106 protein-coding genes and 1 tRNA gene (2 of these 107 only partly in view) are annotated in these 113,197 nt (G+C 64.7%); 60 read left to right on the top strand and 47 right to left on the bottom strand.

What is annotated here, in order from left to right:
- Window positions 1-1,378: the 3' portion of an MATE family efflux transporter gene (locus ABID59_RS18025; RefSeq protein WP_354084231.1), read on the top strand. 65 nt of this gene lie to the left of the window's left edge; 1,378 of the gene's 1,443 nt are visible here — the last part of the coding sequence; its start codon lies beyond the left edge, outside the window; it ends in the stop codon at window positions 1,376-1,378.
- Here ABID59_RS18025 and ABID59_RS18020 read toward each other — a convergent pair.
- From ABID59_RS18020 to ABID59_RS18000, 5 genes are all read right to left on the bottom strand, one after another.
- Window positions 1,375-1,812 carry a hypothetical protein gene (locus ABID59_RS18020; RefSeq protein WP_354084230.1) on the bottom strand — a complete coding sequence of 146 codons (438 nt, stop codon included), beginning with the start codon at window positions 1,810-1,812 and terminating at the stop codon, window positions 1,375-1,377. The genes ABID59_RS18025 and ABID59_RS18020 overlap by 4 nt on opposite strands.
- A 100-nt stretch (window positions 1,813-1,912) precedes the next feature.
- Window positions 1,913-2,314 (bottom strand): SRPBCC family protein, encoded by a 402-nt coding sequence (locus ABID59_RS18015; RefSeq protein ID WP_354084229.1) that lies wholly within the window; start codon window positions 2,312-2,314, stop codon window positions 1,913-1,915.
- Between the two features lie 139 nt (window positions 2,315-2,453).
- On the bottom strand, window positions 2,454-2,813 hold the full coding sequence (locus ABID59_RS18010; RefSeq protein WP_354084228.1) for a VOC family protein: 360 nt from the start codon (window positions 2,811-2,813) through the stop codon (window positions 2,454-2,456).
- 56 nt (window positions 2,814-2,869) lie between these two features.
- Window positions 2,870-3,709, bottom strand: a complete 840-nt coding sequence (locus ABID59_RS18005; RefSeq protein WP_354084227.1) for a helix-turn-helix transcriptional regulator — start codon at window positions 3,707-3,709, stop codon at window positions 2,870-2,872.
- Between the two features lie 9 nt (window positions 3,710-3,718).
- Window positions 3,719-4,297 carry a methylated-DNA--[protein]-cysteine S-methyltransferase gene (locus tag ABID59_RS18000; protein ID WP_148754486.1) on the bottom strand — a complete coding sequence of 193 codons (579 nt, stop codon included), beginning with the start codon at window positions 4,295-4,297 and terminating at the stop codon, window positions 3,719-3,721.
- A gap of 175 nt (window positions 4,298-4,472) precedes the next feature.
- Between ABID59_RS18000 and ABID59_RS17995 the strand changes: the two genes are divergently transcribed.
- The 12 genes from ABID59_RS17995 (at window position 4,473) to ABID59_RS17940 (ending at window position 18,089) form a co-directional block, all read left to right on the top strand.
- Window positions 4,473-4,546: transfer RNA gene (locus tag ABID59_RS17995), tRNA-Gly, on the top strand.
- A 397-nt stretch (window positions 4,547-4,943) separates the two neighbouring features.
- Window positions 4,944-8,054, top strand: coding sequence for a VCBS domain-containing protein (locus ABID59_RS17990; protein ID WP_354084226.1), 3,111 nt, complete (start codon window positions 4,944-4,946; stop codon window positions 8,052-8,054).
- A gap of 163 nt (window positions 8,055-8,217) precedes the next feature.
- Entirely contained in the window at window positions 8,218-8,799 is a 582-nt protein-coding gene (locus ABID59_RS17985; protein WP_148754482.1) for a helix-turn-helix domain-containing protein, read from the top strand.
- Between the two features lie 10 nt (window positions 8,800-8,809).
- Window positions 8,810-9,274 (top strand): GNAT family N-acetyltransferase, encoded by a 465-nt coding sequence (locus ABID59_RS17980; RefSeq protein WP_354084225.1) that lies wholly within the window; start codon window positions 8,810-8,812, stop codon window positions 9,272-9,274.
- An 87-nt stretch (window positions 9,275-9,361) separates the two neighbouring features.
- Window positions 9,362-10,405: a LacI family DNA-binding transcriptional regulator gene (locus ABID59_RS17975; protein WP_354084224.1), complete on the top strand. Its 1,044-nt coding sequence runs from the start codon at window positions 9,362-9,364 to the stop codon at window positions 10,403-10,405.
- Between the two features lie 125 nt (window positions 10,406-10,530).
- Entirely contained in the window at window positions 10,531-11,985 is a 1,455-nt protein-coding gene (xylB, locus tag ABID59_RS17970; RefSeq protein WP_354084223.1) for a xylulokinase, read from the top strand.
- The gene (gene xylA / locus ABID59_RS17965) at window positions 11,986-13,308 is read left to right on the top strand and encodes a xylose isomerase (RefSeq protein ID WP_354084222.1); all 1,323 of its coding nucleotides are present in this window, start codon (window positions 11,986-11,988) and stop codon (window positions 13,306-13,308) included.
- Window positions 13,309-13,316: 8 nt separating this feature from the next.
- Window positions 13,317-14,075, top strand: a complete 759-nt coding sequence (locus tag ABID59_RS17960) for an ATP-binding cassette domain-containing protein (RefSeq protein ID WP_148754475.1) — start codon at window positions 13,317-13,319, stop codon at window positions 14,073-14,075.
- Window positions 14,075-15,145 carry an ABC transporter permease gene (locus tag ABID59_RS17955; RefSeq protein ID WP_187435226.1) on the top strand — a complete coding sequence of 357 codons (1,071 nt, stop codon included), beginning with the start codon at window positions 14,075-14,077 and terminating at the stop codon, window positions 15,143-15,145. Before ABID59_RS17960 ends, ABID59_RS17955 begins: the two co-directional genes overlap by 1 nt.
- 93 nt (window positions 15,146-15,238) lie before the next feature.
- On the top strand, window positions 15,239-16,171 hold the full coding sequence (locus ABID59_RS17950) for a sugar-binding protein (protein ID WP_354084221.1): 933 nt from the start codon (window positions 15,239-15,241) through the stop codon (window positions 16,169-16,171).
- Window positions 16,172-16,259: 88 nt separating this feature from the next.
- Window positions 16,260-17,237, top strand: coding sequence for an aldo/keto reductase (locus ABID59_RS17945; protein ID WP_354084220.1), 978 nt, complete (start codon window positions 16,260-16,262; stop codon window positions 17,235-17,237).
- A 3-nt stretch (window positions 17,238-17,240) separates the two neighbouring features.
- The gene (locus tag ABID59_RS17940) at window positions 17,241-18,089 is read left to right on the top strand and encodes an amidohydrolase family protein (protein WP_354084219.1); all 849 of its coding nucleotides are present in this window, start codon (window positions 17,241-17,243) and stop codon (window positions 18,087-18,089) included.
- Window positions 18,090-18,265: 176 nt separating this feature from the next.
- Here ABID59_RS17940 and ABID59_RS17935 read toward each other — a convergent pair whose 3' ends face one another.
- The 3 genes from ABID59_RS17935 to ABID59_RS17925 form a co-directional block, all read right to left on the bottom strand.
- On the bottom strand, window positions 18,266-18,631 hold the full coding sequence (locus tag ABID59_RS17935) for a nuclear transport factor 2 family protein (protein WP_354084218.1): 366 nt from the start codon (window positions 18,629-18,631) through the stop codon (window positions 18,266-18,268).
- Between the two features lie 154 nt (window positions 18,632-18,785).
- Window positions 18,786-19,136 carry a RidA family protein gene (locus tag ABID59_RS17930; RefSeq protein ID WP_148754464.1) on the bottom strand — a complete coding sequence of 117 codons (351 nt, stop codon included), beginning with the start codon at window positions 19,134-19,136 and terminating at the stop codon, window positions 18,786-18,788.
- Between the two features lie 99 nt (window positions 19,137-19,235).
- Window positions 19,236-20,909, bottom strand: coding sequence for an FAD-binding dehydrogenase (locus tag ABID59_RS17925; protein WP_354084217.1), 1,674 nt, complete (start codon window positions 20,907-20,909; stop codon window positions 19,236-19,238).
- A gap of 251 nt (window positions 20,910-21,160) precedes the next feature.
- Between ABID59_RS17925 and ABID59_RS17920 the strand changes: the two genes are divergently transcribed.
- The 5 genes from ABID59_RS17920 to ABID59_RS17900 all read left to right on the top strand — a co-directional run bounded on the left by ABID59_RS17920 (window position 21,161) and on the right by ABID59_RS17900 (window position 25,545).
- Window positions 21,161-21,682, top strand: coding sequence for a Clp protease/crotonase-like domain-containing protein (locus ABID59_RS17920; protein WP_354084216.1), 522 nt, complete (start codon window positions 21,161-21,163; stop codon window positions 21,680-21,682).
- A gap of 107 nt (window positions 21,683-21,789) precedes the next feature.
- Window positions 21,790-21,984: a hypothetical protein gene (locus ABID59_RS17915; protein ID WP_354084215.1), complete on the top strand. Its 195-nt coding sequence runs from the start codon at window positions 21,790-21,792 to the stop codon at window positions 21,982-21,984.
- Window positions 21,985-22,008: 24 nt separating this feature from the next.
- Window positions 22,009-22,599, top strand: coding sequence for an SCO family protein (locus ABID59_RS17910; protein ID WP_354084214.1), 591 nt, complete (start codon window positions 22,009-22,011; stop codon window positions 22,597-22,599).
- A gap of 205 nt (window positions 22,600-22,804) precedes the next feature.
- A complete protein-coding gene (locus ABID59_RS17905; RefSeq protein ID WP_354031676.1) occupies window positions 22,805-23,716 on the top strand; it encodes a transporter substrate-binding domain-containing protein in 912 nt (303 codons plus the stop codon).
- Between the two features lie 185 nt (window positions 23,717-23,901).
- Window positions 23,902-25,545 (top strand): lysine--tRNA ligase, encoded by a 1,644-nt coding sequence (locus tag ABID59_RS17900; protein ID WP_354084213.1) that lies wholly within the window; start codon window positions 23,902-23,904, stop codon window positions 25,543-25,545.
- 126 nt (window positions 25,546-25,671) lie between these two features.
- On the opposite strand, the gene ABID59_RS17895 is transcribed toward ABID59_RS17900, so the two are convergent.
- The gene (locus ABID59_RS17895; protein WP_354084212.1) at window positions 25,672-26,325 is read right to left on the bottom strand and encodes a S24 family peptidase; all 654 of its coding nucleotides are present in this window, start codon (window positions 26,323-26,325) and stop codon (window positions 25,672-25,674) included.
- A gap of 282 nt (window positions 26,326-26,607) precedes the next feature.
- Between ABID59_RS17895 and ABID59_RS17890 the strand changes: the two genes are divergently transcribed.
- Both ABID59_RS17890 and ABID59_RS17885 read left to right on the top strand, forming a co-directional pair.
- The gene (locus ABID59_RS17890) at window positions 26,608-26,952 is read left to right on the top strand and encodes a DUF952 domain-containing protein (RefSeq protein ID WP_148754451.1); all 345 of its coding nucleotides are present in this window, start codon (window positions 26,608-26,610) and stop codon (window positions 26,950-26,952) included.
- The gene (locus tag ABID59_RS17885) at window positions 26,949-28,046 is read left to right on the top strand and encodes a quinone-dependent dihydroorotate dehydrogenase (protein ID WP_148754449.1); all 1,098 of its coding nucleotides are present in this window, start codon (window positions 26,949-26,951) and stop codon (window positions 28,044-28,046) included. Before ABID59_RS17890 ends, ABID59_RS17885 begins: the two co-directional genes overlap by 4 nt.
- Before the next feature lie 130 nt (window positions 28,047-28,176).
- On the opposite strand, the gene ABID59_RS17880 is transcribed toward ABID59_RS17885, so the two are convergent.
- The 5 genes from ABID59_RS17880 to ABID59_RS17860 all read right to left on the bottom strand — a co-directional run bounded on the left by ABID59_RS17880 (window position 28,177) and on the right by ABID59_RS17860 (window position 33,417).
- Complete coding sequence (locus ABID59_RS17880; RefSeq protein ID WP_354084211.1) at window positions 28,177-29,502, bottom strand: MATE family efflux transporter; 1,326 nt, start codon at window positions 29,500-29,502, stop codon at window positions 28,177-28,179.
- 1 nt (window position 29,503) lies between these two features.
- A complete protein-coding gene (locus tag ABID59_RS17875; protein ID WP_354031552.1) occupies window positions 29,504-30,238 on the bottom strand; it encodes an MBL fold metallo-hydrolase in 735 nt (244 codons plus the stop codon).
- 78 nt (window positions 30,239-30,316) lie between these two features.
- Window positions 30,317-30,619 carry a DUF6460 domain-containing protein gene (locus tag ABID59_RS17870; protein ID WP_148754443.1) on the bottom strand — a complete coding sequence of 101 codons (303 nt, stop codon included), beginning with the start codon at window positions 30,617-30,619 and terminating at the stop codon, window positions 30,317-30,319.
- A gap of 75 nt (window positions 30,620-30,694) precedes the next feature.
- Window positions 30,695-32,383, bottom strand: a complete 1,689-nt coding sequence (locus ABID59_RS17865; protein WP_354084210.1) for a cisplatin damage response ATP-dependent DNA ligase — start codon at window positions 32,381-32,383, stop codon at window positions 30,695-30,697.
- Window positions 32,380-33,417 (bottom strand): ligase-associated DNA damage response exonuclease, encoded by a 1,038-nt coding sequence (locus ABID59_RS17860; protein WP_354084315.1) that lies wholly within the window; start codon window positions 33,415-33,417, stop codon window positions 32,380-32,382. Before ABID59_RS17860 ends, ABID59_RS17865 begins: the two co-directional genes overlap by 4 nt.
- 64 nt (window positions 33,418-33,481) lie before the next feature.
- On the opposite strand from ABID59_RS17860, the gene ABID59_RS17855 reads away from it, so the two are divergent.
- From ABID59_RS17855 to pdeM, 4 genes are all read left to right on the top strand, one after another.
- The gene (locus tag ABID59_RS17855; RefSeq protein ID WP_354084209.1) at window positions 33,482-34,408 is read left to right on the top strand and encodes a class I SAM-dependent DNA methyltransferase; all 927 of its coding nucleotides are present in this window, start codon (window positions 33,482-33,484) and stop codon (window positions 34,406-34,408) included.
- A 118-nt stretch (window positions 34,409-34,526) separates the two neighbouring features.
- Window positions 34,527-35,756 (top strand): ABC transporter substrate-binding protein, encoded by a 1,230-nt coding sequence (locus ABID59_RS17850; protein WP_354084208.1) that lies wholly within the window; start codon window positions 34,527-34,529, stop codon window positions 35,754-35,756.
- A 50-nt stretch (window positions 35,757-35,806) separates the two neighbouring features.
- Window positions 35,807-38,371 carry a ligase-associated DNA damage response DEXH box helicase gene (locus tag ABID59_RS17845; protein WP_354084207.1) on the top strand — a complete coding sequence of 855 codons (2,565 nt, stop codon included), beginning with the start codon at window positions 35,807-35,809 and terminating at the stop codon, window positions 38,369-38,371.
- A gap of 151 nt (window positions 38,372-38,522) precedes the next feature.
- Window positions 38,523-39,221: a ligase-associated DNA damage response endonuclease PdeM gene (gene pdeM / locus ABID59_RS17840; RefSeq protein WP_354084206.1), complete on the top strand. Its 699-nt coding sequence runs from the start codon at window positions 38,523-38,525 to the stop codon at window positions 39,219-39,221.
- Window positions 39,222-39,335: 114 nt separating this feature from the next.
- On the opposite strand, the gene ABID59_RS17835 is transcribed toward pdeM, so the two are convergent.
- The gene (locus ABID59_RS17835) at window positions 39,336-40,196 is read right to left on the bottom strand and encodes a LysR family transcriptional regulator (RefSeq protein WP_354031558.1); all 861 of its coding nucleotides are present in this window, start codon (window positions 40,194-40,196) and stop codon (window positions 39,336-39,338) included.
- Between the two features lie 98 nt (window positions 40,197-40,294).
- Between ABID59_RS17835 and ABID59_RS17830 the strand changes: the two genes are divergently transcribed.
- Window positions 40,295-41,203 carry a DMT family transporter gene (locus ABID59_RS17830; RefSeq protein WP_354031559.1) on the top strand — a complete coding sequence of 303 codons (909 nt, stop codon included), beginning with the start codon at window positions 40,295-40,297 and terminating at the stop codon, window positions 41,201-41,203.
- Between the two features lie 13 nt (window positions 41,204-41,216).
- Window positions 41,217-41,990 (top strand): MBL fold metallo-hydrolase, encoded by a 774-nt coding sequence (locus ABID59_RS17825; RefSeq protein ID WP_354084205.1) that lies wholly within the window; start codon window positions 41,217-41,219, stop codon window positions 41,988-41,990.
- Window positions 41,991-42,130: 140 nt separating this feature from the next.
- Here ABID59_RS17825 and ABID59_RS17820 read toward each other — a convergent pair whose 3' ends face one another.
- The 4 genes from ABID59_RS17820 to ABID59_RS17805 form a co-directional block, all read right to left on the bottom strand.
- Complete coding sequence (locus ABID59_RS17820) at window positions 42,131-42,901, bottom strand: TIGR02186 family protein (protein ID WP_354084204.1); 771 nt, start codon at window positions 42,899-42,901, stop codon at window positions 42,131-42,133.
- A complete protein-coding gene (locus tag ABID59_RS17815; protein WP_148754425.1) occupies window positions 42,898-43,815 on the bottom strand; it encodes a sulfite exporter TauE/SafE family protein in 918 nt (305 codons plus the stop codon). The genes ABID59_RS17820 and ABID59_RS17815 overlap by 4 nt, the downstream gene beginning before the upstream one ends.
- 308 nt (window positions 43,816-44,123) lie before the next feature.
- Complete coding sequence (locus ABID59_RS17810) at window positions 44,124-47,639, bottom strand: hypothetical protein (RefSeq protein WP_354084203.1); 3,516 nt, start codon at window positions 47,637-47,639, stop codon at window positions 44,124-44,126.
- A gap of 358 nt (window positions 47,640-47,997) precedes the next feature.
- On the bottom strand, window positions 47,998-48,585 hold the full coding sequence (locus tag ABID59_RS17805) for a PadR family transcriptional regulator (protein ID WP_354031562.1): 588 nt from the start codon (window positions 48,583-48,585) through the stop codon (window positions 47,998-48,000).
- A 204-nt stretch (window positions 48,586-48,789) separates the two neighbouring features.
- On the opposite strand from ABID59_RS17805, the gene ABID59_RS17800 reads away from it, so the two are divergent.
- From ABID59_RS17800 to ABID59_RS17785, 4 genes are all read left to right on the top strand, one after another.
- A complete protein-coding gene (locus ABID59_RS17800; protein ID WP_354084202.1) occupies window positions 48,790-49,176 on the top strand; it encodes a nuclear transport factor 2 family protein in 387 nt (128 codons plus the stop codon).
- Window positions 49,177-49,214: 38 nt separating this feature from the next.
- Window positions 49,215-51,005, top strand: a complete 1,791-nt coding sequence (locus ABID59_RS17795) for an acyl-CoA dehydrogenase C-terminal domain-containing protein (protein WP_354084201.1) — start codon at window positions 49,215-49,217, stop codon at window positions 51,003-51,005.
- Between the two features lie 70 nt (window positions 51,006-51,075).
- Complete coding sequence (locus ABID59_RS17790; protein ID WP_354084200.1) at window positions 51,076-52,284, top strand: acetyl-CoA C-acetyltransferase; 1,209 nt, start codon at window positions 51,076-51,078, stop codon at window positions 52,282-52,284.
- A 153-nt stretch (window positions 52,285-52,437) separates the two neighbouring features.
- Window positions 52,438-54,654: an FAD-dependent oxidoreductase gene (locus tag ABID59_RS17785; protein ID WP_354084199.1), complete on the top strand. Its 2,217-nt coding sequence runs from the start codon at window positions 52,438-52,440 to the stop codon at window positions 54,652-54,654.
- 453 nt (window positions 54,655-55,107) lie between these two features.
- Here ABID59_RS17785 and ABID59_RS17780 read toward each other — a convergent pair whose 3' ends face one another.
- The gene (locus ABID59_RS17780; protein ID WP_354084198.1) at window positions 55,108-55,416 is read right to left on the bottom strand and encodes a hypothetical protein; all 309 of its coding nucleotides are present in this window, start codon (window positions 55,414-55,416) and stop codon (window positions 55,108-55,110) included.
- 231 nt (window positions 55,417-55,647) lie between these two features.
- Window positions 55,648-56,262 carry a glutathione transferase GstA gene (gstA, locus tag ABID59_RS17775; protein WP_354031567.1) on the bottom strand — a complete coding sequence of 205 codons (615 nt, stop codon included), beginning with the start codon at window positions 56,260-56,262 and terminating at the stop codon, window positions 55,648-55,650.
- A gap of 126 nt (window positions 56,263-56,388) precedes the next feature.
- On the opposite strand from gstA, the gene ABID59_RS17770 reads away from it, so the two are divergent.
- From ABID59_RS17770 to ABID59_RS17760, 3 genes are all read left to right on the top strand, one after another.
- Window positions 56,389-56,886: a MarR family winged helix-turn-helix transcriptional regulator gene (locus ABID59_RS17770; RefSeq protein ID WP_128968787.1), complete on the top strand. Its 498-nt coding sequence runs from the start codon at window positions 56,389-56,391 to the stop codon at window positions 56,884-56,886.
- A 103-nt stretch (window positions 56,887-56,989) separates the two neighbouring features.
- Window positions 56,990-58,360, top strand: coding sequence for a glutamate--cysteine ligase (locus tag ABID59_RS17765; RefSeq protein ID WP_148754416.1), 1,371 nt, complete (start codon window positions 56,990-56,992; stop codon window positions 58,358-58,360).
- A 166-nt stretch (window positions 58,361-58,526) separates the two neighbouring features.
- Window positions 58,527-59,105: a PAN domain-containing protein gene (locus ABID59_RS17760; RefSeq protein ID WP_354084197.1), complete on the top strand. Its 579-nt coding sequence runs from the start codon at window positions 58,527-58,529 to the stop codon at window positions 59,103-59,105.
- Window positions 59,106-59,211: 106 nt separating this feature from the next.
- Here ABID59_RS17760 and ABID59_RS17755 read toward each other — a convergent pair whose 3' ends face one another.
- From ABID59_RS17755 to tldD, 3 genes are read right to left on the bottom strand one after another with little or no spacing between them, the layout of a single operon-like run.
- Window positions 59,212-59,550 (bottom strand): MmcQ/YjbR family DNA-binding protein, encoded by a 339-nt coding sequence (locus tag ABID59_RS17755; protein ID WP_354031570.1) that lies wholly within the window; start codon window positions 59,548-59,550, stop codon window positions 59,212-59,214.
- A 23-nt stretch (window positions 59,551-59,573) separates the two neighbouring features.
- Window positions 59,574-60,350 (bottom strand): signal peptidase I, encoded by a 777-nt coding sequence (lepB, locus tag ABID59_RS17750; RefSeq protein WP_148754412.1) that lies wholly within the window; start codon window positions 60,348-60,350, stop codon window positions 59,574-59,576.
- Window positions 60,347-61,774 carry a metalloprotease TldD gene (gene tldD / locus ABID59_RS17745; protein WP_148754411.1) on the bottom strand — a complete coding sequence of 476 codons (1,428 nt, stop codon included), beginning with the start codon at window positions 61,772-61,774 and terminating at the stop codon, window positions 60,347-60,349. Before tldD ends, lepB begins: the two co-directional genes overlap by 4 nt.
- 262 nt (window positions 61,775-62,036) lie before the next feature.
- Here tldD and ABID59_RS17740 point away from each other — a divergent pair, with 262 nt between their 5' ends.
- Together ABID59_RS17740 and ABID59_RS17735 are read left to right on the top strand one after the other, a co-directional pair.
- Window positions 62,037-62,261, top strand: coding sequence for a DUF433 domain-containing protein (locus ABID59_RS17740; RefSeq protein WP_148754410.1), 225 nt, complete (start codon window positions 62,037-62,039; stop codon window positions 62,259-62,261).
- A complete protein-coding gene (locus ABID59_RS17735; protein ID WP_354084196.1) occupies window positions 62,258-62,587 on the top strand; it encodes a DUF5615 family PIN-like protein in 330 nt (109 codons plus the stop codon). The genes ABID59_RS17740 and ABID59_RS17735 overlap by 4 nt, the downstream gene beginning before the upstream one ends.
- A 16-nt stretch (window positions 62,588-62,603) precedes the next feature.
- On the opposite strand, the gene ABID59_RS17730 is transcribed toward ABID59_RS17735, so the two are convergent.
- Window positions 62,604-63,137 (bottom strand): invasion associated locus B family protein, encoded by a 534-nt coding sequence (locus ABID59_RS17730; RefSeq protein ID WP_502916805.1) that lies wholly within the window; start codon window positions 63,135-63,137, stop codon window positions 62,604-62,606.
- A gap of 448 nt (window positions 63,138-63,585) precedes the next feature.
- Between ABID59_RS17730 and coxB the strand changes: the two genes are divergently transcribed.
- The 9 genes from coxB to ABID59_RS17685 all read left to right on the top strand — a co-directional run bounded on the left by coxB (window position 63,586) and on the right by ABID59_RS17685 (window position 70,668).
- The gene (coxB, locus tag ABID59_RS17725; RefSeq protein ID WP_148754408.1) at window positions 63,586-64,440 is read left to right on the top strand and encodes a cytochrome c oxidase subunit II; all 855 of its coding nucleotides are present in this window, start codon (window positions 63,586-63,588) and stop codon (window positions 64,438-64,440) included.
- An 86-nt stretch (window positions 64,441-64,526) separates the two neighbouring features.
- A complete protein-coding gene (gene ctaD / locus ABID59_RS17720; RefSeq protein WP_148754407.1) occupies window positions 64,527-66,143 on the top strand; it encodes a cytochrome c oxidase subunit I in 1,617 nt (538 codons plus the stop codon).
- A gap of 60 nt (window positions 66,144-66,203) precedes the next feature.
- The gene (locus tag ABID59_RS17715; protein ID WP_148754406.1) at window positions 66,204-67,148 is read left to right on the top strand and encodes a heme o synthase; all 945 of its coding nucleotides are present in this window, start codon (window positions 66,204-66,206) and stop codon (window positions 67,146-67,148) included.
- Between the two features lie 7 nt (window positions 67,149-67,155).
- Window positions 67,156-67,320, top strand: a complete 165-nt coding sequence (locus tag ABID59_RS17710; RefSeq protein ID WP_148754405.1) for a cytochrome c oxidase system small membrane protein — start codon at window positions 67,156-67,158, stop codon at window positions 67,318-67,320.
- Window positions 67,321-67,325: 5 nt separating this feature from the next.
- On the top strand, window positions 67,326-67,973 hold the full coding sequence (locus tag ABID59_RS17705; RefSeq protein WP_148754404.1) for a cytochrome c oxidase assembly protein: 648 nt from the start codon (window positions 67,326-67,328) through the stop codon (window positions 67,971-67,973).
- 64 nt (window positions 67,974-68,037) lie between these two features.
- A complete protein-coding gene (locus tag ABID59_RS17700; protein ID WP_148754403.1) occupies window positions 68,038-68,934 on the top strand; it encodes a cytochrome c oxidase subunit 3 in 897 nt (298 codons plus the stop codon).
- Between the two features lie 97 nt (window positions 68,935-69,031).
- Complete coding sequence (locus tag ABID59_RS17695; RefSeq protein WP_354031572.1) at window positions 69,032-69,433, top strand: DUF983 domain-containing protein; 402 nt, start codon at window positions 69,032-69,034, stop codon at window positions 69,431-69,433.
- Window positions 69,430-70,194 carry an SURF1 family protein gene (locus tag ABID59_RS17690; RefSeq protein WP_354031573.1) on the top strand — a complete coding sequence of 255 codons (765 nt, stop codon included), beginning with the start codon at window positions 69,430-69,432 and terminating at the stop codon, window positions 70,192-70,194. The genes ABID59_RS17695 and ABID59_RS17690 overlap by 4 nt, the downstream gene beginning before the upstream one ends.
- Window positions 70,195-70,302: 108 nt before the next feature.
- Complete coding sequence (locus tag ABID59_RS17685) at window positions 70,303-70,668, top strand: nuclear transport factor 2 family protein (RefSeq protein WP_148754400.1); 366 nt, start codon at window positions 70,303-70,305, stop codon at window positions 70,666-70,668.
- Here ABID59_RS17685 and ABID59_RS17680 read toward each other — a convergent pair.
- Complete coding sequence (locus ABID59_RS17680) at window positions 70,665-72,002, bottom strand: histidine kinase (protein ID WP_148754399.1); 1,338 nt, start codon at window positions 72,000-72,002, stop codon at window positions 70,665-70,667. The genes ABID59_RS17685 and ABID59_RS17680 overlap by 4 nt on opposite strands.
- An 87-nt stretch (window positions 72,003-72,089) precedes the next feature.
- On the opposite strand from ABID59_RS17680, the gene ABID59_RS17675 reads away from it, so the two are divergent.
- From ABID59_RS17675 to ABID59_RS17655, 5 genes are all read left to right on the top strand, one after another.
- Window positions 72,090-72,734: a response regulator transcription factor gene (locus ABID59_RS17675; RefSeq protein WP_148754398.1), complete on the top strand. Its 645-nt coding sequence runs from the start codon at window positions 72,090-72,092 to the stop codon at window positions 72,732-72,734.
- Window positions 72,735-73,263: 529 nt separating this feature from the next.
- Entirely contained in the window at window positions 73,264-74,682 is a 1,419-nt protein-coding gene (gene thrC, locus ABID59_RS17670) for a threonine synthase (RefSeq protein WP_354084194.1), read from the top strand.
- Window positions 74,679-75,968: a M16 family metallopeptidase gene (locus tag ABID59_RS17665; RefSeq protein ID WP_354084193.1), complete on the top strand. Its 1,290-nt coding sequence runs from the start codon at window positions 74,679-74,681 to the stop codon at window positions 75,966-75,968. Before thrC ends, ABID59_RS17665 begins: the two co-directional genes overlap by 4 nt.
- A gap of 41 nt (window positions 75,969-76,009) precedes the next feature.
- Window positions 76,010-76,597 (top strand): GNAT family N-acetyltransferase, encoded by a 588-nt coding sequence (locus tag ABID59_RS17660; protein ID WP_148754393.1) that lies wholly within the window; start codon window positions 76,010-76,012, stop codon window positions 76,595-76,597.
- A 158-nt stretch (window positions 76,598-76,755) separates the two neighbouring features.
- Window positions 76,756-77,409, top strand: coding sequence for a hypothetical protein (locus tag ABID59_RS17655; RefSeq protein ID WP_148754392.1), 654 nt, complete (start codon window positions 76,756-76,758; stop codon window positions 77,407-77,409).
- 111 nt (window positions 77,410-77,520) lie between these two features.
- Here ABID59_RS17655 and ABID59_RS17650 read toward each other — a convergent pair whose 3' ends face one another.
- The 6 genes from ABID59_RS17650 to ABID59_RS17625 all read right to left on the bottom strand — a co-directional run bounded on the left by ABID59_RS17650 (window position 77,521) and on the right by ABID59_RS17625 (window position 81,521).
- A complete protein-coding gene (locus tag ABID59_RS17650) occupies window positions 77,521-78,699 on the bottom strand; it encodes an IS481 family transposase (protein WP_354084192.1) in 1,179 nt (392 codons plus the stop codon).
- A gap of 186 nt (window positions 78,700-78,885) precedes the next feature.
- On the bottom strand, window positions 78,886-79,371 hold the full coding sequence (locus ABID59_RS17645) for a F0F1 ATP synthase subunit B family protein (RefSeq protein WP_148754391.1): 486 nt from the start codon (window positions 79,369-79,371) through the stop codon (window positions 78,886-78,888).
- A gap of 5 nt (window positions 79,372-79,376) precedes the next feature.
- A complete protein-coding gene (locus tag ABID59_RS17640; RefSeq protein ID WP_148754390.1) occupies window positions 79,377-79,940 on the bottom strand; it encodes a F0F1 ATP synthase subunit B family protein in 564 nt (187 codons plus the stop codon).
- A 60-nt stretch (window positions 79,941-80,000) separates the two neighbouring features.
- A complete protein-coding gene (locus tag ABID59_RS17635) occupies window positions 80,001-80,231 on the bottom strand; it encodes a F0F1 ATP synthase subunit C (RefSeq protein ID WP_007599451.1) in 231 nt (76 codons plus the stop codon).
- A gap of 53 nt (window positions 80,232-80,284) precedes the next feature.
- Window positions 80,285-81,034 (bottom strand): F0F1 ATP synthase subunit A, encoded by a 750-nt coding sequence (locus tag ABID59_RS17630; RefSeq protein ID WP_148754389.1) that lies wholly within the window; start codon window positions 81,032-81,034, stop codon window positions 80,285-80,287.
- A gap of 112 nt (window positions 81,035-81,146) precedes the next feature.
- Window positions 81,147-81,521, bottom strand: coding sequence for an AtpZ/AtpI family protein (locus ABID59_RS17625; protein WP_148754388.1), 375 nt, complete (start codon window positions 81,519-81,521; stop codon window positions 81,147-81,149).
- 385 nt (window positions 81,522-81,906) lie between these two features.
- On the opposite strand from ABID59_RS17625, the gene ABID59_RS17620 reads away from it, so the two are divergent.
- Complete coding sequence (locus tag ABID59_RS17620) at window positions 81,907-82,425, top strand: hypothetical protein (RefSeq protein WP_354084191.1); 519 nt, start codon at window positions 81,907-81,909, stop codon at window positions 82,423-82,425.
- A 134-nt stretch (window positions 82,426-82,559) separates the two neighbouring features.
- Window positions 82,560-83,033, top strand: a complete 474-nt coding sequence (locus ABID59_RS17615; protein ID WP_354084190.1) for a secondary thiamine-phosphate synthase enzyme YjbQ — start codon at window positions 82,560-82,562, stop codon at window positions 83,031-83,033.
- Between the two features lie 68 nt (window positions 83,034-83,101).
- Here ABID59_RS17615 and ABID59_RS17610 read toward each other — a convergent pair whose 3' ends face one another.
- On the bottom strand, window positions 83,102-84,766 hold the full coding sequence (locus ABID59_RS17610; protein WP_502916809.1) for an MFS transporter: 1,665 nt from the start codon (window positions 84,764-84,766) through the stop codon (window positions 83,102-83,104).
- A gap of 345 nt (window positions 84,767-85,111) precedes the next feature.
- Here ABID59_RS17610 and ABID59_RS17605 point away from each other — a divergent pair, with 345 nt between their 5' ends.
- Together ABID59_RS17605 and ABID59_RS17600 are read left to right on the top strand one after the other, a co-directional pair.
- Complete coding sequence (locus ABID59_RS17605; protein ID WP_148754384.1) at window positions 85,112-85,783, top strand: response regulator; 672 nt, start codon at window positions 85,112-85,114, stop codon at window positions 85,781-85,783.
- A gap of 921 nt (window positions 85,784-86,704) precedes the next feature.
- Window positions 86,705-87,736, top strand: coding sequence for an alpha/beta fold hydrolase (locus ABID59_RS17600; RefSeq protein ID WP_354084188.1), 1,032 nt, complete (start codon window positions 86,705-86,707; stop codon window positions 87,734-87,736).
- Window positions 87,737-87,817: 81 nt separating this feature from the next.
- Here the strand turns inward: ABID59_RS17600 and ABID59_RS17595 are convergent, their stop codons facing one another.
- The 6 genes from ABID59_RS17595 to ABID59_RS17570 all read right to left on the bottom strand — a co-directional run bounded on the left by ABID59_RS17595 (window position 87,818) and on the right by ABID59_RS17570 (window position 97,980).
- Entirely contained in the window at window positions 87,818-91,327 is a 3,510-nt protein-coding gene (locus tag ABID59_RS17595) for a PAS domain-containing hybrid sensor histidine kinase/response regulator (RefSeq protein WP_354031583.1), read from the bottom strand.
- Between the two features lie 304 nt (window positions 91,328-91,631).
- Entirely contained in the window at window positions 91,632-92,861 is a 1,230-nt protein-coding gene (hemA, locus tag ABID59_RS17590; RefSeq protein ID WP_354084187.1) for a 5-aminolevulinate synthase, read from the bottom strand.
- A gap of 335 nt (window positions 92,862-93,196) precedes the next feature.
- Window positions 93,197-94,258, bottom strand: coding sequence for an MBL fold metallo-hydrolase (locus ABID59_RS17585; RefSeq protein ID WP_354084186.1), 1,062 nt, complete (start codon window positions 94,256-94,258; stop codon window positions 93,197-93,199).
- Window positions 94,259-94,391: 133 nt separating this feature from the next.
- On the bottom strand, window positions 94,392-96,533 hold the full coding sequence (locus ABID59_RS17580; protein ID WP_354084185.1) for a methyl-accepting chemotaxis protein: 2,142 nt from the start codon (window positions 96,531-96,533) through the stop codon (window positions 94,392-94,394).
- A 177-nt stretch (window positions 96,534-96,710) separates the two neighbouring features.
- Window positions 96,711-97,436, bottom strand: a complete 726-nt coding sequence (locus ABID59_RS17575; RefSeq protein ID WP_354031587.1) for an outer membrane protein — start codon at window positions 97,434-97,436, stop codon at window positions 96,711-96,713.
- 223 nt (window positions 97,437-97,659) lie between these two features.
- Complete coding sequence (locus ABID59_RS17570) at window positions 97,660-97,980, bottom strand: hypothetical protein (protein WP_354084184.1); 321 nt, start codon at window positions 97,978-97,980, stop codon at window positions 97,660-97,662.
- A 229-nt stretch (window positions 97,981-98,209) separates the two neighbouring features.
- Between ABID59_RS17570 and ABID59_RS17565 the strand changes: the two genes are divergently transcribed.
- Window positions 98,210-98,503, top strand: coding sequence for a hypothetical protein (locus ABID59_RS17565; RefSeq protein ID WP_187435218.1), 294 nt, complete (start codon window positions 98,210-98,212; stop codon window positions 98,501-98,503).
- 85 nt (window positions 98,504-98,588) lie between these two features.
- On the opposite strand, the gene ABID59_RS17560 is transcribed toward ABID59_RS17565, so the two are convergent.
- From ABID59_RS17560 to ABID59_RS17535, 6 genes are all read right to left on the bottom strand, one after another.
- Window positions 98,589-98,798: a hypothetical protein gene (locus ABID59_RS17560; RefSeq protein ID WP_148754375.1), complete on the bottom strand. Its 210-nt coding sequence runs from the start codon at window positions 98,796-98,798 to the stop codon at window positions 98,589-98,591.
- Entirely contained in the window at window positions 98,795-98,959 is a 165-nt protein-coding gene (locus ABID59_RS17555; protein WP_354084183.1) for a hypothetical protein, read from the bottom strand. Before ABID59_RS17555 ends, ABID59_RS17560 begins: the two co-directional genes overlap by 4 nt.
- Window positions 98,960-99,150: 191 nt before the next feature.
- Window positions 99,151-100,770 (bottom strand): ABC transporter ATP-binding protein, encoded by a 1,620-nt coding sequence (locus tag ABID59_RS17550; protein ID WP_354084314.1) that lies wholly within the window; start codon window positions 100,768-100,770, stop codon window positions 99,151-99,153.
- Between the two features lie 2 nt (window positions 100,771-100,772).
- Window positions 100,773-101,612, bottom strand: a complete 840-nt coding sequence (locus ABID59_RS17545; protein ID WP_354084182.1) for an ABC transporter permease — start codon at window positions 101,610-101,612, stop codon at window positions 100,773-100,775.
- Window positions 101,609-102,580, bottom strand: coding sequence for an ABC transporter permease (locus tag ABID59_RS17540; RefSeq protein ID WP_354031591.1), 972 nt, complete (start codon window positions 102,578-102,580; stop codon window positions 101,609-101,611). Before ABID59_RS17540 ends, ABID59_RS17545 begins: the two co-directional genes overlap by 4 nt.
- A 209-nt stretch (window positions 102,581-102,789) precedes the next feature.
- A complete protein-coding gene (locus ABID59_RS17535; RefSeq protein WP_354084181.1) occupies window positions 102,790-104,340 on the bottom strand; it encodes an ABC transporter substrate-binding protein in 1,551 nt (516 codons plus the stop codon).
- 216 nt (window positions 104,341-104,556) lie between these two features.
- Here ABID59_RS17535 and ABID59_RS17530 point away from each other — a divergent pair, with 216 nt between their 5' ends.
- From ABID59_RS17530 to ABID59_RS17520, 3 genes are all read left to right on the top strand, one after another.
- Window positions 104,557-105,225 (top strand): TetR/AcrR family transcriptional regulator, encoded by a 669-nt coding sequence (locus ABID59_RS17530; protein ID WP_148754370.1) that lies wholly within the window; start codon window positions 104,557-104,559, stop codon window positions 105,223-105,225.
- A 253-nt stretch (window positions 105,226-105,478) separates the two neighbouring features.
- Window positions 105,479-106,141 carry a DUF3313 domain-containing protein gene (locus tag ABID59_RS17525; protein WP_354084180.1) on the top strand — a complete coding sequence of 221 codons (663 nt, stop codon included), beginning with the start codon at window positions 105,479-105,481 and terminating at the stop codon, window positions 106,139-106,141.
- Between the two features lie 32 nt (window positions 106,142-106,173).
- The gene (locus tag ABID59_RS17520; RefSeq protein WP_148754368.1) at window positions 106,174-106,755 is read left to right on the top strand and encodes a DUF2147 domain-containing protein; all 582 of its coding nucleotides are present in this window, start codon (window positions 106,174-106,176) and stop codon (window positions 106,753-106,755) included.
- A gap of 20 nt (window positions 106,756-106,775) precedes the next feature.
- Here ABID59_RS17520 and ABID59_RS17515 read toward each other — a convergent pair whose 3' ends face one another.
- Window positions 106,776-108,326 carry a winged helix-turn-helix domain-containing protein gene (locus ABID59_RS17515; protein ID WP_354084179.1) on the bottom strand — a complete coding sequence of 517 codons (1,551 nt, stop codon included), beginning with the start codon at window positions 108,324-108,326 and terminating at the stop codon, window positions 106,776-106,778.
- 134 nt (window positions 108,327-108,460) lie between these two features.
- Here ABID59_RS17515 and mddA point away from each other — a divergent pair, with 134 nt between their 5' ends.
- Both mddA and ABID59_RS17505 read left to right on the top strand, forming a co-directional pair.
- Window positions 108,461-109,249 carry a methanethiol S-methyltransferase gene (mddA, locus tag ABID59_RS17510; RefSeq protein ID WP_148754366.1) on the top strand — a complete coding sequence of 263 codons (789 nt, stop codon included), beginning with the start codon at window positions 108,461-108,463 and terminating at the stop codon, window positions 109,247-109,249.
- Window positions 109,250-109,355: 106 nt separating this feature from the next.
- Window positions 109,356-109,778, top strand: a complete 423-nt coding sequence (locus ABID59_RS17505) for a GFA family protein (protein WP_148754365.1) — start codon at window positions 109,356-109,358, stop codon at window positions 109,776-109,778.
- Between the two features lie 181 nt (window positions 109,779-109,959).
- Here ABID59_RS17505 and ABID59_RS17500 read toward each other — a convergent pair whose 3' ends face one another.
- On the bottom strand, window positions 109,960-111,519 hold the full coding sequence (locus tag ABID59_RS17500) for a winged helix-turn-helix domain-containing tetratricopeptide repeat protein (protein ID WP_354031597.1): 1,560 nt from the start codon (window positions 111,517-111,519) through the stop codon (window positions 109,960-109,962).
- A 410-nt stretch (window positions 111,520-111,929) separates the two neighbouring features.
- On the opposite strand from ABID59_RS17500, the gene pcaB reads away from it, so the two are divergent.
- A protein-coding gene (gene pcaB, locus ABID59_RS17495) for a 3-carboxy-cis,cis-muconate cycloisomerase (RefSeq protein ID WP_354084178.1) crosses the window boundary here: on the top strand, window positions 111,930-113,197 show its 5' portion. It continues 94 nt past the right edge of the window; only the first 1,268 of its 1,362 coding nucleotides appear in the window; its start codon is at window positions 111,930-111,932; its stop codon lies beyond the right edge, outside the window.

Raw genomic sequence — 113,197 nt, 5'->3', positions numbered from 1 at the left:
GATGCGGAGCGCGCTGACCGATGGGCCGATCCTGCGCACGCTGCTCAGTCTCGCCTGGCCGAACGTCGTCGCGCTGTCCGCCGGCACCTGCGTGGTGATCGCCGAGACCTCCTATATCGGACGTCTCGGCGTGGAAGCGCTGGCGGCGATGGCGCTGGTGTTTCCGACAGTGATCCTGACCATGACGATGTCCGGCGGCGCCATGGGCGGCGCGGTCGCTTCGGCCATCGCGCGTGCGCTCGGCGCCGGCGATCGCGAGCGTGCCGGGACGCTGGCCGCGCATGCGCTCCTGATCGGCATCACCTTCGGCGTCGTCTTCATGCTGGGCATGCTGATCTTCGGACCCCAGGTGCTCACGATGCTCGGCGGCCGTGGTGAAGTGCTGACGCATGCGATCGCCTATACGCAGGTGTTTTTCGGAGGTGCCGTGCTGCCCTGGCTTCTCAACACCATGGCGGGCGTGCTGCGCGGCACCGGCAACATGAAGCTGCCATCGCTGTTGATGCTGAATTCCGCGGTCATGCAGGTCGTGCTTGGCGGCACGCTGGGCCTCGGACTCGGGCCCGTGCCGCAGTTCGGCATGCGCGGTGTCGCGGCGGGCTCGCTGATCGCCTATTCGATGAATATCTGCGTGATGGGCTGGTTCCTGTTCTCCGGCCGCGCACGAATCGTGCCGAAACTGCGCGGGCTTCGCATTCAGTGGGCGATGTTCTTCGACATCCTGAAGGTCGGCGCGATCGCCTGCTTCTCGCCGCTGCAATCGGTGCTGACGATCTCGATCTTCACCCACATGCTGGCCAAATTCGGCACTGCGATCCTCGCCGGCTATGGCATCGGCGCGCGGCTCGAATTCCTGCTGACCTCGATCGCATTCTCGTTCGGCATCGCGTCGGTGCCGATGATCGGCATGGCGGTGGGTGCCGGTCGCATCGCCCGCGCCCGGCGCATCGCCTGGATTGCAGGGGCGAGTGCTTTCGTCGCTGTCGGCGCGCCGGCCTGCCTCGTTGCGCTGTTCCCCGACCTCTGGGTCAACATATTTACGGACAGCGCCACCGTGCGCGCGACCAGCCATCAGTATCTGTCGACGGTCGCGCCGTTCTACGCCTTCATCGGCCTCGCTTCGACGATGTACTTCTCGTCACAAGGCGCGGCCAAGGTGATCGGCCCGGTGCTGGCGCAGACGGCGCGACTGACCTACATCGCGACCTGCGGCTGGTGGCTGTCGACGCATGACGCCACTGCGCAAAACTTCTTCTGGCTGGCCGCGAGCTCGATGGTCGTGCTCGGCCTGCTGTCATGCTCCAGCGTGGTGCTGACGCGCTGGGGACCGCGCGCGACGAAGCCGGCCGTGCGTCCGGCGCTGTCGGTTGTAGACTAGCGATGCTTGTGGCGGCGATGACCGCCGCCGCCGAGATTGGCGAGCCGCATCAATTGCGGGATCATCGCCATCATGTCGCCGCCGCCGCCCAGCATGCCCGTGATATCGCCGTCGCCCATCGGTGCGTAGCCACCGTAATTGGGCGCGCCGAACCCGCCGCCCATACCGCCGCCACCCATCACGCCACCGAGCCCGCCGCCGCCATTCTCCATCATGCGGCTCATCATCGGCCCCATGGTTTGCATCAGCATGGCGAAGCGGCGCTTGCCCATCTTCGCCTTCATCATCTCCAGCATCGGCGCCATCTGGGTCATCATGTCCTCGCCGCCGGCACCTCCACCGCCGAGGAACTGCGCCTTCGCCGGCGTGCTCGCGACCGAAAACAGCAGCAGCACGGCGGCTGCCTGGCAGATCACCTTGTCCGCACCTCTCATGGCATGCTCCTCGCGTGCGTGGCGTCGCCGGGAGAGCGAGGCCAACCGGACGCACGCCGCCATGGTTACGGCTGACGACAGCGGGGCTCTGTGAGAAAGATCACGTAGCCGGAGGCGGGAAGGCCTTTCGCATGGCGATCACGGCCTCCCTGGTCTGCCCCTGAACGTAAGGCGCGAGCTCGTTGGGCAGCATGTCGATAATCCAGACCAGGCGGCATTTCGCCTCGCCGTCGGCGATCACCTGCACCGAGGCGCTGTAATGCGTCAGCCGTTCGCTGTTGATTGCGTAGACCAGCCGTTGTCGCGCGTCGTCGCAATCGACCAGCACCTCGCGTGCGACCGCGCCATTGGCGAAGGTGACGATGCGTGCATCGCCGTCGAGCTGGCAAGCGGTGACAAAGCCCGGCACCAGCCGCTGATGCAGCGCGCCGAAATCGCGCACCGCGTCCCAGACACTGCAGGCCGGGGCGGAGAGGGGGACGTCGTTGTGGATGGAGGCCATGGAGGTGTCCTTGATTATGTCAGGTCGTCACCACAAGCACCGTCATTGCGAGCGCAGCGAAGCAATCCAGGATGTCTCCGCGGAAGCAGTCTGGATTGCTTCGCCGCAAGAGCTCCTCGCAATGACGGAATCCGTGCCCTCACGTACAAACCGCCTCGACATTGTTGCCATCAGGGTCGATCAAAAACGCCGCGTAATAGGTCGGGCTGTAATCCTTGCGCGGCCCGGCGCCGCCGTTGTCGCGGCCGCCGCTCTTCAGGCCTTCGCTGTGAAACGCCTTTACCGCATCGTGATCCCCGGCGCGAAACGCGATATGCGCGCCGTCTGCCTTGCGGCCCTTGTTCAGGTGCAGCCAGAGCGCGGGCTCGCCCTTCGGCCCGAAGCCGGCATAGCCGTCGCCGCTCGAGCACAGGACATAACCGAGCGGCGTCAGCACCGCGGTGTAGAAGCGCGTGGCGGCGTCGAGGTCGGCAACCCGCAGTCCGATATGGTCGTACATGGTCATCTCCATTGCAAAGCGCGCCGCGTGGTGGCGCGCGCCGGAGACGACCCTAGTCAGTTGAGGGCAAGCCGCTCTTGGAGAATCTTGCGCTTCCCCTTTGACGCCTGTCGGAACTTGGTCGGCGACACGCCCGCGGCGCGATGAAACGTGCGGACGAAGTTGGAGAGGTCGCCGAAGCCGACGTCATAGGCGATGTCGGTGACCGCGATGTCGTCGTCAGCGAGCAGGCGCGCCGCGTGCCGCAGGCGCGAGCGCACCAGATATTGATGCGGGGTGACGCCGAGCGCGTTGGAAAACAGCCGCAGGAAATGGAACGGGCTCAAATCCGCCAGGCGCGCGGCCTGCTCAAGGTCGATCCCGGCATGCGAGTTGTCGTCGATCCACAACGCCGCCTCGACCGCGCGGCGGCGGTCGCGTGCCGTCGGCGTAGCCGGCTTGCGCGGCTTGCCCGAGACCATATCGACAAAGCGGCCGGCGAGGATCTGGCCGATCTCGTCGAGGCCGAGGTCGCTGTTGCCATCTGCCGCCGTCTGGGCGAGCTCGCCCAGCACCATCAGCTCGGGCAGCGGCGGCGTCGCGCCGACCTGCCACGTCTCGCATCGCCCGCCGAGCGCCTCGACCAGCTCCTCGCTGAAGAAGAACGACAGGCAGACGTCGCCGCAGACATGCTCATGCGTGCAGGTGTATTCGTCGCCGGGCGCGCCGACCAGCAGCGAGCCTGCTATCAGCTCGAAGAAGCCGGCGCGGCAATGGCAGCCAAAGCTCCCGGAGCGGACATAGGCGATGGAATGACCGGTGCGGCACTCGGCAAACGGCTTGTCGCCCGGTCCCGCGTCGCAGCGAAACTCGGAGACCGTCATCGCTTGTGACGTCAGCAGCGTGGTCGCATCCATCGCACCTATCTAGGTGGGTGAGCGCGGCGGGGCAACGGGCAGCAGCACCTCGAACAGCGTCTTGCTGGCGATCGGATGAGCGCCCTCAAGCGCCAGCAGCCGCCGCTTGGAGATCACCCCGCCGTAAGGCGAGATCCGGTCGGCATAGCCGCCGGCCTCAATCACCCGGTGGCAAGGCACGATGATCATGTAGGGATTCCGGGAGATCGCCTGCGCCACCGAATGCGCGGCGCCCGAAGCGCCCAGCGCCTTGGCGATCTCGTGATAGGTGCGCGTCTCCCCGCGCGGGATGGTGCAGGCATATTCGTAGACCCGCCGGTCGAAGGCGGGCACGCCGCCGGCGTCCAGGCTGACATCGGAAAAATCGGGATCGCTGCCCTGCAGCAAGGTCAGGATGCCCTCGATCGCAAGCTCGGTGTTGAGCGGGACCGCCTGCTCGCGCGCCTCGGGATGGACCTGAAAAATCCGGCGGCGGGTGTCGATCTCCCGCACCTCCGGCAATTGCACGGCCACGACGCCGGAATTGCTCCAGACGATGCCGCAACGGCCTATGGCCGTGCCGAATATCGCGTAAGCACGCCCCACCATGCGCACGCCCCACACGCTGTACGTTCCTCAACCCGGCAGCGATCATAACACCGCCACAATCCGGCGCACCTGGAATCTTAGCAGGACGTTAACAACCGTCCGGCCTGACGCGCCAAAGCGCTTGGCGCCGGACACCGTCTCGGCTAATCAGGACGGACGCGGGACACGTGCATCCGCGGGCGTAGTTCAATGGTAGAACGGCAGCTTCCCAAGCTGCATACGAGGGTTCGATTCCCTTCGCCCGCTCCAACACTTTGCCGGAACTTGGTGCACTTCGCTGGATCTTTGGCGACGATTGCTATGCGGAAGTACCGTAGAGGTTGAGCCGAGCCTTGCGGCCAAGGCCCCCAGAGGAACTAGGCGGCACCAAGACGCGACAGATAAAGTAGCCGATCGAAGCGGTAGTTTCGATGGTCTGCTCGCGAGTGGGCATTGTCGTTCGGATCATACCGCAAGTCATGCACCACTAGTCGCAGCGTTGTCGCGATGATGCGTCGAGCCACATCAAGCGTTCGTCATTCAGGGGCAATAAGCTTGCTTTGGTCGGCAGTTTGGTCAGCAGGGACTTATTGGCGCCCGCGTTTTTGCTTCTGATCATCGAACAAACATTCGGGTCCGGCCTGTTGTCGGGCAAACGGAGGCATTGATGACAAACTCAGCACCTGTTTTCACCGCCGATGGTGGCAGCGACGGTTCCGTCACGCGCGTGTCGACCGGCGCAACCGGGGCGCAGGCGGATGGCCAAAGTCACCAGCCCGTGTTCTCGCCCGACGGCACGAAAGTGGCGTTCGAATCCTATGCCGACAATCTGGTGCCCGGCGATACCAACGGTCAACCCGACATCTTCGTGAAGGACCTGACGACTGGCGCCATCACGCTCGCGTCGACTAGCGCCAGCGGGGTACAGGGGGATAGCTGGAGCTACCAGCCGGTTTTTTCGCCCGATGGTACCAGGCTGGCGTTCGCATCTGCTTCCGACAATTTGGTGCCTGGCGATACCAATAGTGCTTACGACATCTTCGTGAAGGACCTGACGACCGGCGCCATCACGCGCGTGTCGACCAATGCCAGCGGGGCGCAGGCGGACGGCTTCCAGAGCACCAACCCGATATTCTCGCCTGACGGCACCAAGGTTGCGTTCTATTCCGATGCCGACAATCTCGTGCCGGGCGATACCGACCATGTGCGCGACATCTTCGTGAAAGACTTGACCACTGGCGCGATAACGCTCGTGGGGGCCAGTCCGTACAACGGGGGAGACGGCAGCGGCGGGGATCAGAATGGCTTTACCTTCGCCCCCTCGTTCTCGCCCGATGGCACCAAGATCGTGTTCGGGTCCACCACAGGAGGTGGCGCCATCAACGATATCTACATCAAGGATCTTGCCACCGGGGTCGCCACACTGGTGTCGGACAGCGCCAGCTGCGTTCATGGGAATGGCGGCAGCTACGACCCGGTGTTCTCGCCTGATGGCACCAAGGTGGCGTTCTATACCTTTGCCGATAATCTTGTGCCGGGGAGTTCCAATATCGGAATCGGCAACATTGTCATCAAAGATCTGACCACAGGCGTGGTCACGTTGGTATCGGCCAACGCCGACGGAGCTCCGCAGGACAACGGCGAAGCCCAGAAACCCGTGTTCTCGCCTGATGGTACGAAGATTGCGTTCTATTCCTTCGCCGACAATCTCGTGCCGGGTGTCAATGGCTATGAGATTTATGTGAAGGACCTGATCACCGGCACCGTCAAGATTGTCTCGACCAACGCGAGCGGCGCGCAGGCAAACGGCTACAGCCAAGCTCCCGTGTTCTCGTCTGATGGCACCAAGTTGGTATTCGAATCTTCAGCCAGCAATCTCGTGCCGGGCGATACCAATGGCACTGAGGACATATATGTGAAGGATATTGCTCCGCCGTCCGTCACCGAAGCGAAGCTGACGGACAATGGCGCCGCCCATGTTTCGACATCGGGGGCGGCGTTTTTTACCGACGCGGACAAGACCGACACTCACACGATCTCGGTGGCATCGCAAAGCGGCGATCTCGGCACACTCACGGCCACGGTCGACGATGCCGATGGCAAGGTGACGTGGAGCTATGATGTCTTTCACGCCAACATCGCTCCGCTCGCGGCCGGACGGACCCATACCGACGCCTTCACCTTGACCCTCGACGACGGTCACGGCGGTTCCGCGACACAGAGCGTCACCGTGACGCTGACAGGAATCGATGATGCGCCCGTGATCGGCTCGGGCGCGACGGCAACCTTCGCGGAGAATGGCACTGATGTCACCTACCACGTCGCGGCGACCGACGTCGACAGCCCCGCGCTGACCTATTCGCTATCCGGTGCCGATGCGGCTCTGTTCAACGTGTCGGTGACAGGCGATGTGACGTTCAAGTCTGCGCCCGACTTCGAAGCGCCGAAAGACGCAAACCACGACAATGTCTATGACGTCACCGTAGCTGTCAGCGACGGGGAGAAAATCACCACAAAGAACCTCGCGATCACGGTCACTGACGTGAATGACGCCGCTTCCGGCGGATTTCTGATTGTCACGGGCTCGACGGGCTTCGCATCGATCGATGGGGCAACGATCAGTATCGGCGTGACCGGGAACCTGCATGAGACCGGCAGCACCGGTGTCATTAGCAACAGCCTGATCAGTGATCTCGGTTCGCTGAACGAAACCCAGGCGACGCTCGCGCTCGCGAACGATATCATCTTCGGCGGTTCCCTCGGTGTGATCGTCGCCCATGGCGGCACCATCACCTTCGACAATGTGCATCTCGACGGGATTTCGCTCGATGCGGCATCCGGCGCGCTTATCGAATCCGTTGCAGGCAGCACCAACACCTTCAACAACGTGACGCTTAATGCTGGCGCCGTGTTTGACGACAGTGCCGGAAGCGTTCTGAACGTCGGCGGCCTGTTGAACAACGGCGGCAAGATCGAGCTCTTCAATGCCACCAAAACTGTCTTGACCGGTGACATCGTCGTCATCGGCAACGGCGAGATCAAGCTCGATCCGGGCTCTGTGATCCTGAACAGCAGTGCGCATCACACGCTCGACCTTGAGGGCGGCACGATCGATGGCGCCGGCACGATCGGGAACGGCGACCACGGCCTCACTTTGAATATCGGCTTCGCCGGCACGCTCGATGCGAACGGGTCTCAACCGCTTGAAGTGAACACCGGCAATTCCGTCACCAACAACGGCCTGATCGAAGCCACGCACGCCTCGCTCAGTTTCGACGACGCCGTTCTCAACGGATTTGCTACGATCACCGCCGATCAGGGCGGCGCGATCGACTTCAGGAACGGTTTGACAAGTAACGGCCTCGTCGATGTCCGCGCCGGCAGTGAGGTGGATGTCTCAGGCAACCTCGTCAACAACGGCACTGTCCTGGATAGTGGCGTGCTCAAGGTCGATGGTTTGAGCGGGACTGGAACTGTCTACGTCAGCGACGGGACGCTGGCGGTCGCTGGTAATCTCAGCAGCAATGTCGTTCTGACTGGTAGGGATTCATTTGTATTCGGGCCCGATGCCAAACAAACATCGGGTGTCATCGCAAACTATACGCCAGGCGCGACGCTGGTGCTGGATGGCTTCGATACCAAGGTGAACGTGGCCCTCAACTATCAGACCGATGTTTTGACACTGACCGATGCGGACCATCATGCAATGACGCTTCACCTGGCACCTGGATCCCTGATCCCGCAGGTCCACGGCGCGGCGTCGGATTTTCTTGTTTAGCGAATTTCGGCTCTGCTTTGACCGAGGCCGCAAACCTTGCCGCGCGGCGCGCAAAAATTCCAATATATTAGCCCTTCGCTCCCGGCACGCGCCGCTCCTCCGGCCTAATCTCCTCCCGCCCGGCGGATGCGGTCCATGTGCCGGGCGATGTTCGGATGAGGCCATGGACCAGCAAAAACTCGACAGGGCGATCGGTCGGCGCTTGAAGACCTTGAGGACGCAGGCCGGCATGACCTTGAACGAACTCGCCAGCCGCTCCGGTGTCAGCCGGGCCATGATCGGGCGGGTGGAGCGGGCGCAGAGCAGTGCCACCGCGGCGCTGCTGAGCAAGCTCTGTGCGGCGCTCGACGTCTCGCTCAGCGACGTCGTCGCGCTCTCGGAGAAGCCGCCGGAGCGGCTGACGCGGCTGGCCGACCAGCCGCAATGGCGCGATCCCGACAGCGGCTACCGGCGGCGCCATGCCTCGCCGGCCGATGCGGCGAGCGGCATCGAGATCATCGTCGTCGACCTGCCGGCCGGCGCGCGCGTGTCCTACAGCCCCTGGGGCCGCAACGCCTTCACCCAGCAACTGCTGATGCTGGAGGGCGCGGTCTGCGTGCATATCGACGCCAAGGCCGTGCGCCTGCGCGAGGGCGACTGCTTCGACTTCGACGTGATGCGGGCGGTCACGTTCGAGAACGAAACCAAACAGGATGCGCGCTACGTCATCATCACGCGGCGCGGCACCTCCTACGGGAAGATGTGAGACCCTGACGATGCAGATCCGCATTGGCGACACCTTCGATTCGCGCGTCGTCGCGCTGCTCGACCACCACGTTGCGGCGGCGCGGGCGCAAACCGCGCCGGGCAGCGCGCATGCGCTCGATCTCGCCGGGCTTCGCGCCAGCGACGTCGCGTTCTGGACCGGCTGGGACGGCGAGACGCTGGTCGCGACCGGTGCGCTGAAGACGCTCTCGGCCGACCACGGCGAGGTGAAGTCGATGCACACGCTCCAGACCACGCGCCGGCGCGGCTTTGGTGGTCTGATGCTCCGCCACATCATCGCCGAGGCGCGCAAGCGCGACGTCAAGCGGTTGAGCCTCGAGACCGGCTCGTGGGACTATTTCAAGCCGGCGCACGCGCTCTATCAGGCGCACGGCTTCGTGCCTTGCGGCCCGTTCGAGGGCTATGTCGAGGACCCCAACAGCCTGTTTCTGACACTCGATCTGAGCGGCCGCTGACGCCCTGGCGCAACCGCGGCTCGAAAAGATCGTCTTGCCCCTCAAAATGAGTTGCGCACCTCAAAACACCTCTGCTAGCCTTCAGGCATGGCCGAAGAGACCGTCTCCGCCGCGCTGACGCTGAAGGACATCGCCCGCGAGGCGGGTGTCAGCCTGGCGACGGTCGATCGCGTCCTGCACAACCGCCCCGGTGTGCGGTCCGATACGGTCCGCCGCGTCCAGGAGACCATCGCGCGCAATGCCTTTCAGCCGCACGTGGCTGCCGCCGAGCTCGCCCGCGGCCGCGTCCGCCGGTTTGCCTTCGTCATGCCGTCGGGGGCGAACCCGTTCATGCAGCAGATCGAGGCCTATCTCGGCGAGATGTCCGGCTGGCTATCGGCCCGGCGTCTCAGCGTCGAGATGGTCAATACGGATGTGTTCGATCCGTCCGTGCTCGCTGCAACGCTCGAGACGGTCTCGGGCGACTACGACGGCGTTGCCGTGGTGGCGCTGGATCATCCCGGCGTGCGCGCTGCGATCAATGATCTCGTCGATGCCGGCACCAAGGTGGTGACGCTGGTCTCCGACGTGCCGTCGTCGCGCCGCCACCATTATGTCGGCATCGACAACATCGCCGCAGGCCGCACCGCCGGCGCGCTGGTCGGGCGGCTGGTCGGGCAAAAGTCCGGCAAGATCGCCATCATCGCGGGATCGCGGGGCCTGCGCGACCATGCCGAGCGCATTTTTGGCTTCAACCAGGTGATGGCGTCGGAATTTTCGCACCTCGACTTGCTGCCCCTGCTCGAGGGGCGCGACGAGGACGACCGATCCGAGCAGCTGATATCGCGGCTGCTCGGCAAGCATCCGGACATCATCGCCCTCTACAATGTCGGCGCCGGCACGCAAGGCGTGGCCAAGGCCCTGACCGAGGCCGGCCGCGGCAAGCAGATCGTGTTCATCGCCCACGATCTCACGGCGATGACGCGAAAACTGCTGCTGCAGGGTACGCTGGACGTCGCGATCTCGCAGAATCCAGGGCACGAGGCGCGTTCCGCCGTGCGCGTGCTGCTGTCGCTCGCACGCAACGAGCCGATCTTGAGTGAACAGGAGAATATCCGCATCGACATCTTGATGCGGGACAATCTGCCGTAGCCGCAAAGCGCGCGCGGTGCCTTGTGTTTTGAAGTGAGTGACTGCGGAAAGCGCGACGTCAATTCGTGCACCGCGGCAGCGTGATCCCGAACAGATCACGCTCAAACGAAGAGGGAGGGACGAGTTTGTATCTCGGAGTGGACATCGGTACGTCCGGTGTGAAGGCGGTGCTCGTGAGCGAAACCGGCGCGGTCGTCGCGACGGCAGCGCGCGAGCTCGTTCTGTCGCATCCCGCGCCGCTGTGGTCCGAGCAGGATCCCGACGCCTGGGTCGATGCGGCGATCGGCGCGGTCGACGTTCTCGCGCAACATCATCCGCGCGAGGTCACGCAGGTGCGCGGCATCGGGCTGTCGGGCCAGATGCATGGCGCGACGCTGCTCGGTGCCGACGGACGCCCGCTGCGGCCTGCGATCCTCTGGAACGATGGTCGCTCGCACGCCGAATGTATCGAGCTCGAGCGCCGCTGCCCCTCGCTGCACGCCATCGCCGGCAATCTGGCGATGCCCGGCTTCACGGCGCCAAAGCTGCTCTGGGTGGCGCGGCACGAGCCTCACATTTTCGAACGCGTTGCAAAAGTGCTGCTGCCAAAGGCCTATGTGCGCTATCGGCTCACCGGCGAGATGGCCGAGGACATGTCGGACGCGGCCGGCACGCTGTGGCTCGATGTCGGCCGGCGCAGCTGGTCGGCGGAGCTGCTCAAGGCCACCGGGCTCGACCTGCATCACATGCCGCGGCTCGTCGAGGGCAGCAATGCGAGCGCAATGCTCGCGTCCGAATTCGCGCAGCGCTGGGGCATGGCGAAGGACGTCATGGTCGCCGGCGGCGCCGGTGACAACGCCGCGAGCGCGATCGGGCTCGGCGCAATCGCGCCCGGCGATGCGTTTCTGTCATTGGGAACCTCAGGCGTGGTGTTCCGCGTCACCGATCGCTTTGCGCCGGCGCCGGCCTCGGCGGTGCATGCGTTCTGTCACGCGCTTCCGGGTCTCTGGCACCAGATGGGCGTGATGCTATCAGCGGCCGCCTCGCTCGCCTGGCTCGCAGGTGTGATGGAGACTCCTGCAGTGGCCCTGCTGGCGCCGCTCGGCGAGCGCGTCGAGGGGCCGAGCCCGGTCAAATTCCTGCCCTATCTCGACGGCGAACGCACCCCGCACAACGATGCCGCCGCGAGCGGCGCCTTCGTCGGCTTGCGCGCTGCGACCGGGCGCAGCCAGATCGTCCAGGCCGTGCTCGAAGGCGTCGCCTTCGCTGCGCGCGACAATCTGACGGCGCTGAGCGCGGCGGGTGGCGCGATCGCCGAGCTTGATCTGGTCGGCGGCGGCTCGCGCTCGCCACTGTGGGCGCAGATCTGCGCGGACGTGCTCGGCATTGCTGTGCACCGCGTCGAGGAGGGCGAGGTCGGCGCAGCGCTCGGCGCCGCGCGGCTCGGCCGGCTTGCGGCCACCGGCGACGATCCCGCGCAAGTGTGCACCCGCCCGCGTCGGCTTGCCAGTTTCGTGCCCCGCGCCTCCGCTGTGTCCGCCTACGACGAGGCCTATCGCCGCTGGCGCGAGCTTTACCCCGCATTGAAGGAGAGTCTTTAAGTGAACGCGTCAGTTAAATTCTTCGATGCCAGCGCACCCATAGCCTTTGCCGGCAAGGATGCGGGAAATGCGCCCGCCTTCCGCTGGTACGACAAGGACCGCATGGTCCACGGCCGCAGGCTGGAAGATCACTTGCGCTTTGCGGTGTGCTACTGGCATTCGCTGTGCTGGCCGGGCGGCGATCCCTTCGGCGGCGAGACGTTTCTGCGGCCCTGGCACCACGGCTCCGATCCGATGGCGATGGCGCGCGCCAAGGCCGATGTCGCCTTCGAGCTGTTCCGCCTGCTGGATGTGCCCTTCTTCACCTTCCACGACGTCGATGCGGCGCCCGAAGGTGCCTCGCTCCGCGAATCCGTCGCCAACCTCAACGCCATCGCCGATCTGTTCGAGGCGAAGATGGCATCGGCCAAGGTCCGCCTGCTCTGGGGTACGGCAAACCTGTTCACGCATCGCCGTTACATGGCGGGCGCCGCGACCAATCCGGACCCCGAGATCTTCACCTATGCCGCCGGCCAGGTCCGCGCCGCGCTGGAGGTGACGCATCGGCTCGGCGGCCAGAACTATGTGCTGTGGGGCGGCCGCGAGGGCTACGAGACGCTGCTCAATACCGATCTCAAGCGCGAGCTCGACCAGCTCGGCCGCTTCGTCTCGCTCGTGGTCGAGCACAAGCACAAGATCGGCTTCAAGGGCCCGATCCTGATCGAGCCGAAGCCGAAGGAGCCGACCAAGCATCAATATGATTTCGACGTCGCCACCTGCTACGGCTTCCTCGCACGCTACGATTTGCTCGAGGACGTCAAGCTCAACATCGAGCAAAACCACGCCATCCTCGCCGGACACTCCTTCCATCACGAGGTCGCGCTGGCCGAGGCGCTCGGCGTGTTCGGCTCGCTCGATATCAACCGCGGCGACGATCTGCTCGGCTGGGACACCGATCAGTTCGCGATGAACGTGGGCGAGCTGGCGCTGGTGTTCCACGAGATGCTGAACCGCGGCGGCTTCACCTCCGGCGGACTCAATTTCGACGCCAAGATCCGCCGTCAGTCGATCGACCCCGACGATCTCATCCATGCTCATGTCGGCTCGATGGATGCCTGCGCGCGGGCGTTCCTCGCTGCTGCCGACATGCTCGATGCCGGCGCCCTCACGGCGCCGCTTGCCGACCGCTACGGTGGATGGGCAGGCGGCGAGGGCCGGGCCATTCTCGCCGGCCAGCGCTCGCTCGCCGATCTCGCCGATCGCGCGATGGGTCCCGGCTTCGACCCGCAGCCGCGCTCGGGACGGCAGGAATATCTGGAATCTCTCGTTAACCGCTACATCTGAGGTCGCTGATGGCAAGTGCTGACGCAACACCGGTGCTCGAATTGACCGGCATCGGCAAGGAGTTCGGCGCCATCCGCGCGCTGCATGATGTCGATATGCATGTCCACCCGGGCGAAGTGGTCGGCCTGATGGGCGACAACGGCGCCGGCAAGTCGACGCTGGTCAAGATCATCGCCGGCAATTTCCGCCCCAGCCATGGCGAAATCCGCTTCGGTGGCGATGCGGTCCATTTCAGCCGGCCCATCGATGCCCGCGCGGTCGGTATCGAGGTCGTCTATCAGGACCTCGCGCTCGCCGACAATCTGACCGCTGCCGCCAACGTGTTTCTCGGCCGCGAGCTGAAGCGTAAATTCGGCCCCATCGCTTTGCTCGACCACAAGGCCATGGCATCGCGTGCGCTGGAATTGTTCGGCGAGCTGCGTTCGGAGACTCGCCCCGACGATCTCGTCAAGCAGATGTCCGGCGGCCAGCGCCAGGCGGTTGCGATCGCGCGGACGCGGCTCTCCAATGCGCGGCTGGTCATGATGGACGAGCCGACGGCCGCGATCTCGGTCCGCCAGGTCGAGCAGGTGTTGAGCCTGATCCACCGCTTGAAGGAGCAGGGCGTCGCCGTGATGCTGATCTCGCACCGCATGCCCGACGTGTTTGCGGTGTGCGACCGCGTCATTGTCATGCGCCGCGGCGAGAAGCGGGCCGACAAGCCGATCCACGACACCTCCCCCGAGGAAGTCACAGCCCTTATCACCGGCGCGAAGGAGGCGGCGTGATGGCGATGCCCCTGGAATCCCCCGTCACGTTCTCGAACGTCGGCAAGATCAAATGGTGGCGGCGCGGCATCTTCGCCTCCCAGACCGGCTACGTCCTGCTGGCGCTCCTGGTGCTGATGGTCGTGATGCATTTTGCCAGCCCCTATTTCTTCACCGAGGGCAACATGCAGAACGTGGCGAAGAACTTTTCCTTCATCGCCATTGCCACGCTCGGAATCACTTTCGTCATCATCACCGGCGGCATTGATCTCTCCGTCGGCTCGATGATGTGTTTTTCTGCGATGATTACTTCTATGGTCATGATCGAGCTGTCGGCGCCGGGATCGGTGTTCGTCCATTTGGCCGCCGACGGCAAGACCGCCGTCGCCAATGTGCCCGGATTGATCCTTGTGATCTCGGTGCTCGCGGGGCTGTGCGCCGCGTTGATCGTCGGGCTCGTCAACGGCTTCTGCATTGCGGTGCTCGGGCTGTCACCCTTCGTCACCACGCTTGGCATGCTCTCGATCGTGCGTGGGCTCGCCTATGTCGTCTCGAACGGCCGCGGCAGCTTTCCCGGCGGGCCGGACGCCGATTATTTCTATGCGCTGACATCGGGTGACGTGCTCGGCGTGCCCGCTCCCTTCATCTATCTGGTGATACTCGCCGCCGTGATGGCGGTCGTGCTGCATCACACCAGTTTCGGCCGCCACGTCTTCGCGCTCGGCGGCAACGAGAAGGCGGCGGAGCTGACCGGCATCTCGGTCGTGCGGGTGAAGATCGAGGTCTACGTGATCTGCGCGCTCGCCGCGGGGCTCCAGGGCATCATCATCTCCGGCTGGCTCGGCTCGGCGCCCGCCAACATGGCGACCTCATACGAGCTCAACGTGATTGCGGCCGCCGTGATCGGCGGCGCCAATCTGGCCGGCGGCATCGGCGGTCCGCTCGGTGCCATCGTCGGCTGCGTGCTGCTCGAAGTGATCCGCAACGGCCTCGTGCTCGCGCAGGTCAACTCCTACTGGCAGCAGACGCTGGTGGGCGTGATCATCATCCTTGCCGTGCTGGTCGACCGGATCCGCTCGCGCATGACTTAACCAGTTACTCCGGAAGGACAACGAAAGATCGTCTATCCGCCTGCCGGGGCATCACATCACAAATGGATAGGCAACAAAGTGTGGAGGGAAGAAATGAAGAAGCTTCTGTTGGCCGGCCTGACCATCGCAATGATGGCGACCCCGGCATTTGCCCAGACCTACAAGTTCGCCGTCGTGCCCAAGGCGATGAACAATCCGTTCTTCGATGTGGCGCGTGACGGCTGCCTGAAGCGAGCCAAGGAACTCGGCAATGTCGAATGCATCTACAAGGGGCCGATCGAGCACGAGCCGGCGACACAGGCCCAGATCATCCAGGACTTCATCACCCAGAAGGTGGATGGGTTGGCAATCTCGGTTGCCGACGTCGCAGCGATGACCAAGTCGATCGATGCAGCGGCTGCAGCCGGCATTCCCGTCATTACGTTTGACGCGGATGCGCCGGGTTCCAAGCGGCTTGCCTATATCGGCACCAACAACAAGGACTTCGGCCTCGCGCTCGGCAAGCAGTTGCTCAAGCTCCGGCCCGATGGCGGCAAATATGCCATGGTTTCCGGCGGCCCCGGTGCGAAAAACCTCGCCGAACGTGTCGATGGTGTCCGCGAAGCGCTCAAGGGCTCGAAATGGGTCGAGGTCCAGGGTTCGCCGACCTTCTGCAATGACGATTCCGCGCTTGCGATCCAGCAGATGTCGGACTTGCGTACCGCAACGCCCGACCTCGGTGCGATCGTGCCGGTCGGCGGCTGGCCGATGTTCGCGCCCGAAGGCTACAAAGCCTTCGTCAACAAGAACAAGAAGGATATCGACGCCGGCAAGTTCACGCTCGTCGTCGCCGATACGCTGAAGATGCAGCTCGAATTGCTGCGCGACGGCTACTCCAACGCGCTCACCGGCCAGCGTCCGTTCGAGATGGGCGAGAAGTCTATGGACACCCTGTTGGCGATCAAGAAGGGCCAGAAGGTTCCGGAAGTGATCTACACCGGCCTCGACCTGGTGACGAAGGACAACGTCGCTCAATTGTTGAAGTAGGAACGTTACCAGCCCAACGTTCCTGCGCTACACTCCCTCTCCCGCTTGCGGGGGAGGGAGTGCTTTTGCGGATTGGAAGGATATTGCAATGAAGCGTACGCGGTTGGCTAACGGTCTCGATGTTACGGCAATAGGCCTCGGCTCGGCGCCACTCGGCGGCCTGTTTTCGGCGGTCAGCGATGCCGATGCAGAAGCGACGCTCGCGGCCGGCTGGTCGGCCGGCATCCGCTTCTACGACACCGCGCCGCTCTACGGCTTTGGCCTCGCCGAGCGCCGTTTGGGCGCTTTCCTGCGCCAGCAGCAGCGGGACTCCTTTGCGATCTCGACCAAGGTCGGCCGGCTGCTGCGCCCGGATCCCAGTTCGACCGAGGACGATCACTACAAGGGCGCCCCTGCGCTGCGGCCGCAATTCGATTTCAGCTATGACGGCGTGATGCGTTCGGTCGAGGAAAGTCTCGACCGCCTCGGGCTCGATCGCGTCGACGTGCTGCTCGTGCATGATCCCGACGATCACTATGACGCGGCCGTCAACGGTGCTTTCCGCGCGCTGATGCGCCTGCGCGACGACGGCACCATCAAGGCGATCGGCTCCGGCATGAATCAGTCGGAGATGCTCACACGTTTCGCCGAAGCCGTGCCGGTCGACTGCTTCCTGCTCGCTGGCCGTTACACGCTGCTCGACCAGGGCGCGCTGGATGCGCTGTTTCCGGTCTGCCGCCAGAGGGGCATCGGCATCCTGCTCGGCGGCATCTACAACAGCGGCATTTTGGCCAATCCGCACACCGGCGCGAAGTTCAATTATCAGGACGCCGACGTGGCACTCGTGGCGCGCGCACTCGCGCTTGACGAGCTCTGCCGCAAGCACGGCACCGAGCTGAAGGCCGCCGCGCTCCAGTTCTGCATGGCCCATCCGGCCGTGACGGTCGCGGTGATGGGCGCGCGCAACGCCGCGGAGGTTGCCGACAACATCGCGATGTCGGAGCGCACGGTGCCGCCAGCTTTCTGGCAGGAGCTGCGCGCGAAAAACCTCGTCGACGCGCGGGCGCCGCTGCCGGGCGGAGCGTGAGACATGCTCATCGATGCGCACCAGCATTTCTGGGATCCCGCGCGCGCCGACTATCCCTGGATGGATGCGCCTGAGCTCACGCCGATCCGCCGCGCCTTCGGGCCCGCCGATCTAGCTCCGCTGCTAAAGGCGAACGGCATCGACGCAAGCATCGTGGTGCAGTGCCGCTCCGCGCTTGAGGAGACCGAGGAATTTTTGCGGGTCGCGCATGACACGCCCTCCGTCATGGGCGTGGTCGGCTGGGCCGATCTGACCGATGCCGCGCTCGGCGACACGCTTGATCGGCTGCGCGCGCTGCCGGGCGGCGCAAAGCTGGTCGGTATCCGCCACCAGGTCCACGACGAGGCCGATCCCGACTGGCTGTTGCGCGCGGACGTCCAGCGCGGACTCGCGGCGGTGTTCGCCCGCGATCTCGCCTACGACTTCCTCGTCCGCACCCGCGAGCTCCCCGCTGCGATCGCAACTGCAAAAGCTTTTCCGCACGCACGCTTCGTGCTCGACCACGCCGCAAAACCGCCGATCGCCGTTGGCGGCAGCGCGGAATGGTCCGACCGCATCGCGTCGCTCGCGGCCTGCGGCAACGTCTGGTGCAAGGTCTCGGGGCTCGCGACGGAAGCGAAGTGGACCGATTGGGACGCGGAGCGGCTGTTTCCGTTTGTCCAGCACGTCGCGAATAGTTTTGGCGAGGACCGCCTGATCTTTGGCTCCGACTGGCCGGTATGCCTGCTGGCGGGTAGCTACGGCGAGATCAAGGCCGCGCTGGAGGCGTGCCTGGCGAAGCTCGGAGCGAGCGCGCGCGAGAAGGCGTTTGGGATGAATGCTAAGCGGGCGTATCGGCTGGCCATCGTCTGAGCCGCGAACGCGCTGCTCCTACTCCCCTTGCGGGAGAAGGTGGCGCGAAGCGCCGGATGAGGGGTTCTATCCACAAATTCAATCTGCGGAGAGAGATCCCTCACCCCAGTGAGCCGTGTTTACGAGCGGAGCTGCCCTCTCCCGCAAGCGGACAGGGCACAGTAACGACAGCGCCCTCACGCCCCCGGAGGCACCTGATCCAAAAATCCCGTGATGCTCCTGATGCGGCCATCCTTCAGCACGGCGAAATCCGTGCCCTTGATCGGGCTATCGACGCCATCAGGTCCAAGGCCCCAGCTGAAGCGCACATGGTCGCCATAGCCGTTGGGCTCGCCGATCAGCCTGAACTTGAAGTCGGGAAAGCGCTGCTGGACGCCGGCGATCAGGGCATCGATGCCGTCCCGGCCGTCACCCTTCATCAGCGGATCGACATAGCTCGCATCCGCCGTCCAGTTCTCGCTGAGCAATTCGCGGCGGCGATTTTGCGCGCGCTCGTTCCAGAGATCGATGTAGCGGCGGGCGATCGTGACGTGGTCGGTCATGAGACTCTCCTTCGATGGCGCCGTGTGGTTCGGCTGACCTGACTATCGAAGGTTCGCGCGCTGGGATCGATTACCTCGGAGATCATGCGTCCACAAAAAAAGAGCGCGATGACGGTCTCATCGCGCTCCTGTCGCCTGTTGGTTCCGCGCGAACTTACTTCGCCGCGGTCACCATGATCTCGACGGTGTATTGCGGCGCGGCCAGCTTCGCTTCAACGGTGGCGCGGGCCGGGGTGTTGCCGGGCGACACCCAGCCATCCCACACGGCGTTCATCTCCTGGAACGTCTTCATGTCGGTGATGTAGATCGTGGCCGACAGCAGTTTCGACTTGTCGGTGCCGGCCTTGGCGAGATGGCCGTCGATGGTCTTCAGGATATCCTGGGTCTGCTTGGTCACGCTTTCGCCGGCCGCATTGCTGGCGACGACGCCGGCGAGATAGACGGTGTTGCCGTGCACGACGACCTGGCTCATGCGCGGGCCGGTTTCAAGACGCTGAATGCTCATTAGGGGATCTCCTGGTGGGAATGGCGGCCCTGTCTAGCGCAGCACCTCGCGCTGTGCCACCCCCGGCACGCATGCGTTGCCCGGCACGCATGCGTTCGTTCAACGGCCAACCGCTTTCGCCGCCGCACGACCGGCATTGCGGCCCGAGAACAGGCAGCCGCCGAGGAAGGTGCCCTCCAGCGAGCGATAGCCGTGCATGCCGCCGCCGCCGAAGCCGGCGGCCTCGCCCACCGCGTAGAGGCCGGGAATGATCTGCCCTTCCTCGCCGAACACGCGTGAGTCGAGATCGGTCTCGAAGCCGCCCAGCGTCTTGCGGGTGAGGATGTTGAGCTTGACCGCGATCAGCGGCCCCTGCGCGGGATCGAGAATGCGGTGCGGCGATGCCGTGCGGATCAGCTTGTCGCCGATGTAACGTCGTGCATTGTGGATGTTCATCACCTGCGCGTCCTTGACGTAAGGATTGGCGATCTCGCGGTCGCGCGCCTCGATCTGAATCCTGATCTCGTCGAGCTTGAGCAAATCGTTGCCGGCGAGCTTGTTCATGGCGGCGACGAGATCCTCGATCTTGTCGCGCACGATGAAGTCGGCACCATGGCTTTTGAATGCCTCGACCGGCGCCGGCGCGCCCTTGTTGGTGGCGCGGCGCAAGGTCATGCGCCAGCTCTTGCCGGTGAGATCGGGGTTTTGCTCCGAGCCCGACAGCGCGAACTCCTTCTTGATGATGGCCTGCGTCAGGACAAACCAGGAATAATCATAGCCGGTGGACATGATGTATTTGAGCTGGCCGAGCGTATCGGACCCCGGGAATAGCGGCGCCGGCAGCCGCGTGCCCGTGGCGTCGAACCACATCGAGGAGGGGCCTGGCAGGATGCGGATACCGTGGCGCGGCCAGATCGGTGACCAGTTCTGGATGCCCTCGACATAGTGCCACATGCGGTCGCGATTGATCAGCCGCGCCCCTGATGCCTCGGTGATGCCGATCATGCGGCCGTCGACATGCTCGGGCACGCCGGAGATCATGAATTTCGGCGGCTCGCCGAGCCGCTTCGGCCAGTTCGCGCGCACCAGATCATGATTGCCGCCGATGCCGCCGGACGCCACGATCACGGCTTGCGCCTTCAGCGCAAACTCGCCGACGACACTGCGAGACGAGCTCTTGCCGCGCTCGACGCTGTCGGGCGCGAGAATGGCGCCGCTGACGCCGTCCACCGTACCGTCAGTGATCGAGAGCGCGTCGACGCGATGGCGGAACCGGAAGATCAGCCGGCCGCTCTTCGCGGCTTCGCGCGCGCGGCGCTCGAACGGCTCGACGATGCCGGGGCCGGTGCCCCAGGTGACGTGAAAGCGCGGCACCGAATTGCCGTGGCCCATCGCGTCATAGCCGCCGCGCTCGGCCCAGCCGACCACGGGAAAGATCCGATGCCCCATCGCGCGCAGCCAGCCGCGCTTCTCGCCGGCCGCGAACGCCACATAGGCCTCCGCCCATTGGCGCGGCCAGAAGTCCTCGTCTCGGTCGAAGCCGGCGGTGCCGAGCCAGTCCTGCATCGCGAGGTCAAAGGAATCCTTGATGCCGAGCCGGCGCTGCTCCGGGGAGTTCACCAGAAACAATCCGCCAAACGACCAGAACGCCTGGCCGCCGAGCGACTGCTCGCCCTCCTGGTCGACCACGATCACGCGTTTGCCGGCGTCGGCAATCTCGGTCGCCGCCACCAGTCCCGATAGTCCTCCGCCGACGACAATGACGTCCGCCTGCTCAGTCGAATGCTCGGCCATGAGTTCCCCCCTGTAGTTGTCCGGGATTGAAGCCAGCGGTTGCAACTGAGATCAAGGGCTTGTCGCGTAGGACATCGTTAACTTGTTCCACTTTGGGATCGAGGCGGGCCTGAGTGCAGCGCGGACGCAACACTGGATTTGAATTTGTTTTGAGTAAGCCCGCCTGCCTAGACAAAACCACGAAGTCGACCGACGCTAGACGAGCATCACCACCTGACACACAGATTCGCAAACGACCGGGGCGGGGGCCAATGAAGTTTCTGACGGGGTTGCTTGCGGCGATCGTGCTGGTCGCTTGCATGGGGGCGTCTCACGCGGTGGTTCGGATCGCGGATGACCGCGGCGGCCGGATCGGAACCTATGTCGACAGATATCAGGACCTGCGGCAATCAGGCGACACCGTCATCATCGACGGCCTCTGCGCTTCCGCCTGCACCATCGTCCTCGGCGCCATCCCGCGCGACCGCATCTGCGTCACCTCGCACGCGACGCTCGGCTTCCACGCCGCCTGGGATTTCGGCTCCAATGGTCGCGCCGTGACCAACTCTGAGGCGACCCACATGCTTTATTCGATGTATCCCTCGCAGGTGAAGCGCTGGATCTCACAGCGCGGCGGCCTCACGCCGCACATGCTGTTCCTGAGGGGCAGGCAGCTCCAGGCCATGTACAAGCCCTGCTACCTCGATGCACAGGCTTCGGCCAGCAGGCCTTTGCGCCGATCTGCTCCGCCAGCGGAACAGCTCGAGTCCGCCCGGGGCCAGCTCCTTCACTGATATCCTCAGCATGACGGGGTCCCGGCCCGCCAGCGGCGCCTTGCCCGCAGGCGGGCCAAAGCCTATTTGAAGGCCAGGGAACCGGCGCCTTCGCTCCGGTCATTGTCATGGCTCAGCCACTGCACACCGTACATCCGGTATCGGACAATTCGCCCACTGCCGGCCGAATGCCGTCCGTGCTGTTGTTGGCCGGCGCCTGTGTTGCCGGGCTCCTTGTGATCGGCGCGCTCGCGCTCTGGTTCCATTACGGCTCCCAGGTGTTCTTCGAAATGATCAGGACCGGCTTTGCCGCCTGCTTCTGATCCGCGACAGGAAGTTTTTCGCTCATGAGCTCCACCGCCCGTCCGCTGGTAATCGCGACCGCCTTCGCCTCAAGCCTCGTCGTCGGTCTGCTGGTGCTGTTCTGGGCCATGGGCGGCGTCAGCAAGGTGGCGCAGCCGGCCGCGATCGGCGGCCCGTTCCAGCTCACCGACCAGAACGGCAAAGCCGTCACCGACAATAACCTCAAGGGTAAGCCGACGCTGATCTTCTTCGGCTACACCCATTGTCCCGACGTCTGCCCGACCTCGCTGTTCGAGCTGTCGGAACTGCTGCGCGCGATGGGCAAGGATGCCGACAAGGTCAACGCCGTCTTCATCTCGGTCGATCCCGAGCGCGATACGCCCGCGACCATGAAGGACTATCTCTCGAGCTTCGATCCGCATCTCGAGGGCCTCAGCGGCGATCCCGCCGAGACCGCCAAGGTGATCACCTCTTACCGGGTCTATGCCAAGAAGGTCCCGACCAAGGACGGCGACTACACCATGGACCACACCGCGCTCATCTATCTGATGGACCGCGACGGCCGTTTTGTTTCGCCGTTCAACCTGAAGCGGACCCCGGAAGAGGCCGCGACGGAGCTGAAGCGGTATCTTTGAAGGCCTCGTCCAGGCGAAGCTGCTTCCACATCGTCATGGCCGGGCTTGACCCGGCCATCCACGATCTTTCGTGCAGCACCAAGAACGTGGATGCCCGGGACAAGCCCGGGCATGACGACCGCGTAGTCACAATCGGCGCTCGCGTTCCCGGCCGGATGGTCTATAAGGCCCTCCGATCCCAATGAAATTCGTTCATTTCCGGCCGATGGCTCCATCGCAACAGGCGAAATCGTCCAAATCTGCCCGTGGCTTGCTGACGGGGCTGGCCGTTGCCGCGTGCCTGCTCGCGGGCCTGCCGGGCGCTCGCGCCCAGGCACCGTCGAAGCAGCCTCCCGCGGCACCTCGAGCTGCCCCCCAGGCCGTGCCCGGGTTCTGGGACCCGCGGCGGCGCCCGGAGCGGCCCGACCTGTCGCGCCTGACGGTGATCCGCTTCCTGACCGAGACCGATTATCCGCCGTTCAACTACACCGGCGCCGACGGCAATCCGGCCGGCTTCAACGTCGATCTCGCCCGCTCGCTTTGTGAAGAGGTCAAGGTCACCTGCACCGTGCAGATGCGCCGCTTCGAGACGCTGGTCGATGCGCTCACCTCGAACCGGGGCGATGCGATCATTGCGTCCATGGCGGTGAGCCCGCAGCTTCGCGCACGCGTCGATTTCACCGATCCCTATTACCGCGTGCCGGCGCGTTTCGCCTCGCGCAAGGATGCGGTGATGCCGGAGATCCGGCCCGAATATCTCGAAGGCAAGAAGGTCGGCGTCATCGCGGGCTCCGCGCATGAGGCCTATCTCAAGGCGATGTTCACCGACGCCGAGCTGCACGGCTATCCCAATGACGATGCTTTGCGCGCCGGCTTGCGCAAGGGCGAGGTTGATCTCATCTTCGGCGACGCCATCTCGCTGGCGTTCTGGATCAACGGCACCGATTCCGGCGATTGCTGCGCCTTCTCCGGCGGTCCCTTCGTCGAGAGCCGCTTCTTCGGCGAAGGCATCGGCATCGCCGTGCGCAAGGGCAACGACGTGCTGCGCCAGGCCCTGAACTGGGCCCTGTTTCGCGTCTGGGAAAAAGGCCGCTACACCGATCTGTGGCTGCGGTATTTTTCGGTGAGCCCGTTCTAACCCGGTCGCTGCTTCCTCCGCCGTCATTGCGAGGAGCTCTTGCGACGAAGCAATCCAGGCTGTTTCCGCAGTGACGGTCTGGATTGCTTCGCTACGCTCGCAATGACGGTGTGAGAGGCAACACCGCCCCACAAAATTGCATTCTGCCCGGAAATCGCTATTTTCCGCGGCCCGGAGGCCCCTTGATGTCCGTTATCGATCCCAACATGAGCCCGAGCGATCTTCGTGCGCTCGCCGAACAATCCAACGCCTGGCCGTTCGAGCAGGCGAAGGCCATTGTCGCGCGGCTCAAGAAAAGCCCGAAGGACGAGGTGCTGTTCGAGACCGGCTATGGTCCGTCCGGCCTGCCGCACATCGGCACGTTCGGCGAGGTCGCGCGCACCTCGATGGTGCGCCATGCCTTTCGTGTGCTGACCGAGGACAAGATCAAGACCCGCCTGCTCGCCTTCTCCGACGACATGGACGGCTTGCGCAAGGTGCCGGACAATGTGCCCAACAAGGACATGCTGGCGCAATATCTGGGGCGGCCGCTCACCGCGGTACCTGACCCGTTCTCGAACGAGCATCCGTCGTTTGGTGACGCCAACAACGCACGCCTGCGCGCCTTCCTCGATCATTTCGGCTTCGACTACGAGTTCGCAAGCTCGACCGTCTATTACAAGTCCGGCCGCTTCGATGCGACGCTGCTCAGGATGCTCGCGGCCTACGACCAGGTGATGGCGATCATCCTGCCGACGCTCGGGCCCGATCGCCGCGCCACCTATTCGCCGTTCCTCCCCGTCAGCAAGACCACCGGCATCGTGCTGCAGGTGCCGATGATCCGCCGCGACGTCGCGGCGGGCACCGTGACCTATGTCGATCCCGACACCAACGAGGAAGTCGAGACGCCGGTGACCGGCGGAAACGTCAAATGCCAGTGGAAGGCCGACTGGGCGATGCGCTGGGTCGCGCTCGGCGTCGACTACGAGATGGCCGGCAAGGACCTGATCGACTCGGTCAAGCTCTCGGGCGCGATCGCCAAGGCGCTCGGCGGCACGCCGCCCGAAGGCTTCAATTACGAGCTCTTCCTCGACGAGAAAGGCCAGAAGATCTCGAAGTCGAAGGGCAACGGCCTCACCATCGACGAATGGCTGCGCTATGCCTCGCCGGAATCGCTGACGCTGTTCATGTATCGCGAGCCGAAGGCGGCGAAGCGGCTGTATTTCGACGTCATCCCGCGCAATGTCGACGACTACCAGCAGTTCAGCGACGGCTTTGCCAGGCAGGACGACAAGCAGCAGCTCGGCAATCCGGTCTGGCACATTCACTACGGCCATCCGCCGAAGGCCGACATGCCCGTCACGTTCCAGCTGCTCTTGACGCTGGTGTCGTCATCGAACGCGGAAAACGCCGAGACGCTATGGGGTTTTATTGGCCGCTACCGTCCCGGCGTGAGCCCGCAGACGCATCCGAAGCTCGACGCGATGGTCGGCTACGCCATCAACTATTACCGCGACTTCGTCGCGCCGACGAAGCAGTTCCGCCAACCGACCGACGTCGAGCGCGCCGCGTTGCAGGATCTGCGTGATGCGCTGTCGCAGCTTCCGCAGGAGTCCTCCGCCGAGGACATCCAGAACGTCGTCTACGAGATCGGCCGCCGCGAGCCGTTCCTCGACAAGGTCAAGAAGGGCAAGGACGGTCGTCCCGGCGTCACGCTCGACTGGTTCAACATGCTCTACCAGGTGCTGCTCGGCCAGGAGAAGGGCCCGCGCTTCGGCTCGTTCGTCGCGGTGTATGGCGTGCAGAACGCAGTCAACATGATCGACGGCGCGCTGGCGCGGAGTGCGTAGACCATCCACGGTGTCATCGTCCGCGAAGGCGGACGATCCAGTATTCCAGGGGCAGCCGTTATAGAGTCGAGAGCTCGCGGCGTACTGGATTCCCCGCTTTCGCGGGGAATGACAGCGGAGCAAGTTTCACTGGCTCGCCCACACAATCCGCGCGATCCATGCAACATCGCTCGCTGCCATCGTCCGCTCTCCCTGCGTCGCATCGAGCGGCTGCAATTCCAGCGCCTTCGCCGTGCGGCGCTTCAGCATCGCGAGCATCATTTCGCCCGCCTTCGCCTTCACCACGACGCGATCGCCCTTGCGGATCGGTGCGCGAGGCGAGACCAGGATGACGTCGCCGTCGCGATAGGCGGGCGCGAGCGCGTCGCCGGAAATCTTCAGCGCAAAGGCGTGGTTGTCCTCGGCGTTCGGCAGCGCGATCTCGCCCCAGCCCTTGCCGGACGGAAAGCCGGATTCGTCGAACGCGCCGCTTAAGCCTGCCTGCGCGAAGCCGAGCAGCGGCACGGCACGGCCGTCGCCAGCATCATCACCGATCAGCCTGGCGAAAATGTCGATCGAGGACTCCGCGGCCGCCAGTGCCTTCGCGATCGATTCGGTCGAGGGCCAGCGCGCGCGACCGTCGGAGGTGACGCGCTTGGACTTGTTGAAGGTGGTGGGATCGAGCCCGGCCCGCTTGGCAAGGCCGGACGACGACAGCCCTGCGCGCGCAGCCAGTTGGTCCAGCGCGGCCCAGATCTGGTCGTGGGTCAGCATCCTCTGCGCTTTGGCCTGCTTGACCATGGAAGGTCCAGCCCGTCGCAACTCAGGAAAACTGTCCTCAAATCAACCGGTTTTCCGTTTTTCGCGCAAGGGGCGACGAGGAAAGCGTTTTCAAGCGAAGTGGGTACCGGTTCGCGTCAAGAAAACGCGTCAAAACAAATTTAGAGCCCCGTTCCGATGAAATCGGAACGGAATAGGCTCTAACTCTTGAGTTCGAGAGGTGTGGCCTTTACGGTCGCGCCCGGGTTTTCAGACCCGGAAGAGACGAAAAACCCCAAGAGACTCAAAGGGCTCCAGTAAGCATTGGTCAAGATCTACAAAATCTGTCCGGCCTCGGCCTGGCGCGAGGCGGAACGGCAGGGCGTGTACCGGGGCAGCGCGGATGACGAGCGCGATGGATTCATCCATTTCTCGACCGCCGCCCAGGTTCCGGAGACTTTGCGCAAGCATTATTTCGGCCAGCGTGCGCTGTTCCTGGTCGAGATCGACGGCGACGCGCTCGGAGCCGAGCTCCGTTGGGAGCGCTCGCGCAATGACGAGCTGTTTCCGCATCTCTATGGCGAGCTCGATCTCGGCGCGGTGCTCTCGGTGATCAATCTCAACATGCGCTCCGATGGCAGCCACGACACCCCGGAGCTTGCCCCGTGATCCGCGCTTTCGACGCCTTCTCGCTGCCGGTGTTGCGCTGGCTCGATCCGGAGGACGCGCACCGTCTTGCGATCCAGGGACTGCGCTTCCTGCCGCCGATGAAGCCGCGGCCGGACGATCCAAAACTCGCAGTGCGCGCCTTCGGGCTGAACTTTCCCAACCCGATCGGCATGGCCGCGGGCTTCGACAAGAGTGCGGAAGTGCCGGACGGGCTGCTGCGATTAGGCTTCGGCTTCGTCGAGATCGGCTCGGTCACTCCGAAGCCGCAAGCAGGCAATCCGAGGCCGCGACTGTTTCGCCTCGAGCGTGACGAGGCCATCATCAACCGCATGGGCTTTAACAATGACGGCGCGGAAGTAGCCCTGCGCCGGCTGGCGGCCCGCGCGCAGCATGGCGGCATCGTCGGCGTCAATGTCGGCGCCAACAAGGATTCGCCCGACCGCGTCGCCGACTACGTCAAGCTGATCGAGACCTTTGCGCCGGTTGCGAGCTATTTCACCGTCAACGTGTCCTCGCCCAACACGCCGGGGCTGCGCAATCTGCAGGAAGGCGCGCTGCTCGACGATCTCCTCGGACGCGTGATCGATGCGCGCGATCGGGTGCGCGAGAGCGCCGGCGATACGCCGGTACTGCTGAAGATCGCACCCGATCTCAGCCTTGCCCAGCTCGACGATGTCGTGCAGGTCGCGCGCTCGCGCAAGGTCGACGGCATGATCGTGTCGAACACGACCATCGCGCGGCCGAGCACGCTACGCGAGGAAATGCGGTCGAAGGAGCAGGGCGGCCTGTCCGGCCGGCCGCTGTTTCGCCTGTCGACGCGCATGGTCGCCGAGACCTATGTGCGCGTCGAGGGCGCGTTCCCGCTGATCGGTGTCGGTGGCGTGGACTCCGGCGGTGCGGCGCTGACAAAAATCCGCGCCGGTGCCAGCCTGATCCAGCTCTATTCATCGCTGGTCTACAAGGGCCTCGGCCTCGTCGACGAGATCAAGCGCGATCTGACCTCGACGCTGCTGCGCACGGGGCGGGATTCGCTGTCCGAGATCGTCGGCGCCGATGCGGCGACGCTGACGGCGGAAGACTGGCCCGGGATGTAGCGCGGTCTCGTGCCCCGGACGCAGCGCAGCGCTTCTTCAGCGGTGCGCTGCAGAGCCGGGGCCCACAAGCCGCTGGGTCCCGGCCCTGCGCAGCAGCGTTTCACGCTGCAGCGCGTCCGGGACACGATCGCTACGATTTGGGGAACGTCGCCCGATACAGCGCCGGATACCGTGCGCCCTGCAAGCCTCCGCGGGCGACATAGAACGTGATCAGCGCGCACCACAGCCCGGCATTGCCCAGGGATTGCAGCGCCCACCACACGCCTGCGAATATCGCGAGCGAGGTCAACATCAGGTTTCGCATCTCGCGCGCCCAGGTGGCGCCGACATAAATGCCGTCGAAGCCAAAGGCGAACACGCCGGGGATCGGCGCCAGCACGATGAACACCAGGAATTCGCGCGCGGCGCCGCGGACGTCCTCGCTTGCAGTCATGAAGTTGATCAGGTTCGGCCCGAACAGCGCGAACAGCACCGCGACGACGATGGCGAAGCCGAGGCCCCACAGCAGCACCAGCCGGGTCGAAGCAGCAAAGCCCTTGGCGTCGCGCGCGCCAAAAGTGCGGCCGCAGAGCTGTTGGGCGGCGTTGGCGAGGCCGTCGAGGAAGAAGGCGCTGACCAGCAGGAAATTGTTGAGCACGGAGTTCGCGGCCAGCGTCACGTCGCCGGCGCGCGCGCCTTTGGCGGTGAAGAACAGGAAGACGGTGATCAGCGCCGCGGTGCGGATCATGATGTCGGAGTTGACCGCCAGCAGTCGCATCAGCTTTGCGCGATCGAGCAGCGTTGCGCGGGGAACGGCAAAGCCGCCATGCGCATAGCGCCGGCAGACGATGACGCCGAGCATGAAACCGATACCCTCCGACAGCAGGGCGGCGATCGCGGCACCCGCAATGCCGGTGTCGTAGACCAGCACCAGCAGAATCGTCGCCGCCATGTTGATGAGGTTGATGACGACCTGGAGCGCGAGCGCCGGATTGGCGCGGGCCTGTCCGACCAGCCAGCCGAGAATGACGTAGTTCGCGAACGCGAACGGCGACGACCAGATCCGGATCATGAAATAGGTTTTTGCGGCGCGCGTCACGCCCGCGCTGCCGCCCATCAGGTCGAACAGCACGCCGGCCAACGGCAATTGCAGCGCAATCAGTGTGGCGCCGATCAGGCCGGCGACAATGAAGCCGCGCACCAGGATCACGGTCTGCTCGCGGGCCTCGCCCGCGCCGAGCGCCTGCGCGGTGAACGCCAGCGTGCTCATGCGCAGGAAGCCGAACAGCCAGAACAGGCAGTCGAAGATGACGGACGCCATCGCGACGCCGCCGAGCAGCGCGGCATCGTCAAGCCGGCCGATCGCGGTGGTCGAGACCACGCCGATCAGGGGCGTGGTGAGGTTCGCGACCATCGCAGGACCTGCGATGGCGAACACCTGGCCGGAGCCGACCCTGGGATGAACGGGCGCGTGCATGTCAGAACACCAGCACCATGCCGTCTTCGGCAGCGAGATGTTCGATGTCATCAAGACGCGACAGCACGTCGTCGCTCATATGGGTGAGGACAAGACGTTTTGCGCCGATGGCTGGCAAATGCTGTTCCAGGGTTTTCAGGCTGAGATGGTTCTTGACCACCTTGTCGTACATATACGCTTCGGCAATGAAAAGGTCCGCGCCGTGCGCCAGCGGAAAGAGCGTCTCCGTCCATTCGGTGTCTGCGCTGTAGGCCAGCGTGCGGCCTTCGGCCTCGACGCGATAGGCGAGGAAGGGCCCGCCGGATTCGCCATGCACGACAGGATAGGGCGTCACATTCACCGGGCCGAAGCTTTGGCTTTGTTCGGGGGCGAGTTCGACGATGTTCAGTGCGAAGCGCTGCTTGGTCTTCGAGGAATGCTCGAACAGCGCTTCCATCACCTGCGTCAGCCGCGTCTCGATGCCTTGCGGACCCGCGATAGTGAGCGGCCGCGTCCGCCGCGAGAATTGGGCATCGAGCACAAGGAAGGGCAAGCCGGCAAAATGGTCGCCGTGGAAATGCGTGATCAGGATGAGATCGATGTCGTTGCGATCGATATCGAGCCGCTTCAGCGCCGGCAGGGCCGACGCGCCGCAATCGATCAGGAAATTCGTTTCGCGCCCTGAAACGTGGAAACAGGTGTTGAGCCTGCCGCCCGAGCCGAAGGCATCACCGCAGCCGACGAAACGCAGTTGCATCTGCTGCGCACTCCCTGGAGCATGATCCGGAAAAGTGTGAAGCGGTTTTCCGACAAGATCATGCTCAAAAATAACGACTTAGCGGCGCGGCGAGCCGAACACGCGCGACAGCAGCCAGATCGGGATCACGATGACCGCGCCGAGCAGGAAGTAGCGCCACAGCCAGCTCACGGCATCGAAGCCGAGATCCCACAGCCGCTGGAACAGCAGACGAATGCTGATGAGGATATTCCACGGATCGAAGCCGATCGCGGCCAGCACGACGCCGACCAGGATCGAGAGCAGCACCAGGCGAAACGCGACCGCCAGCGGCGAGCCGCCGAGAAAGCGGTGCAGGCCATCGCTGCGGCCGGCCGGCAAATCTCTGACGTCGTGGGCCATCTCAGAAAACTCCTCGCGGGGATTCGTCCCGATTATAGGTCACGGCGGGGGACATGGGGAACCCGCATTTCCCCGTCAATGGCCATCGGCGGATCCTGCAACCTTAATTGTTGGTAGGGATTCGTCCGCCTTCAGCATTCTTTCCAGCGTTTCCAGCCGGTCGGCCTCCCGCGGCGGCTTGTCCCAGCGCAGCCGGCTGATGCGGGGAAAGCGCATGGCGACGCCGGATCTGTGCCGCGGCGAGCGCTGCAGCCCCTCGAAGGCGACCTCCAGCACCAGCCCCTTGTCGCCCTCGTGCACGACATGGCGGACGGGGCCGAACTTTTCGGTGGTGTTGCGGCGGACGAAGCGGTCGATCTGCAGCAGCTCCTCGTCGGTGAAGCCGAAATAGGCTTTTCCGACCGGCACCAGCTCGTCGCCGTTCTCGGTCTCGGTCCAGACGCCAAAAGTATAGTCGGAATAATAGGACGAACGCTTGCCGTGGCCGCGCTGCGCATACATCAGCACGGCATCGATGATGTGCGGATCCCGCTTCCACTTCCACCACGGCCCTTTCGGCCGTCCCGGCAGATAAGGAGCATCGCGCCGCTTCAGCATCACGCCCTCGACGGCGTCGGCATCCGCGCCCGCACCGGCGCTCGCGGGATCGGCGCGGGCGGCGGTGAGTCCGTCCCAGCTTGCGAAGTCGACGGTGGGCGACAGATCGATACGGGGATCGCCAAGCTTTGCGATGAACGTCTCCAGCCGTTCGCGCCGTTCGGCGAACGGCAGCTCGCGCAGATCGTTCTCGTCGTCGCCGAGCAGATCGTAAGCGCGAAGATGGATCGGGAACTCCTTGATCAGTTTTGGCGAGACGACCTTGCGGTTGAGGCGTTGTTGCAGGACGTTGAAGCTCTGGACGCGCCCTTCGCGCAGGATCAGCAGCTCGCCGTCGATCGCGCCCGGCAGGCGCAAAGACGGCACCAGGTCCGGAAAGCTCCCGGTGATGTCCTCGCCGGTGCGCGAATAAAGTCGCGCCGTGATTTGCCCGCGCTCGTCGCGGCCGGCCACCGCCTGCACGCGGATGCCGTCCCATTTCCATTCGGCGACGTAGTCGGCGGGATCGAGGCTCGCGAAATCGCCGTCCTCGATCGCATGCGCCAGCATCACGGGGCGGAACGGCGCGGGATCGCGATTGACCGGTTTTTCACCGCGGCCTTCCAGCCAGGCGAACAGGTCGAGATAGGGGGGGCTGAGGCCCGGCCAGATCAGCTCGACCTCATGCGGGTCCTTGTCGCCGAGCGCGGCGGCCGCGGTCTTCGCCAGGCGTGCGGAGATGCCGATGCGCAACGCGCCGGTGACGAGCTTGAGCAGCGCCCAGCGGCCGGTCTCGTCGAGCTCGTCGAGCCAGCGTTCGAGCTGCTTTGGCAGCTCGGTCTTGCCGAGCGTGCGAAGCGTGGTGACGACCTCGGTGAGGGTCGGGGGCGGTGGGTTGTTGTGGGCGGCCATCGGCGCCTTCGGCCACATCAGCGCGACCGTCTCCGAGAGATCGCCGACGTAATCGTAACTCAGCCCGAACAGCACCTCATCCGTGCGCGACGCAATGAGATCGCGGACCAGCGCCGGCTTGGCGTGCTTGAAGCTGAGCGCGCCGGTGAGCGCGGCCAGCGCGTAGCCGCGGTCGGGATCGCCGACCTCGCGAAAGTAGCCGGTGAGCAGGCGCAGCTTGTTGTTGCGGCCCGGCTCATAGGCGAGACGGTCCAAGAGCTCGGCGAAGCGATTCATGCCTCGGCCTCGCCCTGAACCGGCGTCTCGCTCTCCTCCTCCTCGCCATAGCCGACGAGATCGAGCGGCTGCGCCCGCAAGCCACGCGACTTGCACCAATGCACCAGCGCGTCTTCCTGGCCGTGGGTGACCCAGATCTCGCCGGCGCCGGTGGCGGCGATCGTCGCGGTGAGGCCGTCCCAATCGGCGTGGTCGGAGATCACCAGCGGCAATTCGATGCCGCGCTGCCGCGCGCGGGCGCGCACGCGCATCCATCCCGATGCGAACGCGGTGACGGGATCGGGGAAGCGCCGCGTCCAGATGTCTGACGTCGCCGAGGGCGGAGCAAGCGTAATGGTGCCGGCGAGCGCCGCCTTCTTCACGCCCATCACCGGCCTGAGCTCGCCGAGGTCGATCCCGCGGCTCTGATAGTAATATGTGATCGATTCCATCGCGCCATGCAGATAGATCGGCGCGTCATAGCCGGCCTGGCGCAGCAGCGCGATCACGCGCTGGGCCTTGCCGAGCGAATAGGCGCCGACCAGATGCGCGCGCTCGGGAAACAAGGCGACGGAGGCCAGCAGCTTGTTCACCTCGTCCGCGGCATCGCCATGGCGAAATACCGGCAGGCCAAAGGTGGCCTCGGTGATGAAGACGTCGCAGGGCACCAGCTCGAACGGTACGCAGGTCGGGTCGGGCGCGTCCTTGTAGTCGCCGGAGGCGACGATGCAGGTGCCGTTGCATGTGACAGCGATTTGCGCCGAGCCGAGCACATGACCGGCCGGGTGGAATTTCACGCTTGTGTCGCCGAGCCGGATTTCCTCGCCATAGCTGATGGTCTGCGTCGAGCCGGCAAAATTCTCACCATAGCGCAGCCGCATCATGTCCAGCGTTTCTTGCGTCGCCAGCACGGCGCCATGGCCGGCGCGGGCATGGTCGGAATGGCCGTGAGTGATCACGGCCCGCTCGACCGGGCGGATGGGATCGATATGGAATTTGCCGGGCCTGCAGCACAGGCCGTCAGCAGTTGGCAACAGGATGTCTTGCGGCCGCATGCCTGATATATAGGTCGCTCCACCGCATCTTCGAGTCGCCACCCGCTTCGCTTCCTGGTTCCCAATGCCGCTCCGCCTGTTTCTGACCTCCGGCGATCTCATGGCCGACCGCCGTTTCGAGTTCGCGCGCGACCTCCAGCTCAAGGGCGATCTGCCCGCCGCCGCCGATCTCATCGAACAGGCAATCGAGCTTGCGCCTGACTTCACCTCGGCCTGGTTCACGCTCGGCGAAATCCGCCAGCAGCTCGGCGAGCGCGACAAGGCGATTGCGGCGTTCCGCGAAGCGCGCCGGTGCGATCCCGGGGACCAGCACGGCGCCCGCCTGCATCTGATCCGGCTCGGCGACACCGAGATGGCGGAGATGCCAAAAGCCTATGTGCAGGCGCTGTTCGACCAATATGCGCCGCGCTTCGAGCACACACTGGTCAACGATCTCGGCTATCGCGCGCCGTCGCTGATTTTCAAGGCGGTGCTGGCCGCCCGCGGCGCCGCGAAGAAGCCGGCCCTGTTCAAGCGCGCCATCGACCTCGGCTGCGGCACGGGACTCGCGGCAGCGGCCTTCGCCAGACAGGTCGACCATTTCATCGGCATCGACCTGTCGCCCGGCATGATCAAGGAAGCGCGTGCCACCGCGCTCTATGCCGAGCTCGAGGTCGCGGACATGATAGAGGGCCTGCGCAGCAAGGCCGATGCAAGCGCGAACCTCGTCGTCGCCGCGGACGCGTTCGTCTATCTCTCAGACCTTGCGCCGGTGCTCACCGAAGCCAGGCGCGTGCTGGTGTCAGGCGGCGTGCTCGCCTTCACGCTGGAGACGCATGACGGCAGCGGCATCGTGCTCGGCGAAGGCCTGCGCTATGCCCATTCGGCGGAATATGTCCGCGGCGCGCTTGCGAAGGCCGGGCTGAAGCTGCTGACGCTGGAGCCGGCGTCGCCGCGCATCGAGAACAACGAGCCGGTGCGCGGTATCGTCGTCGTCGCCGAGAAAACTTGAGTCTAGGCGCTAAACACCCGGCAATTTAAGCGTCATTGCGCCGCCCAGCGACGAACTTCCTACTTGCGAGCCGTGCCGCGAAGCCAGCACAATGCGCGCGTTAGGGAGAGAAACAACAATGACGACAAATCCATCGCGGCGCGATGTCAGCGCCGCCGCACTCGCCACCATTGCCGCATCCGTTCTGCCCGCGCCCTCAGTCCGGGCCGCCGAGAAGAAATACGATTCCGGCGCCAGCGACAGCGAGATCAAGATCGGGCAGACCGTGCCGCATTCCGGTCCCGGCTCGCTCTACGGCGTGCTCGGGCGCATCGGCGAGGCCTATTTCCAGATGCTGAACGAGAAGGGCGGCATCAACGGGCGCAAGATCAAGTTTCTCACCATGGACGACGCCTACAGCGCACCGAAATGTGTCGAGGCGACGCGGCGCCTGGTCGAGCAGGAGGAGGTGCTTGCGCTCTACGGCTCGCTCGGCACCGCGCCGCAGACCGCCGTGCACAAATACCTGAACTCCAAGGGCGTGCCGCAGCTGCTGCTCAACACCGGCGCGTCGAAGTGGAATAACCCGAAAGAGTTCAAGTGGACGATGGCGGGCCTGCCGCTTTATCCGACCGAGGCGCGCATCCTGGCGCGGCATGTCGTCGCCGTGAAGCCGAATGCCAAGGTCGGCATCCTCTACCAGAACGACGATTTCGGCCGCGACTTCCTCGGTCCGTTCAAGAAGGTGCTGGCCGATGCCGGCGGCACCGCGCAGGTCATCATGGAGCAGACCTACGACCTGACCGATCCCACCGTCGATTCCCAGCTCATCAATCTCTCGAAATCGGGCGCGGACGTGTTCTACAATATCTCCACCGGCAAGGCGTCGTCGCAGTCGATCCGCAAGGTCGCCGAGCTCGGCTGGAAGCCGCTGCAACTGTTGTCGGCCGGCTCGACCGGCCGCTCGATCCTCAATGCCGCAGGCCTGGAGAACGCCGCCGGCATCGTCGCCATCCGCTACAACAAGGAGGTCGGCCTGCCGAAATGGGAGAAGGACCCGGACGTGATGGCGTTCGAGGAGCTGCGCAAGAAGTACATCCCGACCATCGACCCCGACAACACCATCGCGTTCGCCGGCTACGGCCAGGCCGTCACCATGGGCGAGATCCTGCGCCGCTGCGGCGACGAGCTCACCCGCGCCAACGTGCTGAAGCAGGCCTCGACGCTGAAAGGCTTCCACTCGCCCTATTTCCTCGACGGCGTCACCTACGACTATACGCCCGACGACTACACGCCGATGAAGACGCTGTTCATCTCGATCTTCAGCGGCAAGGATTGGGACATCTCGGACAAGCCGATGTCGGAGTAGGGGCTTCCCACCCCTCGACGAACCCGTCCCCACGGCTTACCTGTGATGCCGTGCCGCCCCGCATCCTCGAAATCCCGGCCGAGCCGGCCACGCTGCTGCCCGACCGCTTCCAAAAGTGGTTTGCGGCTCGCGGCTGGTCGCCGCGCGAGCATCAGCTCGCACTGCTGGAGAAGGCGCGCGAGGACCGCTCGGCCTTGCTGATCGCGCCGACCGGCGCCGGCAAGACGCTGGCCGGATTTTTGCCGACGCTGGTGGAGCTGAGTGCCGCGCCGACCTCTCCCGCGAAATCCGTTGTCTCCACCGGCCGCGCCGTGCAACGCAGCGGCGGCCTGCACACGCTCTACATCTCGCCGCTGAAAGCGCTCGCCGTCGATATCGCGCGCAATCTGGAGCGGCCGGTCGCCGAGATGGGCCTGCCGATCAAGATCGAGACCCGCACCGGCGATACGCCGGTGTCGCGGCGCCAGCGGCAGCGGCGCTATCCGCCGGACGTTTTGCTGACGACGCCCGAGCAGCTCGCGCTGCTGCTGTCCTCCGACGACGCGCCGTTCCTGTTCTCCTCGCTCAAGCGCATCGTGCTTGACGAGCTGCATGCGCTGGTGACGTCGAAGCGCGGCGATCTCTTGTCGCTCGGCCTTGCGCGGCTGTGGCGGCTGGCGCCCGATATGCGCGCCATCGGATTGTCGGCGACCGTGGCCGAGCCGGAATCGCTGGCCCGCTTCCTGGTGCCGCAACCGAAAGACCATGCCGTATCCGCCGACATCGTCATCGCCGGCGGCGCGGCGCCGCCGCAAGTCGAGATGCTGGATACACGCGAGCGCCTGCCCTGGGCCGGCCACAGCGCGCGCCATGCGCTTCCCGAAATCTACCAGCTGATCAAGGCGAACAGGACCACGCTGGTGTTCGTCAACACCCGCAGCCAGGCCGAGATGCTGTTCCAGAACCTCTGGAGCATGAACGACGACAACTTGGCAATCGCGCTGCATCACGGCTCGCTCGACGTCGCGCAGCGCCGCAAGGTCGAGGACGCCATGTCGGCCGGCAGATTGCGCGGCGTGGTCTGCACCTCCTCGCTCGATCTCGGCGTCGACTGGGGCGATGTCGACCTCGTCGTCAATATCGGCGCACCAAAGGGCGCGTCGCGCCTGATGCAGCGGATCGGCCGCGCCAACCATCGCCTCGACGAAGCCTCGCGCGCCGTGCTGGTGCCGGCCAATCGCTTCGAGGTGCTGGAGTGCCGCGTCGCCATCGACGCCATCGCCGAGAATGCGCAGGACACGCCGCCCCTGCGCATTGGTGCCCTCGACGTGCTGGCCCAGCACGTGCTCGGCTGCGCCTGCGGCGAGCCGTTTTTCTCCGGGGAGCTTTACGACGAAGTGCGTACCGCCGCGCCCTACGCCGATCTCACGCGGCAGGATTTCGACGACGTCGTCGACTTCGTCGCGTCCGGCGGCTACGCGCTGAAGACCTATGAACGCTTCGCCCGCATCAAGCAGGACAAGGAGGGCCGCTGGCGCGTCGCCAATCCAAAAGTGCGGCAGAGCTACCGGATGAATGTCGGCACCATCGTCGAGGACGACATGCTGAAGGTGCGGCTGGTGCGCTCGCGCGGCGGCGGTGCCGGCTCGACGGGCGTGATCGCGCGCGGTGGCCGTTTGCTCGGCGAGATCGAGGAGGCCTTCATCGAGGGCCTGAGTCCGGGCGATACCTTCGTCTTCAGCGGCGAGGTGGTCCGCTACGAAACCCTGGTCGAGGATCAGGTCTATGTCTCGCGCGCCCATGACAACGACCCCAAGGTGCCGTCCTATATGGGCGGCAAGTTTCCGCTCTCGACCTATCTCGCCGAGCGTGTCCGCCGCCTGCTTGACGACGGGCGCGCATGGACGAGTTTGCCGGAGCAGGTCCGCGACTGGCTGTCTCAGCAGAAGGACGTCTCGCGCGTGCCAGCGGTGCGCGAGCTGCTGGTGGAAAGCTTTCCGCGCGCCAGCAAGCATTACATCGTCTGCTATCCCTTCGAAGGCCGCCTCGCGCACCAGACCCTTGGCATGCTGCTGACGCGGCGGCTGGAGCGCGTTCGCGCCCGCCCGCTCGGCTTCGTCGCCAACGAATATGCGGTGGCGATCTGGGGGCTCGGCGATATGTCGTTCATGATCCGGAATGGCAGGCTCGATCTCAACGCGCTGTTCGACCCTGATATGCTCGGCGACGATCTCGAGGCCTGGCTCGCCGAATCGGCGCTGATGAAGCGCACCTTCCGCAATTGCGCGATCATCTCCGGCCTGATCGCGCGCCGCCACACCGGCGAGGAGAAGAGCCGCCGCCAGGTGCTGTTCTCGACCGATCTCGTCTACGACGTGCTGCGCAAGCATCAGGCCGACCACGTCCTGCTGCGCGCCGCGCGCGCCGATGCCGCCACCGGGCTGCTTGATCTGCGCCGCCTCGGCGACATGCTGACCCGCATCAAGGGCCGCATCACCCATCGGGAACTCGACCACGTCTCCCCGCTCGCCGTCCCCGTGATGCTGGAAATCGGCCGCGAGTCAGTTTATGGCGAAGCTGGCGACGAGCTGCTGGCGGAAGCCGCCGACGAGCTGGTCAAAGAGGCGATGTCGTAGAGAATTTGCCAGTGAGGCGCGCTGATCCATCCACATCGTCATGCCCGGGCTTGTCCCGGGCATCCACGACTTTGCCTCCACGGCAAGAACGTGGATGGCCGGGCACAGGCGAGCGGAAGCGACGCCGTTCTTCGAACGGCTATGCCCGGCCATGACGGAGCAAGCAGCATTTTCGGTGGCGACGACGCGCAGCGTCGACGTCGCAGGCGTCCCGTTTCATGCCGATCTCTCCGGCGCCCTGTTCTGGGACGAGCAGCGCCTGCTGGTCGTCTCCGACCTGCATCTCGAAAAGGGTTCCAGCTTCGCCACCCGCGGCGTGCTGCTGCCGCCCTACGACACGCTGGCGACGTTGAGCCGGCTCGCTGCTGTCATCTCCCGCCATGATCCCAAAACCGTCATTGCGCTCGGCGACAGCTTTCACGATCGCTCCGCGCATGAGCGTCTGTCCGCGGATGACCGCGATGCCGTCGCAGCGCTCCAGAGCGGGCGCGACTGGATCTGGATCTCCGGCAATCACGATCCCATGCTGCCGCGCGATCTCGGTGGCACCGTCGCCGATGAAGTCGCGATCGGTCCGATCACCTTCCGCCACGAGCCGACCGGCGCGCATGGCGAGATCTCCGGCCATCTCCATCCCAAGGCCCGCGTCTCCGCGCGTGGCCGCTCGATGGAGCGGCGTTGTTTCGCCAGCGACGGCATGCGCGCCGTGATGCCCGCCTTCGGCGCCTATGCGGGCGGCTTAAGCATCCGCGACGCGGCGTTTGCAAAGATCTTTCCGGAGACCAGTTTTGTCGCGCATCTGCTCGGCGACCGGCGTGTCCACGCGATCGCGGCGTCAAGGTGCTCCTGAGGGGCGCGCTCTGTAGGGTAGGCAAAGCGTAGCGTGCCCACCATCTGCAACACTCGCTGAACGATGGTGGGCACGGCGCTTTGCGCCTTTGCCCACCCTACTAATCCCGCAAGATCATGCCGCCTTCGCCTGCACGTCCTCGCAGAACTCCGCGAGGCGATCCGCGAGCCGCAGCGTCGCGGAGCTGGCGTTCGGCGCGGCCATCAGCGCCACCTCGGTGCGGTTGATCGGCGCAAAGCCGTCCTTCGCCGTCAGCATGCGATGGTCGGCCTGGATCGACATCTCCGACAAGATGCTCAGGCCCATGCCGGCGGCGACCGCGGCCTGGATGCCGGCGAGGCTCGACGACGAATAGGACATGTGCCAGGCCCGGCCGGCGCTTTCCAGCGCATGGATCGCGCCGGCGCGATAGAGGCAGCCGGGCGGAAAGCCGATCAGCGGCACCGAGGACGCGTTGACATCGACCGGATGGCTCTTGCTGGTGACCCAGTGCACCCGCTCCGGCCACACCGCGATCGCGCCCTTGGCGCCGGCCTCGCGCTTGAACAGCGCAAGGTCGAGCTCGCCGCGTTCGAGGTCGCGGGCGAGATTCTTGCTCTGGTCGGCGCGCACATCGAGCCGCAGGTTCGGATGCGAGCGTGAGAAGGCGCCCAGCAGCTTTGCCAGCCGATACGCCGCAAAATCCTCGGGGATGCCGAGCCGGATCGCGCCTTCGCCTTCGTCGCGCAGCACGTCGCGCGCCTCCTCGGCGAGCGTGAGCAGACGCCGCGCATAGGACAGCAGCCGTTCGCCGGCCTCAGTGGGGCGCACATCCTTGCCGTCACGGTGCAGCAGCACCTGACCGACATCCTCTTCCAGCCGCTTGATCTGCTGGCTGACGGTCGATTGCGTGCGGTGGACGCGCTCGCCGGCGCGGGTGAAGCCACCGGCCTCGACCACCGAGACGAAGCTGCGCAGGAGCTCCAGATCGAGCATGGCTGCCTCCATTCGAAAAGCCACTGATTGCGAGTTAATCATTTAATTTCCAAATGACAAGGCCGGTCCCTAGATCGAGGGCCTAGGAGAATGCCCCCATGTCCCTCGCCCCCTCGGTCGCCGTCCCACGCAGCCGCTTCAACACTTTGCCGCTCGCTATCGGACTGTTTTGCCTGCTCTGGAGCTATGCCTTTGTCGCCGGCAAGATCGGCGTCACCCATTGCCCGCCGCTGATCCTGCTCGCCGCGCGTTTCTCGCTCGCGGGCGTCTTGATCCTCGGTGCCACGGCTATCCGCGGCGACTGGTCATTGTCGTGGCGCGATGCCGTGATCTTTGCCGTGCTCGGCATCGCCAACAACGCGCTCTATCTCGGGCTCGGCTACACCGGCCTGCAATCGGTCTCCGCCGGCCTCGGCGGCCTGATCGTCTCGGCCAACCCGGTGTTCACGGCCGCGCTCGCGGCGCTTTTGCTCGGCGAGGGCATGACCTGGCGCAAGGCGAGCGGCCTCCTGCTCGGCATCATCGGCGTCACCCTCATTGTCTGGCATCGCCTGTCGGTCGGCACCGACAGCCTGCACGGCATCCTCTTCACCCTGGCCTCGCTCGCGTCCATCGTCGCCGGCACCATCCTGTTCAAGCTGCTCGCGCCCAAGGGGTCGCTGTGGATCGGCAACGGCGTGCAGAATCTCGCCGCCGGCATCGTGCTGACGCCGGTCGCGCTCACCTTCGCCGACGTTCACGCGATCGATTTCACGCCGAGCCTGATCGGCGCCTTCGCCTTTCTCGTGCTTGGCGGCTCGATCCTGGCCTACTGGCTCTGGTTTCATCTCCTGAAAGTGTGTGGCGCGACCGCGGCCAGTGCCTATCATTTCCTGATGCCGCCGCTCGGCATGCTGTTCGCGTATCTCGTGCTGGGCGAGCACGTCGAAGCGCGTGACTTGCTGGGGATCATTCCGGTGGCGCTCGGCATTTACCTGGTGACGCGCCCCGCAAAGCCCGTCGTGTAAGAGGAGGTCCCTCATGCCTGTTTCCATCACCCTGATCGGCGGCCCCACCGCGCTGATCGAGATCGACGGCTTTCGCCTGCTCACCGATCCCACTTTCGACGCTCCCGGCGCCTATCAGCTGCCGCATGTGAAGCTGGAGAAGACCATCGGTCCGGCGATGAAGGCCGATGCGATCGGCCCGATCGATGCCGTGCTGCTCAGCCACGACCAGCATGCGGACAATCTCGACAATTCCGGCCGGGAATATCTGCTCAAAGCACCGCGCGCGCTGACGACTGAGGCCGGCGCCAGGCGTCTCGGCGGTCATGTCGAGGGCCTTGCGCCCTGGGCGACTGCGCATCTGAAAGACGACGACGGCAACACGCTGACCATCACCGCGACGCCGGCGCGCCACGGCCCGGCCGGCATCGAGCCGCTGTCGGGCGACGTCATCGGCTTCGTGGTGCAGTCGAGCCGCAAGGACACGCGCCCGGTCTATATCAGCGGCGACACCACCTGGTTCGACGGCGTCGCCGAGGTCGCGCGCCGCTTCAAATGCGGCGTGGTGCTGCCGTTCGCGGGCGCGGCGCAAACGCGCGGGCCGTTCCATCTCACCATGGACACCAACGACACCATCGAGACCGCGCGCGCCTTCCCCGACGCGATGATCGTGCCCGTGCATACCGAGGGCTGGGCGCATTTCCGCCAGAACAGCGAGGACCTGCGCAAGACGTTCGACGTGCTCGGGTTCGGGACGCGGCTGCGGCTGCTCGAGCCCGGTGTGCCGACGGTGATGGAGGCGCCGTGATGTGAGGTGCGGCGAACGCTCTCCTCGTCGTCATGGCCGGGCTTGACCCGGCCATCCACGTCCTTATTGCCGAGTGTAAGAACGTGGATGCCCGGGACGAGCCCGGGCATGACGGCGTGGTGGCAGTTTGCGCGCCTAACTCAATCCTTCCTGAAAACAATCGACGCCATCCATCCCGTCATCAGCGCCATCGCCGCCGTGACCAGGCCGTAGACCAGCCCGTTCTGCCGTGCGGTGTTGGCCACGAACTGTTCAAACCCGACCTTGACGATCTCGAACGCAGTCTCGGTCTTGCCGATGAAGGCGCCATTCGCGAACAGCTTGATCTCGACCTCATAGGTGCCGATCGGGACTTCCGCCGGCAGCGGGATGCCGGTGCGGAACAGCGTCGGCGTCAGGAACGTCACCGCGCTCGCATCCTCGCGATAGAGCCCGCGCTGGGTGCGCAGGCGGATGAAGGCGGAGCGGAACGCATCGTTCGGCACCACGTCGGCGTAGTCGCCGCTGACGCGCTGGGTCAGCAGCACGTTGTTGAGCCCGATCTGCTGCCGCCGCGCGATCTCGGGCGAGGTGATGCTGTCGAACGGGCGATTGGCGAACAGCGCCAGATAGCTCGGCACCTGCAAAAACTGCCGGTAGTCGGTGTTGATCCAGATGCCGAAGGTGCGCTCCTTGCGCCGCGTCACCATGTCGGCGCGCGGGCCCATCACGGTGACCACGAGATCGTAAGCCGTGCGGTCGGCGGGCGTGGCGGCATCCTTCTCCACCGAGCCGAACAGCACCAGCTCTTCGCCGGAATAGTTCGGCGTCACCGTGACGCGATGGTTGGAGACCGACACGATCAGCCGCTCGGCCCGCGCGGACGTGCCGAGCAGCAGGACGAGGAGAGCCGCAGCGAGCGCACGCATCATCCGCCCACTCCCAGCTCACGGATGGTGAAGAGGTCTTCGGGGCGGATCACCAGCGCGACCGCGAAGCGGACGCCGACCGATAGGATCAACAGGCCGAGCAGCAGCCGCAACTGCTCGCCGCGGATCTTCTGGCCGGCGCGGGCGCCGAATTGCGCGCCGGTGACGCCGCCGACCATCAGGATCAGCGCCAGCACGGCGTCGACGAGGTGATTGGTCGCCGCATGCAGCATGGTTGCGAACAGCATGGTGACGAGCGTCAGGACCATCGAGGTCCCGATCACCGTCGAGGTCGGCACCCGCAGGATATAGATCATGATCGGCACCAGGATGAAGCCGCCGCCGATGCCCATGATCGCGCCGACGAAGCCGATCACGATGCCGATGACGACCACTGGGATCACCGACAGATAGATCTTCGAGCGCTTGAACCGCATTTTCAGCGGCAGGCCGTGAATCCAGTTGTGGGTTCGCCGTGGCGGCACGGCGCCGCGCCGGGTCCGCATCAGCGCGCGCAAGCCCTCGGAGAACATCAGGCTGCCGACCGTGCCGAGCAGCACCACGTAAGAGAGCGCGATCATCAGGTCGAGCTGGCCGAGCGCGCGGAGCTGCGTGAAGGTCCACACGCCCAATGCCGTTCCGGTCACGCCGCCGCACAGCAATACGCTCGCCAGCGCCGGATCGATCGCGCGCCGCCGCCAATAGGTAAGCGCGCCGGAAAACGACGAGGCCGCGATATGGCTCGCGACGGAGGCGACCGCGACCGCCGGCGTGATGCCGATGAAGATCAACAGCGGCGTCATCAGGAAGCCGCCGCCGATCCCGAACATGCCGGAGACGAAGCCGACGGCCGCGCCCATCGCCAGCACCAGGAACACGTTGACCGGAAGATCGGCGATCGGAAGGTAGAGCTGCATCGGACCCACGCTCCGGCGAGACGGATCGATTTTGCGGAGCGCTCGCAGGAAGGGCATGCCGCGCCCTTCAATAGCGGAATTTGGTGCAGGGCGGGACCGGGAAATTTGCGCGTGGTGAATGGGCTGAGAGGGATCAGATAGCTGCTTCACTGCGCGCCGAGGATTTCGTCTCCTTCTCCGCTGTCAGGCCCCGGCTTGACCGGGGCATCCAGTACGCCGCGGCTTCTCCGCATCAAAACGGCGTCTCTGGAATACTGGGCGCCCGGTCAAGCCGGGCGACGACAAGAGGGGAGAGCGTACTAGACCGATCAATGCGCAGCCGACGCCGATTTCTTCGTCGCCACCGGCTTCGGCGCGGGTTTGCCGTTCGCCTGCGGTGCGGTGTCCCAGCCGCCGGCGGGCCCCTGGACGTTGACGGCGTCGTCGGGCTGCGGCTCGGCGCTGAAGGTCTGGATCGCGAGCTTGGCAGCGGCGAGCGACTGCGGGTCGAGGCGCTTGGCGACGTCGTCGCGCTTGGTCGCCGCGTCCGCGTCGCCCTGTCCGGCCGCAAGGGTGAACCATTTGTAGGACTCGGCGAGGTTTTGCTCGACGCCGATGCCGCGGGCATAGAGGATGCCGAGGTTGAACTGGCTGTCGGCGACGCCGCGGTCGGCGGCCTTGCGGAACCACTGCGCCGCGCTCTTGTAGTTGGCGCCGCGTCCGCCGCCGTCGGCGTCGAGCACGGCGAGATTGTGCATCGCCTTGGCGTTGCCGCGCTCGGCGGCCTGGGTGTAGTAGCGGCGGGCGATGTCGGCGTCTTTCTTCACGCCCAGGCCCTTTTCGTAGAGCGTGCCGAGACGGAAGGTCGCGGGCACCACGCCGGCCTGCGCCGCGCGATCGTACCACTTCGCCGCTTCGTCGTAGTTCGCGGCCACGCCCTTGCCCTCGGCAAAGCGCACGCCGATCTCATAGGCCGCGGTCGCATCGCCCTTCATCGCGGCGGTGCGCAGGCCCGGGCCCGCGATGCCGTCGGGCAGCTTCTCGCTCGGCGGCACCTGGACGATGCCGAGCCGCGCACGGCTCATGCCCGACAGTGCACCGGTGACGTCGCTGGAGGGCGCGGGTGGCGCCACGGCGGGAGCGGGCGGAATTTCGACCGAGGCCGTTCCACTGGGGTTCGTTGCAGCCGGCGCGGCATTGTTTTGGGACTGCTTCCCGATCGGTGTCGGCGAGGTCATCGACGGCGTGACCTGCTCGGGGGCGGCGGGCTTGCTCTCGACCGGCGGCGCCTGCGGTGCGGGCTGGCTCGACGTATTTTCCATCACCTGCGGGGACGGCGGCGCGCTGCCGCCTTCGAGCAGGTTCATCGCCATTTTGAAGGTGCCGAGCACGATCACGACCACGCTCGCGCCGACCAGCAGTGAGCGGATCTTCGAGGTAATGGTCGAGGCGCCTTGCTGTGCTTGTCCCTGTGCTTGTCCCTGTCCTTGGCCCTTGTCCTTGACGCGGGCCGCGAGCGCGGCCTTGACGCCGCGGGCCGGCTTCTCCGGCGGTTGCGCGGCGGCGGCTTGCGCGGCGCGGCGCGCGGCCGCGATGAAGCTCGACGACGACACCGGTTCCTTCGGCGCGGCGGGGATTTCGCTGATCGCGCTCTCGGACGCGGCAATGCGCTCGGACGGCGTGGCGGGGCGGCCGTTCGGACGCGTGCCGGGCTCGAGCGGATGATCCGGCGGCAGGTCGGGCGCGATCGCGGCGCGGGCGGGCGCCGTGTGCGGCTCGAGGATCTCGCTGATCGCACGCGGCGGAACCGGCGCCATCGGCACCGGCGGCGGCGCCGCGGGCGCGGCAGCATGGAATTCACGCGGCGCAGCGACGAAGGTCGAGTGCGCCGGCTGCTGCGCGGCAGCCGGATTCGGCAGCTCGGGCTTCGGATCGTATTTCGGTTGCTGCGGCTGCGGCGGCCGCTGCTCGCGCGCCATCGGCGCCGGCTCGACCGGCGCGGCCATTGACGCTTGCGCGGGCATGGGCGCAGCCATCGGCATCGGCGCAGGGACCGGCGGCGCGGTGCGCACCGCGCGCAGATCGCCCTCGATCATCGAGAGACGATCGACGACATGGCCGAGCGTGTTGTGCACGGCCTCCAGCGAATCCTGCGTGCTGCGGTTGGTTTCGGCCTGGCTGTAGCGGATGTCGGACAGCTCGCGCTTGACGAGATCGACCATTCCGGAATCGGGAGCCGGCGCCGAGCTTCGGCTCTCCGCGAGCGCGGAATAGGTGGCCTGCTGCCGCTCGAGGTGGCGCAGAATGTCGTGCAGCCCGTCCTCGACACGGCTTAGGTTTCCGCCGCGCGAATCGGAATTGCTCTCGATCCGCTCCAGCAGATAGGAGACCCGCTGCTCGAGATGCGCGAAGGTCGAGGCCGAGTCGTTGCCGACCTGCATGCGGTCGAAACGGTCGGACAGCGCGCGAATTGCGCCTTCCAGATGTTCGGTGCTCTCGGCCGGTTGCGGCCGCTCGCGCGTTTCCAGCGCGGCGGTGAGCGCGGCGATGCGCTGCTCCAGCACCGCAAAGCTGTCGCCGCGGTCCGAGGAGCGATTGACCTGGTCGACCTTGGACGACAGCAGCTGCACGTCCTCGGAGAGCCGTGCCAGCGCTTCGTTGGAGGCGACGTTCGAGACGATGCCGCGCAATGCCGAGATCGCGCCTTCGAGCTGGCGCACCGTCGTGGGGTCGTCATTGGCGCGCAGGATCAGATCGAGCTTGGCGCCGAGATTGCGGATCGCCTCGTCATAGCCGGTGAGCTGCTCGGCCGGCGTCAGCGTGCGCAGCACCTGCTTGATGTCGGCGAGCGCGCGCTCGATGCCCGAGAGCACCTGGCCGTCGGTGCCATTGGAGCGGGTCTCGTCGATGCGACGGTGCAGCGAGCGGATCTCGTTCTCGATCGATTCGATGGCGCGGCGCGGCATCGCCTCGGTGATGGCGTTGCGGATCTCGGCGAGCTCGGCGCGGAAGCCGTTGATGGCCTGCTCGGTATTATCAGGCCGCTGCAGCGACTCGATCTGGTTCGTGATCTTGAGCAGATGGCGTTCGAGCGACGAGAAATCCGGCCCCGGCTGCGGTGGCGGCGGAGCATAGGCAGGCGCGGGCGGCGCCATCGGTGGCGCATAGGGAGCTGCCGAGGGGGCGATCGACGGCGCGGCGCGCGGCGGCATCTGCCGCGGCGCAAAGCCGTCGAGCTCGCTCTGCCGTGCGGTGATCTCGGCAACCGCGACGTCGAACGACGCGGGGCTCAGGGGCGGCGAGTTGCGATAGACTTGTGCGGCGGCGCGCTCGACCGCATCGGCCTGGCGCTGGCGCGTCTCGACCGGCGCGGCGCGCTGTGCCTGCGGCTGCTGCGCCTGAGGGGGCCGCGAGATCTGCGACAGGCGGGCATCGAGCCGCGAGATCGCGTCGTTGAGCTGGCGGGCGACGCCCTGCTCGCGCGAGACGTCCGGTCGCGAAGCGTCTTGTCGTGAAGCGTCTTGTCGTGACGTGTCCTGGCGCGGCGCGGCGGGCTTTGAAATCCGTTCGATCTGCTGGGTGATCGCGTCGAGCCGCTGATGGATGTCGGCGACTTCGCGGCTTTCCTGACTCGGCATCTGCTGCGCGCGCGGATCGGGACGCAGGTTCTGACGCTCGTCCTGACGCTGCTCGTAAGGCCCGCGAAAGTTCGGCGGGGCAGTCTCGCCGAGCGTTGAGTTCAGCCAATCGTTGAGTGACATGCCGGCGCGACGCGCAGCAGCTTCGGCCCGCTCCCTGACGGACGGATCGATACCGTCAACACTCCACGATACGCGCGAATTCATGACTCTGTCCGGTTCCGACTCCGGCGCCCCACCCGGCGCCTCCAGTCTCCCCACGCGTCCCGGTTGTAAGACAATCGAATTCGGCGCGGGTCGTCTGCCTCGAAAACCGACTTTTTCCTGTTACGGTAAATAACGGGTTAAGGAACGCAGTCCCGGTGTCTTAAAGTTGGGCGGCGGGAAAGAGGGCGCGCCACCGGTGTCATGCTCCGCGAAAGCGGGGCATCCAGTACGCCGCAGCTCCCCGGCTATAGCCGCGCCGCCTCTGGAATACTGGATCGCCCGCTCCAGTGCGCAAGTGCGCACAAGGCGGGCGATGACAGCGGAGGAAATGGCGAGAGCTCGTGCGGCGTTGGGCCGCTCAGCCCTTCTCCCGCTTGCCGTCGTCCAGCGGGACCACCGTGCTCTTGCCGCTCATCGCCGACAGCGCCTCGAGCGCTTCCTCGCAGAAATCGGCCACCATCTGCTCGTGCCGCGCGCCGAGGCGGAGCAGCAGCAGATTGCCGAGGTCGAGCACATCAGATGCCGTCCCCTCGGGAAAACGCTTCTTCAGGATCCGCTCGTAATTCTCGTGCCGGTCGCGGTGATGCTCCAGGCGGTCCATCAGGTCGGTGCGGATGGGCTCGATGTCGATGCTGTCGAGCGCATGCAGCCGCACCAGCAGGTCGTCCTTGATCGAGGGCGGGGTGCTCGGCCGCGCGGACCAGTGCCGCAGCGCTGTTCGACCTTCCGGAGTAAGCGTATAGATGAGCTTATTGGGCTTGCCGGACTGGACGACCTCGCGGCCCTGGATGTAGCCGCGGTCGCGCAGCTTGGAGAGCTCGCGATAGATCTGCTGGTGGTCGGCCTTCCAGAAGAAGCCGATCGAGGAATCGAAGGTCTTGGCGAGCTCGTAGCCCGTCATCGGACGTTCCGTCAGGCATGCGAGGATTGCGTCGCCCAGCGCCATATGACTTGCCTCCCTGTGACCTTAACCAAGCAGCTTGACTTTATGCGTATCGACGCATATGCGTCAATATGCATATGCGGCCACCCAGGGTCGGAGCTCAAGAACCGACCAGAAAACGCAGCGGAATCAACCTCTCGCTACTGTGCATGGGGTTGTTTTCGAGTTCTTGCCAAGGCCTTTGATCCACGGGAGGCAATCCTGACAATGACCGGCCTCGACTCCTGGTACGCCTTCATGAAGTCCCATGATGCGAAAGCGCTCTGGGACCTGCTGCATCCTGACGCCATCTTCGAAAGCCCCGTCGTGCACGCGCCGCAGCGCGGACGTGACATCACCTTCAAATATCTCGCCACCGCCGAGAAGGTGCTCGGCGGTCCCGGCTTCAGCTATGTCGGCGAGTGGACCAGCGCCGACGGCGCCGTGCTCGAATTCAAGACTGTGATCGACGGCATCGAGATCAACGGCGTCGACATCATCAGCTTCGATGCCGAGGGTCGCATCACCAATTTCAAGGTGATGGTGCGCCCGCTCAAGGCCATCAACATGCTGCATCGCCTGATGGCGGAGCAGCTCGCCGCTGCTCAATCATAATTCAGCATCATCACTTCAAGGCTTGCCGGGAGACCACCATGCCGATCTACAAAGCCCCCGTCGAAGACGTGAACTTCCTGCTCAACGACGTCTTCCAGATCGACCGCTACGACAATCTCGCCGGCTTCTCCGATGCGTCGAGCGACGTGCGCGAGGCGATCCTGAGCGAAGCCGCCAAGCTCGCCGAAGAGGTGCTCCAGCCGCTCAATCGCGTCGGCGATCTCGAAGGCTGCAAGCGCGCCGATGACGGCAGCGTCACCACGCCGAAGGGTTTCAAGGACGCCTTCAAGCAGGTGGCCGAGGGCGGCTGGCTTGGTCTGTCGGCACCGACCGAGTTCGGCGGCCAGGGCCTGCCGGTGACGCTCTCGCAGGCGGTCAACGAATTCCAGATCTCCGCCAACATGGCGTTCTCGATGTATGGTGGCCTCACCATGGGCGCGACCGCAGCCCTGATCGTTCATGGCACGCCAGAGCAGAAGCAGACCTACGTGCCGAAGATGGTGGCGGGCGAGTGGACCGGCACCATGAACCTGACCGAGCCGCAGTGCGGCACCGATCTCGGCATGCTCCGCACCAAGGCGGTGCGCCAGGCGGACGGCAGCTTTGAGATCACCGGCACCAAGATCTTCATCTCAGCCGGCGAGCATGACCTCGCTCCGAACATCATCCACCTCGTGCTCGCCCGCATCGAGGGCGCACCCGCCGGCATCAAGGGCGTGTCGCTGTTCGTGGTGCCGAAATTCCTGGTGAATGCCGACGGTTCGATCGGCGCTCGCAACGGCGTCGTCTGCGGCTCGATCGAGCACAAGATGGGCATCCACGGCAATTCGACCTGCGTGATGAACTACGACGGCGCCACCGGCTGGCTGATCGGCGAGGAGAACAAGGGCATGCAGGGCATGTTCGTGATGATGAACGAGGCCCGCCTCGGCGTCGCAGTGCAGGGTCTTGCGCAGTCCGAGGTCGCCTACCAGAACGCGGTCGCCTACGCCCGCGAACGCATTCAGGGCCGTTCGCTCACCGGCGTGAAGGCGCCGGACAAGCCGGCCGACCCGATCATCGTGCATCCCGACGTGCGCCGCACGCTGCTCTCGATCCGCGCCTTCAACGAGGCCGCGCGCGCCTTCGTGATGTGGACCGCGCTGAAGAGCGACGTCGCGCATCGCTCCGATGATCCGAAGGACCGTCAGGCCGCCGACGATCACATGGGCCTGATGACGCCGGTGCTGAAAGGCTTCCTCACCGATTACGGCTTCGCCAACGCGGTGCAGGCGCAGCAGATGTATGGCGGCCACGGCTACATCGCCGAGCAGGGCATGGAGCAGTTCGTGCGCGATGCACGCATCGCCATGATCTATGAAGGCGCCAACGGCATCCAGGCGCTCGACCTCGTCGGCCGCAAGCTGCCGCGCGATGGCGGCCGCGCCATCATGGCATTCTTCGGCGAGGTCATGGCCTTCGCCAAGGAGAACGGCGGCGACGAGGCATTGAAGCCTTTCATCACTCCGCTCTCGGCTGCGCTCGGCCATCTCCAGCAGGCCACGACGTGGCTGATGCAGAACGCGATGGCGAAGCCGGACAATGCCGGCGCCGCCGCAACCGACTATCTCCATCTCTTCGGCTTCGTCGCGCTCGGTTACATGTGGGCGAAGATGGCGAAGGTGACGAATGCCAAGATTGCCGAGAGCGGGGCGACGCCCTATCTCTCGACCAAGCTCGTCACCGGCCGTTTCTTCATGGAGCGGATGCTGCCGGAGACCGCCGCCAATCTCGCGCGCATCCAGTCCGGCTGCGCCACCATCATGGAACTGCCGGCGGAAGCGTTCTGAGAATTTTCGCTTCGCCAATCATCTCGATCGCGTCGCGGTCGTAACCAATCGCTGCAATCAGGAGGCTCCCATGGCAGATGCCTATATCTACGACCACGTCCGCACCCCGCGCGGCCGCGGCAAGGCTGACGGCGCGCTGCACGAAGTGACCGCGCTCGCGCTCGCCACCGTGCCCTTGAAGGCGCTGAAGGAGCGCAACAACCTGCCGGAGGATTCCGTCGACGACGTGATCCTCGGCGTGGTCGATCCGGTCGGCGAAGCCGGCTCCGACATCGCGCGCTTCGCTGCGCTCAAGGCAGGTCTCGGCGAGGCTGTCCCCGGCGTGCAGATCAACCGCTTCTGTGCTTCAGGCTTGGATGCTGTGAACTTTGCGGCCGCGCAGGTGATGAGCGGCCAGCATGAGCTCGTGATCGGCGGCGGTGCCGAATCGATGAGCCGCGTCGGCATCGGCGCCTCCGGCGGCGCCTGGCCGATGGATCCGTCGATGGCGGTGCCGGCCTACTTCATGCCGCAGGGCGTCTCGGCTGACTTGATCGCCACCAAATACGGCTTCTCGCGCGACGACGTCGATGCCTATGCCGTGCAGAGCCAGCAACGCGCGGCCAAGGCCTGGGACGAAGGCCGCTTCAACAAGTCCGTCGTGCCGGTGAAGGACATCAACGGCCTCACCATCCTCGCCAAGGACGAGCACATGCGTCCGTCGACGACGATGCAGTCGCTGGCGCAGCTGCAGCCGGCGTTCACGATGATGGCGCAGATGGGCGGCTTCGACGGCGTCGCGGTGCAGTCGCATCCGGAGATCGAGCGCGTCAACTACGTGCATCACGCCGGCAATTCGTCGGGCATCGTTGACGGCGCCGGCGCCGTCCTGCTCGGCAGCAAGGAAGCGGGCGCGAAGTACGGCCTCAAGCCGCGCGCAAAAATCCGCGCGTTCGCCAATATCGGCTCGGAGCCGGCGATGATGCTGACCGGTCCGGTCGACGTCACCGAGAAGCTGTTTGCGCGTTCCGGCATGAACAAGTCGGATATCGACCTGTTCGAGCTCAACGAGGCCTTTGCTTCCGTCGTGCTGCGCTACATCCAGGCCTTCGACATCGACAACGCCAGGATCAACGTCAATGGCGGCGCCATCGCGCTCGGCCATCCGCTCGGCGCAACCGGCGCGATGATTTTGGGCACCGTGCTCGACGAGCTCGAGCGTACCAACAAGTCCACCGCCCTGGTCACGCTGTGCATCGGCGGCGGCATGGGCACCGCGACCATCATCGAGCGCGTGTAACGAGCTGCGTAGGGTGGGCAAAGCGAAGCGTGCCCACCACTGCTCTCTGCGCGAATGATGGTGGGCACGGCGCAAGAGCGCCTTTGCCCACCCTACGAGATCCCGATCAACCGCCGCGCCGAAGACTGGCTGCGGCACCGAGGAGCAACCAACATGGCCTACAAGAACTTCAAGGTTGAGACCGATTCCGACGGCATCGCGCTCGTCACCTGGGACATACCGGGTCGTTCGATGAACGTGCTCGACGAGACCTCGACCAGCGAGCTCGACGCGATCGTCAAGGCAACCACGGCTGACGCCGCGGTGAAGGGCGTCGTCATCACCTCGGCGAAGGAGGCGTTCTGCGCCGGTGCCGATCTGTCGATGCTCGAAGGCATGAACCAGGCCTACGCAAAGGTCTTTGGGGAGCAGGGCGAGACCGCGGCGAACCAGATGCTGTTCGACCAGAGCCGCCGCTTCTCGCAGGTGCTGCGCTCGATCGAAACGTCAGGCAAGCCGTGGGCGGCCGCGATCAACGGCCTCGCGCTCGGCGGCGGTTTCGAGATCACGCTGTGCTGCCACTATCGCGTGGCGGCGGAGAATCCCAGGACGCGCCTCGGCCTGCCCGAGGTCAAGGTCGGCCTGTTCCCCGGCGCCGGTGGCACGCAGCGCGTGCCGCGTCTGGTGCCGCCGCAGGACGCCATGACGATTTTGCTCAAGGGCGATCCGGTCACAATCGAGAAGGCCAAGGCGCTGAACCTGATTCACGCCATCGTTCCGGCTGCCGATCTCGTCAAGGCGGCGAAGGATTGGATCAAGGGCGGCGGCAAGGCCGTCGCGCCCTGGGACGAGAAGGGTTTTAAGCTGCCCGGCGGTCCCGTGTTTTCCAAGGCCGGCATGATGATGTTCCCGGCCGGCAACGCCATCTATCGCCGCGAGACCTACGACAACTATCCGGCCGCGCGCGCGATCATGAGCTGCGTCTATGAAGGCCTGCAGTTGCCGATCGACGCGGCGCTTCGCGTCGAGTCGCGCTACTTCACCTCCGTGCTGCGCTCGAAGGAAGCGGCTGCGATGATTCGCAGCCTGTTCCTGTCGATGCAGGAGCTGAACAAGGGCGCGCGCCGTCCGAAGGACGTGCCCGCAACCAAGGTGAAGAAGGTCGCCGTGATCGGCGCTGGCTTCATGGGTGCGAGCGTCGGCTACGTCTCGGCGCGGGCGGGCCTCGACGTCATCCTGATCGACCGCGACCAGGAGAGCGCCGACAAGGGGAAGGCGCATGCGCAGAAGGTGATCGAAGACCAGATCAAGAAGGGCCGCGCCAAGCCGACCGACGCCGAGGCGCTGCTCGCACGCATTACGCCGACGGCCGACTATGCCGCGTTGAAGGACGTCGACCTCGTGATCGAGGCCGTGTTCGAGGACCGCAAGGTCAAGGCGGAGACCTTTGCCAAGGCGCAGGAATATCTCAAGCCCGACGTGATCTTCGCCTCGAACACCTCGACGCTGCCAATCACCTCGCTCGCCGAGGGCTTCAAGGACCAGGGCAAGTTCGTCGGCATTCACTTCTTCTCGCCGGTCGAGAAGATGATGCTGGTCGAGATCATCAAGGGCAAGAACACCGGCGATGTCGCACTCGCGACCGCGCTCGATTACGTCCGGCAGATCGGCAAGACGCCGATCGTCGTCAACGACAGCCGCGGCTTCTTCGCCAACCGCTGCGTCGGCCGCTACGTCGCCGAAGGCAACGAGATGTTTTTGGAAGGCGTGCCGCCGGCGATGATCGAGAACTGCGCCAAGATGGCGGGCATGCCGGTCGGCCCACTCTCGCTCTCGGACGAAGTCGCGCTCGACCTCGGCCTCAAGATCATGAAGGCGACCGAAGCCGATCTCGGCCCCAACGCCATCAACCCCGACCAGAAGAAGCTGATGGTCGAGATGGTCGAGAAGCAGGGCCGCCTCGGCCGCAAGAACAGCAAGGGCTTCTACGACTATCCCGAGAAGGGCAAGGGCCAGAAGAGCCTGTGGCCGGGCCTGTCCGCGCTGCAGCCGAAGCAGCTCGATCCTGACACGCTCGACATCGAGGAGCTGAAGCAGCGCTTCCTGGTGGTGCAGGCGGTGGAGGCCGCGCGCACGGTCGAGGATCACGTCATCACCGACCCGCGCGAGGCCGATGTCGGCTCGATCCTCGGCTTCGGCTTCGCGCCATTCACCGGCGGCACGCTGTCCTACATCGATTTCATGGGCACGAAGAAGTTCGCCGAGCTCTGCCACAAGCTGGAGGCGAAATACGGCTCGCGCTTCACGCCGCCGAAGCTTCTCGAGGACATGGCTGCGAAAGGTGAAACTTTCTACGGCCGCTTCGCGCCGAAGAAAGCGGCTGCTGCCTGAACTCAGTGCGGTACCGGACATAACGGAAAGGCCGGATCATCGATCCGGCCTTTTTCACGTCCAGGCCCCTCATCACGGTTACGTCACGATGTTCCCGGGTTGTGGAACCCGTCACAGATTCCGCGTAGGAACCGTGCCAGAGTTGAGGGGCCGTTCTGTCGCGCAATTGTCATAGGCGCGTCAAAACAGCGCCGTTCTTTTGCTCGGTCTTGGCACCACTCTTGCTGATCGGCCGGGTAACGAACCCTGGTGGGACATTTGCCGCTTCCCTCGGCAAGTTGAAGACGAAATAAGAAAGTGTCCTCGATGAACTCTTTGGTGTTGCGGAAGACCGCGCTTGGTCGCGATCTCGCCGCGAAATATGCTGTTTCGCCTGCGCTCGGCCGCGTCTCGCCGCAACAGAAGCCGGCGCGTTTGCGCCGCAAGGGCCCGCTGTTCTGGGCAGCTTTGGCGCTACTTGTGCTCTCGGCGGATTTTCTGCTCGCTTGCTTCGCTTGGCTCGCCGTCGACCTCGTCATGGGTTGAGATCTCGCGCGCATGTAGAAAATAGGCTGCAGCGAAATAGGCGAGCTGGCAGACGGCAAGACAGACGGCGATGACGATCACACCGGCGACCATCCCGAATTCGTAAATGCGAAGAATTATCGCCAAGAAAACTGCGATTGACGGCGAGATCACAACCAGCGCCCAGATCCTGAAAACGTAACCTGTCGCTACTCCCACCAACGCACTTGCCACGATCAGAACGAAGGCAATCGTCAAGTTCAACTCCGATGAGAGTCCCAAATAATCTTCAACAATTCCGCCAAGTTCGCGCGCTTCGCGGGTACTGACAAGACAGCACCACTTACGTTCCGCGAACAGTAGTTCATAAGTCGAATGATAGGTACGATGATCCGGCGAAAAGGGGTTCGCCGCCCGCGTCGGTGCTCCTGCAAATAAAAAGGGCCGGATCGTCGACCCGGCCCCTGGGAGATTGATCCCTCTCGCGGCTCAAGCAGCCTGGATCAGCCCTTCCTTCTTCAAGGCCTCCTGCACCTTCGGCCGTGCGGCGACGCGGTCCTTGTAGGCGGTGAGGTGGGGCATCGCCGAGAGGTCGAACTTCATCCGGTCGCCCCAGGTCAGCATCGTGAAGAGATAGCCGTCGGCGACCGAGAACTGCTTGCCCATGAGGTAGTCGCGGCCGGCGAGCTCGCTGTCGATATGCTTCAGCTTGCCCATGACGCGGTCCTTGAAGAACGCCTTGGCTTCGTCGTTCAGGGCGGGTGCGAACAGCGGGCCAAAGCTCTTGTGCACCTCGGAGGTGAGGAAGTTCAGCCATTCGAGCAGCTTGTAGCGCTCCGAACTGTCGCGCGCGGGCGCCAGTGCCTTGGCCGGGGCCTTGTCGGCGATCATCTGGACAATGACCGGGCCTTCGGTCACGATCTCGCCGCTGTCGAGGCCCAGCGCGGGGACCTGACCCTTCGGATTGACCTTCAGATAGTCTTCACCGTTCTCGAGCTTCTTGGCCCGGATATCGACCTTGACCAGCTCGTAGGGCAGGTCGGCCTCCAGGAGCGCGATATGGGGAGACAGCGAGCAGGCGCCGGGCGAGTAATACAGTTTCATGGAATTTCCTCCTCTTGACGCTTGGTTGGGGCGAAAGAACGCCTACATGCACCTGCATGCAATAGTCAAGATTGATGCAGGTGCATCGAGTGGGGTAAGAAGCGGGCGACGAGTTTGAGCGGAACCATGAAACGCAAACCATCGACCGAGGCAACCAGTGCCTGGATCCGCCTGATGCGGGTGCAGAGCCGTGTGCTCGACTGCGTCGAGCAGGATCTGAAGAAGGCCGGGTTTCCACCACTGGCATGGTACGACGCGCTGCTCGAATTGTCGCGCGCGCCGAGCGGAGAGCTGCGCCCGGTGGAGCTCGAGCGGCAGATGCTGATCCCGCAATACTCCACCTCGCGCCTGATCGACCGCCTGGTCGACGAGGGGCTCGCCTCGCGGCGCGAATGCAAGATCGACAAGCGCGGCCAATTCGTCGAGATCACGGAGGCCGGCCGCGAGTTGCAGAAGCGGATGTGGGGCGCCTATTCGGCCGCGATCGAGAAATATGTCGGCTCGAAGCTGTCCGATGCCGATGCCGTCAAGCTCAGCGGTCTGCTCGACCGCCTGGGCTGCTCGTGCGGCGAGATGAAGCTGCCGCCCGTCGTCAACGTCAACGAATCCTCGCCGTCGCGATGACCGCGCGGCAAACCAGCACGTCCGCGCGCCCGGTGGGTTCGTGGACCATCCCGTCACCCGCGCGCATTCGATCGAAGCGCTTCTGATTAGAGTTTGATTTGATATGGCGCGAGACCAGATCGATATGACGCCGCTGCAATCGCGCGACGAGCTCGTTGCGTGGTTCGAGGCCGGTTGCAAGGACCCGTCCGAATTCCGTATGGGCACCGAGCACGAGAAGACGCCGTTCACGCTCGAGGGCCACCGTCCGGTGCCTTATGAGGGCGCGCGCGGCATCGGCGCACTGCTCGAAGGCATGAAGCTCCTGCTCGGCTGGGAGCCGATCATGGAGAAGGGCAACATCATCGGCCTCTACGACGTCACCGGCGGCGGCGCGATCTCGCTCGAGCCCGGCGGACAGTTCGAGCTCTCCGGCGCGCCGGTCGAGAACGTGCACCAGACCCAGAGCGAGCTGATGGCGCATCTGGCGCAGGTGCGCGAGATCGCGACCCCGCTCGGCATCGGCTTTCTTGGTCTCGGCATGACGCCGTCCTGGTCGCGCACCGACATCCCGGTGATGCCCAAGGGCCGCTACAAGATCATGACCAATTACATGCCGAAGGTCGGTCAATACGGCCTCGACATGATGTACCGGACCTGCACGGTGCAGACCAATCTCGACTTCTCGTCCGAAGCCGACATGGTCAAGAAGCTACGCGTCTCGCTGGCGCTGCAGCCGGTCGCGACCGCTCTGTTCGCCAATTCGCCCTTCACGGAGGGCAAGCCGAACGGCTTCCTGTCCTTCCGCTCCGAGATCTGGCGCGACACCGACAATGCGCGCGCCGGCATGATGCCGTGGGCGTTCGAGGACGGCATGGGTTTCGAGCGCTATGTCGATTATGCGCTCGACGTGCCCATGTATTTCGTCAAGCGCGGCGAGGATTACATCGACGTGTCGGGCTCCTCGTTCCGCGCCTTCTTCGACGGCCGCAACAACAATCTGCCCGGCGAGCGTCCCACCCTGTCGGACTGGGCCAACCATCTCTCGACGATCTTCCCGGAAGTGCGGCTCAAGCGCTATCTCGAGATGCGCGGCTCCGATGGCGGCCCGTGGGGCCGTCTGCCGGCGCTGTCTGCGTTCTGGGCCGGGCTGCTCTATGACGACGTGTCGCTCGACGCCGCTTGGGACCTCGTGAAGCACTGGACCGCGCCTGAGCGCCAGGCTCTGCGCGACGACGTGCCGCGCTTCGGCTTCAAGGCGCGGATCAAGGACCGCTATCTGTTCGAGATCGCCAAGGAGTGCCTCGTTCTGGCACATGCGGGCCTGCGTCGCCGTGGCCGCATCGACGCGATCGGTCGCGACGAGACCCGGCATCTGGAGCCGCTCGACCGCATCATCGATTCCGGCCGAACCCCGGCCGAGGAGATGCTCGAGAAGTTTAACGGCGCCTGGAACGGCTCGGTGGAACCGGCCTACTCGGAATACGCGTTCTAGCGCGCGTTCGAGCATGATCTTCGCGGAAAACCCGCGTCACACTTTTCCGGATCATGCTTTAGGCCAACGACCAGGATTTAGGCCGTTCATCGCCCATACAGGTTTGCGGCGATCAAATGACCGGCCGAAAAACCTGAGTGCCGTCAATAACTCGAAAGCTGTTTCGATGGGGAAGGGCCGCCTGCCTGGGGCCGTCATGGCCAAGGCCTTGGCCAGCGTCGTGGCTTGCGTCGCGCTGCTGTCGCTCGCCTTTGCGAGCGGGCCTGCGCACGCTCAGACGGCGTTCGACCGGCCCGGCGGCGACTATTTCAACGCGCCGGTGACGTCAGGCGATCCCGAGGATTGCGCGCTGCTCTGCGAGCGCGATCGCAAATGTCGATCGTGGAGCTTCAGCTATCCCGACATCGACGGCGCCGCGGCGGTGTGCTGGCTCAAGAGTACCGTGCCGCCGCGACAGCCCGCCAATTGCTGTATCTCCGGCGTGCGCGGCGCCGGCGTGATCGAGCCGCGCGTCGAGGGCGTGGAGACCTCGATCGACCGCCCCGGCGGGGACTTGCGCAATTTCGACCTCAAGGAAGGCGAAGGCGAAGACGTCTGCAAGGCCGCCTGCACCGCCGACAACAAATGCCGCGCCTTCACCTATGCCCGTCCCGGCTATACGGGCCGCGAAGCGCGCTGCTTCCTGAAAAAGGACATCAAGCCCCCGCGGCGGAAGGCGGGGTTCACGTCGGGTGTGGTGCGGTAGCCCAGGTGCCGTAGGGTGGGCAAAGGCGTGAAGTGCCGTGCCCACCATCTCTCTGCAATCGCCGCTACTTGTGGTGGGCACGCTATGCTTTACCACCTAGGGAATCTCACGCTGCATCATGCTTCGTTCGCACTGCCTTCGATGCCAGCGCGCGCCAACGCCGGCGCAGAAGCGGCTCCACGGTCGCGCGCCTGGCTTTGGACAGGCGGATCAGCACGATCGGATAGTCTCGGTAGTGATCGGTGAAATAGAAAATCTTCGGCTGGCTCTCGACCAGCATCGCACGCTCGTCGACCGGGACATCCGGCATCACCAGGCTGTCGCCATCCTCTTTCAGACGCGCCAGCATCTTCTTGCGCACTTTCAGCGCCGGCGTGCCGTAAGAGGTGCCGTCCTCGACCTCCGGCCACGTCAGCGCGAATTTTCTGACGTCGTCGAAGGTCATTGGATCAACGCCTGGGGGTCAGCTCAGCGCACGGCGGTGAAGAACCGCGCGAGGCGGAAGCCGGAGAGCCAGGTCCACACCGGCTGGCCGCGCATGCCGAGATCCCAGGAGCCGAGCACGGCATCGGCACGGCCGACGAGATTGTCGACCGGCAGCAGGCCGACGCCGCCGGAGCGCAGCGGCACGCGGCTGTCGGCCGAGTTGTCTCTGTTATCGCCGAGCACGAACAGATGTCCGGCCGGCACCGTCACTTCCTGCGTGTTGTCGAGCGGACCGTTGTCGCGCATCTTGAAGATCAGGTGCTTGACGCCGTTCGGCAGCGTCTCGACATAGCGGTAGGCAGGCTCGCTGCCGCCATTGTCGTCCTCGGCGGCACCGACGCCATCCGGCTTGAGCTCGGCGGGACGGTCGTTGATGAAGAGCTGCCCCTGTCGCATCTGGATGCGGTCACCGGGCAAACCCACGACGCGCTTGACCCAGGCCTGCGAGCGGTCGCCGGGCCAGCGGAACACCACGACGTCGCCTTGCTTCGGCGTCTCCGCGAAGACGCGGCCGGTTTCCGGCAGGTTGATCTGGATCGGCAGCGACGAGGTGCCGTAGCCATAGGGGAATTTCGAAGCCAGCAGGGCGTCGCCGATCAGCAGCGTCGGCTCCATCGAGCCCGACGGCACGTAGAACGGCTCGGCCAGCGCGCCCTTGGCGATGAAGACGGCCGCGACGATGCCGGCGAGCTGCATGAGCTGGCCGGCCCAGCCGCTGCTCTTCCGCTTGGCGGGGACAGTTACCTTCTCAACGCTCATGCGCCCGTTCCACCCACTGTAATGCGCTCCATCAATAGTGACGGCTGGCCGACGCCGACCGGCACGCCCTGGCCGTTCTTGCCGCAGGTGCCGATGCCGGTATCGAGCGCGAGATCGTTGCCGATCATGCGGATGCGATGCAGGTCGGTCGGCCCGTTGCCGATCAGCATAGCGCCCTTCAGCGGCGCGCCGATCTTGCCGTTCTCGATCTTGTAGGCCTCGGTGCACTGGAAGACGTATTTGCCCGAGGTGATGTCAACCTGTCCGCCGCCGAAATTCGCGGCAAACACGCCGTTCTTCACCGACGCGAGAATCTCGGCGGGATCGCGGTCGCCCGCGAGCATATAGGTGTTGGTCATGCGCGGCATCGGCACATGGGCATAGCCCTGGCGGCGGCCGTTGCCGGTCGGCTTCATGTTCATCAACCGCGCGTTCTGGCGGTCCTGCATGTAGCCGACCAGGATGCCGTCCTCGATCAGCACGGTGCGATTGGTCGGCGTGCCCTCGTCGTCGATCGACAGCGAGCCGCGGCGCGAGGCAATGGTGCCGTCGTCGACCACGGTGACGCCCTTGGCTGCGACCTGCTGGCCCATCAGGCCCGCAAACGCAGACGTCTTCTTGCGGTTGAAGTCGCCCTCGAGGCCGTGACCGACCGCTTCATGCAGCATCACGCCGGGCCAGCCGGCGCCGAGCACGACGTCCATCTCGCCGGCAGGAGCGGGAATTGATTCCAGGTTGACCAGCGCTTCGCGTAGCGCACCGTCAGCGGCGTCGCGCCAGTTCTTGCTCTCGATGAATTCGGCATAGCCGGCGCGGCCGCCATAACCCTTGCTGCCGCTCTCCTGGCGGTCGCCCTGGCCGGCGACGACGGAGACGTTGACGCGCACCAGCGGTCTGATGTCGCGATAGCTCTCGCCGTCGGGACGCAGGATCTCGACGACCTGCCAGGTCGCACCCAGGCTGACGCTGACCTGCCGCACCCGCGCATCCTTGTCGCGCAGATAGGCGTCGATTTCGGCGAGCAGCTTTACTTTCGTCTCGAAGCCCGGCGCGTCCAGCGGATTGTCGTCGGAATACAGCCGCACATTGGTATGCGCCGGCGGGGCGGCAAAGCTGCCGGAATAGCCGCCGCGGACGGCGGCCACCGCGTCGGCGGCACGAATCAGCGCCGGCAGCGATACGTCGGAGGAATGCGCATAGCCGACCGCATCGTCCTTGACCGCGCGCAGGCCAAATCCTTGCGAGGTGTCATAGGTCGCCTGCTTCAGCCGCCCATTGTCGAACATCAGCGCTTCGGTCTGGCTGTATTCCAGGAACAATTCGCCATCGTCGGCACCGGCAAGGCCGCGCGCGACCTCATGGCGAACCTGGTCGCGGTCGAGATTGGCGCGGTCGAGCAGGGAGGTTGTGGCGGGATTTGTCATGCGTCCGTCCGTTATCGGGGGGATGTGAGGCAAGATAATGGTTTTGGACTGGTTCCGCGAGGGGCGGACCGTCACATTACGGAAACGACATGATGTGAGCCGGGACCGAGAAGCTAATCAAGTAATTCCAGGACTGGGCTGCTCTGCCGAGGGCGCTGAAGCAATCTCACCATTTGATCGTCCTTTGCCGCGGGGATACGAGATCGTGCCTGGCAGTTGGGATCGTGCTGCAACGAGCGCGGAACGGTGCTATGCTGTCAGCATGAACTATCAGGACGTCATCTCCATCGAGCCAGGCAAGCGCGGGGGCCGTCCCTGTATTCGCCACATGCGGATTGCCGTGGCAGATGTGCTCGGTTGGCTAGCTGCCGGCCAGAGCCATGCACAAATTCTCGACGATTTCCCGGAATTGACCGAGGATGACATCCGCGCGTGCCTCTCCTACGCCGCCGATCGCGAGAGGCGGTTGATCACCGCGCCGATATGAAGCTGCTGTTCGATCAGAACCTCAGTTTCAAGCTCTGTCAAACGATTGTCGATCTCTTTCCGGAGTCCAGTCACGTCCGGCCCCTGGGGTTGTCTGAAGTTGCCGATCGCGTGCTTTGGGACTTTGCCAAGGCCAAGGGCTTCGCCATAGTGACCCAGGACGTTGATTTTGCCGAAATGGCGGGCCTGTTCGGTGCCCCGCCCAAGGTGATCTGGCTACGTGCCGGCAATCAAACGACGGTCGAGATTGCCAATTTGCTCCGTCGACATGCGGAGACAATCCTTTCCTTCGAAAGCGACGACGCGGCTTGCCTCGAGATCTACTGAGCCATCCGCAGCGGCCCTACGGCAGCTTGTCATAACCCTCGCCGAGCCCGTTCAGGCTGAGCGGGAAGCCGATGCCTTCCTCGGGCGTCTCGAAGATGATGAAGGTCGCCGTCTTGGCGTTGCGGAGCTGGCCGAGCAGCTTGTCGTCCATGACGACCTCGGCGACGCAGCCATTGGGCAGGCAGCGGACGAAGCCGGCGCGGCCGACGTCCTGATTGTCGAGCTTCAGCCCGAGGCCCGAGGGCAGCAGCACGCCGAGGGGGGCAACCACCCGCATCAGGCGGCTCTTCTGGTCGGCGGTCTTGAGCACGATCACGGTGAGGCCGGCGTTGGAGCGGTCTTCCGCCACCACGCTCTGGATCAAGGCGCATTGCTCGGCCTGGGCGCCGGGCGGGGTGTCGCAGCGGATCTGCCAGTCGCCATGGACGGAGCGCACCGCGCCCTGCGCATGGGCGAGGGTGGGCAGGGCTAGGAAAAGGGCGACAGCCAGGAGGCTGATCAGCGCCAAAAGGCGGTTAACCGGCCTTGCCATGCATCTCGAAAGCCCCATCGGGGTCGGTCCCTCTGCTCGCTTGGGTCGCTCGCGCTGGTGGACTGATACGGCAATGACGGCGTCTTGAAGGCAATTCCCAAGCAAATCCCGCGCCGCCCTGGCCCGCCATCGCCGGCACGAATCAGGTTCCTGCGCAACTGTCCGCCAGTGCCTACCGCGGGCAATTCAGCTGTCAAGCCGCGGCATCCCGGGAAATGGTATTTTTGTCTGATGTTGCTGGGAAATATCTTGCGGGTGATGGCAGACGGAGAGGCCTCAAGACTGCATTGCGATAGATCAAGAATTATGGTTTGAGAGGCTTGATTTCGGCGTTTGAGCGATCTGGCCCCAATTCCTCTTAGAGGTATTCTTGAGCGGCGGTTTGTCGGACGGGCGGGTCGAATAAGCATTTCCCGGAAATAGGGCAATGCACCTGGGGTGATTTCGTAAGGGGAGCGCGAGCGGCATGAGGATGTCGAAGAGTCGGGTGGGCCGGCATTTGCTGGGATTGGCCACCATCGCCTTGGTGGCGGCTGGCATCACGCTGGCGACGGGCGGCGCGGCATTCGCCGAGCTCGGGCAGCCGGCGCCGTGGGAATGGCACCTCCAGGCCTCCGGGTCTCCGGTGATGGACAATATCGTCTGGTTTCACGACTTCTTGTCCGTGCTGATCATCGCGATCACGCTGTTCGTGCTGGCGCTGCTCGTGATCGTGGTGGTGAAGTTCAATTCGAAGGCCAATCCGGTGCCGTCGCGGACCACCCACAACACGCTGATCGAGGTGGCGTGGACCCTGGTCCCGGTGCTCATTCTGGTCGGCATCGCCGTGCCGTCGTTCCGCCTGCTGTTCCTTGAGCTCGATGTGCCGAAGGCGGACCTGACCATCAAGGCCACCGGCAAGCAGTGGTACTGGTCCTACGCCTATCCGGACAACGGCAAGTTCGAATTCGATTCGCTGATGGCCCAGGACAAGCAGCCCCGGCTGCTCGGCGTCGACAACGAGATGGTGGTGCCGGTCAACAAGGTGATCCGCGTCCAGGTCACCGGCGCCGACGTTATCCACGCCTTTGCGATGCCGGCTTTCGGCGTCAAGATCGACGCCATCCCGGGCCGGTTGAACGAGACCTGGTTCAAGGCCACCAAGACCGGCATGTTCTACGGCCAGTGCTCGGAATTGTGCGGCAAGGACCATGCCTTCATGCCGATCGCCATTCGCGTGGTGAACGACCAGGAGTTCGCCTCCTGGGTTGAATCGGCGAAGAAAAAATATGCGAGCGGCGGCACCAGCACTTTCGCCTCCGCAGCCGGCCCGACGCAGTAAGCGCCGGGCGACGGCTTGAGGACTGAAGGCGACATAAAGGGCGGGACCTCCCAAGGTCCGAATGGGACGCAAGGCAGGATTTGAAAATGGCAACCAGCGCAGCGGCACACGGCGATCACGCGCATGACCACGAGCACGCCCATCCCACCGGATGGCGGCGCTACGTCTATTCGACCAACCACAAGGACATCGGCACGATGTACCTGATCTTCGCGGTCATCGCCGGCGTCATCGGTGCCGCGATGTCGATCGCGATCCGTGCCGAGTTGATGTTTCCGGGCGTGCAGATATTCCACGAGACGCACACCTATAACGTGTTCGTGACCTCGCACGGCCTGATCATGATCTTCTTCATGGTCATGCCCGCGATGATCGGCGGTTTCGGCAACTGGTTCGTGCCGCTGATGATCGGTGCGCCTGATATGGCGTTCCCGCGCATGAACAACATCTCGTTCTGGCTGCTGCCGGCCTCCTTCGGTCTGCTGCTGATGTCGACCTTCGTCGAGGGCGAGCCCGGCGCGAACGGCGTCGGCGCCGGCTGGACCATGTATGTGCCGCTGTCGAGCACCGGTCACCCGGGCCCGGCCGTCGACTTCGCGATCCTGTCGCTGCATCTGGCGGGTGCCTCGTCGATCCTCGGCGCCATCAACTTCATCACCACGATCTTCAACATGCGCGCGCCGGGCATGACCCTGCACAAGATGCCGCTGTTCGTGTGGTCGATCCTGGTGACGGTGTTCCTGCTGCTGTTGTCGCTGCCGGTTCTCGCCGGTGCGATCACCATGCTGCTCACCGACCGCAATTTCGGCACGACGTTCTTCGCGCCCGACGGCGGCGGCGACCCCGTGCTGTTCCAGCATCTGTTCTGGTTCTTCGGTCACCCCGAAGTGTACATCCTGATCCTGCCCGGCTTCGGCATGATCAGCCAGATCGTCTCGACCTTCTCGCGCAAGCCGGTGTTCGGCTATCTCGGCATGGCCTACGCCATGGTCGCGATCGGCGGCATCGGCTTCGTGGTGTGGGCGCACCACATGTACACGGTCGGCATGTCCAGTGCGACGCAGGCCTATTTCGTCGCCGCCACGATGGTGATCGCGGTTCCGACCGGCGTGAAGATATTCTCCTGGATCGCCACGATGTGGGGCGGCTCGATCGATTTCCGCGCCCCGATGATCTGGGCGGTGGGCTTCATCTTCCTGTTCACGGTCGGCGGCGTCACCGGCGTCGTGCTGGCGAATGCCGGTGTCGATCGCGTGCTCCAGGAGACCTACTACGTCGTCGCGCACTTCCACTACGTGCTGTCGCTCGGCGCGGTGTTCGCGATCTTCGCCGGCTGGTACTACTGGTTCCCGAAGATGTCGGGCTACATGTACAACGAGACGCTGGCCAAGGCGCACTTCTGGTTCACCTTCGTCGGCGTCAACCTGGTGTTCTTCCCGCAGCACTTCCTCGGCCTGTCGGGCATGCCGCGCCGCTACGTCGATTATCCGGATGCGTTCGCGGGCTGGAACCTGATCTCGTCGATCGGCTCCTACATCTCCGGATTCGGCGTGCTGATCTTCCTCTATTGCGTGTTCGACGCCTTCATGAAGAAGGTCCCGGCGGGCGACAATCCCTGGGGTGCGGGCGCCACCACGCTGGAGTGGACGCTGCCCTCGCCGCCGCCCTTCCATCAGTTCGAAGTGCTGCCCCGCGTGCAGTAAGCCAGCTCCCGCGGCGCCCGAGACGGGCGCCGCGGCTCTATCACGAAGCGAGTGAAATTAGTGTCCGTCCTCGACCAGAACGCCATCGACATCAATCCCCGCATCTCCGAGGCGGAGGTTGGCGATTACCTCGCGCTGCTGAAGCCGCGGGTGATGTCGCTCGTGATCTTCACCGCGCTGGTCGGGATGGCGATGGCGCCGGGACACTTCCACTGGGTGCTCGCGATCACCTCGCTGCTCTGCATCGCGGTCGGCGCCGGCGCTTCCGGCGCGCTCAACATGGCGCTCGAGGGCGACATCGACGCCAAGATGTCGCGCACCGCGAACCGCCCGATCCCGCGCGGCCGCATCACCCGGCCCGAGGCGATGGCGTTCGGCATGACGCTCGCCTTCTTCTCGGTGATGACGCTCGGCATCCTCGTCAACTGGATCGCGGGCGCGCTGCTTGCCTTCACCATCTTCTTCTACGTCGTGATCTACACGATGGGCCTGAAGCGCCGGACCGCGCAGAACATCGTGATCGGCGGCGCCGCCGGTGCGCTGCCGCCGGTGGTGGCCTGGGCCGCGGTAACAGGCACGGTCGACGTCGAGCCGCTGCTGCTGTTCGCCATCATCTTCTTCTGGACGCCGCCGCACTTCTGGGCGCTGGCGCTGTTCCGCTCCGACGATTACGCGCGCGCCGGCATTCCAATGCTGCCCAATGTCGCCGGCCCCGATGCGACCCGTCTCCAGATCCTGCTCTACACCATCGTGCTGATCGCAGTGGCTGCCGCGCCCTGGGCGCTCGGCTATTTCGACGCCATCTACGGCGTGACCTCGCTGGTGCTCGGCGCCGGCATGCTGGTGCTCGCCATCAACGTCTATCTCCGTCGTGAGCGCAGCCAATCGTTGCGCGCGACGCGAAAGCTGTTTGCCTTCTCGATCCTGTATCTGTTCGCGCTGTTCGCGACCTTGCTGGCCGAGGTCGTGTACCGGGCGCTTGCTCCGATGGTTGGGGGCGCATGAGGCAGGAATGGCTGACAAACCAGAGCCAGATGGAATCGTCCTCACCGAGGCGCAGAAGAAGAGCCGTCGTCAGCGCTCGATCGCGATCGCGCTCGCGCTCGGTGTGCTCGTCATCCTGTTTTTCGCCGTCACCATGGTCAAGGGACCGGCGGTTCTAGTGCGGCCAATGTGAGAGAGATGGATCGAGAGCCGGCCATATCGCAGGACGTGACCCCAAAGGCGGTGCGCCGTGGTTTGGGGCGCGACGCCCTGGTCGCCTCGATCTGCGGCGGCGTGGTCGCGCTGATGGTCGGCGCGTCCTATGCGGCGGTGCCGTTCTACAACTGGTTCTGCCGCGCCACCGGCTTCAACGGCACGACCCAGGTCGCGACCTCGGCGCCTGCCACCGGCCCGATCGCACGCAAGATCGTGGTGCGTTTCGATTCCAACGTCGCGCCGGGCCTGCCCTGGAAGTTCGAGCCGGAGCAGACCGAGGTCGAGGTCAATATCGGCCAGGTCACCACGATCTATTACACCGTGACCAACCAGGCCGCGCGGACCACCGCAGGGCAAGCCGCCTACAACGTCGCGCCGCTCACGGTCGGATCCTATTTCCAGAAGATCAACTGCTTCTGCTTCACCGAGCAGACCATGGCGCCCGGCGAGAAGCGCGAGATGCCCGTGGTGTTCTACGTCGATCCGTCGATCGTCGACGACCACGACAATGACGGGCTCGGCACCATCACGCTGTCCTACACGTTCTATCCGGTGAAGGATCCGGTGGTGAAGCCGCTCGCATCCGGCGATGACAACAAACGCAAGGGAAATCTCCAGCCGCCGGGTTGACGCTCAGGGGTTGGACTAAGGGGATAGGTGCCGGACAGGCACGGGATTGAGGAGACAGACCGCAATGGCTACCGCGCAAGGCAAGCATCACGACTACCACCTGGTCGATCCTTCTCCGTGGCCGGCGGTCGGCTCCGTCTCGGCCTTCATCATGGCGGTCGGCGCGATCACCTGGATGCACCACATGGTCTCGGCCGCGCCGATCATCTTCGGTGTCGGCACCGTCGGCGTGCTCTACACCATGGCGAGCTGGTGGGGCGATGTGATCAAGGAAGCCCAGTACAAGGGCGACCATACCAGGGTCGTGCAGATCAGCCATCGCTACGGCATGATCCTGTTCATCGCCTCCGAGGTGATGTTCTTTGTTGCCTGGTTCTGGGCTTATTTCAACGCAGCGCTGTTTCCCGCCGATGCCGTCCACGCCACCCGTGACGCCGTGTTCGGCTGCGGCCTCGGCACTGCGGCCGGCGCCTGCTCGGTGCCGGGCACCTGGCCGCCGCACGGCATCGAGACCTTCGATCCCTGGCATCTGCCGCTGCTGAACACGCTGATCCTGCTCACCTCCGGCACCACGGTCACCTGGGCGCATCATGCGCTGCTCGAGAACGATCGCCAGGGCCTGAAGTATGGCCTGATCCTCACCGTCCTCCTGGGCGCGACCTTCACCTGCGTGCAGGCCTATGAGTACAGCCACGCGGCGTTCTCGTTCGGCGGCAACGTCTACGGCGCGACCTTCTTCATGGCGACCGGCTTCCACGGTTTCCATGTGCTGGTCGGCACCATCTTCCTGCTGGTCTGCCTGTTCCGCGCCTATGCCGGTCACTTCTCGCCGACGCAGCATCTCGGCTTCGAGTTCGCTGCCTGGTACTGGCACTTCGTCGACGTGGTGTGGCTGTTCCTGTTCCTGTGCATCTATGTCTGGGGACACGGCGCCGAGACCATGGCCCACGGCGCGCACTGAGCCGTAGCCAATCGATCTGGAGAGGGCGGCCGGCAGGGCCGCCCTTTTGTTTTCCGGCGGCCGAGGCCCAACTGAAACTGTGATAGACTTCCGCGTCATGAACGAACCTGCCGGAACTCCCGAGCCCCAGCCCGCCGTCCTGCAAAGCGCCCTGCGCGGGCTCGCGTGCAAATGCCCGCGTTGCGGTGTGGGCAAGCTCTATGCGGGCTTCCTCACGCTCGCGCCATCCTGTAACCGCTGTGGCCTCGACTACGCCTTCATCGACGCCGGCGACGGTCCGGCGATCTTCATCATCATGCTGGCCGGCGCGATCGTGGTCGGCTGCGCGCTCGTCGTCGAGGTCAAGTACCAGCCGCCGTACTGGCTGCATGCAGTGCTGTGGCTGCCGCTGATCCTCGCAACCACGCTTCTGCCACTGCGCTCCATGAAATCGCTGCTGATCGCGCTGCAATTCCACCACAAGGCAGCACCTGGCCGGCTAGTCGACCGCGCGAAATGAGCGAGCCTGCGCGCACGCCCCGCGTGGCCGGCTTCACGCTGTTCACGCTGCTGCTGACCGCGGCCTTCGTCGCGCTCGGTGTCTGGCAATTGCAGCGCCGCACCGCCAAGCACGAGCTGATCGCCGCACTCACCGAGCGTCTCGCGGCGGCGCCGATCGCGCTGCCGCCGCCGGCGCAATGGGCGGCGCTGACGCCCGCGCGCGACGAATTTCGCCGCGTCAGCTTCACGGCGACTTATGCCGCCGCGCCGGATGCGATGGTCTATTCGTCGGGCTCCGCCGTGCGCAAGGATGCCTCCGGCCCCGGCACCTGGGCCTTCCTGCCGGCGCGGCTGCCGGGCGGCGAGATCGTCGTGATCGATGCGGGCTTCGTCGAGAACACGATGCAGGAGCGCAGCGTCGAGGATCGCGCCGTGAAGAAGCTCGTGACCGGTGCGCCGGTCGCGCTCACCGGCTATCTGCGCTTCCCGGAAGAGCCAGGCTGGCTCACGCCGGCCGCAAACCGGGACAAGCGGCTATGGTTCGTGCGCGATCATCCGGCGATCGCAAGCGCGCTCGGCTGGGGCACGACCGCGCCGTTCTACGTCGATCTCGAACAGCCGGCGCCCGAGAACAACATTCCACGTCCCGGGCCGCTGGACGTGAATTTGAAAGACGACCATCTGCAATACGCCATCACCTGGTTCGCGCTTGCAGGCGCCGTGCTGATTGCATTCGGCGTCTGGGTGAGGGGACGACGGCAGAGCGGCGCAAACCCGTAGGTTCCCGGTGGGAACCCGGAATCGTCCGGGCTTTATTATTCAGCGCATATTCACGAGGGTGATCTTAAGCCGTTTCTGATTTTTTCCGCGGCAAACAGGATTGCTGGCGTGCGCGATTTCGATCAGATGGGACTTGTTGTCGATTGGGTGGATGCCTGCCGCAGGGGCGACCTCGCGACGCTGCTCGACCTCTATGCCGACGATGGCGAGGTGGAATGCGCGTGCAACGGCACGCATCTCTATCGCGGCCGGCGCGAGCTCGAAACCTATTGGGGACCAAAACTCAGTGCCTTCTCCTCGGCGGGCTTCGGCCTGGAGGAGATCCATCCCGCGCACAACGGCATCGATCTGGAATATTCCGTCGCGGGCGCGCTGCATATCCGCGCTACGTTCCGCTTCAGCGCGGAAGGCAAGATCCATAGCATGCTGTGCAAGCCGGCGCCGCAGGGCTCGCACGATTGCGGCGCGTGCTAGCCTGAGACCGGGTCGCGGATTTCGCCGAGCGGAAGGCGGCAGCGCACATAGGTTCGATCGTCCGCGCGCAGCAGTGACAGCGATCCGCTGAGCGCGCGCACGCGTTCATGCATGCCGGTCAGGCCGCGGCCGAAGACATTGTCGGCGGGAAAGCCGCTACCATCGTCGGAGACCTCGACCGCGAGCATATCGCCGGCAATCGCCGTCTCCACATGGGCGTTGCGTGCTCCGGCGTGGCGCAGCACGTTGGTCAAGGTCTCCTGGATCACGCGGTAGACGGTTTGGGCCAGCGGCCCGTCGATCCCGTTGAGATCAGGATCGATCGTTGCGGTGAGGCCGATATGCGGCGCCTGCCTGCGAAAATTCCGGAGTAGTGTCTGCACGCTGGCCTCGAGCCCCAATTCCTCGATGTAGAGCGGCCGCAGCCGGTCGAGGATGCGGCGGTTGGTTTGCTGCAGTGCCTCGACCGATCGCATCACCTCCTGCACGGAGTTGCCGGGATTTCCTGTCTGCAGCGAGGCCTCGCTCAGCGCGATCGTGCCGGCACGGATGCTGAACAGCAGCGGGCCGAGCTCGTCATGCAGCTCGCGAGCGAGATCGCGCCGCTCGTTGTCCTGGAGCGACACCAAGCGGTGCAACAGGTCGCGATTGTCCTGGCTTAATTGCGCGAGCGTTGCAGCGAGCGCATTGGCTTCCTCGCAGCTCTGCCGGATTTCCGGCGGGCCTGAGACCGGAATCGGCGTAGCATAATCGCCGCTCCGGATACGGGTCAGACCTGCGCCGAGATTTTGCAGGGGCCGTAGCGCGGATCCTGCAAAAAGATGGGCGATCGTTCCGGTCAGCACCATCAGCACTGCGACGAGGCTCGTCAGTGCCAGAAAGCCGATCCATTTCTCAAAGAGGTCGGCCGACAGGTCGGGCATGAACACAATATCGCCGATGTGCCTGCCGTCGATGATGACGGGGGACGCCGCGTCTATGTCGGGGATGGCAATCAGGTCCACAAACCATTGCGGAACACCATGCACATCCTGCAGGCCGTTCCGCACGGGAGGCGAGGCACCCGCTTCCACCGGTCGGAATTGGATATCAGAGGCGGTGCCCAAAGAACTGACAAATGCGTCGAGCATCTTCCGCGGATTGTCTGACACGCTCAGGGTGCTGTTGAGCGCGACAGCGACGGCCTGGGTCGAGCGTCGACCAGGCTCATTCTCGTCCGCCAATTGGCCGGCCGCGAAGGTCTGGAGCAGCACGCCGCCCATCGCCAGCGCGGCAACAAAGCTCATGCCGAGAGGCAGAAACAGCTGGGTCCTGAACGAAAGTCGGTGCCACATTAGGTCAATTCTAACGCGCATTGGCGGGATTTTCTCTTTCCATTTGTTCCCGCCGGTCTATGAGTCCAGAAAACAAGAGAGCGCGCGATGCAAGATACCGCCAAGCCGGCGACCAAGGTCCTGATTGTCGACGACCATCCCGTGGTGCTGTCCGGTTGCCGCACCCTTTTCGCCTCCGACCATTCGATCCGAATCGACGAGGCGACCGACGCGAAATCAGGCCATCGCGCCTATGTCAGCAAGCGGCCCGACGTGACCGTGATCGATATCAGCCTGCCTGACGTCTCGGGCTTCGAGCTGATGCGCCGGATCCGCAAGGACGATCCGGACGCCAAGATCATCATGTTCAGCATGAACGATGATCCGGCCTTCGTGGTGCGCGCGGTGGAGCTGGGGGCGCAGGGCTATGTCTCCAAGGGTGACGATCCCCGGATCCTGCTCAAGGCCGTGCGCAAGGTGGTCGCAGGCGACAACTTCATCTCGCCACAGCTTGCGGAGGCCGTGACGTTCTCCGGTGCCGCGATCAAGGCCAATCCGGCCTCGCAGATGACGCCGCGGGAGCTCGAGATTCTCCGCCTGCTCGGGCGCGGCAACAAGATCGTCGAGGTCGCCGAGGCACTCGGCATCTCCTACAAGACCGTCGCCAACACCACGTCCCTGCTCAAGCAGAAGCTAGGGGCCAAGAACCACTCGGACCTGATCCGGATCGCGGTGGAAATCGGGATGAACTGACACCGTCAGGGGCCGAACCGGCTGCTCCAGGACGCAGCCGGCTCGGCCGACGGATCGGCGGCGCCGCGCGTCCGGGCAATGCGTGGACGACGGCTGATACCATCCGCCGACACAATGGGCCGGCGAGACGTTCGTTCCTGATCCGGCGCATTGATTCGGGAAAAAGCGGCAACGGAGCCCGGACGTCAGGCAGTCTGATCGTCGGCTCGCCGCGGCATATCGGGAAAAACTGGAACATTCGGCGTTGCGCGCCGTTTTTCTCCTTGACGATTACGTGACAGGTGACGATAGCTCGAACGAACGATTTTCGGGGCAGGCGTCCCAACGCGGAAAACCGGGTCTGCACACATCAACGACAGACCTTCCAAGAGAGGGCTGCGGCATCGCCGCAGCCCTTTTCCGTTGGGCATGGTGCGACCCTGCAAAACATTCTATGGTGCCGCAAAGCCTCTGGCTGTGAACTAGGAACATCGTGAAATCAAAGGCTTAAGGCCCCGGATTCAGGTCGGGCCGGCCTTTGGAGGGCAGTTTGACTCGTTATATCTCGACCCGGGGCGAGGCCCCTGAGCTTGGCTTCTGCGACGTGATGCTGACGGGGCTTGCCCGCGACGGCGGCCTGTATGTGCCGGCGACCTGGCCGCAGCTCTCGGTCGAGACCATCGCCGGCTTCTTCGGCCGCCCCTATTGGGAGGTCGCGGTCGACGTCATCCGTCCCTTCGTGGGCGGGGAGATTTCCGACGCCGACCTCGGCCGCATGGCGAACGAGGCCTATGCCACCTTCCGTCATCCGGCCGTGGTGCCGCTGCGCCAGATGTCGCCGCATCAATTCGTGCTGGAGCTGTTCCACGGTCCGACGCTCGCCTTCAAGGACGTGGCGATGCAGCTGATCTCGCGGCTGATGGACCATGTGCTGGCCAAGCGCGGCCAGCGCACCACCATCGTGGTCGCGACCTCCGGCGACACCGGCGGCGCCGCGGTCGAGGCCTTCGCGGGTCTGGAGAATGTCGATCTCATCGTGCTGTTCCCGCACAAGCGCATCTCCGAGGTGCAGCAGCGCATGATGACGACGACGGGTGCCGCCAATGTCCACGCGCTTGCCATCGAGGGCAATTTCGACGACTGCCAGGCGCTCGTGAAGGGGATGTTCAACAACCACCGCTTCCGCGACGCGACCTCGCTGTCCGGCGTCAATTCCATCAACTGGGCCCGCATCGTCGCGCAGGTGGTCTATTATTTCACCTCCTCAGTCGCCGCCGGCGCACCGGCGCGCGCGGTGGATTTCATGGTGCCGACCGGCAATTTCGGCGATATTTTTGCAGGCTACGTCGCCAAGCGCATGGGTCTTCCCGTGCGAACCTTGCGCATCGCCGCCAACGTCAATGACATCCTCGCCCGCACGCTCAAGACCGGCATCTACGAGGTGCGCGAGGTGCACGCCACCGCCTCGCCGTCGATGGACATCCAGATCTCGTCGAATTTCGAGCGGCTGCTGTTCGAAGCCGGCAAGCGCGATGCGGCCGGCGTGCGCCGGCTGATGGATTCGCTGAAGCAATCGGGCCGCTTCGTTCTGCCCGACGCCACGCTCGCCGCGATCCGCGAAGAATTCGACGCCGGCCGCGCCGACGAGACCGAAACCGCGGCTGCGATCCGCGCCGCCTGGCGCGAGGCCGGCGAGCTCGTCGATCCCCATACGGCCGTGGCGCTCGCGGTCGCCGATCGCGACACCACCGACACGACCGTGCCTAACATCGTGCTCTCGACCGCGCATCCGGCCAAATTCCCTGATGCCGTGGATGCGGCCTGCGGCCAGCGGCCGCAACTGCCGGCCTGGCTCGACGGTCTCATGACCAGATCCGAACATATGAAGGTCATGAAGAACGATCAGGCCGAGCTCGAGCGGTTCGTGCTGTCGGTCAGCCGTGCCGCAAAACAGGGAGTTGCCGGATGAGCGTCGAGATCTCCAAGCTTGCCTCCGGCCTGACCGTCGTCACCGACAACATGCCCCATCTCGAGACCGCCGCGCTCGGCGTCTGGGCCGGCGTTGGCGGCCGCGACGAGAAGCCGAACGAGCACGGCATCTCGCATCTGCTCGAGCACATGGCGTTCAAGGGTACGACGGGGCGCTCCTCGCGTGAGATCGTCGAGGAGATCGAGGCGGTCGGCGGCGACCTCAATGCCGGCACCTCGACCGAGACCACGTCCTATTATGCCCGGGTGATGAAGGCCGACGTGCCGCTCGCGCTCGACGTGCTTGCCGACATTCTGGCCAACCCCGCCTTCGAGCCCGAAGAGCTCGAGCGCGAGAAGAACGTCATCGTGCAGGAGATCGGCGCGGCCCAGGACACGCCCGACGACGTCGTGTTCGAGCATCTCAACGAGCTCTGCTATCCCGACCAGCCGATGGGCCGCTCGCTGCTCGGCACCGCCAAGACCCTGCGCGCCTTCAACCGCGACTCGCTGCGCGACTATCTCTCGACGCATTACCGCGGGCCCGACATGGTGGTGGCGGCCGCCGGCGCCGTCGATCACAACCAGGTCGTCGCCGAGGCCGAGAGGCGCTTTGTGAGCTTTGACGCGGCGCCGGGGCCGAAGCCGCAGGCAGCTCAGTTCGGCAAGGGCGGCGCCAAGGTCGTGCATCGCGAGCTCGAGCAGGCGCATCTGACGCTGGCGCTGGAAGGCGTGCCGCAGACGGATTTGTCGCTGTTCTCGCTCCAGGTCTTCACCAACATCCTCGGCGGCGGAATGTCGTCGCGACTGTTCCAGGAGGTGCGCGAAAAACGCGGCCTCTGCTACTCGATCTACTCGTTCCACGCGCCCTATACCGACACCGGTTTCTTCGGCCTCTACACCGGCACCGATCCCGCCGACGCGCCGGAGATGATGGAGGTCGTGGTCGACATCATGAATGATTCGGTCGAGACCCTGACCGAGGCCGAGATCGCCCGCGCCAAGGCGCAGATGAAGGCGGGCCTTCTAATGGCGCTGGAGAGCTGCTCGTCGCGCGCCGAGCAGCTCGCCCGGCACGTGCTGGCCTATGGCCGGCCGCAGACGGTGCAGGAGCTCGTGGCCCGGATCGATGCCGTCAGTGTCGAATCGACCCGCGATGCGGCGCGTGCACTGCTTTCGCGCAGCCGCCCTGCGGTGGTGGCATTGGGCAGCGGCAGGGGTCTGGACACGGCGGTGTCTTTTGCGGAAGGATTGACAAAGGCGCGCGCCAAGGCGCGGCTGCACTAGGAGCCGCACAACCAGCGCCCCGCGCCCCGGGAAGCATCACCATGGCCCTCTTTCGCCTGCCATCCAGTGGACCTGCTGCTCTCGCCCCCCGCGGCAACGGGCTGTTGCTGCGGGCGCCGCAGATGTCGGATTTCCTGCAGTGGGCGCATCTGCGCGAGACCAGCCGCGATTATTTGACGCCGTGGGAGCCGATCTGGCCGTCGGACGACCTGACCCGGTCCGGCTTCCGCCGCCGGCTGCGCCGCTATTCCGAGGATATCGCCGCGGACCGCTCCTATCCCTTTCTGATCTTCCGCGAGCTCGACGGCGCCATGGTCGGCGGCATCACGCTCGCCAATGTCCGGCGCGGCATCGTTCAGGCCGGCACCATCGGCTACTGGGTCGGCCAGCCCCACACCCATCGCGGCTACATGACCGCGGCGCTGCGGGTGCTGCTGCCGACCCTGTTTGGCGAGCTCAACCTGCACCGGGTCGAGGCCGCCTGCATCCCCACCAATGCGCCGTCGATCCGGGTGCTGGAGAAGTGCGGCTTCTCGCGCGAGGGACTGGCACGCCGGTATCTCTGCATCAACGGGGTCTGGCAGGACCATCTCCTGTTCGGCCTGCTGCACGAGGATTTCCGCCGCTGAGCCGGGCTTGCTCGCGCGCCGGGATCACCTTTTTTCCTGCCGTGTTTTCTCGCCTTGTCTTCTCGCCTTGGGATCGCCGATTTTGACGATATAACCCGCTGGCCGGCCGATCGGCCGGGATGTTGTTGCCGGAACGTTGTTATGGAGTACTGCCGTTCATGAAAGAGCTTCGATCATTGCGGAATGCGCTGCGGCGGGGTCCGGTGATCGCGCTGGCGCTGTCGGTGTCATTCGCGTCCGTGTCGCCGGTCGCGGCGCAGTCGCTGACCGACCGTTTCAAGAGCCTGTTCGGCGGCAAATCCGACGAGCCCGCTCAGCCCAAGCCGGCGCCCGCGCCGGGCCAACCGGCGGCCGATGACGACATCGATTGCCCGCAGATCACGGTGCGCGCCGGAGCGTCCACCTACGGGGTCGGGGCGACAGGCAAGCCGGCCGTCGGCAACGATGTGCGCTTCCAGGCCTCGATCACCAAGATGGCGCGCGAATGCGTCCGTAACGGAAGTGAGATCACCGCGCGTATCGGCATCCAGGGCCGCGTCATCGCCGGCCCCGCGGGCGCGCCGAATAGCGTCGAGGTGCCGCTCCGCGTCGCCGTGGTGCAGGGCGGCGTCGGCGAAAAGGTGATCGCCTCGAAGGCCTACCGGACCACGGTCGAGATGTCGGAGGGCGGCAGCGTGCCCTTTACCTTCGTCGCCGAGGACCTGTCCTACCCGGTGCCTTCAGCCGCAGTCGCCGATTCCTACATCTTCTATGTCGGCTTCGACCCGCAGGCGCTCGCACCCGAGCCGAGAGCGCGCGGGAAGAAGAAGTAAGTCGCGAGACAGTTTCAGCCGTCATGCCCCGCGAAGGCGGGGCATCCAGTACACTGCGGCCTATCGATCGATCACAACCGTCTCGGAGTACTGGATCGCCCGACTAAATGTTTAGACTGGAGACATAGCTGACGCCTGTTCGGACACATCACTGACGGTTTGGCCGCGCGTCAAGTCGATTGACGCGACCTGCCAGCTGGCGAAGAAGATTCCATAACGGCCGTCGCGGTCGAGCGGCCTGACAGCCAGCTGCTCGCCGCAGAACGCCTGAGGGACTTTCCACATCTGGCCTTTGAAGGCGATGTAGCTGCGCGTCGAGGAGACGGTGCGAACGATCTCCCCGGCGTCGTATTGGACCTGAGGGACACGTTCCGGCATGGTGCGAGAACTCGGCCGGTAACGATCGGCGGGGATACCCATGTCCAAGCTTTCATGTGGTCGCTCCAGATTGTAGATCGTGCGCCAATTGTCGAGGGCGCACTGAACTTCCGCCAGGGTGCGGAACGTGCGCAGAGCGAACACTTCCGCTTTCAAGCTGCGATGGAAGCGTTCGTTCTTGCCCCGGCCCTGAGGATGACGCGGCCTGGCATGGACCACCCTGACGCCGAGCCTGAGCAGCCACACCTTCAGCGCGGTCCAGCGAGCGCCGGACGTGTCGCCCCAAGGAGAGCCGTTGTCGAGGTAGAAGGCCTCCGGCAGCCCATAGCGTCGGAAGGTGTCGGCCAGATGTTTCTGCACATCGGGACGCTGCTCATTGGCGCATGCCTTCAGACACAGAGCGTAGCGCGAGTGGTCATCGACCATGGTGAGCGGATGACAGCGCGTCCCGTTGGCAAGCGGCATGTGGCCCTTGAAGTCCATCTGCCACAGCTGATTGGGGGCGTCCTTCTCGAACCGGTGGCCTGAAGGACTCGGTGCGGCCTTCTCGCTCGGCTTGATCCGCTCGTTCCGGCACAGGATCTGGTGCACCGTCGAGGGCACCGGCACAGCCTGGCCGCCGCGCTTCAGGCGATGGGCAATCTTGCGCGCGCCCCAGGCCGGATGCTTGTCCCGCATCGCCAGAACCTGCGCTTCGACCGCAGGCCCGCTCCGCTTGGGCATGCTCTTGGGCCGGCGCGACTGATCCGCCAGTTCATGGTCTCCAGCTTGCCAGCGCCTCAGCCATTTGTAGCCCACATCAGGACTGATCCCGAACCGGCGGCAAAGCTCGCGCCGGTTCGCTCCCTCCTGCAACGCAAGTCGCACGAACTCTCGTCGTTGATCCATCACCGACACCTCGTTCCAGGGCATGGACGGCCTCCCGAATCGACCAATCCAGCCCATTTTGATGTGTCAGCTATGTCTCCGAACACCTGTCAGTGATCTGTCCGGTCTAAACACTAAATCGGGCGATGACAGCTCATTCGTGGATACAACCTTGCCCAACAAAAAAGCCGGCGCTCAGCGCCGGCTTTTTGATTTGTGAGGCTCTTGCCCTCAGTTCAGCTTCTGGCGAACCTCGGTGATGCCCTTGGCGAGCAGATCGTCGGCGACCTTGCCCTTGACTGACTGCGACAGGATCGTGGAAGCGGCTTGCACCGCGGCCTCCGCGGCTGCGGCGCGAACATCGGCCACCGCCTGGGCCTCGGCGAGCGCGATCTTGCTCTCCGCGGTCTTGGTACGGCGGGCGACGAAGTCTTCCACCTTTGCCTTGGCCTCGGTTGCGATGCGCTCGGCCTCGGACTTCGCGTTGGCGATGATGTCGGCGGCCTCGCGTTCGGCCGAGGCGGTGCGCGCCTTGTAGTCGGCGAGCACCTTGGCTGCTTCCTGCTTGAGGCGCGTCGCGTCGTCGAGCTCGGCCTTGATGCGATCGGCGCGATGGTCGAGCGCAGCCATCGCCTTCTGGAAGACCCCGAGATAGCCGAACACGATCATCAGGATCACGAAAGCGACGGCGACCCAGGTTTCAGGATCGAAGAACATATCGACTAACCCTTCAAGGACGCATCAACGGCGGCACTGATCGACGCCGCATCCGGAACGACGCCGGTGAGCTGCTGCACGATGGTGCCTGCCGCATCGGCCGCGATGCCGCGGACGTTGGTCATGGCGGTCGCGCGGGTCGAGGCGATGGTCTTCTCCGCCTCGGCGAGCTTGGTCGCCAGCTGCTCTTCCAGGGCCTTGCGCTCGGCGTCCGCCTGCGCATTCGCCTTGTCGCGGGACTCGTTGCCGATCGCCTGCGCCCGCGAACGCGCCGAAGCGAGCTCGCCTTCATAGGCCTTCAGCGCCGCCTCGGACTGATCCTTCAGCTTCTGCGCCTCGGTGAGGTCACCCTCGATCTTGTTCTGACGCGCTTCGATCGCACCGCCGACCTTCGGCAGAGCGAGCTTGGACACGATCACGTAAAGCACGACGAAGAAGATCGCGAGCGACACCAGCTGCGAAGCATAGGTGCTGCTCTCGAACGGCGGAAAACCGCCACCGTGACCGCCTTCGGCCTCGGTGTGGGCGCCCGCCGCCGGACTTTTCGCCCCGCCATGACTCTCAGCCATGGAGTTCTCCTGTTGCTGTCATGCGCGCTGCTTCGGTCGAAGCGGCGCGAAAAATCGTCCTCAGAGCGGAACGAACAGCAGCAGCAGTGCGATCAGCAGCGAGAAAATGCCGAGCGCTTCGGTCACGGCGAAGCCGAAGATCAGGTTGCCGAACTGGCCCTGAGCAGCCGACGGGTTGCGAACGGCTGCGGCGAGGTAGTTGCCGAAGATCACGCCCACGCCGACGCCTGCGCCGCCCATGCCGATGCATGCGATGCCCGCGCCGATAAGTTTTGCTGCTGCCGGATCCATTTTAGACTCCTTGGAGGAAAGATTGGGTTTTGGGTGGAAATTCCCCGGACCGCTTAGTGTCCCGGATGAATGGCGTCGTTGAGGTAGATGCAGGTCAGGATCGCAAACACATAGGCTTGCAGGAACGCGACCAGGATCTCGAGAGCATACAGTGCGACCGTGAGCGCCAGCGGCAGCACACCGCCGAACCAGCCCAGCGCGCCGAGCGAGAAGCCGAGCATGGCAACGAAGCCCGCGAACACCTTCAGCGCGATGTGGCCGGCCAGCATGTTGGCGAACAGACGGACGCTGTGGGAGACCGGCCGCAGGAAGAACGACAGGATCTCGATGAACATCACCAGCGGCAGGATGTAGCCGGGGACGCCGTGAGGCACGAAGATCGAGAAGAATTTCAGGCCGTTCTTGGCGACGCCGTAGATCAGGACCGTGAAGAAGACCAGGAGCGCAAGCGCTGCCGTCACGATCAGATGGCTCGAGATCGTGAAGGTGTAGGGAATGATGCCGATCAGGTTCGAGACGCAGATGAACATGAACAGCGAGAAGATCAGCGGGAAGAACTTCATGCCTTCCGAGCCGGCCGTCGAACGGATGGTCGAGGCGACGAACTCGTAGGAGATTTCGGCGACCGACTGGAGGCGCCCGGGAACCAGCTGCGTGCCGCTGGCAAGCATCAGGAGCGAGATGATCGCCACTGCCACCAGCATGTAGAGCGATGAATTGGTGAAGGCGATCGTTTGATTGCCGATATGGCCGATCGTGAAGAGAGGCTCGATGTTGAACTGGTGGATCGGATCGATTTTCATCGGCGCGGCATCTCTTGGTCTGCCGGGCTAGCCGGCGTGTCTCGGTCTGCCGGCCGGGCCGGCCCGCACCGGCGAAGCCGGCGCGAAAATTCCTCTCCTGCTCGGATCGGCTTCAAGAACCACCGCGCCTGTTCTGACCCGCGCCCGCCGTTCTCACCACATTCACCACGCCGGCCACGAAGCCCAGCAGCGTGAACACGATAAATCCGAAAGGCGACGTCGACAGCAAGCGGTCGAAACCCCAGCCAATCCCCGCTCCGACGATGACCCCGGCGATCAACTCGGAGGATAACCGGAAACCAAGCGCCATCGCCGAGGCTCTGGCCGCTCCGTCTCCACCGTCACCTGCGGGTTGCTCGGTCTTGACGTGGCGGTCGCGAAGTTCGGACAACCGCTTATCAAGACTTCCGAGCCGTTCGGAAAGCGCAGCTTCCTCGGGCGATCTATCGCGATCTCCATTCCCGTCGTGTCCCGTGTCTTGAGCCATGCCACGAAGACCAGAAACGCTGCGGTTGAATGGAAATTACGCCCGCCACCCTCAAAAGCCGCGCGGACCATACTGACCGCTCATAATCAAGTCAAGCCAAGTCACGATCGCGTCGTGTTCGCTTATCTATTTGATTTATCTGGTGATATTTCCCTGCACGCCAGCGCTGCACACAGCGTGACGCCGCACCGCAGCAGCTCTCCGCGCGATCCACCGATACGACCGACATTTCGTCGCGGCTGTCGGGATCAAAGCGGGCGCCGCCATCGTTGATTTCGCGGATGCGGTTTTCGGCAGCGGATTCGAGCGGGCAGGCGGTGCGCCGTCGCCCGCCCGGGTGTAGAATTCGAGGATGTGCCACCTGCGCGGCGTGGCGGAGAGCGCGATGAGACCGGCGAAGTCATCCACAACATCATGGTGTGCCGTGGCGATCGTTGCGGTGGCGATGGCCAGCGGCGGCCCGGTTGCCGCGCAATCCGCACCGGACGGCGAAAACGGCCGCTACAGCATGACGCAGATCCCCGAGGGTGTGCTGCGGCTCGACACCCGCACCGGCACGGTCTCGACCTGCAGCAGGAATGGCGCCGGCTGGGCCTGTTACGCCGTGCCCGACGAGCGCTCCGCGCTCGATGCCGAGATCGGCCGGCTCCAGGCCGAGGTCGAGACGCTGAAGGGGCAGCTCGCCGCCGGTCCGACCGTCTCCGGCAAGATCGACGAGGCGCTGCCGAAATCCGATTCCCTGAAGAAGGGCGAGCCGAAGGTCGCCGAGGGCGACCGCAAGCTCGAGATCCCGCTGCCGAGCGACCAGGACCTCGACCGCGCGATGTCGTTCCTGGAAAAGGCGTGGCGCCGGCTGATCGATATGGCCAATCGCGTGCAGAAGGACGTGTCGGGGAAGATTTGAGGCACGACGCGGTGCCGTAGGGTGGGCAAAGGCGCAAAGCGCCGTGCCCACGACCTTGAATATCGTCGTGCGGATTGGTGGGCACGCTTTCGCTTTGCCCACCCTACGGCAGCTTTTGAGTTGAGAGACCTTTCATGTCATTAGCCAAATCCGTCACGCGCTCGGCGCCATCGTCAGTGCAAGCCACCACGATCGTATCGTCATTGCTCTCCGTGCAGACGCCGGGTCGCGGCTTCACCGATCTCACCAGCGAGGTCGCGAAATTCGTCACTGAGGCGCGCGCCCACGACGGCGCGCTGACGCTGTTCATCCGTCACACCTCAGCCTCGCTGACGATCCAGGAAAACGCCGATCCCTCGGTGCTCGTTGATCTCACCACCGCGCTCTCGCGGCTCGCGCCTGAAAACGTGCCCTGGACTCATGATACCGAAGGACCCGACGACATGCCTGCGCACGTCAAGACCATGCTGACGCAGACGTCGCTTCAGATCCCCGTCCTCAACGGCAAGCTCGCGCTCGGCGCCTGGCAGGCGATCTATCTGGTCGAGCACCGCGCGCGCCCGCATCGCCGCGAAATCGTGCTGCAATTCATCGGCGGCAATCAGTAAGTGCTTAAAAGAAAACCGGCCGCGGATCGCTCCGTGGCCGGCTGTTTCGTCAGCGTCGTGCGATGCGACTATATCTTGGTGATGTCGACATCCTTCGTCTCGGGGACGAAGAAGAAGCCGACCACGGCCGTGATCAACGCGAAGCCGACCGGGTACCACAGACCGGAGTAGATATCGCCGGTCGACGCGGTGATCGCGAAGGCGGTCGCCGGCAAGAGGCCGCCAAACCAGCCGTTGCCGATGTGATAGGGCAGCGACATCGAGGTGTAGCGGATGCGGGTCGGGAACAGTTCGACCAGCATTGCCGCGATCGGGCCATACACCATGGTGACGTAGATCACGAGGATGAACAGCAGTCCGATCAGGGCCGACACCTGCGGACGGAAGATGTCGAACGGATTCGACATCTTGACGATGCCCGCGTCACCCGGCTTCGGGTAACCCGCAGCCTGCGTCGCCGCGGTGATCGCGGGGTTCGACGTCTTGGCGTCCGTGTAGGGCACTTCCTTGTCGTTGACGACGATCTTCACCGCGCCCGCCGGTCCCGGAACGGTCGTGTACTTGACCGACGAGAGGGCGAGGAAGGCGCGGGCCGTGTCGCAAGGCGCCGTGAAGACGCGGGTGCCGACCGGGTTGAACAGATCGCCGCAGCCTGCGGGATCCGCCACCACCTGCACCTTGACCGTCTCATAGGCCTTTTCCAGCGCCGGATTGGCGTTGGTCGAGATCATCTTGAAGATCGGGAACAGGGTCAGTGCGCCGATCAGGCAGCCCGCCAGGATGATCGGCTTGCGGCCGATCCGGTCGGACAGCGCGCCGAACACCAGGAAGAAGCCGGTGCCGAGCAGCAGCGACCAGGCGATCAGGAGGTTGGCGGTATAGCCGTCGACCTTCAGGATCGATTGAAGGAAGAACAGCGCGTAGAACTGGCCCGTGTACCAGATCACCGCCTGGCCCATGGTCAGGCCGAACAATGCCAGGATCACGATCTTGGCGTTGCTCCAGGTGGCGAAGGCTTCGGTCAACGGCGCCTTAGAGCCCTTGCCCTCGTCCTTCATGCGCTGGAACACCGGTGATTCGTTCAGGCGCAGACGGATCCAGACCGAGATGCCGAGCAACGCGACCGATACCAGGAACGGAATGCGCCAGCCGCCCCAATAAGAGCCGGGTGCGCCGGCAAAGGCAGCCTCGCCGGTCGCGGAGCGGGTGAACAGGATCACCAGCAGCGACAGGAACAGGCCGAGCGTCGCGGTGGTCTGGATGAACGAGGTGTAGTAGCCGCGCTTGCCCTGCGGCGCATGCTCGGCGACGTAGGTCGCTGCACCGCCATATTCACCACCGAGCGCGAGACCCTGCAGCAGGCGCAGACCGATCAGGATGATCGGGGCCGCGATGCCGATCTGGGCGGCACCCGGCAGCAGGCCGACGATGAAGGTCGACAGACCCATGATCAGGATGGTGACTAGGAAGGTGTATTTGCGGCCGACGATGTCGCCGACGCGGCCGAACACGATCGCGCCGAACGGACGGACCAGGAAGCCTGCCGCAAAGGCCAGCAGCGCGAAGATGTCGCGCGTGGCCTGGTCGAACATCGGCTTGCCGTCGGCGCCGGCGATGGTGAAGAACTGTGTGCCGATGATGCTGGCCAGCGATCCATAGAGATAGAAGTCGTACCATTCGAAGACGGTGCCGAGCGACGATGCGAGGATGACGAACCTCTCATCCTTCGTCATGCCGGTCGACCGTGCCGACGTTGCAGCCAGTGTGGACATCGTGAATGCGCTCCCCGAATTTCGTTTCCTCGCGTCCCGGCTGTCCGGGCATGCCGGATCAACCTGGGTCTTGCCTCCAAGGTAACATCGGTGTGAAACCCGCCCCAATACGACTTTTGGCCTTGCGCACTGACGCGCAACTGACGGGGCGGATGTAGAGTGCTGCGCCTCGGCACACGACTTGCGGATTAACCCCTTTCCCGCAAAGGAATAATGTGCCCTTGCATGCCACGGCCGGCCGGGGAAGAATTGACCATTGCGCCGGTCCGGACTACTGGCCCGGTTGTGAACGACAGCAAGAGATCGATGAGCGCTCCCTCCACCCATCTCGTCATTGCCGATGACCATCCGCTGTTCCGCGATGCGCTGCGGCAGGCGGTGGCCAGTGTCCTGAGCACGGCGAAGATCGACGAGGCCGGGTCGTTCGAGGATCTGACCAAGCTTCTGGAACAGACCTCCGACGTCGACCTGGTCCTGCTCGACCTCTCGATGCCAGGTATCTCCGGCTTCTCCGGCCTGATCTATCTGCGCGCGCAATATCCGGCGATCCCGGTTGTGATTGTCTCGGCCTCCGACGACAGCGCCACGATCCGCCGTTCGCTCGATTTCGGCGCCTCCGGCTTCATCCCCAAGCGATTCGGCGTCGAGACGCTGCGTGATGCCATCCGCAAGGTCATGGAAGGCGACGTCTGGGTTCCCGCCGATACCGACCTGACGGCCGCCGCCGACCCCGACATGACGCGCCTGCGCGACCGCCTGGTGACGCTGACGCCGCAGCAGGTGCGGGTCCTGATGATGCTGTCGGAGGGATTGCTCAACAAGCAGATCGCCTACGAGCTCGGCGTCTCCGAGGCGACCATCAAGGCGCATGTCTCGGCCATCCTGCAAAAGCTCGGGGTCGAGAGCCGGACCCAGGCGGTGATCGCCGCCGCCCGGATCGCCGGCGGCCAGTGGAAGCAGGGCACGCCGACGGGGTAGGCTTTGCTACCGGCGCTTGCGCTGCCCGACGGGCAAAATACCCTATCGCTGGGTCAATCGCTGCGCACCAAAATATTCCACTTTACCGAAATTCGGATTTGTCGTATGTGTCGCCCATCCTGATCCGGCGAAAAGGGGCGGTCGTACGTCGTCACGAGCCGCGGATCGGGCTGCGGTGGACGCTGAGCGGTGCCGTCGCGGATGTGGGTGGCAGGGTGGGGCAGTGGATTGAGCCGAGCCCCGTGAGCTGCTTGCAAGCCGCGTGAACGAACGGCGCTTTGTCCTGCCAGGCCCTCTTGGGCCGAAGCAGGATTGCTTGCGTACGGCAAAACCGTGTGGTCCTGACCGTCGTCGCTACGGTCAAGTCTTGCGGAGGCGGCATTGGCGTCAACCGGCGCGGTGTCGGCGAATTCCGTCGGGCGAAGGGAGGCCAGAACGAACTCGGCTCCCGGGAGAGCACGGCATAAGCCGTCCAACCACTGCGCAGGGAAGGTCGTGTGTTCGGCTTCACCTGTATGCCGCTGGTGCAATTCTTTTTGCGCTACCCGCGCACAGCGGACCGTGGGTGCGAGGTCAGCACCCGGCCTTCCCTGCGCCCTTTGTTTGAAGGGCGAGAAGCGGAAGCAAAACTCGGGCGGATTGCGCCGCGAGGAGGAGAAGGTGTGCCTGCTGTTTGAGATGTGAGTTGGGGAGCGATGGCCTCACCCCTTGCTCTGTCATTGCGAGCGCAGCGAAGCAATCCAGTCTGCCGCCGCGGAGGAAATCTGGATTGCCTCGCTGCGCTGGCCCCTGATAGTCAGTTGCGTGACGGCAAGGAGACGCTCAAGAGCCAAACGGAAAAACCGCTCCACACGGCCCGGACACCGACGTCACCGTCGACCTGATCTGACGATTCGGACACCATCAACGAGGCAAGAGATCATGACACAGATTATCGACCAGCATCGCCGCCAGTTCCTCGGCGTCGCCGCCGGGACCGTTGCTATCGGCCTCGGTGTGATCGACCTTGCACGCGCCGAAACCGAGACGCCGCCATCGTCCGCAACCAGCGCATCTTTCGGCACGATCAAGCAGATCAATTCCGGCGTCCTCAATGTCGGCTACGCCGAAGCCGGTCCCGCGACCGGCCCGGTGGCGATCCTGCTCCACGGCTGGCCCTACGACATCCACAGCTTCGTCGATGTCGCGCCGATCCTGGCGCAGGCCGGCTATCGCGTCGTCATCCCCTATTTGCGCGGCTATGGCTCGACGCATTTTCTCTCCGCCCAGACGCTGCGCAACGGCGAGCCGGCCGCGCTCGCCGTCGACATCATCGCATTGATGGATGCGCTCGACATCAAGAAGGCGGTCGTTGCCGGCTTCGACTGGGGCGCGCGCACCGCCGATATCATTGCGGCGCTGTGGCCGGAGCGCTGCCGCGCGCTGGTCTCGGTCAGCGGCTATCTGATCTCCAGCCAGGCTGCCGGCAACGCGCCGCTGCCGCCTGCGGCCGAGCTGCAATGGTGGTACCAGTTCTATTTCGCGACCGAGCGCGGCCGCGCCGGCTACGAGAAGTACACGCATGATTTCGCAAAGCTGATCTGGAAGCTGGCCTCGCCGCAGTGGAAATTCGACGACGCCACCTTCGATCGCAGTGCGAAGGCCTTCGAGAACAAGGATCACGTCGCGATCACGATCCACAATTACCGCTGGCGGCTCGGCCTCGCCAAGGGCGAGGCGAAGTACGAGGAGATCGAAAAGAAGCTTGCGGCAACTCCTGTTATCAACGTGCCGACGATCACGATGGAGGGCGACGCCAACGGCGCGCCGCACCCCGATCCCAGCGCTTACGCCAAGAGATTCTCCGGCCGCTACGATTATCGCCTGATCACCGGCGGCATCGGTCACAATTTGCCGCAGGAAGCACCGCAAGCCTTTGCCAAGGCCGTCATCGATGCCGACGGCGGTGCGTGAGCGCTCATTCGACACCAATCCCAGCTTGAGCTCGAGACGTCGCGCGGGCTCAGCGGATCGACTGGCTGCTGACCCCGGATTTTACTCCGCGGCCACCATCTGCTGCGTCCGCCATTGCCCGAGCAAGGCACGCAGCGAGGCCGGCTTCACCGGCTTGTTCAGCACCGCGATCCTCTCGTCGCGTGCGGCCATCTGCACGGCAGGGCTGCGATCGGCGGTAATCAGGATCGCGGGGATGGTGTCGCCGAAGCGGCGGCGGATGTCGCGGATCGCGGCGACGCCATTGCCGCGGTCGAGGTGATAGTCGACGAGCAGGCCGGTGACGCGCCGGCCGGCCGCTTCGATCGCGGCGATCGCGCCTTCGGGATCGGCGACCGCGATCACCTCCGCGCCCCAGGCCTTCAACAGAGTCCGCATGCCGTCGAGGATCGCGGCGTCGTTCTCGATGCAGACGATCAGCGCGCCTGCGATTGGCGTGCGCGCCAGCGGCGTTGCGCTGGTCACCGCTGCGGTGAGCGTCACGGCCTTCGCGGTCGGCACCGTCACGGAGAACAAGGAGCCGCCGCTCGTATTGGCATCGATGGCGATGCCGTGGTTGAGCACGCGCGCCAGCCGCTCGACGATCGAGAGACCCAGCCCCAGCCCGCGCGCGATCCGCGCGCCTTGCTCGAGGCGGTGGAATTCCTTGAAGATCTCGCCGCGCTTGACCGTGGGGATACCGACGCCGGTGTCGTAGACGCAGATCTTGAGCGAGGGGCCGTGGCGGCGGCAACCGACCAGCACGCGCCCTCGCGGAGTGTACTTGATCGCGTTCGAGATCAGGTTCTGCAGCAGTCGCCGCAGCAGCAGCCGATCCGACTCGACCGGCAGCGAGCAGGGCACGAAGGTGAGATCCAGGCCCTTGGCGCGCGCGATCGGTGCGAACTCGATCTCCAGCGAGCGCATCAGATCGGCCATCTTGAAGCTCGATATCGAGGTCGTCATCGCGCCGGCATCGAGCCTGGAGATATCGAGCAGCGCGCCGAGGATTTCCTCGATGGCTTGCAGCGATTCGTCGATGTTCTCGACCAGCCGCGTCTCCTCGCCACTGTGCTGGCGCTCGACCAGGCTCGTGACATAGAGCCGCGCTGCGTTCAGCGGCTGGAGAATGTCGTGGCTGGCGGCCGCGAGGAAGCGCGTCTTGGAGATGCTGGCGTCCTCCGCGCTGCTCTTGGCCAGCGCGAGCTCGGAGTTCAACCGCGTCAGCTCCTCGGTGCGGTCGCGCACGCGCTTCTCCAGCGTCGCGTTGGCACGCTCCAGCGCTTCCGCCGCCTCGAAGGTCGGCGTGACGTCGGTGAAGGTGATGACGAAGCCGCCGCCGGGCATGCGGTTGGTGAGCACCTCGATCACCATGTGGCGTTCCGGCAGGCGTTCGAGATAGGGCTCGCTGTCGGTGGTGTAGGCCACGAGCCGCTGCTCGATCATCGCCTCGCGGTCAGCCTCATTGGCAGGGTCGCTCACGCCCATGAACTCCAGGATCTCGCGGAGCGGCGTGCCGAACTGGATGAAATGCGGCGGCACGTTGAGCAGATCGCCGAACTGCCGGTTGGAGCAGATCAGCTGCAAGTCGGCGTCGAACACCGCAATGCCCTGGCGCACATGGTTGAGCGCGGTCTGCAGGATCTCGCGGTTGAAATGCAGTGCCGCATGGGAATCGTCGAGCAGCTTCAGCGCGGCTTTCGCGGAGACCGTGCGCTTGCGCAGCAGCAGCGACATCACGAGGCGCGAGGATGCAGCCCCGATCGAGGAAGCGATCAGGTGCTCGGCGTGTTGCAGCAGCTCGAAATCGGCTGGTGCTCCGGATTCCAGCCGCATGTTGCGCCGTGCCGAGAACGCCTCGAACGATTGCCGGGCACGATCGGGCCCGAGATATTGCGCGACCGTGGTCTGGATGTCCTGCACCGTGATGGTGGTGCGCCAGCGGCGGAAATTCGGGGCGATGGGCGCGAGCGTGTTGGGCACGAACAGGTCGGCCTGCACCAGCTCGATGGACGAGGGTTGCCGCGCCAGCGACAGCAGCACGTAGGTGAGGATGTTGAGCGAGAGCGACCAGACCACGCCATGCATCAGCGGCGGCAGGTCGGCGCCGAACAGCGCCTGCGGCCGCAGCGCCTCGATGCCGAACGGGCCGTGCTGGAGCAGCATAATGCCCGCGGTCGAGGAATCCATGAAGCTCGGTACGAACAGCGTGTAGAGCCATAGGGCGAAGCCGACCATCATGCCGCCGATGGCGCCGCGCGCGGTGGCGCGCCGCCACAACAGGCCGCCGAAGAAGGCGGGCGCGAGTTGTGCGATGGCGGCAAAGGACAGCAGGCCGATCGCCGCGAGCTGGGTGTTGCCGAGCGCGCGGTAGTAGAAATAGGCCATCACCATGATGGCGAAGATCGCAAGCCGCCGTGAGCGCAGCAGGAAGTCGCCGAAATCGGTGGCGCCGGCACGGCCGTCGGGCCGTCTCTTGAGCACCAGCGGCACCACGAGATCGTTGGAGACCATGATGGATAGCGCAACGCACTCGACGATCACCATCGCGGTTGCCGCCGACAGGCCGCCGACGAAGACGGCGACGCTGAGCAGTCCCGCGCCGCCCTCCATCGGCAATGCCAGCACGTACATATCAGGGTCGACTGCGCCGAACGGGAAGGTGACGAGGCCGGCGAGCGCGATCGGGATCACGAACACATTGATGGCGACGAGATAGAGCGGAAACAGCCAGCGGGCGCGGCTGACCTCGGCATCCGAGGAATTCTCCACCACGCTGACATGAAACTGGCGCGGCAGCAGCATGATCGCGCACAGCGACAGCAGCGTCATGGTCAGGAAATTGCCGATCGACGGCGAATAGTCGATGGCGCGCACCGCCTCCGGCGTCTTCATCGCGCGCTCGATCAATTCGTGCGGCGAGAACATCCAGAAAGTGACGAAGATGCCGGCGGCGAGGAAGGCGACCAGCTTGATGATGGATTCGGTCGCGACCGCCAGCATCAGGCCGTGCTGATGCTCGGTGGCGTCGGTCTGCCGGGTGCCGAACAGCACCGCGAAGGCTGCCATCGCCAGCGTCACCATCAGCGCCATGTCGCCGAGGATCGGGATGTGGGAGAACGCCTGGTCCTCGCTCAGGATGACTTCGAGCGAGGAGGCGACCGCCTTGAGCTGGAGGGCGATGTAGGGCACCGAGCCGATGATCGCGATCAGCGCCACGGTGGCCGCCACCGCCTGGCTCTTGCCGTAGCGCGCGCCGATGAAGTCGGCAATCGAGGTGATGTTGTGCGCCTTCGCAAGCTGGATCACGCGGCGGAGCACGCCGGCGCCGAGACCGATCATCAGGATCGGGCCGACATAGATCGCGAGGAAGTCGGTCGAGGTGCGGGTGGCAAAGCCGACCGAGCCGAAGAAGGTCCAGGACGTGCAGTAGATCGCCAGCGACAGCGGGTAGATCAGCCCGGACGCGCGGCCGCGGCCGGCCGGCGAGCGGCGGTCGCCATGGCTCGCCACCAGGAACAGGAAGCCGATGTAGCCGAAGGCGGCAGCGATCACGCCCCAGTCGTGCAGCATGGCGAGCGTGCTTCTCCCATGGCGCGGTAGCGCCCGATCTCATTTTCCCTGCAAATCTAGCGCGTTGGGCAGCCAGAGGCGACAGCGAAATGCCGGGTGGCGGCGGGAACTGAGGTTGTCGTTAAGTCGCGGGGTGAGCTGCTTGCGCTCCCTCGCCCCGCTTGCGGGGAGAGGGTGGGGTGAGGGGGGCTCTCCGCGGGGACGGTCAGAGTTGGACTCGCGGAGACTCCCCCTCACCCGGATCGCATCTGGCGATGCGATCCGGCCTCTCCCCGCAAGCGGGGAGAGGCAAAGGGGAGCGAGCCTACTCCGCCGCCAGCGACTTCGCGCGCAGCGGCAGATCCAGGCGGTCCCACACCTGCAACAGCGCTTCGGCGAGCTGATCGATCAGGCCGTCGTCATGATAGGGCGAGGGCGTGATGCGCAGGCGCTCGGTGCCCTTGGCGACGGTCGGATAGTTGATCGGCTGGATGTAGATGCCGTGATCCTCGAGCAGCATATCCGAGGCCCGCTTGCACTTCTCGGCATCGCCGATGAACAGCGGCACGATATGGGTGTCGTTCGACATCACCGGCAGGCCGGCGGCATTGAGGATCGCCTTGACGCGGGCGGCGCGATCCTGGTGGCGCTCGCGCTCCCAGCTCGAGGTCTTCAGATGCTTGATCGCGGCGGTCGCGGCCGAGCAGATCGCCGGCGGCAGCGCGGTAGTGAAGATGAAGCCCGGGGCATAGGAGCGCACCGCATCGATGATCTGGCCGTTGGCCGCGATATAGCCGCCGAGGCAGCCGAACGCCTTGGCCAGCGTGCCTTCGAGGATGTCGATGCGATGCATGACGCCGTCACGCTCGGCAATGCCGCCGCCGCGCGGGCCGTACATGCCGACGGCGTGAACCTCGTCGACATAGGTCATCGCGCCGTACTTCTCGGCGAGGTCGCAGATCTTTGCGAGCGGGGCGACGTCGCCGTCCATCGAATAGAGGCTCTCGCAGGCGATCAGCTTCGGCCGGTTCGGACCGGCGGCCTTCAGGAGCGCTTCGAGGTCGCCGAGATCGTTGTGGCGGAACACTTGCCGCTCGCAGCCGGACTGGCGGATGCCCTCGATCATCGAATTGTGGTTGAGCTCGTCCGACAGGATCAGGCAGTTCGGAATGAGCTTTGCGATGGTGGCGATGCCGGTCTGGTTCGAGACGTAGCCCGAGGTGAACAGCAGTGCGGCTTCCTTGCCATGAAGGTCGGCGAGCTCGGCCTCGAGCTGCACCAGCGGATGATGCGTGCCGGCGATGTTGCGGGTGCCGCCTGCACCGGTGCCGACGCGGGTTGCGGTCTCGACCATGGCGCCGACCACCTTCGGGTGCTGGCCCATGCCGAGGTAATCGTTGGAGCACCAGATCACGACGTCGCGCTTGCCCTTCGGCGAGTGCCAGAGCGCATGCGGGAACCGGCCGGCGATACGCTCGAGGTCGGCGAACACGCGGTAGCGCCGCTCGGTGTGGAGGCGATCGAGGGCGGAACTGAAGAACTGGGCGTAATCCATCGGTGCAACCTGAGACGGAACTGACCAAAAGGGCGCATCTACTTAGAGCTTTTCCAACTCTAGTGTCTATGCGCTATCCCACATTTGGGCGTGACGGGCATTTGGGCAAAATGCCCTATCGTGCGATTTGAAGCTTGATCCCGATCAAGTCCGCGCGACCTTTGATGCTGCTTTGCAGCATCCGGCTGCTCCCTCGCCCCGCTTGCGGGGAGAGGGTGGGGTGAGGGGGGTCTCCACGGGGACGGTGAGAATTGGACTCGCGGAGAGTCCCCCTCACCCGCCGCGCATTCGCGCGCCGGCCTCTCCCCGCAAGCGGGGCGAGGCTATGACAACGCTCACGTTGTCCTGAACTGGAGCACACCGTCCTTGGTCTCGGCGGTCAGCCGGCCCTCGACAATCATATAGTTGACGTGGGCGACGAGCTCGCCGGCGGCGAAGCCCATCTGGTGCTCGTCCAGCACATGCTTGTTAAACACCACAGGCACCAGGGCGCGCGAGGTCTGCGGCACCTCGCGGCAGGCTTCCGCGATCAGGCGGCAGCGCTCCTCGTGGTGGTCGGCGAGCTGCTTGATGCGGGTCTTCAGTCCGTAGAACGGCACGCCATGGCCGGGCAGCACCAGCAGATCATAGGGCAGGGTGGTGGTGAGGCTCGCGAGCGAGGCCAGATATTCGCCGAGCGAATTCTGGTCGGGCTCGACCGCCCACACGCTGACATTCGGGGAGATCTTGCTCAGCACCTGGTCGGCGGAGAGGAACAGCTTGTCGTCGGCGCAATACAGCATCACCTGGTCGAGCGCATGCCCGCCGCCGGTGATCACCTTGAAGCGGCGCGAGCCGATCACGACCTCGTCGCCATGCGAGATGCGGCGGTAGGAAGGCGGCAGCACCGAAACGCGCTTGAGATAGTCCTGGCCGCGGCCGAGCAGCTTTTCGGTGAGCGACTCGTCCATGCCGTGGCGGCGGAAGAACAGCCGCTGCGCTTCGCGCCGCTCTTCGGTGCCGCGGTTCTGGTGATAGACCGATTGCAGATATTCGACCTGCGACATCACCAGCGGACAGTTGAACCGCTCGACGATCCACCCGGCAAGGCCGACATGATCGGGGTGCGAGTGGGTGACGATGAGGCGGGTGATGTGGACGCCCTTCAGCGGCCCTTCGAACAGTCTTGTCCAGGCCTCGATCGTCTCCTCGTTGCCGAAGCCGGCATCGACCATCGCATAGCCGTCGCCATCGGCGAGCAGATAGATGTTCACATGGTTGAGGCGGAACGGCAGCTTCAGCCGTGCCCACAACACGCCGGGCCTGACTTCCACGACCTCTTCGGGGCCGGGATGCTGTTCCCAGGGATAGCGCAGGGCCTCGGCGGAGGACGGCACGGTGTCGGTTTTTGCGTTCATGCTATCCGCTTAAACCCAGCGCGGGCGGGGCGCCAGCCGAAAAAGAACCCGCGGCCCGTCCGCATGGCGGTCATTCCGCGCAGTTTTCCGTAGCCCGGATTACGGGCTCGATCCGGGCTAAGGGACGGCGTCCTTACGCCGCCCGCATGTTGTTGAGGAACGCGTCGATCTCTCCTCGCAGCATATCGGCTTCGCGGCGGAGGGCGTCCGATGCATTCAGCACCTCGGTCGCCGCGGCGCCGGCCTCGGCTGAAGCCGTGGAGACACCGACGATGTTGCTGGAGACCTCGCTGGTGCCGCCGGCCGCATGCTGGATGTTGCGGGCGATCTCGCGGGTCGCAGCGCCCTGTTCCTCGACCGCAGCCGCGATCGTCGTGGTGACGTTGTCGATCTCGCCGATGATCCGGCCGATGCCCTGGATGGCGCCGACGGCGGAGGTCGTGACCTGCTGCATGCTGGCGATCTGGGTGCGGATCTCCTCCGTCGCCTTCGCGGTCTGGCTGGCGAGGCTCTTCACTTCGGAGGCAACCACTGCAAAGCCGCGGCCTGCCTCGCCCGCGCGCGCCGCCTCGATGGTGGCGTTGAGCGCGAGCAGATTGGTCTGCGACGCAATCGTCTGGATCAGGTCGACCACGACGCTGATGCGGCTTGCGCTATCGGCAAGGCTCTGCACCGTGGCGTCGGTGGCGCCGGCCTCGTCAACCGCCTTCTTGGCGATCGCGGCCGAGGTGACGACCTGCTTGCTGATCTCCTCGATCGAGGACGACAGCTGCTCGGTGCCTGACGATACGGTCTGCACGTTGACCGAGGTCTCCTCCGCCGCGGAGGCGACTGCGTTCACCAGCGCGCTGGACTGATCCGCGGTGTTGGACATGCTCTGCGCAGTCGACTGCATCGAATTGGCCGATTGCGCGAGATTGTCGAGCGCGGTGCGCACCGCGCCCTCGAACTCCGCGATCTTTGCCTCCATATGCGCGGCACGCTCGGCCTTGACGACACGATCCTTGTCCTGCTCGCTCGCAAGCGCCCGGGCTTCGATCATGCTGTCGCGGAACACCGTCAGCGTTTCCTTCATCGCGCCGATCTCGTCGTTCTGACGGGAGCGGACGATCTCGGTGTCGAGGTCGCCGGCCGAGAGCAGCTGCATGGCGCGCTGAAGCTCACGGATGCGGCGCAGGATGTTGCGGCCGACATAGAGCCAGACGAACAGCGCCGAGCCGATCAGGGTGAGCCCGCCCAGGGCCAGCATTGCGGTGGTGGCGAGCGAGATCTCCTGGCGCGCCTGGAAGGTCGACGCATTGGTCTCCTTCTGCACGCCGTCGACGAGCTGCTGCACGCTGATGCCGAGACCGACATTGAGCTTGCGGGTCTCGTCCAGGATGGTCTGGCCGTAGTCGATCGCGTCGAGCTCCTTCTGGCGAATCTTGAACACGCCGGTCTTGCCCTCGCCGAACGTCTGCAATTTCTGCATTGCGACCTTCACCGCAGTGGTTGCGGGAGTGTCGGGCAGGTCCTCCAGGTTCCACTTGACGCGGTCGCGGACCGCCTTGAATTCGTGTTCGATCGTCTCCAGCGTATCGCTGGAGTTGGCGGACAAGGCGGCCATCATGTCAGCGGCCATCAGATTTCCGTTGGCAAGCACCGTGCTGATCTGACCGACGGAGCGGACGGCCTCCATGGCGTCGTCTGCCGACACGTTTGTCGATGCCAGGATTGCGCTCAGCCGTGTCTGGGTATCCAGCATTGCGGGGTTGGCTGCGCCGACGAAGGCGAGCTGCGCCTTGCGCAGCGCCTCATATTGCTTGTTATGCAGCGCAATCGTGTCGAGGCGCTCCTTCGCCGCCGACACCAGGCTCTTGGTGGCTTCATCGATGCTCTTGACGGTTTCGCCGAGCGCGCTGGCGACCTGCTTGTCGGCGCCGAGCTCGATGATCTCGCCGAGCTTGGCCATCGCGAGGTGCTGGATGTCCTTCACGTTCTTGGTGCGCTCGTTCAGCGCATCATCACTTGGAGATGCGAGCAGGCCCGGTCCTTGCGCTGCCAGCGTCGCGCTCTGCGAGGAGAGCTGCAGGCTCGCGGACAGGCGCGGGATGTCGCGACCGCTCAGATCCATCATGGTGGTGCCGAGATGGTTGAACACGAAGCCGGCGCCGGCGGCGATCACGAGGCCCATGCCCGCGATCACGGCAAAGGCCGCAAACAGGCTGCCGCGCAGGCCCCATTTCGGCATTTTGAAACGCGGCTTCAATCGGCCCAAGCTCAGACGGATCGCCATCGAAAATTCCCCCACGCCCGTAATCTCTTATTTTCGCTGCGCAGTATCCTCGGCGCGGGTTAAAAAATCGCAAGTTGCACAATTGCTTGGCACGCTTGGCAAGTTCCGCAGAGCGAAAAAGGAAGGGCCGGCAGCGGTGCCGGCCCTCGATAGCGAAGGGATTTTTTGAAGGCGCGATCAGTAGCGCGCGACCATCGGGCTCGCCCAGTTGAAGCGGTAGTTGAGGCCGGCCTTGAAGGTGTGGTCGTCGGTGGTGAAGTTGCCGGTGCCGACCAGCGGACCCGCGGTGAAGTGCGCGTCGCCGAAATTGTAATACTGGTACTCGGCCTTGGCCGACCAGTTCGGCGCGAACATGTACTCGAGGCCGGCGCCGACGGTGTAGCCGTTGCGGTGATCGCCGGCGATGATGAAGCCGGTCGGCACGCCGCCGATCGTCACCTTCTCGTTGTTGTCCGAATAGGCGTAGCCGCCCTTCACGTAGAGCAGGCCCGGGCCCCAGGTGTAGCCGACGCGGCCGGTGATCGAGCCGAGGCCGCGCTGGTCGTTGGTGTAGGCCACGCCGCCCGGGAACACTGCGCCGACATTGCCGGAGAGCCAGGAATACTGAGCTTCAGCACCGATCACCCAGCTCGGGTTGAACTGCCAGTCTGCACCAGCCTGCAGACCACCGAGGAAACGGCCGTTGCCGTTGTTGCCGGTGGAGAGGCCGTTGAAATTGTTGTCGCTGGAGAACGCGCCGCCGATATGCGCGCCGATATAGAAGCCGGTCCAGTTGTAGATCGGCGCGGCATAGGCCGGCGCAGCCTTGCTGTAATAGGGGCGGGCGCCGAGATCGGCACCGATCGCCGGCGCAGCCGCGCCCACCACGAGCAGCGCCACGGTCGCAAACAGAATCTTCTTCATAGTCCAAACTCCAGCACTTATGTTCCCGGCAGGCGCGCTTTCCGCGCCGTCGTTGGTTTTGCAGATAGCCGGCTTTTGACGAAAATGCTGTCACATGCATGGCACAACGACAGCCAACCTAAGTTATTGGGCGCTAAATGATTTTCGTGATTAATGCCAGCTTAAGAAGTGGTGAAGGAAGGCTTAATCCGGGAGCCTCTCGGTAACTTGTACGCGCTTCTTGTTAACCAAGACGCCGCAGCACCTCGTCGCGCATCTGCGCGCGAAAGGCCGCGCGCTTCGCCGGCCGGTCCTCCACGCGCACGTCGTGGCGATCGAAGATGTCGAACTTCTCCAGGATCGGATAGCGCTCGCTCGCCATCGCGAGCACGCGCAGCACCTTGGTCGCGGCCAGCGCCGGCCCGCTCACCTCCCAACGCCGGATCGTGTCGGCACCGCCCTTCTCCGGCAAGGCACACAGTTTCGCCATGTCGACCGCGGTGAGCTCGCGCTCGATGGCGTCGGAAAGGTCGGCGCGGAGTTGCTTCAATTCGGGGCCGGTCATGCTACTCGCATTCGGGAGACTGCTGAAGCCAATGCACTAATGCTGATTCGGGTCCATCCGAAGGCAGCCATGGTCGTTCGGCGTGCCGGCCCAGGCGGCGCTGATTGTGCGGCGTCATGGCGCTACGGCACGTTTCCGCGCACACGGAGTTATGAACGGGGGCCTATGGGAATTCTTTGATGAATGAACATATGGCGCAGCAGGCGCGGAGCGAATGAAGGGATCAGTCATGACAACGACCAGGCTCGTCATAGCCGCACTCATCACGACCGGACTGCTTGCCGCGCCGTTCGCGGCTGAAGCGAAGAAGCACAGGTCGAGCCGACATTATGCCACGGGCGTGATGGCACCGACCAATAGCGGCCCCGGAGCGACTGCGGCGCAGCCGAGGACCTATTATGGGACATCCGGCCAGTCTGTCGGGACGGTGACGGCACCCTCGATCGGAACATATAACTGGCCGTCGGTCGGCGTCACCAACGCAGCCCCGACCTGGAGCAACACCAATCCGCCGATGCGATAGGGCCTGACTGCCGCGCGCGTCAGCGCTTCCGCGCCGCGCGTTGCCTGATCAAGCCCAGCAACGGGAGTATCATTTGAGAGCGGCGCTAGGTGCCTCTGCCGCCCTGTTGACCCATCACGCAGCGCCATCCCGCCAGCCGCTCGGCGGGATGCTGGTTCATCCATTCGGCAAGCTGCGGTGCGCCCATCATGCAGGACCGCATCGAGATCTCGGCGAGGTCAGACGTGGTGACAATCTGCTCGTGGCAATTTCCCGGAGTCGAGAGACTGCAGAGCACTGCGATGATCTTGATCACGAGAGGTTACTCACGCCGTCGCGGCCGATCGCCGCCTTGTCTTGCCGCTCGCTTACCGGATCAGCCGACGGGAAGATGCTGTCATAGATCGCGCGTGCTTCCTGGATGAGGCGAACGCGTTCGCGCTCGGATTTTGAAACGAACTGAATAACCTGGCCCATGTCGGCTCCAAATCTATCGGCAAATCCACCATGAGATGATGGAGATCATTCCAATTCGATGTAGGAGGCCGTCTCCAGCTTTGAAGCTGCGCGGGCGGTCACGAGGAATAAAAAGCGCGTGACTGCGCCGGCGCTGCGGATTCGGTTCGATTCGGTCCAATTGTCCGGAGCCGAACCGAATACCGTCCGAGTCACGCTGCCGGCGCGCGCTCCTTCTGCCCCGGCACCGCCGCGAGCAGCTCGCGCGTATAGGGATGCTCGGGCGCGGCGAAGAGCTGCGCGGTCGGCTTCAGCTCGACGATGACGCCACGCTGCATCACCGCTATGCGGTCGCAGATCTGGGCGGCGACGCGCAGATCGTGGGTGATGAACAGCATCGAGAGCCCAAGGCGCGCTTTGAGGTCTTCGAGCAGCCTCAGCACCTGCGCCTGCACCGAGACGTCGAGTGCGGAGACGGCTTCGTCGGCGACGATGATCTCGGGTTCGAGCGCGAGCGCGCGCGCAATGCCGATGCGCTGGCGCTGGCCGCCGGAGAATTCATGCGGATAGCGTTCGAGCGCCCCGGCGTCCAGGCCGACCATCTTGAGGAGATCGCGAGCGCGGTCGAATGCGGCCTTCGAATCGGCGCCGGCCGCGATCGGGCCGTCGGCGATGATGTGTCCGATCTTGCGGCGCGGGTTGAGCGAAGCGAACGGATCCTGAAAGATCATCTGGATGCGATGGCGTTCGGCGCGCAGCGCCTTGCCTGAGAGTTTCGTGAGATCGGTGTCGCCGATCCGCACCGTGCCGCGATCGGCCTCGATCAGCCGCATCACCAGCCGCGCCACCGACGATTTGCCGGAGCCGGACTCGCCAACGAGGCCGAGCGTCTCGCCCTTGAGGATGTTGAAGTTCACCGCGCGCGCGGCATCGACGCGACGGTCTTCGCGAAACCAGCCGCCCGAGGTGACGTAGGTCTTGTCGAGCCCGATCACTTCGACGGCTCGGGCCAGATCGTCGAGGGGCGCGCGCGCCGGCGGGTGCATCGACGGCACGGCGGCGAGCAGTGCCTTGGTGTAATCGTGCTGTGGCTCGTTGAAGACGGTCGCGGCGGGGCCTTCCTCCACGACCTTGCCATGCCGGAGCACCACGACCTGGTCGGCGATATCGGCGACGACACCAAAGTCATGAGTGATGAACATCACCGCCATGTTGCGGCTGCGCTGGAGATTGCGGATCAGTTTCAGGATCTGTGCCTGTGTCGTGACGTCGAGCGCGGTGGTCGGCTCGTCGGCGACCAGCACGGCCGGCTCGAGCGCGAGCGCCATCGCGATCATGGCGCGCTGGCGCTGGCCGCCGGAGAGCTGGTGCGGATAGGCGCGCACGATGCGTTCGGGGTCGGGCAGGCCGACCTCGCGCGCCAGCGACAGCGCCTTCGCGCGTCGCTCTCTCGGCGTGAGCAGACCGTGGGCCTCGAACATCTCCGCCATCTGATCGCCGATCCGCATCAAAGGATTGAGCGCGGTCATCGGCTCCTGAAAGATCATCGCGAGACGACGGCCGCGCAGGTCGCGCCACCTGTCATCGTCGAGCTTGAGCAGGTCGCGGCCTTCGAACTGGATCTCGCCGGAAGTGACGCTCACCGTATCCGGCAGCAGCCCCATCAGCGCATGCGCGCACATCGACTTGCCGGAGCCGGATTCGCCGACCACGCAGACGATCTTGCCGGGGCGCAAATCCAGCGAGACGCCGTCGACGGCGAAGGGACGCTCGGCGCCCTTGGGCAGCGCGATCCGCAGGTTCTTGATCGAGACGGCGGGAGGAGCGGTCATCATCAGCGTCCTTCCCGCGACAGGCGCGGATTGAGCGCGTCGTTGAGGCCTTCGCCAATCAGGTTCAGTCCCAACACGGAGATCAGGATCGCGACGCCGGGAAACACGGTGATCCACCAGGCCTGGCGGATCACGGTGCGGCCGGCGCCGACCATGTAGCCCCACGAGATCAGATTGGGATCGCCGAGGCCGAGAAAGGACAGCGAGGATTCCAGCAGGATTGCGGTCGCCACCATCAGCGAGGCCAGCACGATCACCGGCGACAGCGCGTTGGGCAGAATCTCGCGCAGGATGATCCAGGTGTTGCTCTGCCCGGTGACCACGGCGGCCTGGACATATTCGCGCGTGCGCAGCGACAGCACCTCGCCGCGGACAAGGCGCGCGACAGGCGGCCAGCTCACCACTGCGATCGAGGCCACGATCGAGTAGATCGACGGCTGCAGGATTGCCACCAGCACGATCGCGAGCGCGAAGCTCGGAATGGTCTGGAAGAACTCGGTGAAGCGCATCAGCGCGTCATCGACCTTGCCGCCGAAATAGCCGGCCATGGCGCCGATCGGCACGCCGACGACGAGTGCGACCAGCGTCGAGACGAGGCCGACCAGCAGCGAGACGCGTGCGCCAAAGATCATGCCGGCGAATACGTCGCGGCCAAGTGCGTCGGTGCCCAGCGGTACGGTCGCGAGCGTGAACGGCGGCAGGAACGGCCGTTGCACCATGCGCCAGGGCGAGTTCGGGAACAGCAACGGCCCGAACACCGCAACCGAGATCGCAAGCAGCAGGATGACGAGCCCGATGACGCCGCTCGGGCTCTTCAGCATCGATTTCCAGAACTGTTTCATGCGGCGAATTCGATGCGTGGGTCGACCAGGCGATAGACCAGGTCGGTGATGAGGTTGAAGATCAGCACCATGACCGAGCAGGTCACGAACACGCCGAGCAGCAGATTGTAGTCACGCTGCAGCAGCGCGTCGTACATCAGACGCCCGATGCCGGGCCAGGCGAACACGGTCTCCGTGATGACGGCGCCGCCGATCAGTGTGCCGGCATGGACGCCGGCGAGCGTGACGACGGGGAGCAGCGCGTTGCGCAGCACGTGACGGCGCTGGATCACGGCGTCGGAAAGGCCCTTGGCGCGCGCGGTCTTGACGAAGTCGAGCCGCTTCACCTCCAGCATCGAGGCGCGCGTCATGCGGGTATAGGTCGCCATGAAGAACAGGCCGAGCGTCATCGCCGGCATGATCAGGTGCTTTGCGACGTCGATGAGATGGGCGAGGCCGGTGAGGTTGGCGCCGACCGTCTCGTAACCGAAGCTCGGCAGCCAGTCGACCGCGACCGAGAACAGCAGGATTCCCATCAGCGCGACCCAGAAGATCGGCATGGCGTAGAAGATCAGCGCAAAGATGGTGATGGCGGTGTCGAGGAAGGTTCCGGCGAAGCGGGCGGCGAAAGTGCCGAACAGGACCCCGAGCGCGAGCGAGATCGCGAACGCGGTCAGCGTCAACAACAGCGTTGCCGGCAGCCGCTCCAGGATCAACTTCGACACCGGCGCCTGCTGGCGGAAGGAGAAGCCGAGGTCGAGGGTTGCGATGCCCTTGACGTAGATGAAGAGCTGCTCGGGCAGCGGCTTGTCGAGGCCGAATTTTTCCCGCAGCTGCTGGACGAAGACCTGGTCGCTGGCGCCGGCCTCGCCGGCCATCACGACCGCGGGGTCGCCGGGCGCAAGCCGGATCAGGAAGAAATTGAGGACGACGATCGCGAGCAGGACGATCACGCCCTTCACGACACGCTGAGCGACGAAAGAGAGCATCTAGAGAGTCATATCTTGTAACGTGACCTGGAGCCGCGGTGACGGTGGGCTCCCTCGCCCCGCGTGCGGGGAGAGGGTTGGGGTGAGGGGGACTCTCCGCGAGGGTATCAGCAGTTGGACTCGTGGAGACTCCCCCTCACCCGAATGTGCGCTATGCGCACATTCGACCTCTCCCCGCACGCGGGGAGAGGTGAAGAAGAGGGCAGGGCTCACTTGTCGAGCCATGCGTCCTTGAAGCCGTCATTGACCCCGATCCCGGTGGTGATCAGGTTCTTGACCTTGCAGCGCATGATGGTCGGGAATTGCAGCTCGAGCATCCAGGCCACCGGCACATCCTCGACCAGGATCTTCTGCGCCTTCTCGTAGATCTCCTTGCGCTTGGAGTCTGGCGTTGCGACCGCGCCATCGGCGAACAGCTTGTCGATCTCCGGATTGGAGTAGCCCTCGACATTGTTGAACACCTGGCCCTTGGCGATGGCGCTTGAGACGTAGTTGCGGCCGACGCCGAGTGCGGGATCGCCGTACTGGTAGAGATAGGTGAAGGCGATATCGTAATCCCAGTCGCCGATCTTCTGGTTGCCGCCGGCAACGTCGGTGGCGATCGTCTCGATGTTCATGCCGACGTCCATGAGATTCTGCTTCACGGCTTCACCCCAGCGCTGCCAGGTCTCGCCATAGGCGAGCGGCAGAATGCGGATCTTCTCGCCCTTGTAGCCGGCTTCCTTCAACAGCGCCTTGGCCTTGGCCGGATCGTACGGATATTTCGGCACGTCATCGGTGTAGTACTTGATGGTCGAGGCCGAGGGACCGGTTGCGACCTTGCCGAGCCCGTTCCAGATCACGTCCTTGGCGAAATCGCGGTCGATCGCATACATGATCGCCTGCCGCACCCGCTTGTCGGCGAGCGGTCCCTGGCGGTTGTTCAGCCACAGCCAGGCCAGCGGCGAGAAGAACTCCCAGCCCGCGCCGGTGACGCAAGTGTCCTTCAGCTTGGACAGCCGCGGCACGTCGAAATTCTCGACCGAGCCTCCGGGCAGCACGTCGACCTTGCCGGTCTCATAGGCCACCGAGCGCGCGGCGGCGTCGGGGATGATCTGCCAGTAGATCTCGTCGAGATAGGGTTTGCCCTTCTCGTAGTAATTCGGGTTCTTGACCAGCCGGATGAACGAGCCCTTCTGCCATTCCTTGAACATGAAGGGGCCGGTGCCGACCGGCGCGTTGTTGTAGGGATTGGTCTTCCAGTCGGTGCCGTCATAGAGATGCTTCGGCACCATCGGCATCGAGCCGACCTCGAAGATGCCGAGGAACGGGCCGAACGGCTGCTTCAGCGTGAAGACGACAGTATAATCGTCGGGCGCCTCGACCTTGTCGACCTGCGCGAGGTTGTTGCGGGCACGCGCATGGGTCTGCTTCAGCATCTCGACCGAGAACAGCACATCGGCCGCGGTGAAAGGCTTGCCGTCATGCCAGGTGACGCCCTTCCTGAGCTTGAAGGTGTAGGTCTTGGCGTCCTCGCTGACGCTCCAGCTCTCGGCGAGCTCCGGAACCGGCTCGAGCTTGGGGCTGTAGCGCAGCAAGCCCTCGAAGATGTTGCCCGATACCATCTGGGTCGGACCGTTCTGGATCATCGCAAGCATCAGGCCGGGCGGCTCGGGCTGGATCACGGCATTGATCGTGCCCCCCATTTTGGGCTCTTGCGCCAGCGCCGAGGCCGTGAGCCCGCAAGCCAGCAGGAGACCAAGCAACACTCGTTTCGACATGTCGTATCTTTCTCAAGCGAGACCAGCCGTAAACGCTTCGCAACGTCCTCGCGCGCGAAGCGACGGCCGGCCCATCCCAGTCCCCATCCACCATCGAGGCTCACATAGTCTCATTCGGCGCCGCAAGATGAAAGTCTCGACAGTGTTCGCACAAAAAATGTACAGCGCGTCCTGTTTTCACTTGATTCATGTTCTTGTCACGGAGACAAGTCGGCCATGGACAATGCCACACGCTCCGAACGATCCCGCAACGCTGCGCTCGAAGCGGCGATCAGGATCATTGCGCGCGACGGGCCCGGCCGGCTGACGCTCGATGCCATCGCGCGCGAGAGTGGTCTCAGCAAGGGCGGCGTGATGCACCAGTTCCGCACCAAGGAAGCTGTACTCAAGGCGCTGCTGGAGCGGCAGATGGAGCATTTCGAGGAATTCTCGACCGGCTATATGGCGAAGGTGAGCGCAACCTCGGCAAATCCCAATTTGGCGACCCAGCTCGCCACCGTGCGGGAAGCGGCCACGTCGCCGAATTCCGCCGCGCTGGCGCTCGTTGCGGCCATGGTCGAGAACCCCGGCCTGATGATGTTGCCGCGTGAGCGGGAGATGAAGAGAGTGGCGGCCATCAAGGCGGAGTCCGCCGATCCCGATCTCGCGCTGTTGCGCTGGGCTGCGGCCCGTGGACTGCTTTTGAGCTCGCTATTCGGCATGTCGCCGCTCAGCAAGGACGAGCATGATCGCCTGTTTGCGCGTCTGCTCGACGACGGGCAATGGGCCGGCGTCGAGCAGCCGGCCAAGGAACGGCAGACCAAGGAACAGCCGACCAAGGCACGCGCCGCAAAGTCCGGCGCAGCACCGGCGGCAAAGGCCGCAACCCCGCGCAAACGCGCCTGATTCATCATTAACAAATTCCAACCGGCCGCTGCCCAAAGCTGCGCCTGCGGCCAAATGTGCCAGGTGTCATCTTCGCAATTTACAAACCAACTGGTCGGTTTTATATATAACAACACTGAGGCGGCCCCAGGCTTCTGAACTGGCCCCGGACGATGCCTTGGGTTGGCAATGGTGAGCCCCGCAGCCGCGTCTGGCCCCACACGCGGCTGCGGTCGCCTTTGCCTTTCGACGAGCCGCAAAAGGAGTTTCTGCAATGGATCGCTCGATCGCCCTGCGCGGTCTGGCAACGCTGGTGCTTGGCGCGGCCGTCGCCGGCTGCGCCTCGGTTGCGCCCGTGCCCTATTCGGAGATGGCGTCCTCGGCCTACATGGCCCCGGACAAGTCGGATAGCTCCGGCCGCGTGCCCTACCGCTACTCCACACCGGTCGACTGGCACGCTTATCATAAAGTGATGCTCGATCCGGTCGTGGTCTACCGCGGCAAGGACCATCAGTTCGGCGACATCTCCGACAAGGACAAGGCGACACTCGCCGCCTACATGCAGAACTGCTTCGCAGATCGGCTGCGAGGCCGCTTCGCCGTGGTGCGTGAGCGCGGGCCGAACACGCTTCGGATCAGGCTCACGCTCACCGGCGCCGTCACCAACACGCCCGTGCTCGGCACGCTTTCGCGTTTCGACATGGCCGGCGCGATCTACAACGGCGTGCAGGCCGCGCGTGATGGCGAGGGAATGATGACCGGCTCGGTCATCTATGGCGTCGAGATCTTCGACGCCGCAACCTCGCGCCTGATCAGCGCCTACGTCACCAAGCAATACCCCGGCGCCTACGACATCAAGGCCAGCGTCGGCGCGCTCGCGGCCGCCACCGCCGGCCTTGATAAGGGCGCCGACGCGCTGATGGCACAACTCAACTGACGCTCAAACCCAGCCAACGAAAAGTGCCGCTGATGAACTTTCTCCTTCGCTTCGTGCTGCGCGTCGCCATCACCGTCGTGATGATGGTGCTCGGCGGCCGCGCCGGCGCCGTCACGCCCAATGATCCCAGCGGTACCTGGCTCGTCGAGGACGGTCGCGCGCGTATCAGGCTGGAGCGATGTGGACCGACGCGCGACCGCATCTGCGGCTTCATCGTCTGGATGAAGGAGCCGGCCGACAAGCGCGGGCAGCCTCACCGCGACAAGGAAAATCCCGACCCCGACAAGCGCCCCCGCGCGCTGCTCGGCCACCAGCTGATCATGGGCCTGCAGGCGACGTCCGATGGCCGGTTCGCCGGCGACATCTACAATGCCGAGGACGGCAAGTTCTATTCGGTCTCGCTCTGGCGCGAATCCGCCGACCGCCTCAAGCTCAAGGGCTGCCTGATCAAGTTGTTGTGCCAGACCCAGACCTGGCAGCAGACCCTCGACGTGCAGCCCGGCCAGCTGGTCGGCCTGACCGGCGACCTCAACGGCCCCCGCGCCGACAAGGAGTGGGCCGCCGCGCCCGCACCGAAGCCGATACAGGTCAAGACGGAAGCCAAAACGAAATAGCCGCGCGTCAGTCGCGCCGATCACCTCAACCCCGCGCGCCGAAATCCTTCCAGATAGTGCTCGCGATCCGCGTCATTGGCCCACGGCAGTTGCGTCGCGATCCAATGCAGTGAGATGTTGGGCTGGGTGCGGCGCAGCTCTCCCAGCGCCATATCCGCGAGCGCGCCGTCGCCGGTCATGCCGGCGGAAACGGCGAGCACGCGATAGGCGCCGGTGAGATCGCCGCGATGGCGGATCGCCTCGCGCGCGAGCGCGATCGCCTCGTCATACCGCCGCTCGGTGAAGCGCGCATAGCCGGCGATGCCGTAATAGATCGCCAGCGACGGATCGCGCGGCGAGAGCCTGATCGCCTTTTGCGCCGCCTCGAACGAGTCGCTAGGTCGTCCGGCATAGGACAGCGCCAGCGCGTAATAGCCCTGTGCCAGCGAGAAGTTCGGATTGAGCGCGAGCGCCTGCTCGAACTCGGACAGCGCGTCCGCAAGCCGGCTCGTCGAGAAGCAGACGCTGCCGAGCGCGGCATGGGCCCAGGCATTCTCGTGGTCGCAGCGCATCGCGGCGAGCGCGGCGCTCTCCGCGATCGGCGCCGTCGTGGCGAGCTCCGCCCAGCCCAGATGCACGCCGAACATGTGGCTCGCCGCCAGCACCGCCAGCGCCTGGCCGTAATCCGGATCGATCGCGATTGCGCGCTCGAGCAGCTTCTGCGCCGCGGCGTGGTCATGCGGCGTTATCCGCCAGTAATGCGACAGCGCCTGCATCAGCAGGTCCCAGGCATCCAGGCTCGATGGAGGCTTGCGATGCGTACGAAAATTCTCCGCGGCGTGGATCTGCGGCTCGATCGCCGCGACGATCCGCTCGGTGATCTCATCCTGCACGGCGAAGACGTCGACCAGCTCGCGGTCGTAGCGCTCGGCCCAGAGATGCCCGCCGGTGGTGGCATCGTTGAGCTGCGCGGTGATGCGCACGCGGTTGTCCACCTTGCGCACGCTGCCCTCGACGATGTAGCGAACGCCGAGCTCCTCGGCGATCTGCTTGATGTGGACCGCGCGCCCCTTGTAGGTGAAGGACGAGTTGCGGGCGATCACGATGAACCAGCGCTGCTTCGACAGCGCGGTGAGGATGTCCTCGCTGATTCCGTCGCCGAAATATTCCTGGGCGGGATCGCCGCTCATGTTCTCGAAGGCGAGCACCGCGATGCCCGGACGGTCGGCGGCAACGCGCGGGGAACCCGGTGCGACCTCGGCCGGAATAGGCTTTGCTGCCACATCTTCCCGAACTTCGCCGACGAAACGAAAGCCCTTGCGTGGAATCGTCTTGATCAGCCGCTGCGTCGCTCCATCGTCTCCCAGCGCCTTGCGCGCGGCGTTGATCCGGCTGTTCAGCGCGGAATCCGAGACGATGCGATCGCTCCAGATCTGGCTGATCAGGTCATCCTTGCTGACCACCCGCGCGCGTTCCGCGACCAGATAAAGCAGGAGATCGAACACTTGCGGCTGCAACGGAATGGCCGTCCCGCCGCAGGTCAGCTCCCGCAGGTTGCCGTCGAGCACATTGTTTTCAAAGAGAAATCGCACGTTTCTGTCGTCTCAAGCAAAAATCAAAGTCGTCTCAGGCGAAAATCAACCGTCCGCGAAAGTCAGGGCACGTCCGATGCGGCATGGTGCAGCGACCAATGAAGTGCCGATGTTTTGGCACAACGGAGCTGCTTATGACCCAAATTGATCATCAGGTTCATTCCCTGCACCCCGACGTTTCGGGCTCGAGAGTTTTCAAGTTCATCGCCTTTCTTTACGGAATTGCGGCGTATCTCGTGTTTTTCGTTACGATTGTCTACGCGATCGGCTTTGTGATGGGGCTGGTGGTGCCGAAGACCATCGACACCGGCACCGACACGCCGACGGCCGAAGCCGTGATCATCAATCTGCTGCTGATGACGCTGTTCGCCGTTCAACACAGCGTGATGGCGCGCCAGCGCTTCAAGGCGTGGTGGACCCGATTCGTCCCCAAGCCGGTCGAGCGCTCGACCTACGTGCTGTTCGCGAGCCTGTCATTGCTCCTCCTGTTCTGGCAGTGGCGACCGTTGCCGTCGGTCATATGGGACGTCGCCGATCCGGATCTTGCCGTGACGCTGGTCACGCTGTCGTTCGCAGGCTGGGTGCTGGTGTTCATCTCGACCTTCATCATCAATCATTTCGAATTGTTCGGATTGCATCAGGTGACCAACCATCTCGTCGGCAAGGAGGCCGCACCGCCGCGGTTCAAGACGCCGCTGCTCTACAAATTCGTCCGTCACCCGATCTATCTCGGCTTCATCATCGCCTTCTGGGCGGCACCGACCATGACCGCAGGCCATCTGCTGTTCGCGGCCGTGACCACGGCCTACATCTTCGTCGGCATCGCGCTGGAGGAGCACGATCTCGTCGATCTCTTTGGCGACGAATACCGGCAGTACAAACAACGGGTGTCGATGCTTATTCCCTGGCGCCGGTCAGTCTAGCCGCCGTGTGTTCCGTCGCGCGTCCGCCGATCGGAGGACGCGCGACAGGACTTCATTCGCTATCCAAGGATCTGAATCCCAATTTCCACCTCAGGAGACAACCAAGATGAAACATGTCGGACACTGCTTCTGCGGCGCGGTCACGGTCGAGGTCACGGGCGAACCAGCGGCGATGGGCTATTGTCACTGCCGTTCCTGCCGCTCGTGGTCGGGCGGACCGGTAAACGCTTTCAGCCTGTGGAAGCCGGAGGCCGTGCGCATCACCGAAGGCGCGCAGAACGTCGAGACCTTCGTCAAGACGCCGCTCAGCCAGCGCAAATATTGCGGGAAGTGCGGCGGTCATCTCATGACCAACCACCCGCCGCTCGATTTGATCGACGTCTTCACCGCCACCATCCCGACGCTCGCCTTCACGCCCGGCGTCCACGTCAACTATTCCGAGACGGTGCTGCCGATGCGCGACGGCCTGCCCAAGCTGAAGGATTTTCCCGCCGAGTTCGGCGGCAGCGGCGAGATGGTGCAGGAGTAGCGGGCCTTCTTCCCTTCTCCCCTTGTGGGAGAAGGTGGCGCGAAGCGCCGGATGAGGGGTTTTCTCCAATCGCGAGACTGCTCGTGAGGACAGAGACCCCTCACCCGGCTTCGATGCTACGCATCGAAGCCACCCTCTCCCACAAGGGGCGAGGGTGCACCGTCATTGTGGAGAGAAGGATCTACCTCATCCCCGCGCGCCGAAATCCTTCGAGATAATGCGCGCGGTCCTCTTCCCGCAGCATCGGCAGCTCCCGCGTGATCCAGGCGAGCGAGATGCCGGGCTGGGTGCGTCGCAATCCTTCCAGCGCGGAGGCGGCGAGTGCGGGATCGCCGGACATGCCGGCGGCCGCTGTCAGCACGCGATGCGCGCCGACGAAATCGGCCCGCTGCCGCATCGATTCCCGCGCCATCTGCATGGCGTCCTCGTAATTGCGGCCGATGAACTGGGCGTAGCCGGCAACGCCGCAATAGATCGCAGCAAGCGGATCGCGCGGGCTGAGCTGTAGCGCGCGGCGTGCAGCCGCATCGCCGTCCTGCCAGCGTCCGGCGTAGCATAGCGTGACGCCGTAGAAGGCGTGGGCCATCGCGAAATTCGGATTGAGCGTCAGCGTCAGCTCGAATTCCGCCAGCGCGTCGTCGAAGCGACGCCGGAACAGATAGGCATAGGCGAGACCGTGATGGGCCCAGGCGTCGTCGCGATCGGCCTCGACCGCGGCAAGCGCCGCGCGTTCGGCAACCGGGACAGTCGCGGCCATATCGGCCCAGCCCATATGCGCACCAAAAATGTGGCTGGTGGCGAGCAGGCCCAGCGCCTTGCCATAGGCGGGGTCGATCGCGATAGCCTGCTCGAGCAGCGCCTGCGCCGATGCATTGTCCTCGCGCGTGATGTGCCAGTAATGCGACAGCGCGCGCATCACGAAGTCCCAGGCGTCGAGGCTGCCCGGCGGCTTCTGCTGGGCGCGAAAATTTTCGGCGGCGTAGAGCTGCGGCTCGATCGCGGCGACGATGGCTTCGGTGATCTCGTCCTGTACGGCAAAGATGTCGGCAAGCTCGCGGTCGTAGCGCTCGGCCCAGAGATGGCCGCCGGTCGAGACATCGTTGAGCTGGGCGGAGATGCGCACGCGATCGCCGCTTCGCCGCACGCTGCCTTCGAGCACGTAGCGTACGCCGAGCTCGCGCGCGATCTCGTGGAGATGCACGGCGCGGCCCTTGTAGACGAAGGAGGAGTTGCGCGCGACGACGAAGAACCAGCGCAGCTTCGACAATGCGGTGATGATGTCTTCGCTGATGCCGTCGGAGAAATAGTCCTGCTCGCGGTCGCCGCTCATATTGGTAAAGGGCAGCACGGCGATCGCGGGGCGGTCGGGCAGCGCAGGTATCTCGTGCGACGTTGTGACGCTGCGGCGCGGTTCCATCGCTGCCGCGGCGGACTTGGTCTCGACGTCGCCGACGAAGCGAAAGCCCTTGCGCGCGATGGTGCGGATCAGCGCCTGGTTCGCGCCGCTGTCGCCGATCGCCTTGCGCGCGGCATTGATCCGGCTGGTCAATGTCGATTCGGAAACGCTGCGGCCGTGCCAGATCTTGTCGATCAGCTCGTCCTTGCTGACGACCCGGTCGCGGTTCTCCATCAGGTGGACCACGAGGTCGAAGACCTGCGGTTCCACGGACACGGGAACCTGCTCGCGACTCAGCTCGCGCCGGTCGGTATCGAGAAGGTGGTCCTGGAACAGAAACTGCACGTCGAAAACTCAGACCTCACAACGACATCAGGCAATAATGGAATCAAATGGGATTCGACTTGAAGTCTGTGAGTCCGCGGGAAGGTCAGTTCGGTTCACCGCGAGGCCAGATGGCTGCTATGCCATTTGCGCGGAGGAATGCAACCTGAGTTAGAAGGTGACCACTTAAAGTGTGGACAGGAATGCGACTCGCGTCGCCGTCATTGCGAGCGCAGCGAAGCAATCCAGAATCCCGCCGCGGCGACAGTGTGGATGACGGTGCTGAGACAGCGAGCGCGACATCTCACCAATGTGCTGGCTTTTGTCGGGACGACATTGGCCGTGTGTCCAACAGTGAATGTTCATTGCTCCGCTGGATATCCTGCGTAAGCTGTCGCCACATAAAACAAGCCAGCCGCAAAGAAACGCTCATGCCCGCTTTTCCCGCCTCGACCACCGTGCTCGACTCCGTGCTGTTTCGCGATGCCTTCGGCACGCCTGCGATGCGCGAGGTGTTTTCCGACGTCGCGCTGGTCGCGCGCTATGCCGAGATCGAGGTGGCGCTGGCGAAGGCGGAGGCGCGATGCGGCGTGATCCCGCAGGAGGCCGCCGACCAGATTGCGGCGCGGACCGATGTCGCTGCGCTCGACTTCGATCTGCTGCGGCAGGAGACCGACATCGTCGGTTACCCGATTCTCCCGTTGGTGCATCAGATTGTGAAGCAATGCGGCGAGGCCGGCCGCTATGTGCATTGGGGCGCGACCACGCAGGACATCATGGACACCGCCGTGGTGCTGCAATTGCGCGCGGGGCTGGAGATTGTCGAGCGCGATATCGCCGAGCTGCGCAAAATCCTGGCCGATCTCTCCAAGCGCCATCGCGACACGCCGATGGCCGGCCGCACCCACCTCCAGCAGGCGCTGCCGGTGACCTTCGGTTACAAGACCGCGATCTGGCTCGCGATGTTCGACCGCCACGCCGAGCGTCTTGAGCAATTGAAGCCGCGGGTTCTCGTCGGTCAGTTTGCCGGCGCCGCCGGCACGCTGGCCTCGCTGGGCGACAAGGGGTTCGAGGTGCAGGAGGCGCTCTGCGCCGAGCTGAAGCTCGGCGTTCCCGCCTCCACCTGGCATGTCGCGCGCGACGGCTTCGCCGAAGCCGTGAATTTCCTCGCGCTCGTCACCGGCTCGCTCGGCAAGATCGCGCTCGATATCATGATCATGGCCTCGACCGAGTTCGGCGAGGTCTATGAGCCCTTCGTCAAGGGGCGCGGTGCCTCCTCGACCATGCCGCAGAAGCGCAACCCGATCTCCTCGGAGCTGATGCTCGCCGCATCCAAGGCCGTACGTCAGCACGCCGGGTTGATGCTGGATGCCATGGTGCAGGATTTCGAGCGCGCCACCGGTCCGTGGCACGCCGAATGGATGGCGATCCCCGAAAGTTTCGTGCTGACCGCAGGCTCCCTTCATCAGGCGAAGTTCGCGCTCGCCGGCCTCATCGTGGACGAGGCAAAGATGAACGACAACCTCGCCCTTAGTCGCGGTCTGATTGTGGCCGAAGCGGTCATGATGGGGCTGGCGCCGCAGATCGGCCGGCAGGATGCGCACGACGTGGTCTATGACGCCTGCCTGCTCGCCAACGAGACGGCCATCAGCCTCGCCGACGCGCTGTCGGCCGATCCGCGCGTCGCAGCCCAGATCGA

Origin of the sequence: Bradyrhizobium sp. S3.3.6 (assembly GCF_040546905.1) — a bacterium.
In the GTDB taxonomy this organism is placed as follows: Bacteria; Pseudomonadota; Alphaproteobacteria; order Rhizobiales; family Xanthobacteraceae; genus Bradyrhizobium; species Bradyrhizobium cytisi.
This window is presented reverse-complemented; position numbering and strand designations above follow the sequence as displayed.

Coding starts and splice junctions, on each gene's coding strand:
- ABID59_RS17690 (WP_354031573.1), top strand. CDS start 69,430: ATGAGCGAGCCTGCGCGCACGCCCCGCGTGGCCGGCTTCACGCTGTTC.
- ABID59_RS17525 (WP_354084180.1), top strand. CDS start 105,479: ATGGATCGCTCGATCGCCCTGCGCGGTCTGGCAACGCTGGTGCTTGGC.
- ABID59_RS17950 (WP_354084221.1), top strand. CDS start 15,239: ATGAAGAAGCTTCTGTTGGCCGGCCTGACCATCGCAATGATGGCGACC.
- ABID59_RS17795 (WP_354084201.1), top strand. CDS start 49,215: ATGCCGATCTACAAAGCCCCCGTCGAAGACGTGAACTTCCTGCTCAAC.
- ABID59_RS17765 (WP_148754416.1), top strand. CDS start 56,990: ATGGCGCGAGACCAGATCGATATGACGCCGCTGCAATCGCGCGACGAG.
- ABID59_RS17955 (WP_187435226.1), top strand. CDS start 14,075: ATGGCGATGCCCCTGGAATCCCCCGTCACGTTCTCGAACGTCGGCAAG.
- ABID59_RS18000 (WP_148754486.1), bottom strand. CDS start 4,297: ATGGTGGGGCGTGCTTACGCGATATTCGGCACGGCCATAGGCCGTTGC.
- ABID59_RS17655 (WP_148754392.1), top strand. CDS start 76,756: ATGAAAGAGCTTCGATCATTGCGGAATGCGCTGCGGCGGGGTCCGGTG.
- ABID59_RS17740 (WP_148754410.1), top strand. CDS start 62,037: ATGAACTATCAGGACGTCATCTCCATCGAGCCAGGCAAGCGCGGGGGC.
- lepB (WP_148754412.1), bottom strand. CDS start 60,350: ATGAGCGTTGAGAAGGTAACTGTCCCCGCCAAGCGGAAGAGCAGCGGC.
- ABID59_RS17650 (WP_354084192.1), bottom strand. CDS start 78,699: ATGCCCTGGAACGAGGTGTCGGTGATGGATCAACGACGAGAGTTCGTG.
- mddA (WP_148754366.1), top strand. CDS start 108,461: ATGACCCAAATTGATCATCAGGTTCATTCCCTGCACCCCGACGTTTCG.
- ABID59_RS17915 (WP_354084215.1), top strand. CDS start 21,790: ATGGCTCAGCCACTGCACACCGTACATCCGGTATCGGACAATTCGCCC.
- ABID59_RS18005 (WP_354084227.1), bottom strand. CDS start 3,709: ATGGATGCGACCACGCTGCTGACGTCACAAGCGATGACGGTCTCCGAG.
- ABID59_RS17730 (WP_502916805.1), bottom strand. CDS start 63,137: ATGGGGCTTTCGAGATGCATGGCAAGGCCGGTTAACCGCCTTTTGGCG.
- ABID59_RS17830 (WP_354031559.1), top strand. CDS start 40,295: ATGTCCCTCGCCCCCTCGGTCGCCGTCCCACGCAGCCGCTTCAACACT.
- ABID59_RS17735 (WP_354084196.1), top strand. CDS start 62,258: ATGAAGCTGCTGTTCGATCAGAACCTCAGTTTCAAGCTCTGTCAAACG.
- ABID59_RS17910 (WP_354084214.1), top strand. CDS start 22,009: ATGAGCTCCACCGCCCGTCCGCTGGTAATCGCGACCGCCTTCGCCTCA.
- ABID59_RS17810 (WP_354084203.1), bottom strand. CDS start 47,639: ATGAATTCGCGCGTATCGTGGAGTGTTGACGGTATCGATCCGTCCGTC.
- ABID59_RS17960 (WP_148754475.1), top strand. CDS start 13,317: ATGGCAAGTGCTGACGCAACACCGGTGCTCGAATTGACCGGCATCGGC.
- ABID59_RS17625 (WP_148754388.1), bottom strand. CDS start 81,521: ATGGCTCAAGACACGGGACACGACGGGAATGGAGATCGCGATAGATCG.
- ABID59_RS17680 (WP_148754399.1), bottom strand. CDS start 72,002: ATGTGGCACCGACTTTCGTTCAGGACCCAGCTGTTTCTGCCTCTCGGC.
- ABID59_RS18020 (WP_354084230.1), bottom strand. CDS start 1,812: ATGAGAGGTGCGGACAAGGTGATCTGCCAGGCAGCCGCCGTGCTGCTG.
- ABID59_RS17925 (WP_354084217.1), bottom strand. CDS start 20,909: ATGGCCGAGCATTCGACTGAGCAGGCGGACGTCATTGTCGTCGGCGGA.
- ABID59_RS17555 (WP_354084183.1), bottom strand. CDS start 98,959: ATGGGCCAGGTTATTCAGTTCGTTTCAAAATCCGAGCGCGAACGCGTT.
- ABID59_RS17980 (WP_354084225.1), top strand. CDS start 8,810: ATGCAGATCCGCATTGGCGACACCTTCGATTCGCGCGTCGTCGCGCTG.
- ctaD (WP_148754407.1), top strand. CDS start 64,527: ATGGCAACCAGCGCAGCGGCACACGGCGATCACGCGCATGACCACGAG.
- ABID59_RS17770 (WP_128968787.1), top strand. CDS start 56,389: ATGAAACGCAAACCATCGACCGAGGCAACCAGTGCCTGGATCCGCCTG.
- gstA (WP_354031567.1), bottom strand. CDS start 56,262: ATGAAACTGTATTACTCGCCCGGCGCCTGCTCGCTGTCTCCCCATATC.
- ABID59_RS17580 (WP_354084185.1), bottom strand. CDS start 96,533: ATGGCGATCCGTCTGAGCTTGGGCCGATTGAAGCCGCGTTTCAAAATG.
- ABID59_RS17570 (WP_354084184.1), bottom strand. CDS start 97,980: ATGACCGGCCCCGAATTGAAGCAACTCCGCGCCGACCTTTCCGACGCC.
- ABID59_RS17550 (WP_354084314.1), bottom strand. CDS start 100,770: ATGACCGCTCCTCCCGCCGTCTCGATCAAGAACCTGCGGATCGCGCTG.
- ABID59_RS17535 (WP_354084181.1), bottom strand. CDS start 104,340: ATGTCGAAACGAGTGTTGCTTGGTCTCCTGCTGGCTTGCGGGCTCACG.
- ABID59_RS17710 (WP_148754405.1), top strand. CDS start 67,156: ATGGCTGACAAACCAGAGCCAGATGGAATCGTCCTCACCGAGGCGCAG.
- ABID59_RS17545 (WP_354084182.1), bottom strand. CDS start 101,612: ATGAAACAGTTCTGGAAATCGATGCTGAAGAGCCCGAGCGGCGTCATC.
- ABID59_RS17695 (WP_354031572.1), top strand. CDS start 69,032: ATGAACGAACCTGCCGGAACTCCCGAGCCCCAGCCCGCCGTCCTGCAA.
- ABID59_RS18015 (WP_354084229.1), bottom strand. CDS start 2,314: ATGGCCTCCATCCACAACGACGTCCCCCTCTCCGCCCCGGCCTGCAGT.
- ABID59_RS17755 (WP_354031570.1), bottom strand. CDS start 59,550: ATGACCTTCGACGACGTCAGAAAATTCGCGCTGACGTGGCCGGAGGTC.
- hemA (WP_354084187.1), bottom strand. CDS start 92,861: ATGGATTACGCCCAGTTCTTCAGTTCCGCCCTCGATCGCCTCCACACC.
- ABID59_RS17835 (WP_354031558.1), bottom strand. CDS start 40,196: ATGCTCGATCTGGAGCTCCTGCGCAGCTTCGTCTCGGTGGTCGAGGCC.
- ABID59_RS17875 (WP_354031552.1), bottom strand. CDS start 30,238: ATGCAACTGCGTTTCGTCGGCTGCGGTGATGCCTTCGGCTCGGGCGGC.
- ABID59_RS17585 (WP_354084186.1), bottom strand. CDS start 94,258: ATGAACGCAAAAACCGACACCGTGCCGTCCTCCGCCGAGGCCCTGCGC.
- ABID59_RS17610 (WP_502916809.1), bottom strand. CDS start 84,766: ATGACGAAGGATGAGAGGTTCGTCATCCTCGCATCGTCGCTCGGCACC.
- ABID59_RS18010 (WP_354084228.1), bottom strand. CDS start 2,813: ATGTACGACCATATCGGACTGCGGGTTGCCGACCTCGACGCCGCCACG.
- ABID59_RS17635 (WP_007599451.1), bottom strand. CDS start 80,231: ATGGATCCGGCAGCAGCAAAACTTATCGGCGCGGGCATCGCATGCATC.
- tldD (WP_148754411.1), bottom strand. CDS start 61,774: ATGACAAATCCCGCCACAACCTCCCTGCTCGACCGCGCCAATCTCGAC.
- ABID59_RS17905 (WP_354031676.1), top strand. CDS start 22,805: ATGGCTCCATCGCAACAGGCGAAATCGTCCAAATCTGCCCGTGGCTTG.
- ABID59_RS17600 (WP_354084188.1), top strand. CDS start 86,705: ATGACACAGATTATCGACCAGCATCGCCGCCAGTTCCTCGGCGTCGCC.
- ABID59_RS17660 (WP_148754393.1), top strand. CDS start 76,010: ATGGCCCTCTTTCGCCTGCCATCCAGTGGACCTGCTGCTCTCGCCCCC.
- ABID59_RS17975 (WP_354084224.1), top strand. CDS start 9,362: ATGGCCGAAGAGACCGTCTCCGCCGCGCTGACGCTGAAGGACATCGCC.
- ABID59_RS17615 (WP_354084190.1), top strand. CDS start 82,560: ATGTCATTAGCCAAATCCGTCACGCGCTCGGCGCCATCGTCAGTGCAA.
- ABID59_RS17760 (WP_354084197.1), top strand. CDS start 58,527: ATGGGGAAGGGCCGCCTGCCTGGGGCCGTCATGGCCAAGGCCTTGGCC.
- ABID59_RS17565 (WP_187435218.1), top strand. CDS start 98,210: ATGACAACGACCAGGCTCGTCATAGCCGCACTCATCACGACCGGACTG.
- ABID59_RS17940 (WP_354084219.1), top strand. CDS start 17,241: ATGCTCATCGATGCGCACCAGCATTTCTGGGATCCCGCGCGCGCCGAC.
- ABID59_RS17630 (WP_148754389.1), bottom strand. CDS start 81,034: ATGAAAATCGATCCGATCCACCAGTTCAACATCGAGCCTCTCTTCACG.
- ABID59_RS17790 (WP_354084200.1), top strand. CDS start 51,076: ATGGCAGATGCCTATATCTACGACCACGTCCGCACCCCGCGCGGCCGC.
- pdeM (WP_354084206.1), top strand. CDS start 38,523: ATGACGGAGCAAGCAGCATTTTCGGTGGCGACGACGCGCAGCGTCGAC.
- ABID59_RS17880 (WP_354084211.1), bottom strand. CDS start 29,502: ATGCACGCGCCCGTTCATCCCAGGGTCGGCTCCGGCCAGGTGTTCGCC.
- ABID59_RS17820 (WP_354084204.1), bottom strand. CDS start 42,901: ATGATGCGTGCGCTCGCTGCGGCTCTCCTCGTCCTGCTGCTCGGCACG.
- ABID59_RS17800 (WP_354084202.1), top strand. CDS start 48,790: ATGACCGGCCTCGACTCCTGGTACGCCTTCATGAAGTCCCATGATGCG.
- ABID59_RS17595 (WP_354031583.1), bottom strand. CDS start 91,327: ATGCTGCACGACTGGGGCGTGATCGCTGCCGCCTTCGGCTACATCGGC.
- ABID59_RS17575 (WP_354031587.1), bottom strand. CDS start 97,436: ATGAAGAAGATTCTGTTTGCGACCGTGGCGCTGCTCGTGGTGGGCGCG.
- ABID59_RS17530 (WP_148754370.1), top strand. CDS start 104,557: ATGGACAATGCCACACGCTCCGAACGATCCCGCAACGCTGCGCTCGAA.
- ABID59_RS17505 (WP_148754365.1), top strand. CDS start 109,356: ATGAAACATGTCGGACACTGCTTCTGCGGCGCGGTCACGGTCGAGGTC.
- coxB (WP_148754408.1), top strand. CDS start 63,586: ATGAGGATGTCGAAGAGTCGGGTGGGCCGGCATTTGCTGGGATTGGCC.
- ABID59_RS17520 (WP_148754368.1), top strand. CDS start 106,174: ATGAACTTTCTCCTTCGCTTCGTGCTGCGCGTCGCCATCACCGTCGTG.
- ABID59_RS17855 (WP_354084209.1), top strand. CDS start 33,482: ATGCCGCTCCGCCTGTTTCTGACCTCCGGCGATCTCATGGCCGACCGC.
- ABID59_RS17945 (WP_354084220.1), top strand. CDS start 16,260: ATGAAGCGTACGCGGTTGGCTAACGGTCTCGATGTTACGGCAATAGGC.
- ABID59_RS17920 (WP_354084216.1), top strand. CDS start 21,161: ATGAAGTTTCTGACGGGGTTGCTTGCGGCGATCGTGCTGGTCGCTTGC.
- ABID59_RS17705 (WP_148754404.1), top strand. CDS start 67,326: ATGGATCGAGAGCCGGCCATATCGCAGGACGTGACCCCAAAGGCGGTG.
- ABID59_RS17785 (WP_354084199.1), top strand. CDS start 52,438: ATGGCCTACAAGAACTTCAAGGTTGAGACCGATTCCGACGGCATCGCG.
- ABID59_RS17985 (WP_148754482.1), top strand. CDS start 8,218: ATGGACCAGCAAAAACTCGACAGGGCGATCGGTCGGCGCTTGAAGACC.
- ABID59_RS17700 (WP_148754403.1), top strand. CDS start 68,038: ATGGCTACCGCGCAAGGCAAGCATCACGACTACCACCTGGTCGATCCT.
- ABID59_RS17870 (WP_148754443.1), bottom strand. CDS start 30,619: ATGGCCCACGACGTCAGAGATTTGCCGGCCGGCCGCAGCGATGGCCTG.
- ABID59_RS17850 (WP_354084208.1), top strand. CDS start 34,527: ATGACGACAAATCCATCGCGGCGCGATGTCAGCGCCGCCGCACTCGCC.
- ABID59_RS17815 (WP_148754425.1), bottom strand. CDS start 43,815: ATGCAGCTCTACCTTCCGATCGCCGATCTTCCGGTCAACGTGTTCCTG.
- ABID59_RS17860 (WP_354084315.1), bottom strand. CDS start 33,417: ATGCGGCCGCAAGACATCCTGTTGCCAACTGCTGACGGCCTGTGCTGC.
- ABID59_RS17645 (WP_148754391.1), bottom strand. CDS start 79,371: ATGTTCTTCGATCCTGAAACCTGGGTCGCCGTCGCTTTCGTGATCCTG.
- ABID59_RS17665 (WP_354084193.1), top strand. CDS start 74,679: ATGAGCGTCGAGATCTCCAAGCTTGCCTCCGGCCTGACCGTCGTCACC.
- ABID59_RS17865 (WP_354084210.1), bottom strand. CDS start 32,383: ATGAATCGCTTCGCCGAGCTCTTGGACCGTCTCGCCTATGAGCCGGGC.
- ABID59_RS17900 (WP_354084213.1), top strand. CDS start 23,902: ATGTCCGTTATCGATCCCAACATGAGCCCGAGCGATCTTCGTGCGCTC.
- ABID59_RS17675 (WP_148754398.1), top strand. CDS start 72,090: ATGCAAGATACCGCCAAGCCGGCGACCAAGGTCCTGATTGTCGACGAC.
- ABID59_RS17990 (WP_354084226.1), top strand. CDS start 4,944: ATGACAAACTCAGCACCTGTTTTCACCGCCGATGGTGGCAGCGACGGT.
- ABID59_RS17930 (WP_148754464.1), bottom strand. CDS start 19,136: ATGAGCATTCAGCGTCTTGAAACCGGCCCGCGCATGAGCCAGGTCGTC.
- ABID59_RS17805 (WP_354031562.1), bottom strand. CDS start 48,585: ATGGCGCTGGGCGACGCAATCCTCGCATGCCTGACGGAACGTCCGATG.
- ABID59_RS17640 (WP_148754390.1), bottom strand. CDS start 79,940: ATGGCTGAGAGTCATGGCGGGGCGAAAAGTCCGGCGGCGGGCGCCCAC.
- ABID59_RS17895 (WP_354084212.1), bottom strand. CDS start 26,325: ATGGTCAAGCAGGCCAAAGCGCAGAGGATGCTGACCCACGACCAGATC.
- ABID59_RS17605 (WP_148754384.1), top strand. CDS start 85,112: ATGAGCGCTCCCTCCACCCATCTCGTCATTGCCGATGACCATCCGCTG.
- ABID59_RS17540 (WP_354031591.1), bottom strand. CDS start 102,580: ATGCTCTCTTTCGTCGCTCAGCGTGTCGTGAAGGGCGTGATCGTCCTG.
- ABID59_RS17620 (WP_354084191.1), top strand. CDS start 81,907: ATGAGACCGGCGAAGTCATCCACAACATCATGGTGTGCCGTGGCGATC.
- ABID59_RS17825 (WP_354084205.1), top strand. CDS start 41,217: ATGCCTGTTTCCATCACCCTGATCGGCGGCCCCACCGCGCTGATCGAG.
- ABID59_RS17935 (WP_354084218.1), bottom strand. CDS start 18,631: ATGACCGACCACGTCACGATCGCCCGCCGCTACATCGATCTCTGGAAC.